Origin of the sequence: Rheinheimera hassiensis (assembly GCF_022436675.1) — a bacterium.
GTDB lineage: Bacteria > Pseudomonadota > Gammaproteobacteria > Enterobacterales > Alteromonadaceae > Alishewanella > Alishewanella hassiensis.
The window spans coordinates 57,672-173,014 of record NZ_JAKUJZ010000007.1; the positions used below are offsets into that span (position 1 = coordinate 57,672).

99 protein-coding genes (2 of these 99 cut by a window edge) are annotated in these 115,343 nt (G+C 48.0%); 80 read left to right on the plus strand and 19 right to left on the minus strand.

Translation table 11 applies throughout. From position 1 onward, the window contains the following. From fnr to ccoN, 9 genes are all read right to left on the minus strand, one after another. Positions 1-399: the 5' portion of a fumarate/nitrate reduction transcriptional regulator Fnr gene (gene fnr / locus MJX74_RS15670; protein ID WP_240223872.1), read on the minus strand. Its footprint begins 315 nt before the window's first position; 399 of the gene's 714 nt are visible here — the first part of the coding sequence; it begins with the start codon at positions 397-399; the stop codon falls past the left edge of the window. 37 nt (positions 400-436) lie between these two features. Next, a complete protein-coding gene (locus tag MJX74_RS15675; RefSeq protein WP_240223874.1) occupies positions 437-1,111 on the minus strand; it encodes a sulfite exporter TauE/SafE family protein in 675 nt (224 codons plus the stop codon). After that, entirely contained in the window at positions 1,108-1,287 is a 180-nt protein-coding gene (gene ccoS, locus MJX74_RS15680; RefSeq protein WP_068231773.1) for a cbb3-type cytochrome oxidase assembly protein CcoS, read from the minus strand. Before ccoS ends, MJX74_RS15675 begins: the two co-directional genes overlap by 4 nt. Beyond that, positions 1,287-3,665 carry a heavy metal translocating P-type ATPase gene (locus tag MJX74_RS15685; RefSeq protein WP_240223876.1) on the minus strand — a complete coding sequence of 793 codons (2,379 nt, stop codon included), beginning with the start codon at positions 3,663-3,665 and terminating at the stop codon, positions 1,287-1,289. Before MJX74_RS15685 ends, ccoS begins: the two co-directional genes overlap by 1 nt. A 12-nt stretch (positions 3,666-3,677) precedes the next feature. Then, complete coding sequence (locus MJX74_RS15690; protein WP_240223877.1) at positions 3,678-4,163, minus strand: FixH family protein; 486 nt, start codon at positions 4,161-4,163, stop codon at positions 3,678-3,680. Between the two features lie 69 nt (positions 4,164-4,232). Next, positions 4,233-5,216, minus strand: a complete 984-nt coding sequence (ccoP, locus tag MJX74_RS15695) for a cytochrome-c oxidase, cbb3-type subunit III (protein WP_068231783.1) — start codon at positions 5,214-5,216, stop codon at positions 4,233-4,235. Continuing rightward, a complete protein-coding gene (locus MJX74_RS15700) occupies positions 5,209-5,388 on the minus strand; it encodes a cbb3-type cytochrome oxidase subunit 3 (RefSeq protein ID WP_068232105.1) in 180 nt (59 codons plus the stop codon). Before MJX74_RS15700 ends, ccoP begins: the two co-directional genes overlap by 8 nt. 5 nt (positions 5,389-5,393) lie before the next feature. Continuing rightward, a complete protein-coding gene (gene ccoO / locus MJX74_RS15705) occupies positions 5,394-6,005 on the minus strand; it encodes a cytochrome-c oxidase, cbb3-type subunit II (RefSeq protein WP_068231786.1) in 612 nt (203 codons plus the stop codon). A 10-nt stretch (positions 6,006-6,015) separates the two neighbouring features. Beyond that, on the minus strand, positions 6,016-7,443 hold the full coding sequence (gene ccoN, locus MJX74_RS15710; protein ID WP_240223878.1) for a cytochrome-c oxidase, cbb3-type subunit I: 1,428 nt from the start codon (positions 7,441-7,443) through the stop codon (positions 6,016-6,018). 345 nt (positions 7,444-7,788) lie between these two features. Here ccoN and MJX74_RS15715 point away from each other — a divergent pair, with 345 nt between their 5' ends. Further along, positions 7,789-8,112, plus strand: a complete 324-nt coding sequence (locus MJX74_RS15715) for a hypothetical protein (protein ID WP_240223879.1) — start codon at positions 7,789-7,791, stop codon at positions 8,110-8,112. An 18-nt stretch (positions 8,113-8,130) separates the two neighbouring features. On the opposite strand, the gene MJX74_RS15720 is transcribed toward MJX74_RS15715, so the two are convergent. Further along, positions 8,131-8,979, minus strand: a complete 849-nt coding sequence (locus tag MJX74_RS15720; RefSeq protein WP_240223880.1) for a D-hexose-6-phosphate mutarotase — start codon at positions 8,977-8,979, stop codon at positions 8,131-8,133. 95 nt (positions 8,980-9,074) lie between these two features. Then, positions 9,075-10,085, minus strand: a complete 1,011-nt coding sequence (gene gap, locus MJX74_RS15725) for a type I glyceraldehyde-3-phosphate dehydrogenase (protein ID WP_240223881.1) — start codon at positions 10,083-10,085, stop codon at positions 9,075-9,077. 197 nt (positions 10,086-10,282) lie between these two features. Here gap and malQ point away from each other — a divergent pair, with 197 nt between their 5' ends. The 18 genes from malQ to MJX74_RS15815 all read left to right on the plus strand — a co-directional run bounded on the left by malQ (position 10,283) and on the right by MJX74_RS15815 (position 29,088). After that, on the plus strand, positions 10,283-12,469 hold the full coding sequence (malQ, locus tag MJX74_RS15730) for a 4-alpha-glucanotransferase (RefSeq protein ID WP_240223882.1): 2,187 nt from the start codon (positions 10,283-10,285) through the stop codon (positions 12,467-12,469). Between the two features lie 76 nt (positions 12,470-12,545). Further along, positions 12,546-14,738: a 1,4-alpha-glucan branching protein GlgB gene (gene glgB / locus MJX74_RS15735; protein ID WP_240223884.1), complete on the plus strand. Its 2,193-nt coding sequence runs from the start codon at positions 12,546-12,548 to the stop codon at positions 14,736-14,738. A gap of 50 nt (positions 14,739-14,788) precedes the next feature. Beyond that, complete coding sequence (glgX, locus tag MJX74_RS15740; protein ID WP_240223885.1) at positions 14,789-16,849, plus strand: glycogen debranching protein GlgX; 2,061 nt, start codon at positions 14,789-14,791, stop codon at positions 16,847-16,849. A 97-nt stretch (positions 16,850-16,946) separates the two neighbouring features. After that, positions 16,947-18,476, plus strand: a complete 1,530-nt coding sequence (gndA, locus tag MJX74_RS15745) for an NADP-dependent phosphogluconate dehydrogenase (RefSeq protein WP_240223886.1) — start codon at positions 16,947-16,949, stop codon at positions 18,474-18,476. Next, complete coding sequence (gene purT / locus MJX74_RS15750; RefSeq protein WP_240223887.1) at positions 18,473-19,675, plus strand: formate-dependent phosphoribosylglycinamide formyltransferase; 1,203 nt, start codon at positions 18,473-18,475, stop codon at positions 19,673-19,675. Before gndA ends, purT begins: the two co-directional genes overlap by 4 nt. Positions 19,676-19,847: 172 nt before the next feature. Then, a complete protein-coding gene (locus MJX74_RS15755) occupies positions 19,848-20,516 on the plus strand; it encodes a DUF1707 SHOCT-like domain-containing protein (RefSeq protein ID WP_240223889.1) in 669 nt (222 codons plus the stop codon). A gap of 34 nt (positions 20,517-20,550) precedes the next feature. Next, the gene (locus MJX74_RS15760; protein WP_420851420.1) at positions 20,551-21,117 is read left to right on the plus strand and encodes a GNAT family N-acetyltransferase; all 567 of its coding nucleotides are present in this window, start codon (positions 20,551-20,553) and stop codon (positions 21,115-21,117) included. A gap of 87 nt (positions 21,118-21,204) precedes the next feature. After that, the gene (locus MJX74_RS15765) at positions 21,205-21,474 is read left to right on the plus strand and encodes a hypothetical protein (RefSeq protein ID WP_240223893.1); all 270 of its coding nucleotides are present in this window, start codon (positions 21,205-21,207) and stop codon (positions 21,472-21,474) included. A 3-nt stretch (positions 21,475-21,477) separates the two neighbouring features. Further along, the gene (locus MJX74_RS15770) at positions 21,478-21,813 is read left to right on the plus strand and encodes a hypothetical protein (RefSeq protein WP_240223895.1); all 336 of its coding nucleotides are present in this window, start codon (positions 21,478-21,480) and stop codon (positions 21,811-21,813) included. Between the two features lie 29 nt (positions 21,814-21,842). Next, the gene (locus MJX74_RS15775; RefSeq protein ID WP_240223897.1) at positions 21,843-22,268 is read left to right on the plus strand and encodes a GNAT family N-acetyltransferase; all 426 of its coding nucleotides are present in this window, start codon (positions 21,843-21,845) and stop codon (positions 22,266-22,268) included. Positions 22,269-22,277: 9 nt separating this feature from the next. Further along, positions 22,278-22,682: a fosfomycin resistance glutathione transferase gene (gene fos, locus MJX74_RS15780; protein ID WP_240223898.1), complete on the plus strand. Its 405-nt coding sequence runs from the start codon at positions 22,278-22,280 to the stop codon at positions 22,680-22,682. A 55-nt stretch (positions 22,683-22,737) separates the two neighbouring features. Beyond that, positions 22,738-23,523 (plus strand): alpha/beta hydrolase, encoded by a 786-nt coding sequence (locus tag MJX74_RS15785; protein ID WP_240223899.1) that lies wholly within the window; start codon positions 22,738-22,740, stop codon positions 23,521-23,523. Positions 23,524-23,572: 49 nt separating this feature from the next. Then, positions 23,573-24,595: a hypothetical protein gene (locus MJX74_RS15790; RefSeq protein ID WP_240223900.1), complete on the plus strand. Its 1,023-nt coding sequence runs from the start codon at positions 23,573-23,575 to the stop codon at positions 24,593-24,595. A gap of 27 nt (positions 24,596-24,622) precedes the next feature. Beyond that, positions 24,623-25,060 carry a GNAT family N-acetyltransferase gene (locus MJX74_RS15795; protein ID WP_240223901.1) on the plus strand — a complete coding sequence of 146 codons (438 nt, stop codon included), beginning with the start codon at positions 24,623-24,625 and terminating at the stop codon, positions 25,058-25,060. Between the two features lie 45 nt (positions 25,061-25,105). Beyond that, a complete protein-coding gene (locus MJX74_RS15800) occupies positions 25,106-26,251 on the plus strand; it encodes a serine hydrolase domain-containing protein (RefSeq protein WP_240223902.1) in 1,146 nt (381 codons plus the stop codon). Between the two features lie 160 nt (positions 26,252-26,411). Beyond that, positions 26,412-26,855 carry a hypothetical protein gene (locus MJX74_RS15805; RefSeq protein ID WP_068231828.1) on the plus strand — a complete coding sequence of 148 codons (444 nt, stop codon included), beginning with the start codon at positions 26,412-26,414 and terminating at the stop codon, positions 26,853-26,855. A 36-nt stretch (positions 26,856-26,891) separates the two neighbouring features. Beyond that, positions 26,892-27,221, plus strand: a complete 330-nt coding sequence (locus MJX74_RS15810) for a hypothetical protein (protein ID WP_240223903.1) — start codon at positions 26,892-26,894, stop codon at positions 27,219-27,221. 160 nt (positions 27,222-27,381) lie between these two features. After that, positions 27,382-29,088 (plus strand): alkaline phosphatase D family protein, encoded by a 1,707-nt coding sequence (locus tag MJX74_RS15815; RefSeq protein WP_240223904.1) that lies wholly within the window; start codon positions 27,382-27,384, stop codon positions 29,086-29,088. 81 nt (positions 29,089-29,169) lie between these two features. On the opposite strand, the gene MJX74_RS15820 is transcribed toward MJX74_RS15815, so the two are convergent. Further along, positions 29,170-31,488, minus strand: a complete 2,319-nt coding sequence (locus MJX74_RS15820) for a TonB-dependent receptor (RefSeq protein WP_240223906.1) — start codon at positions 31,486-31,488, stop codon at positions 29,170-29,172. Positions 31,489-31,657: 169 nt separating this feature from the next. On the opposite strand from MJX74_RS15820, the gene MJX74_RS15825 reads away from it, so the two are divergent. The 11 genes from MJX74_RS15825 to MJX74_RS15875 all read left to right on the plus strand — a co-directional run bounded on the left by MJX74_RS15825 (position 31,658) and on the right by MJX74_RS15875 (position 43,012). Next, complete coding sequence (locus tag MJX74_RS15825) at positions 31,658-32,065, plus strand: GFA family protein (protein WP_240223908.1); 408 nt, start codon at positions 31,658-31,660, stop codon at positions 32,063-32,065. 71 nt (positions 32,066-32,136) lie between these two features. Further along, the gene (locus MJX74_RS15830) at positions 32,137-33,291 is read left to right on the plus strand and encodes a serine hydrolase domain-containing protein (RefSeq protein ID WP_240223910.1); all 1,155 of its coding nucleotides are present in this window, start codon (positions 32,137-32,139) and stop codon (positions 33,289-33,291) included. A 106-nt stretch (positions 33,292-33,397) separates the two neighbouring features. Next, positions 33,398-33,922 carry a hypothetical protein gene (locus MJX74_RS15835; protein ID WP_240223912.1) on the plus strand — a complete coding sequence of 175 codons (525 nt, stop codon included), beginning with the start codon at positions 33,398-33,400 and terminating at the stop codon, positions 33,920-33,922. A gap of 102 nt (positions 33,923-34,024) precedes the next feature. Next, on the plus strand, positions 34,025-34,723 hold the full coding sequence (locus tag MJX74_RS15840) for a helix-turn-helix transcriptional regulator (protein WP_240223913.1): 699 nt from the start codon (positions 34,025-34,027) through the stop codon (positions 34,721-34,723). After that, the gene (gene msrB / locus MJX74_RS15845; protein WP_240223915.1) at positions 34,720-35,118 is read left to right on the plus strand and encodes a peptide-methionine (R)-S-oxide reductase MsrB; all 399 of its coding nucleotides are present in this window, start codon (positions 34,720-34,722) and stop codon (positions 35,116-35,118) included. Before MJX74_RS15840 ends, msrB begins: the two co-directional genes overlap by 4 nt. Before the next feature lie 129 nt (positions 35,119-35,247). Beyond that, entirely contained in the window at positions 35,248-36,699 is a 1,452-nt protein-coding gene (locus MJX74_RS15850; RefSeq protein ID WP_240223917.1) for a glyceraldehyde-3-phosphate dehydrogenase, read from the plus strand. Between the two features lie 144 nt (positions 36,700-36,843). Next, on the plus strand, positions 36,844-37,971 hold the full coding sequence (locus MJX74_RS15855; protein ID WP_240223919.1) for a M14 family metallopeptidase: 1,128 nt from the start codon (positions 36,844-36,846) through the stop codon (positions 37,969-37,971). Between the two features lie 8 nt (positions 37,972-37,979). Further along, positions 37,980-39,668: a penicillin binding protein PBP4B gene (gene pbp4b / locus MJX74_RS15860; protein ID WP_240223920.1), complete on the plus strand. Its 1,689-nt coding sequence runs from the start codon at positions 37,980-37,982 to the stop codon at positions 39,666-39,668. Positions 39,669-39,704: 36 nt separating this feature from the next. Beyond that, complete coding sequence (locus MJX74_RS15865; RefSeq protein ID WP_240223921.1) at positions 39,705-40,031, plus strand: zinc ribbon domain-containing protein; 327 nt, start codon at positions 39,705-39,707, stop codon at positions 40,029-40,031. A 1-nt stretch (position 40,032) separates the two neighbouring features. Then, the gene (locus MJX74_RS15870) at positions 40,033-40,314 is read left to right on the plus strand and encodes a YeaC family protein (protein WP_240223922.1); all 282 of its coding nucleotides are present in this window, start codon (positions 40,033-40,035) and stop codon (positions 40,312-40,314) included. After that, positions 40,304-43,012, plus strand: a complete 2,709-nt coding sequence (locus tag MJX74_RS15875) for a DUF349 domain-containing protein (protein ID WP_240223924.1) — start codon at positions 40,304-40,306, stop codon at positions 43,010-43,012. Before MJX74_RS15870 ends, MJX74_RS15875 begins: the two co-directional genes overlap by 11 nt. A gap of 133 nt (positions 43,013-43,145) precedes the next feature. On the opposite strand, the gene ansA is transcribed toward MJX74_RS15875, so the two are convergent. Together ansA and sppA are read right to left on the minus strand one after the other, a co-directional pair. Then, positions 43,146-44,162, minus strand: a complete 1,017-nt coding sequence (gene ansA / locus MJX74_RS15880; RefSeq protein ID WP_240223926.1) for an asparaginase — start codon at positions 44,160-44,162, stop codon at positions 43,146-43,148. Positions 44,163-44,222: 60 nt separating this feature from the next. Next, positions 44,223-46,103 carry a signal peptide peptidase SppA gene (sppA, locus tag MJX74_RS15885; protein ID WP_240223928.1) on the minus strand — a complete coding sequence of 627 codons (1,881 nt, stop codon included), beginning with the start codon at positions 46,101-46,103 and terminating at the stop codon, positions 44,223-44,225. A gap of 184 nt (positions 46,104-46,287) precedes the next feature. Between sppA and MJX74_RS15890 the strand changes: the two genes are divergently transcribed. The 4 genes from MJX74_RS15890 to MJX74_RS15905 all read left to right on the plus strand — a co-directional run bounded on the left by MJX74_RS15890 (position 46,288) and on the right by MJX74_RS15905 (position 51,885). Continuing rightward, positions 46,288-48,306 (plus strand): oxidoreductase, encoded by a 2,019-nt coding sequence (locus MJX74_RS15890; RefSeq protein WP_240223930.1) that lies wholly within the window; start codon positions 46,288-46,290, stop codon positions 48,304-48,306. 165 nt (positions 48,307-48,471) lie between these two features. Further along, positions 48,472-49,791, plus strand: a complete 1,320-nt coding sequence (gene glgC / locus MJX74_RS15895; protein ID WP_275692812.1) for a glucose-1-phosphate adenylyltransferase — start codon at positions 48,472-48,474, stop codon at positions 49,789-49,791. A gap of 9 nt (positions 49,792-49,800) precedes the next feature. Further along, positions 49,801-51,213, plus strand: a complete 1,413-nt coding sequence (locus MJX74_RS15900) for a glycogen synthase (RefSeq protein WP_240223934.1) — start codon at positions 49,801-49,803, stop codon at positions 51,211-51,213. 114 nt (positions 51,214-51,327) lie between these two features. Continuing rightward, positions 51,328-51,885, plus strand: a complete 558-nt coding sequence (locus tag MJX74_RS15905; protein ID WP_240223936.1) for an NAD(P)H nitroreductase — start codon at positions 51,328-51,330, stop codon at positions 51,883-51,885. 101 nt (positions 51,886-51,986) lie between these two features. On the opposite strand, the gene fur is transcribed toward MJX74_RS15905, so the two are convergent. Further along, positions 51,987-52,427, minus strand: coding sequence for a ferric iron uptake transcriptional regulator (fur, locus tag MJX74_RS15910; RefSeq protein ID WP_068231872.1), 441 nt, complete (start codon positions 52,425-52,427; stop codon positions 51,987-51,989). A gap of 154 nt (positions 52,428-52,581) precedes the next feature. Here fur and MJX74_RS15915 point away from each other — a divergent pair, with 154 nt between their 5' ends. Next, on the plus strand, positions 52,582-53,052 hold the full coding sequence (locus tag MJX74_RS15915) for a DUF4442 domain-containing protein (RefSeq protein ID WP_240223938.1): 471 nt from the start codon (positions 52,582-52,584) through the stop codon (positions 53,050-53,052). 49 nt (positions 53,053-53,101) lie between these two features. Here the strand turns inward: MJX74_RS15915 and fldA are convergent, their stop codons facing one another. The 4 genes from fldA to MJX74_RS15935 form a co-directional block, all read right to left on the minus strand. Continuing rightward, positions 53,102-53,632, minus strand: coding sequence for a flavodoxin FldA (gene fldA, locus MJX74_RS15920; RefSeq protein WP_240223940.1), 531 nt, complete (start codon positions 53,630-53,632; stop codon positions 53,102-53,104). Between the two features lie 14 nt (positions 53,633-53,646). Beyond that, positions 53,647-53,919, minus strand: a complete 273-nt coding sequence (gene ybfE / locus MJX74_RS15925) for a LexA regulated protein (RefSeq protein ID WP_240223941.1) — start codon at positions 53,917-53,919, stop codon at positions 53,647-53,649. 14 nt (positions 53,920-53,933) lie between these two features. Further along, positions 53,934-54,131, minus strand: a complete 198-nt coding sequence (locus tag MJX74_RS15930; RefSeq protein ID WP_068231878.1) for a DUF2788 domain-containing protein — start codon at positions 54,129-54,131, stop codon at positions 53,934-53,936. Positions 54,132-54,196: 65 nt separating this feature from the next. Beyond that, entirely contained in the window at positions 54,197-54,970 is a 774-nt protein-coding gene (locus MJX74_RS15935; RefSeq protein ID WP_240223942.1) for an alpha/beta fold hydrolase, read from the minus strand. A 108-nt stretch (positions 54,971-55,078) separates the two neighbouring features. Here MJX74_RS15935 and seqA point away from each other — a divergent pair, with 108 nt between their 5' ends. The 45 genes from seqA to MJX74_RS16160 all read left to right on the plus strand — a co-directional run. Beyond that, positions 55,079-55,585, plus strand: coding sequence for a replication initiation negative regulator SeqA (seqA, locus tag MJX74_RS15940; RefSeq protein ID WP_240223943.1), 507 nt, complete (start codon positions 55,079-55,081; stop codon positions 55,583-55,585). Between the two features lie 11 nt (positions 55,586-55,596). Further along, a complete protein-coding gene (pgm, locus tag MJX74_RS15945) occupies positions 55,597-57,246 on the plus strand; it encodes a phosphoglucomutase (alpha-D-glucose-1,6-bisphosphate-dependent) (protein ID WP_240223944.1) in 1,650 nt (549 codons plus the stop codon). Positions 57,247-57,399: 153 nt separating this feature from the next. After that, positions 57,400-59,886, plus strand: a complete 2,487-nt coding sequence (locus tag MJX74_RS15950) for a glycogen/starch/alpha-glucan phosphorylase (protein WP_240223945.1) — start codon at positions 57,400-57,402, stop codon at positions 59,884-59,886. Positions 59,887-59,997: 111 nt separating this feature from the next. After that, a complete protein-coding gene (locus MJX74_RS15955) occupies positions 59,998-60,786 on the plus strand; it encodes an SAM-dependent methyltransferase (protein ID WP_240223946.1) in 789 nt (262 codons plus the stop codon). A gap of 64 nt (positions 60,787-60,850) precedes the next feature. Further along, positions 60,851-61,348, plus strand: a complete 498-nt coding sequence (locus MJX74_RS15960) for a GNAT family N-acetyltransferase (protein WP_275692825.1) — start codon at positions 60,851-60,853, stop codon at positions 61,346-61,348. Positions 61,349-61,420: 72 nt separating this feature from the next. Next, positions 61,421-61,690, plus strand: a complete 270-nt coding sequence (locus tag MJX74_RS15965) for a hypothetical protein (RefSeq protein ID WP_240223949.1) — start codon at positions 61,421-61,423, stop codon at positions 61,688-61,690. A 13-nt stretch (positions 61,691-61,703) separates the two neighbouring features. Next, positions 61,704-63,467, plus strand: coding sequence for a GGDEF domain-containing protein (locus MJX74_RS15970; protein WP_240223950.1), 1,764 nt, complete (start codon positions 61,704-61,706; stop codon positions 63,465-63,467). Positions 63,468-63,602: 135 nt separating this feature from the next. Then, positions 63,603-63,878, plus strand: a complete 276-nt coding sequence (locus tag MJX74_RS15975) for a hypothetical protein (RefSeq protein ID WP_240223951.1) — start codon at positions 63,603-63,605, stop codon at positions 63,876-63,878. 85 nt (positions 63,879-63,963) lie between these two features. Next, positions 63,964-65,625 carry a GGDEF domain-containing protein gene (locus tag MJX74_RS15980; protein WP_240223953.1) on the plus strand — a complete coding sequence of 554 codons (1,662 nt, stop codon included), beginning with the start codon at positions 63,964-63,966 and terminating at the stop codon, positions 65,623-65,625. Positions 65,626-65,708: 83 nt separating this feature from the next. Then, entirely contained in the window at positions 65,709-66,779 is a 1,071-nt protein-coding gene (gene astE / locus MJX74_RS15985; RefSeq protein WP_240223955.1) for a succinylglutamate desuccinylase, read from the plus strand. Between the two features lie 292 nt (positions 66,780-67,071). Next, the gene (locus MJX74_RS15990; protein ID WP_240223956.1) at positions 67,072-68,256 is read left to right on the plus strand and encodes a thiamine pyrophosphate-dependent dehydrogenase E1 component subunit alpha; all 1,185 of its coding nucleotides are present in this window, start codon (positions 67,072-67,074) and stop codon (positions 68,254-68,256) included. After that, entirely contained in the window at positions 68,256-69,233 is a 978-nt protein-coding gene (locus tag MJX74_RS15995; RefSeq protein WP_240223957.1) for an alpha-ketoacid dehydrogenase subunit beta, read from the plus strand. Before MJX74_RS15990 ends, MJX74_RS15995 begins: the two co-directional genes overlap by 1 nt. A gap of 11 nt (positions 69,234-69,244) precedes the next feature. Further along, positions 69,245-70,813 carry a dihydrolipoyllysine-residue acetyltransferase gene (locus MJX74_RS16000; protein ID WP_240223959.1) on the plus strand — a complete coding sequence of 523 codons (1,569 nt, stop codon included), beginning with the start codon at positions 69,245-69,247 and terminating at the stop codon, positions 70,811-70,813. Positions 70,814-70,906: 93 nt separating this feature from the next. Beyond that, positions 70,907-72,367 (plus strand): AAA family ATPase, encoded by a 1,461-nt coding sequence (locus MJX74_RS16005; RefSeq protein WP_240223961.1) that lies wholly within the window; start codon positions 70,907-70,909, stop codon positions 72,365-72,367. A gap of 5 nt (positions 72,368-72,372) precedes the next feature. Continuing rightward, the gene (locus tag MJX74_RS16010; protein WP_240223963.1) at positions 72,373-74,202 is read left to right on the plus strand and encodes a protein kinase domain-containing protein; all 1,830 of its coding nucleotides are present in this window, start codon (positions 72,373-72,375) and stop codon (positions 74,200-74,202) included. Between the two features lie 151 nt (positions 74,203-74,353). Further along, positions 74,354-74,827 carry a GAF domain-containing protein gene (locus MJX74_RS16015; RefSeq protein WP_240223965.1) on the plus strand — a complete coding sequence of 158 codons (474 nt, stop codon included), beginning with the start codon at positions 74,354-74,356 and terminating at the stop codon, positions 74,825-74,827. Beyond that, positions 74,824-75,132 (plus strand): hypothetical protein, encoded by a 309-nt coding sequence (locus tag MJX74_RS16020; RefSeq protein WP_240223967.1) that lies wholly within the window; start codon positions 74,824-74,826, stop codon positions 75,130-75,132. Before MJX74_RS16015 ends, MJX74_RS16020 begins: the two co-directional genes overlap by 4 nt. Continuing rightward, positions 75,119-75,838, plus strand: a complete 720-nt coding sequence (gene proQ, locus MJX74_RS16025; protein ID WP_240223969.1) for an RNA chaperone ProQ — start codon at positions 75,119-75,121, stop codon at positions 75,836-75,838. The genes MJX74_RS16020 and proQ overlap by 14 nt, the downstream gene beginning before the upstream one ends. A gap of 17 nt (positions 75,839-75,855) precedes the next feature. Continuing rightward, positions 75,856-77,880: a carboxy terminal-processing peptidase gene (gene prc / locus MJX74_RS16030; protein ID WP_240223971.1), complete on the plus strand. Its 2,025-nt coding sequence runs from the start codon at positions 75,856-75,858 to the stop codon at positions 77,878-77,880. An 86-nt stretch (positions 77,881-77,966) separates the two neighbouring features. After that, positions 77,967-79,298, plus strand: a complete 1,332-nt coding sequence (locus tag MJX74_RS16035) for a sodium-dependent transporter (RefSeq protein WP_240223973.1) — start codon at positions 77,967-77,969, stop codon at positions 79,296-79,298. 80 nt (positions 79,299-79,378) lie between these two features. Beyond that, the gene (gene nhaC, locus MJX74_RS16040) at positions 79,379-80,845 is read left to right on the plus strand and encodes a Na+/H+ antiporter NhaC (RefSeq protein ID WP_240223975.1); all 1,467 of its coding nucleotides are present in this window, start codon (positions 79,379-79,381) and stop codon (positions 80,843-80,845) included. 79 nt (positions 80,846-80,924) lie between these two features. After that, positions 80,925-83,510 carry an aminopeptidase N gene (pepN, locus tag MJX74_RS16045; RefSeq protein ID WP_240223977.1) on the plus strand — a complete coding sequence of 862 codons (2,586 nt, stop codon included), beginning with the start codon at positions 80,925-80,927 and terminating at the stop codon, positions 83,508-83,510. Then, positions 83,510-83,731 carry a DUF2835 family protein gene (locus tag MJX74_RS16050; RefSeq protein WP_240223979.1) on the plus strand — a complete coding sequence of 74 codons (222 nt, stop codon included), beginning with the start codon at positions 83,510-83,512 and terminating at the stop codon, positions 83,729-83,731. Before pepN ends, MJX74_RS16050 begins: the two co-directional genes overlap by 1 nt. 318 nt (positions 83,732-84,049) lie before the next feature. Further along, a complete protein-coding gene (locus tag MJX74_RS16055; RefSeq protein WP_240223980.1) occupies positions 84,050-86,140 on the plus strand; it encodes a DUF1302 domain-containing protein in 2,091 nt (696 codons plus the stop codon). Positions 86,141-86,156: 16 nt separating this feature from the next. Next, a complete protein-coding gene (locus MJX74_RS16060; protein ID WP_240223981.1) occupies positions 86,157-87,518 on the plus strand; it encodes a DUF1329 domain-containing protein in 1,362 nt (453 codons plus the stop codon). 80 nt (positions 87,519-87,598) lie between these two features. Next, on the plus strand, positions 87,599-88,633 hold the full coding sequence (locus MJX74_RS16065) for a WD40/YVTN/BNR-like repeat-containing protein (protein WP_240223982.1): 1,035 nt from the start codon (positions 87,599-87,601) through the stop codon (positions 88,631-88,633). A gap of 1 nt (position 88,634) precedes the next feature. Continuing rightward, entirely contained in the window at positions 88,635-90,956 is a 2,322-nt protein-coding gene (locus tag MJX74_RS16070; protein ID WP_240223984.1) for an efflux RND transporter permease subunit, read from the plus strand. 221 nt (positions 90,957-91,177) lie between these two features. Beyond that, complete coding sequence (locus MJX74_RS16075; protein WP_240223986.1) at positions 91,178-96,016, plus strand: NAD-glutamate dehydrogenase; 4,839 nt, start codon at positions 91,178-91,180, stop codon at positions 96,014-96,016. Between the two features lie 65 nt (positions 96,017-96,081). Beyond that, on the plus strand, positions 96,082-97,092 hold the full coding sequence (gene pyrD / locus MJX74_RS16080; RefSeq protein ID WP_068231962.1) for a quinone-dependent dihydroorotate dehydrogenase: 1,011 nt from the start codon (positions 96,082-96,084) through the stop codon (positions 97,090-97,092). A gap of 117 nt (positions 97,093-97,209) precedes the next feature. Then, the gene (locus MJX74_RS16085) at positions 97,210-97,725 is read left to right on the plus strand and encodes a cell division protein ZapC domain-containing protein (protein ID WP_240223988.1); all 516 of its coding nucleotides are present in this window, start codon (positions 97,210-97,212) and stop codon (positions 97,723-97,725) included. A 75-nt stretch (positions 97,726-97,800) separates the two neighbouring features. Then, positions 97,801-99,006 (plus strand): class I SAM-dependent methyltransferase, encoded by a 1,206-nt coding sequence (locus MJX74_RS16090; protein ID WP_240223990.1) that lies wholly within the window; start codon positions 97,801-97,803, stop codon positions 99,004-99,006. Between the two features lie 133 nt (positions 99,007-99,139). Then, positions 99,140-100,111, plus strand: coding sequence for a UTP--glucose-1-phosphate uridylyltransferase GalU (galU, locus tag MJX74_RS16095; RefSeq protein WP_240223992.1), 972 nt, complete (start codon positions 99,140-99,142; stop codon positions 100,109-100,111). Between the two features lie 12 nt (positions 100,112-100,123). Further along, complete coding sequence (locus MJX74_RS16100) at positions 100,124-100,912, plus strand: WecB/TagA/CpsF family glycosyltransferase (protein ID WP_240223994.1); 789 nt, start codon at positions 100,124-100,126, stop codon at positions 100,910-100,912. Then, on the plus strand, positions 100,912-101,967 hold the full coding sequence (locus MJX74_RS16105; RefSeq protein WP_240223995.1) for a glycosyltransferase: 1,056 nt from the start codon (positions 100,912-100,914) through the stop codon (positions 101,965-101,967). The genes MJX74_RS16100 and MJX74_RS16105 overlap by 1 nt, the downstream gene beginning before the upstream one ends. Positions 101,968-101,975: 8 nt before the next feature. After that, a complete protein-coding gene (locus MJX74_RS16110; RefSeq protein WP_240223996.1) occupies positions 101,976-103,004 on the plus strand; it encodes an acyltransferase family protein in 1,029 nt (342 codons plus the stop codon). A 23-nt stretch (positions 103,005-103,027) separates the two neighbouring features. Further along, positions 103,028-104,434, plus strand: coding sequence for a mannose-1-phosphate guanylyltransferase/mannose-6-phosphate isomerase (locus tag MJX74_RS16115; RefSeq protein ID WP_240223998.1), 1,407 nt, complete (start codon positions 103,028-103,030; stop codon positions 104,432-104,434). A gap of 4 nt (positions 104,435-104,438) precedes the next feature. Beyond that, positions 104,439-105,806 (plus strand): phosphohexomutase domain-containing protein, encoded by a 1,368-nt coding sequence (locus tag MJX74_RS16120; protein WP_240224000.1) that lies wholly within the window; start codon positions 104,439-104,441, stop codon positions 105,804-105,806. After that, on the plus strand, positions 105,803-106,927 hold the full coding sequence (locus tag MJX74_RS16125; protein WP_240224002.1) for a glycosyltransferase family 4 protein: 1,125 nt from the start codon (positions 105,803-105,805) through the stop codon (positions 106,925-106,927). The genes MJX74_RS16120 and MJX74_RS16125 overlap by 4 nt, the downstream gene beginning before the upstream one ends. A 15-nt stretch (positions 106,928-106,942) precedes the next feature. Beyond that, positions 106,943-108,166 (plus strand): glycosyltransferase family 4 protein, encoded by a 1,224-nt coding sequence (locus tag MJX74_RS16130; RefSeq protein WP_240224004.1) that lies wholly within the window; start codon positions 106,943-106,945, stop codon positions 108,164-108,166. Between the two features lie 39 nt (positions 108,167-108,205). Continuing rightward, positions 108,206-109,327: an endo-1,4-beta-xylanase gene (locus MJX74_RS16135; RefSeq protein ID WP_240224006.1), complete on the plus strand. Its 1,122-nt coding sequence runs from the start codon at positions 108,206-108,208 to the stop codon at positions 109,325-109,327. Then, on the plus strand, positions 109,320-110,369 hold the full coding sequence (locus tag MJX74_RS16140) for an acyltransferase family protein (RefSeq protein WP_240224008.1): 1,050 nt from the start codon (positions 109,320-109,322) through the stop codon (positions 110,367-110,369). The genes MJX74_RS16135 and MJX74_RS16140 overlap by 8 nt, the downstream gene beginning before the upstream one ends. Further along, complete coding sequence (locus MJX74_RS16145) at positions 110,369-111,805, plus strand: oligosaccharide flippase family protein (protein ID WP_240224009.1); 1,437 nt, start codon at positions 110,369-110,371, stop codon at positions 111,803-111,805. Before MJX74_RS16140 ends, MJX74_RS16145 begins: the two co-directional genes overlap by 1 nt. Positions 111,806-111,837: 32 nt before the next feature. Further along, complete coding sequence (locus MJX74_RS16150) at positions 111,838-113,091, plus strand: VpsF family polysaccharide biosynthesis protein (protein ID WP_240224010.1); 1,254 nt, start codon at positions 111,838-111,840, stop codon at positions 113,089-113,091. Positions 113,092-113,283: 192 nt separating this feature from the next. Continuing rightward, on the plus strand, positions 113,284-114,681 hold the full coding sequence (locus MJX74_RS16155; protein WP_240224012.1) for an undecaprenyl-phosphate glucose phosphotransferase: 1,398 nt from the start codon (positions 113,284-113,286) through the stop codon (positions 114,679-114,681). 11 nt (positions 114,682-114,692) lie between these two features. Next, positions 114,693-115,343, plus strand: the 5' portion of a protein-coding gene (locus MJX74_RS16160; protein WP_240224014.1) for an outer membrane beta-barrel protein. Its footprint extends 549 nt past the window's final position; only the first 651 of its 1,200 coding nucleotides appear in the window; the start codon lies at positions 114,693-114,695; its stop codon lies beyond the right edge, outside the window.

The following is a 115,343-nucleotide window of genomic DNA, read 5'->3' on the forward strand; positions in this document are numbered from 1 at the left end:
GCGCATTATTTGCTGGCGTAAGCGCGGCAATTGATCGAGTAAGGTTTCCAGGTTTGGCAGCGGAATTTCGCATACCATAGCGGTTTCCAGTGTTTCCGCATAGCTGGGATGCATCTGCTTGCTTAAAGCATCAAAGCCGACAATATCGCCGGGCAGATGAAAACCGGTAATTTGCTGCTCGCCCTGATCCGTCAGGGTAAAGGTTTTAAACGAACCGGTACGAATGGCATACAGGCATTTTTGTGCCTGGCCAGCTTCAAACAGCATATCACCTTTATGCATCGGTTTTTTACGCTGAATAATGTCATCCAGCCGGGTTAGCTCGTTTTCGTTCAAACTAAAGGGTAAACATAGCTGGCTGAAACCACAGTCCTGACAGTTAATTGCAGAGCGTTGCATAGCGGTATCCTTGCCTTTTATAAATAATAGCGACAGCTTAAAAAACCATACGTTTTATAGCAAGCCAAATTGTATAACCGCCGTAAATAGCCAACATGGCAGCGGCAGCATAACGTACTGCGTTATGGCTTTTTAGCTTGCTCATTAATTGTGCGGCGCTGCCAGTCAATAAGATTGCCGGTAAAGTGCCCAGGCCAAATGCCAGCATTAAGGCTGCACCGGCAGAAGTGCTGCCACTGGCCAGGCTCCAGCCTAAAGCACTGTACACCAGACCGCAAGGTAATGCCCCCCAGCACAGGCCATAAGCATAAGCTTTGGTTAATGAGTCTAATGGCAAGAAGCGCCGCGACACCGGCTGTACATAGTACCATAGTGTCTGGCCGGCTTTTTCCAGCAGCAGTAAACCAAACCACAACCGGCTGATATACAGCGCCATAATAATCAGTAGAATGCCGGCTACTAAGCGCAACCACAGCATTGAAGCACCCGCCAGTTGCATCGCACTGACACCCGCATAGCCGACAATAGCGCCAAACACGGCATAGGTTGTTAGCCGGCCCGCGCTTAATGTCAGTTGCAGTAATAATTTTTTAGTCGTGCTTTGTGCTGGCATCGCCAGTTGCAAGGCACCGACAATGCCGCCGCACATTACCAGGCAATGGCCGCTACCCAAAAAGCCTATTAATAATGCGGCGAGCAGATCGTTGTTCATGGGGCAGGAGGGTCTTGTTTATCTTTATTGGCGGCTGTTTTTTCATCAAACAGTATGCTGAAACCTTCTTTATCCAAATCTTCAAACTGTTTGCTGCGAACTGCCCAGAAAAACACTGCCAGGCCAATTAATACAAACAAAATAGCAATCGGGATTAGTACGTAAATAACACTCATTATTTAAGCAGCCTTAATGAATTTGATACCACCAGCAATGAGCTGAACGACATACCGATAACAGCAATATAAGGTGAAACAAAACCGGCAACGGCTAGTGGAATAATGATCAGGTTGTAACCAACTGACCAGGCCAGGTTTTGCCTGATACCACGCTGCGCTGCTTTGCTGCCCTGTAGCAAGGTGGCAATTAAGCCGATATCGTGCTGCAACAATACCACATCAGCCTGATTTTTTGATAAATCTGTACCCGACTGCATGGCCACAGACACATGGGCAGCATGAAAGCTCGGGCTGTCATTTATGCCATCACCGAGCATTAATACTTTATGCCCGGCGCTAACCAATGCTGTTATTTCAGCCACTTTTTGCTCGGGAGAGCAGCCTTTAACCATCTGATCAAAACCAAGCTGTTGCTGCAATTTGTCAGCCTGCTCTGAACTGTCGCCGGTTAGCATCAGCAGCTTGTAGCCTTGTTGTTGCAACTGGCTTACCAGTGCCGGCGCTTCCTGACGCACAGCATCATGTAAGCTGACTGCGGCAATAAGTTGGTTATCTACACACAGATACACCATAGCTTTAGCCTGCGGTGTTACGGCACAAAATGCTGCACTGCCCACTTTAATTTGCATGCTATTAAACTGAGCACTGATACCGCTGCCAACCACAATATTAACCTGTTCAAGTGGCAGTTTGGTTGTGAGTTTATCAGCAAAAGCCCGGCCAATAGGGTGTTCAGAGTAGGCTTCGAGGTTTGCTATCAGGTTTAGTGCCTGCGCTTCGCTGTAATCGCTGCTAAACAGCGTAATATCCGATATCGAAAACCGGCCTTCAGTCAGGGTGCCGGTTTTGTCAAAAACAATATGTGTCAGCTCGGGCAGTACATCCAGTACCTGAGCGTTTTTGATCAAAATGCCGTTACGGTTCAGCCTTGCTAAGGCGCAAGTAATGGCCGTAGGTGTGGCCAGACTTAGCGCGCAGGGGCAGGTTGCTACCAGCACTGACAGTGTTACCCAGAACGCGCGATCGGCATCAAGCCAGAAGTACCACAGCACAAAAGTAGCGGCGGCAATAATAAGCAGGCGCTCAACAAAGTATTTAGCCAGCCGGTCGGTGCGCTGCAGTACAGCAGGTTTTTGGCTTAATGTGCGTTGTTGCAGCGCAATAATCTGCCCCAGCCGCGATGATGCCAACGGTTTACTGACATTAACCTGCAACAGGCCGTCATGGTTGATGCTGCCTGCCATCACCAGACTGCCGATGTTTTTACTTACCGGCGCATATTCGCCGGTAAGCATCGATTCATCAGCAGAGCTTTGGCCGCTGATAATCTGACCATCTGCAGCTATTGTTTCGCCCGGTTTAATCAGAATGCAGTCACCGCTTTGCAATCGTCTGGCTGATACGGCGTGCTGTTCGCCGTCTTTTAACAGCGTAGCGGTTACCGGCATTATTTTCAGCAAGTTGCTGGTAGCATCGCGCGCGCGTGAGCGGGCGCGGTATTCAAAAAACTTACCCAGCTGCAGCAAAAAGGTAAACATACAGACCGATTCAAAATACACTTCGCCGGTGTTAAATGCTGTGGCGTATGCGGAAGCGAAAAAGGTGTAGTAAATAGCCAGGCTAACCGGCACATCCATATTCATTTGCCGGGCTTTTACACTGCGCCAGGCGCTACTGACAAAGGGTAGGGCAGCATAAAGCACCACCGGCAGGGTTAGCAGCAGGCTTATCCAGCGCATATATCCCTGATGCGACGCGTCTATGCCGGTATATTCGCCAAAATACAGGGCTACAGCCAGCATCATTACCTGCATGGTCATAATGCCCGATACAGCCAGCCGTTTCAGATAGCGGCTAAGTTCAAGCTTAAATACCTGCTCTTCCTGATCCGCAATAAAAGGGCTGGCCTGATAGCCAATACCGGCGAGGCTCTTCAAAATACCGCTAAGTGGTGTGGCATCAGCGCGCCACAGCAGATGGCAGCGCTGGGTGGTGGAATTGACATTAACCTGATGTACGGCCGGCAACTGGCGCAGCTGTTTTTCAATTAACCAGGCACAGGCGGCACAGCTCATGCCGCTGATTGACAGCTCCAGTTCTGTCAGCTCGCCTTGCCGGGTGCTGATATCTTCCAATACCTGTGGTGCGTCAAAGCTGCTAAGCTCAGCTGCAAGCTCTTTAGGTATTGCATTAGCCCGGCTGGCAGGCTCGGTACGAAAGCGATAATAGTCGGCTAAATTGCTGCTAATAATAGTATCGGCGACAGCCAGGCAGCCGGCACAGCAAAATTGGCGCTGCTTAGCATCAAACTCAAGTTGAAATGAGGTGCCAGATGGCACAGGTTCATGGCAATGAAAGCAATAGACTGCGCTCACTTATTCGCCCTGTCAGTAACCAAGCTTAATTTCAGTTTCCGCAGGCAGCTCAAGTGTAGCCCGCAGCTTCCAGTCTTTGGATGCATCAGACACCACCAATTGCCACTTTCCGGTTGGTGTAACAGGTAATTTGGCAATATAAACCAGCTCACCGCTACGCTCGGCATCTAGCGCAAAATCACGTTCGGCCAGAGTAGGGTGGTAAAAGTCTAAATGTATCGCGCCGTCCAGCACGGTGTTTTCAGCAAAATGCACTACAGCCGTATCGCCGGCAATTAATACTTTTGCATCAAGGTTACGCAGCGCTGCCTCACGGTATTTTGCCAGTTGCATATTAATAGCCCGGCCTTCTTTGTAGTAGTCGTCTACCACCAGATCAGGGGTATGCTGCTGCATTATATATACCGTATGCACAGCTTTTAACGCTGTGGCAACAGGAATAGCAATTAAAATCCACGGCCACAGCTGCTTATACCAGGGTTTTGTATCTTGCTGCATAACTTTCCTTAATGCTAATAACAATAAGCCCCGAAACGGGGCTTATAAGTACAGAACAGCGAAACAAGCTTATTGCTGCTCTGCAGGTTTTTCCGGATGAGCTAAACGGTAGACGTAGGCAGTAAGAATATGTACTTTATCTTCGCCTAAAGTTTGCTTAAAGGCTGGCATCACACCATTGCGACCTTTAGTCAGCGTCTCTTCTACCGCTCGGGCTGATCCGCCGTACAACCAGATATTGTCTGTCAGGTTAGGCGCACCGAATGGCAGATTGTGCGCCAGACTACCTTTACCATCCGGGCCATGACAGGCAGCACACAAGGCAAATTTAGTTTTACCGGCTTCAGCGTCACGTTCATTTACCGAACGGCCTGACAAGCTAAGCACATAAGCTGTCATTTCTTTAATGCCTTGCTCGCCCAACGCATCAAACCAGCCTGGCATTGCCGCTTTACGGCCATGGAGCAGGGTTTCTTTGATTTTGTCCGGGGTGCCGCCGTATAACCAGTCGTTGTCAGTCAGGTTAGGGAAGCCGTGCTGGCCGCGGGCGTCAGAGCCGTGACACAATGAACAGTTTTGCAAAAATAACCGCTGGCCGATTTTGATAGCGTCATCATCGTAGGCCAGATCTAACACATCACGTTTGGCAAACTGCTGGAATACCGGACCATAAACTTCGTCAGCCCGCACCATTTCGCGGTCCAGCTCAACGTTACGGCCTTCTTCTACTGCTTTTGTTACAGCTAATTGCGACTCTTCCAGTGATTTAATACCCTGGTTTGAGCTGGTCCAGCCTAAAAAGCCTTTCCAGTTACCCAGACCCGGATACGCTGCCAGATAAAACACTGACCATACCAGCGTCAGAATGAACATATAAGTCCACCAGCGCGGTAACGGGTTGTTTATTTCTTCAATACCGTCTACTTCATGGCCGGTGGTTTCGTCTTCAGGTACACCGACATAATTTTTCAGGTTCCAGGTCAGCAGTATCGCACAGCCGATCAGCACCGGAAGGGTTAACACTATGATCCAAGCACTCCAAAAGCTACTCATGATCCGACTCCTGTTTGGTTTTTTGTTGTGCTTTTTGTTCGTCTTCAAACACCAGATTGGCAGCCTGATCAAAATCAGTTTTGCGTTTCTTGCTGTATGCCCAGATCACGAATGCAATAAAGGCGACAAACAAAATGACGGTAAAAATACTGTGTATCGTTGCGTATTCCATTGGCATTACTTCAGGTGCGTGCCAAGCGACTGCAGATAAGCTATCAGCGCTTGCATTTCAGTTTTACCCTGCACGGCAGCCGCTGCGCCGGCGATATCTTCATCGCTGTATGGCACACCATAGCGCTGCAATACCTGCATTTTTTTAGCTGTATATTTACCATCTAGCACATTTTTATCTAACCATGGAAAAGCTGGCATATTAGATTGAGGCACCACTGAGCGTGGGTCCATTAAATGGGCGTGATGCCAGTCGTCACTGTAGCGCTCGCCTACGCGGGCCAAATCAGGGCCGGTACGTTTAGAACCCCACAGGAACGGGTGATCCCATACGCTTTCACCGGCAACAGAGTAGTGGCCATAGCGTTCAACTTCTGCCCGAAAAGGCCGGATCATCTGGCTATGACAACCCACGCAACCTTCGCGGACATAGATATCACGGCCTTCCAGCTGCAGCGCAGTGTAAGGTGTCATACCGTCAACCGGTTGCGTGGTTTCGTCCAGGAAAAACAGCGGTGTAATCAGTACCAGAGTGCCGAAACTGATGGCAACAATCGTTAATATTGCTAACAGGCCAACACTTCTTTCAATTTTGTCATGATGATTCTTGTTTGACATGATTTACCTCTTACGCTGCCGCTGGCACAGGTTGTAATGTTTCATCTTTAGCGCGTACTGTTTTATAAACGTTGTACGCCATCAGCAACATACCCGCTACTACAAACACACCACCGATAAAGCGCATCAGGTAGAAAGGTTTAGACGCTTCTAAGCTTTGCACAAAGCTGTAAGTCAGGGTGCCGTCAGTGTTAACCGCACGCCACATCATGCCTTGGGTAATACCGGAGATCCACATCGCCACGATATACAGCACCACACCGATAGTGTGTAGCCAGAAGTGGGTGTTAATCAGCGAAATACTGTACATGCGGCCCTGGTTATACAGCACAGGGATCAGGTGATAAATCGCGCCGATAGAAATCATCGCAACCCAGCCTAAAGCACCAGAGTGCACGTGGCCGATAGTCCAGTCAGTGTAATGCGACAGTGCATTTACTGATTTGATTGCCATCATCGGGCCTTCGAAGGTAGACATACCATAGAACGACAGCGAAACAATTAAGAAACGCAGAATAGGGTCGGTTTTTAGCTTATGCCAGGCACCTGACAACGTCATAATACCGTTAATCATGCCGCCCCAGCTTGGTACAAATAACACAACTGACATCACCATACCCAAAGACTGAGTCCAGTCGGGCAGGGCAGTGTAGTGTAAATGGTGCGGGCCGGCCCAGATATACAGTGCAATCAGCGCCCAGAAATGCACGATAGATAAGCGGTATGAATACACCGGCCGACCTGCCTGCTTAGGTACAAAGTAGTACATCATACCCAGGAAACCAGCAGTTAACAGAAAGCCAACCGCATTATGGCCGTACCACCACTGGATCATGGCATCCACAGCACCGGCATATATTGAGTAAGATTTAAACGCGCTTACCGGCATGGCCATGCTGTTTACAATATGCAGTGCGGCAACCGTAAGGATAAAGCCGCCTAAAAACCAGTTAGCGACATAGATATGGCTGGTTTTGCGCTTAACTAAAGTGCCGAAGAACACGATAGCGTAAGATACCCACACCAGGGTGATCAGAATATCAATTGGCCATTCCAGCTCAGCATATTCTTTGCTGCTGGTTAAGCCCATTGGTAGGGTAACGATGGCCGAGACAATAACGGCCTGCCAACCCCAGAAAGTAAACATGGCCAGTTTTTCTGCAAATAACCGCACCTGACAAGTACGCTGTACTATGTAGTAGCTGGTAGCGAACAGGGCGCTGGTACCAAAAGCGAAAATTACCGCGTTGGTATGTAAAGGACGAAGACGACTATAAGTCAACCAAGGAGTGTCAAAGTTTAATGCTGGCCAATAGAGTTGCGCCGCAATTAACACGCCCACCGCCATGCCTACAATCCCCCAAAGAACGGTGGTTAAGGCAAAGAGGCGGACAACGCTATAGTTGTAGTCAACATTTAACGATTTTGTCTGGCTCATGTTGAGTTCCGCTGCAGTTTATACTGGTTACTGATACAGGCTGTTTGCGCAGCCATTCTTGTTATAGGCAGAGTTAACATCCAGTATTTGCAATATTTAACCCTACCAATTTGGGGCTGCATCTTAAGGGTTTTACCCCAAAAAAGATAGGTAAAGCAGCCCGTTTTATGATTTAGAACAAAGTCGCTGCTCATTAAGTAACCAAGTGTAGCTGCTGTTTGAGGCATTTCACCAAAACAGCGTACAATATGCCAACTCTGAGCATTTATCTGGTTAGTTATGCGTGTATTTTATCTTTTTTTACTGTTGTTATGCTGCCTATGCGCCTGTAAGCCGCCTGATAAAGTGCCCGGCTCATCGCTTACGCTATTAAATGACAGCACAATACAGCTTGAGTTAAGCCCCGGGCATGCGCCGGTTGAAACGCCGTTGCTGTTGCAACTGACTGCCGCTGATGTGCTTAGTGTCAGCGGCGAGCTAACCGGCGTATCCATGTATATGGGGAAAGTGCCGCTGCGGTTCAGTCAGCACCAGGGAATGTGGCAGGCCGAATTTTTACTCGGAGCCTGCAGCGATCCGGATATGTTGTGGCAACTGCAGCTGGAAGTTCAGTTTGCCGATGGCCAAACGCGCCGCCTTACTGAGCAATTTCACACCAGCTGGCCGTAATTAATTAACGGTCTTTAGTTAATCCCTCAGCTTAATTTGCTGCGTGAGCTGAAGTGGCGCGGCATCTTGCAGTTGTAAGCGCGCGGTTTCAACACAGATAAACTCCAGATAACTGTCGTCTTCTAAATCTTTAGTGTTGCGGCTTTTATCCTGCCATGGGTTCCAGACAATGGTGGCATCCTGGCCGCTTTGACTAAGCTCCAGTTGTTGTGCTGCGGTATCTAATTGCAGCTTAGCCGCTGGTTTTGCATAAATACGGTCAACTTCGGCATTAATGGTGGCTACCGGCGTATCGCTGCTCTGGTCGCTGGCGCTTACCTTATCCTGATACTGCAGCGGCAGAGGTTGCACCTGGGTTTTGTCAATATTAGCAACACTGAAATAACTATGCAGTGCAGCTTGCTGCGCTATAGCGGAGTTGCACATTAAGCTGATGCTTAAGCTATCGCTCAATGTTAGTTGCAGTTGTAGTGCGGTTTCATCGCCGTGATAGGGCAGTTCGCTGACTGTAATAGCCAGCGTTACCGAGACACTGTCTGCTGTGGCGCTTTGTTCGGTTAACTGCCAAAGCCGGGTTCTTACTACACCGTGGTTCGGTAATGACTGCTGCTGCGGGTTCAGCCGGGCATCGACCGGGCCAAACCAGGGCCAGCATACCGGTACTCCGCCACGAATGGGCATTTCGTTATGCCACTGTGCCAGTGGCGACAGCCATAAGATGTCTTTACCCGGTATTGGCTGATAAGACAGCACCTGAGCACCGTATAAAGAAATCACGGCAGCAGCTTCGCCAAATTGTAGTCTAATGCAGGGCAGATCAGTTAAATGGCCAAAACCGGTTTGCAGGGTAATTGCGGTAATTAGCATGGTATCCTCGACGTTGTTACCAGTGAGTGGGGCAGCAAAAAGCAGCTATAAACAAAACAGCCAGCATAAAGCTGGCTGTTTGCGTATGCAACGCTTTAAGCGTGCTTCATAAACTCAACGGTGTTGTCGAGCATACGGTTGCTAAAGCCCCATTCGTTATCGTACCAGCTCATCACTTTTACTAAGCGGCCATTAACGCGGGTTTCAGTTGCATCAAAAATAGAGGATTTCGGATTATGGTTAAAATCAACCGATACCAGTGGTAAGTCGTTTACGGCCAGTACTTCAGCCATAGTGCCGGATACTGCAGCTTTACGGATAATATCGTTAACTTCATCAATAGAAGTATTACGACCGGCAATAAAGGTTAAATCTACCAGCGACACATTAAGAGTAGGAACCCGCACGGCTAAGCCATCAAACTTGCCTACCAGCTCAGGTACCACTAAACCAACAGCAGCGGCAGCACCGGTTTTAGTTGGGATCATCGACATGGCCGCAGCACGGGCACGGCGTACATCTGTGTGATACACATCGCTTAAGCGCTGATCGTTGGTGTAAGCGTGGATAGTAGTCATCAGACCGGATTCAATACCCAGCGCATCGTTTAACGGCTTGGCAATCGGTGCTAAGCAGTTAGTGGTGCATGAGGCGTTGGAAATAATGTTCATTTGCGGCGTCAAAATCTGATGGTTTACGCCATACACTATAGTGGCATCAACATCTTTAGCCGGAGCTGAAATAATCACTTTTTTTGCACCGGCGTCTAAGTGGGCACCAGCGCTTTTACGATCAGTGAACAGGCCGGTACACTCCAGCACTACGTCTACATTAAGTTGTTTCCACGGTAAGTTAGCCGGGTTGCGCTCGCTTAATGTCAGGATCTCGTCCTGATTAACATAAATAGCTTTGTCGTTGTGCTCAACATTGGCAGCAAAAATGCCGTGCGCAGTGTCATACTTCAGCAGGTGAGCATTAATAGCGGCATCGCCTAAATCATTAATGGCGACCACTTTAATATCGTAATTTTTGCTGCTTTCATACAAAGCACGCAGCACGTTGCGGCCAATGCGGCCAAAGCCGTTAATCGCGACACGAATAGTCATATTAACCCCGTTAGATAGATGTTCTGAAATGAGCGAAACAAGTTGTGTAGTAAAATTACATTATTTAGTGGATTTTTCAAGTTTAAAACAGCGGTAAAGCGTTTTTTCTGTAATTTAATGACATAAATGAACAATGACTTTAACGGCAATGCCGCCTAGAATGAGCGGTAGCCAACTGACTAGACTAAGGATTTCTCATGGACGCCACCTTACAGGCTGAACTGATCGCATTTTGTGGCATTGAAACCGATTTTAATGATGCCTGGGGAAATCCCAGCTCGGTAACGCAGCAGCATCAACTGCAACTGTTAGCCGCACAAGGCTTTGACATTGAAGATGACGAAACAGCCCGACTGCAATTACTTGAACGCCAACTGGATTTCTGGCTACAGCCACTGCAGGCCGTATCGGTGCAACGCGTTGATGAGCCGTTACAACTGTTGCTGCAGGTAACGCTTGAGCAAGCCAATATGGAGTTTGCTTTTACCCTGACGACAGAAGATGGCGCTAAGCAGATATTTAACCTGACACCGGTAGAAGGTGAACTGGTGCAAGTCGTGGTGCTGGATGAGGTGGAATATCATCAGTATCAGCATCTGCTGCCACAACAACTGATGGCGGGCTACCATCAACTTAGCCTGAACGACACTGCCTTTACACAAAAGCTGATTATTACACCGGGGCAGTGCTTTGTGCCGCAAAACTTTAACAGCCAAAAGCAATGGGGCATTGCGTTACAGCTATATGGCCTGCGCTCAGAGCGCAACTGGGGTATTGGCGATTTTACCGATCTTAGCAATACCGTTAACTATTTGGCTGGTGTTGGCGCCGATTTTATTGGCCTTAACCCTATTCATGCGCTGTATCCGGCGATGCCGGAAAGTGCCAGCCCGTATAGCCCGTCGTCACGGCGCTGGCTTAATGTCAGCTATATCGATGTTACGGCAATGCCGGGCTTTAGCCTGTGCGCCCGCACGCAAAGCCTGGTAAGTGCACCGGCTTTTGTGCAGCAGCTTACGCAGCAGCGCAGCAAGGATTTTGTTGATTACAGCGGCGTAATGCAGTTGAAGCTGCCGGTAATGAAAAGCCTGTATCAATGGTTTGTTGAGCAAAAAGGTAGTAACAACAAAGCGCTGACTACAGCTTTTAAGCAGTTTAAAACGGATGGCGGTGCCAGCCTACAGCAACTGGCACTGTATGACGCCTTGCATGCGTATTTGTATCAGCAAGACAGTATGCACTGGGGTTGGCCAAATTGGCCAGAAGAGTACCGCGATCCGCAATCTGACGCTGTACAGGCGTTTGCCGTTAAACATCAGGCAGAACTGGATTTTTACTGTTATTTGCAGTTTATTGCCCAGCAGCAACTGGCACAAGCACAACAAGTAGCCAAGGATGCGGGTATGTTGCTGGGGCTGTACCGTGATTTAGCGGTAGGTGTCAGTGAAGCTTCAACCGAGATTTGGGGCAACCCGGATTTATACTGCCGCGATGCCAGTGTTGGTGCGCCGCCGGATCCGCTGGGGCCGGCCGGACAAAACTGGGGCCTGCCGCCGATGTATCCGTATCAGCTGTACAAACAGGGGTATCAGCCAGTGATTGATCTGCTGCGTGCCAATATGCAGCATGCCGGTGCACTGCGTATCGACCATGTTATGGCTCTGCTACGTTTATGGTGGGTGCCCAAAACAGCCGAAAATGCCGGTGGTGGCGCTTATGTGTATTACCCGATAATGGACTTGCTCGGTATATTAGCGCTGGAAAGCCAGCGTAACCAGGCGGTGATTATCGGAGAAGATTTAGGTACTGTGCCTGACGGTATCCGCGAGTTACTGGCACAATACAATGTGTATTCTTACCGGGTGTTCTTTTTTGAAACCGCAGCCGATGGCGGCTATATTTCGCCAATGCATTATCCTGTGCAGGCCATGGCCACGCTGACAACCCATGATTTACCTACTTTAATTGGCTTTTGGCATTGCGAAGATTTACGCCTGGGTAAAGAGCTGGGTCTATATCAAGATGAAGCCCAGTTGCACGGCTTGTATACACAGCGCCATGCTAATAAACAGCGTATTCTTGATTCATTACACGGCCACCACAGCTTACCAGGTGATTACAGCCGCAGTGCCGAGAACCTGGGCATGGATCCAACGCTCAACTACGCCATGCAACGGCATCTGGCAGCAACGTCCAGCCAGCTTTTATGTTTACAACTGGAAGACGCATTGCAAATGACACAGCCGGTAAATATTCCCGGTACCAGCAATGAATACCCGAACTGGCGGCGTAAGCTGTCTGAACCGATAGAGCAGTGGAGCCAGAACCACGATATCAGGCAGTTGTTTACTGAGATCAGCAAGCAGCGTAAAGCTGCAAACTAAGCTTTGGCGTAAAAAGCCATAGCCTTTGTGGCTGTGGCTGTTAAGGTAGAGACAGAAAAACTAAAAAGGACAGGCGATGAGTTTAGCGTTATTACAACAGGTTAGCTGTGCAGAACCCTTCTCGTTATTAGGCTGGCAACCCCTGAAAGATGACAGCAGCGCCGGCTTGTTGCTGCGGGTATATCTGCCACAGGCGACTGCTGTGAGCGCATACTCTGTTAAAACCGGTAAGTTACTGGGTGAACTGACAGCAAACAGCGATTACCCGGGCGTATTTGAGCTGGTGCTGAGCAAAAAGCGCAAAACAGAAGCTTATCGCCTGACAGTACAAAACGGCGATTACCAGTACCCGTTGTTTGACCCTTACCAGTTTACCGATGAAGCTTTTTACGCCGTGCACTATGTGGCTAATGAGCCGGAAAACCTGTACCGCCAGTTGGGTGCCCAGTTAATTACGCTGGATGTAGCCGGTAAAAGTGTTAATGCCGCCCGTTTTGCGGTGTTTGCGCCCGATGCCTCCAGTGTCAGCCTGATTGGTGATATGAACAGCTGGGATGGCCGGATACACCCGATGCAGCGCACATACTGTGGCCACTGGGTATTAGTGGTGCCAGAGGTGGCCGCCGGCGTGCGTTATAAATTTGAAATTAAAGACCGCAACGGTCATTTGCTACCGCATAAGGCTGATCCTATGGCATTTTATGCCGAGCAGTATCCGTCGCATGCCTCTTTAGTATATGACCACAGCCGTTACCAGTGGCAGGACGATAGCTGGCGCAGCCGTAAACTAACCAATCCGCTTAACAGCCCGATGAGTATCTACGAGCTGCAGGCTGGCTCCTGGCGCCGCAGCGATGACAATCAGCCACTGAGTTATCGTGAGCTGGCCGCCCAGCTTATTCCTTACATTCAGGATATGGGCTACACCCATATTGAATTGTTGCCGGTAATGGAGCATCCGTTTGATGGCTCCTGGGGCTATCAGCCGCTGGGGTTATTTGCGCCTACGTCACGCTTTGGCACACCGGATGATTTTAAGCACTTTGTTGACGCCTGCCATCAGGCCGGTATTGGCGTTATTTTGGACTGGGTTCCGGCGCATTTCCCGGAAGACGGTCACGGCTTAGCCCGGTTCGATGGCAGCCATCTGTATGAATATGCTGATCCGCGCCGCGGCTGGCACCCGGACTGGAACTCCTGTATTTATGATTACGGCAAAGACTATGTGCGTCAGTTTCTGGTGGCCAGCGCCCTTTACTGGCTGGAGCATTTCCATATCGACGGCCTGCGCGTTGATGCCGTAGCCTCAATGCTGTATTGGGATTATTCGCGTAAAGAAGGCGAGTGGATCCCCAATGTTGATGGCGGCAACCACAACTACGAGGCGATCAGCTTTTTCCGCTGGTTTAACAGCGAGGTGTACCGCAAGTTTCCGCATACGATGACCATTGCAGAAGAATCTACTTCGTTTCCTATGGTGTCGCGCCCGGTTGATATGGGTGGGCTGGGCTTTGGCTTTAAATGGAATATGGGCTGGATGAACGACAGCCTGCGTTATATCAGCAAAGATCCGGCTTACCGGCGTTATCACCATAACGATCTGACGTTTTCTATGGTGTACGCTTATAACGAAAACTTTATTTTGCCGCTATCGCACGACGAAGTGGTACACGGTAAAGGCAGTTTACTGAATAAAATGCCCGGCGATGAATGGCAGCAGGCGGCAAACCTGCGCGCTTATTACGCTTTTATGTTTGCGCATCCGGGTAAAAAACTGAATTTTATGGGTAACGAGTTTGCTCAGGGCCGCGAGTGGAGCCATACCCAAAGCCTGGACTGGCATCTGCTGGATTATGATAAACACCGTGGCATGCAGCAACTGCTGCGCGATTTAAACCACACCTACCGCCGCTGTGCACCGCTGTATGAACTGGATTATGCGCACGAGGGTTTCCGCTGGCTGGATCATCAGGACGCCGATAACAGTACCTTGAGTTTTTTACGCCGTGACAGCAGTGGTAATGCGGTGTATGTGGTGTCTAACTTTACCCCGCTGCCACGTAACAACTTTTTACTGGGAGTAGAACAGGGCAGCGAGTACGAGGTTATTCTGAATACCGACAGCAGTTATTACTGGGGCAGCAACTATACAGTTGGAGCGGCCTTACACAGTATCGCCATGCCATACCATGGTTTAGCGCAGCATATTTGTCTGCAATTGCCGCCACTGGCGACACTGTATTTGCGTAAAAAGGGCCAGGCCGGTTAGCATAAACCCGGCTAGCATAAAAAATATTAAAACCTAAGCAGGGCAACGCGATGAGTAACCATATTCCTTTGTTAAAGCTGTCATTTGGTACCGCATCGCCACTGGGCGCAACTTACACTACCGATCAAGAGGGCTCTGGCAGCTGGAACTTTGCTGTCTTTGCCCCTGATGCCCGCAGCTTAACACTGTGTTTATACCAGCCCGACACTGAGGAGTTACTGGGCGAGCTGAACTTTAGCGGCCGCACCGGTGATATCTGGCACGTAGCGGTGGCCGGTATTGAAGAGGGCAGCTTGTATGCGTTAAAAGCAGATGGTCCGAACGACAGTGATTTGGGGTTAGTGTTTGATAAAGACCGCCTTTTGCTCGACCCTTACGTAAAGCAGCTAAACCGCACCCTGAGTTTTAACGAACGCTTATATAATGCTAAAAGTCATTATATGCTGGCCAAAGGCGTATTAGCGCAACAGCAGTTTGACTGGCAAGACAGCGTAAAACCGAAAATTCCGCGGGAAAAAACGGTCATCTATGAAGCCCATGTCAGGGGCATGACTATGCAGCACCCCGGGGTGCCAGAGGAGTTACGCGGAACCTATCTGGGTCTATGTCATCCTTCAGTTATCAAGCACTTACAGGAACTTGGCATTACCACCTTACAGTTACTGCCGGTAGCGGCATTTTTAAGTGAGCCGCGGTTAAACAAGTTACAGCTGAGTAATTACTGGGGTTATAACCCGATAAGTTTTTTTGCCCCAGAGCCACGCTATCAATATCAGGACTCTTTAACTGAGTTTAAAACCCTGGTGCGTAGCTATCATCAGGCTGGCATCGAAGTTATTTTAGATGTGGTGTTTAACCACTCGGCAGAAGCCGGCGAAGACGGCCCGGTATTAAGCTTACGCGGCCTGGCTAATAAGCACTATTACCTGTTTGAAAGCCATGCCGATATCACCGATTTTAGCCAGCATTGTAATTACACCGGCTGTGGCAATACCTTAAACGTGGCGCACCCGGCAACACAAAAGCTGGTAATGGACGCACTGCGTTACTGGGTTGTTGAGATGCAGGTAGACGGTTTTCGCTTTGACTTAGCCACGACGCTGGCGCGCGAACATAAACGCTTTAACCCTTATGCCGCGTTTTTTCAAATTATCGCGCAGGACCCGGTATTATCGCAGGTAAAACTGATTGCTGAGCCGTGGGATGTGGGCCCCGGTGGTTATCAGTTAGGTCAGTTTCCGGCGCATTGGTCTGAATTAAATGATAAGTGCCGTGACACCTTTCGCGCCTTCTGGCGTGGTGATAAAGGTGTACTGCCGGAATTTACCACCCGTTTACTGGGCTCGCGCGATATCTTCCAGAAACACCATAAACCGGCCTGCTGTAGTGTTAACTACTTAACCTACCACGATGGTTTTACCCTGCACGATGTGGTTAGCTACAAAGATAAACATAACTGGCTGAACGGCGAAGAAAACCGCGATGGTCATAACCACAATTTAAGTTGGAACCACGGCGTGGAAGGCCCCAGTAAAGATGCGTCAGTACGTGCCAACCGCTACTTACACAAACGTAATCTTGTTGCCACCTTACTGCTTAGCCAGGGCATGATCCATTGGCTCGGCGGTGACGAGCTAAGCCACACTCAGCGTGGCAATAATAATGCGTATTGTCAGGACAACGATATCAGTTGGCTCGACTGGCACCTTGACAGCGACGAAGAGGATTTCCTGCATTTTGTTCAGCAAATGCTGGCATTTCGCCGCAAGTTTCGCTGTTTGCAGCAATTATCGTTGCTGGACGACAGCTATCAACTGCACGGTGATAAACATCAGATCCAGTGGTATTTGCCTGATGGCACCGAGAAACAACAACACGACTGGCATGATCCTGAGCGTTCCGGTTGTATTTTCCGCATCACAAATAAAGCTAACCAGGCCAGCTTATTGTTTGTCTTTAATGCCGAAGCCAAAGTGCAGCCATTAACCCTGCCGGAACACAGCTGGCAGTTACTGTTCGATACCAGTGTAGACAAAGGTTTGCTGCAAAATCGCAGCACAAAGCTTACAGAATATGAGCAGAATGCGCACAGTATGTCGGTGTGGCAGTAGGTTTATCAGCATGTTTTCAGTATAATGCGCGCCGTTTACAGGCAACTGTCGGCGTGCTGGCAGCGCGCAAAAATGAAAAATAATGAAGGAATGTCAGATGACAGACACAGCTGCACTTTGTGATATCGGTTTTGTCGGCGCCGGTGTAATGGGTAAAAACCTGATCCTGAACCTGGCAGATAACGGCTACCGCGTTGCCGCCTTTGATTTGGACCACCAGAAGCTGGAAGCCGTGCTGGCACAGGATAAAGCTGAGCGTGGTGACAAACCGGCCCGCGTTATCGCTTGCAGCTCGTACACTGAATTACTGGCCCGTTTATCGGCACCGCATTTGGTGGTGTTATCAGTGCCGGCAGGCAAACCGGTGGATGATGTTTGTCATAAATTAATCGATGCCGGCATTCAGGCCGACGACATTATTGTCGATACCGGTAACAGCCTGTGGACCGATACCGTTGCGCGGGAAAAAGACTTCGAAGGTAAGTTTATCTTCTTCTCTACCGCCGTATCCGGCGGTGAAGTAGGCGCCCGATTTGGCCCGTCGTTAATGCCAAGTGGCGATCCGTACGCCTGGACGCGGATTAAACCACTATGGGAAGCCATTGCCGCCAAAGTCGACCCGGCCACCGGTAAACCAATAGAGCGTTTTGAGCCGGGTAATCCGGTTACCGAAGGCGAACCTTGCGCCGCCTACATTGGTCCCAGCGGCTCCGGCCACTATGTCAAAATGGTGCATAACGGTATTGAATACGCTGATATGCAGCTGATTTGCGAAGCCTATCAGGTTATGCGCGATATTCTGGGTATGCCGGCAGCAGAAATTGCTGAGGTTTTTAAAGGCTGGAATGAAGGCAAACTACACAGCTACTTAATTGGCATTAGTGCCGATGTACTGGCGACCAAAGACTCAGAAACCGGCTTGCCGCTGGTAGACGTTATTATGGACAAAGCCGGCCAAAAGGGCACCGGCTTGTGGACAGCCGTAAGCAGCCTGCAACTAGGCAGCCCGTCACCGACTATTGCTGAAGCTGTTTATGCCCGCTCTTTATCTGCGCTAAAAAGCGAGCGGGTGAAAGCGGCTACGGTATTGGCCGGCCCGGCGCAAAATTTAATTTCTCCAGAGCAAAAAGACGAGATTATTCAGGCCCTGCATGATGCGTTGTACTGCGCCAAAATCTGTGTTTATGCTCAGGGTTTCCATTTAATGAAAACCGCGGCCGATGAACATGGCTGGCAGCTAAAATTTGCCGAAATCGCCAAAATCTGGCGTGCCGGCTGTATTATCCGCGCGGTGTTTTTGCAATCTATTACCGAAGCCTACGAGCGCAACGACGAGCTGGAAAACCTGCTGCTTGACCCATTCTTCGCCAAGCAAATTTCGGTGTATCAGCAAAACTGGCGCAAAGCCGTGGCCAACGCTACGTTGTCGGGTATTCCGGTGGCAGCACTTAGCTCAGCACTTAGCTATTACGATTCTTACCGCACCGCGGTATTACCGGCAAACCTGTTACAGGGCCAGCGCGATTATTTTGGCGCCCACACCTTTGAGCGTACCGACAAAGCTAAAGGTAGAATGTTCCATGTCGACTGGAGCAACCCGAAACGACCAATGGTGAAAGTAAAATGACCACTCAACATAACATACAACATATAGGTACCCCGGGTACTGCCAGCAGCACTAAAGTGCTGTTATTAGGCGCCGGCGAACTGGGTAAAGAGCTGTGTATTGAACTTAAACGTTACGGTTGTGAAGTCATAGCCGTAGACCGTTACCCCAATGCACCGGCAATGCAGGTAGCCGATAAAGCCGTAGTGATGTCGATGCTGGATAACGCTGCACTACGCCAGTTGGTGATCAGCGAAAAGCCGGCGTTAATCGTGCCGGAGCTGGAAGCGATAGCCACCTCAGTTTTAATTGAACTGGAAGACTGCGGCTTTAATGTAGTACCCAGTGCCAAAGCAGTTAACCTGACGATGAACCGCGAAGGCATCCGCCGGTTAGCGGCAGAGGAGCTAAAACTGGCTACCTCGCCATTTCAGTTTGCCAGCGACAAAGATAGCTTTACCGCGGCAGTAAATGCCATTGGTTACCCCTGTGTGGTTAAACCGATCATGTCATCCAGTGGCAAAGGCCAGAGTGTACTGCGCTCAGAAGCTGATCTTAACGCCGCCTGGCTTTATGCTCAGGAAGGCGGCCGCGCCGGCAAGGGCAGGGTTATCGTGGAAGGTTTTATCGATTTTGATTACGAAATTACCTTATTAACGGTAAATTCGCTGTCCGGTATTCAATATTGTGCACCTATTGGTCATCGCCAGGAAAAAGGCGATTACCGCGAAAGCTGGCAGCCACAAGCCATGAGCGACAAGGCTTTTGAAACGGCAAAAAGCTACGCTAAAGCAGTAGTAGAGGCATTAGGCGGCCGCGGTTTATTTGGTGTAGAGCTGTTTATTAAAGGCGATACAGTGTGGTTTTCTGAAGTCTCACCACGGCCACACGACACCGGAATGGTAACGCTGATTTCACAGCAACTCAGTGAGTTTGCGCTGCACGCCCGGGCTATTTTAGGCATGCCAATTCCGCATATTAAGCAATACGGCCCGGCTGCATCTGCCGTGTTACTGGTGCCCGGCAATAGCGCTGATATTCAGTACCATGGCCTGGCAGAAGCCTTAGCCGAGCCCGATACTGAACTACGTATTTTCGCCAAGCCCGAAGTGCAGGGCGAGCGGCGTATGGGCGTGGCACTGGCATTAAGTGATACTGTCGAAGCCGCCACGCAAAAAGCGCTAAATGTGATTAGCAAGCTTAGCGTTACACTTAAGTAAGGCTGCAAAGCGGTTAGAAAAAACCACCTGCGGGTGGTTTTTTTATGCCTGCGTATTAAATAAGTCATATGCCTGGAAAACGCCATTAACATTTTGATACCAAATACCACCACCTGGCGGCTTAGTCTGTGCTAACGTTTTAGCCATAAATAATATGAACAGGAGCTTAGTTATGGCCATTGATGCCAGTGGAGTAAAAATAGAAGATCGGCCGTTTGACCAGGTACGGCAAGAAGCGATAGATCAGCTGATTATGAATTACAGCCACGGCATTATATCGGCAGAAGCCTTTGAACGACGGCTGGATGTTGCAACCGACGCCAAAAGCCATCAGGAACTGATAGACGTGGTAGCCGATTTAACCTTGCTGCCAGACAATCAGTATCAACAGCAGCGCCAGCGTAGTTTTTCTCCCCGCTATCAAGCCGGCAACGACACCCGCAACGAGAAGATACTGTGTGTGCTGTCATCCAATCAACAGCGCGGCCAGTGGCTGGTGCCTGCAGAAATACAAGTTACCAATATTGTTGGTTCAGTAGAGCTGGATTTCTCTGAGGCTGTTTTTCAACATCAACATATCGTTATTAAAGTACAAAACTGGCTTGGTAGCCTGGATATTCTGGTGCCGCCGCAGGTTAACGTGGTGTCGAATATGACTAATGTTGTCAGTAGCTGCGATAATCAGGCGACATCTTTGGGCGATCGCCAGGCGCCGCAGATTGTAATAGAAGGCTACTCCATTCTGGGTTCATTGGATGTAAAGCTAAAGCAGACAATGAAAGAGAAATTCAGCAGTTTTGCCAATCAGTTTCGTCAAATGTTTGGTTTAAATAAACCGTGAATTGACGGCGTTACTATAGCGCTATGTATTAAGGATGAACGGATTGAGCTTTCCTACGTTAGAAACTGAGCGGTTGTTGCTTACAGAACTTCAAGTTGATGATAAAGAACAAATATTTTTGCTATTTTCCACGCCAGCTGTAGTCGAACACTACGATTTAGCAGTATTCAGTGAACCTGAGCAGGCTGCCAATCTTATAAGTCTTTTTAAGTCACGCTACGCTGAGCAAGCGGGGATCCGCTGGGCCATTCGATTAAAAACAACCGGCAAGTTAATTGGTACTTGTGGCTTTAATTCATGGAACAGCAAAATGCAGAACGCTGTTATTGGCTATGATCTTCTGCCAGATTTTTGGGGAAAGGGCTACTGTTCAGAGGCTGTCCGGGCGATTATCGGCCTGGCATTTTCAGGAGCTTTACCCTGCGGAAAATTACACAGAATTCAGGCTGATACCGTGCCTGGTAATCACGCCTCTGAAGCGCTACTAAACAAACTGCGATTTAAAGAAGAAGGGCTAAGGCGCGAATGTGGTTATTGGAAACACAAGTTTCATGATCTTAAGTGTTTTGGCTTGCTGAAATCTGAGTTTATTTCGGCCTGATATTCCTGTGCCGGCCATTGTTCACTTTGTAAATAAAATCCATTAGCATCAAAGCCTGTTCGCAATAACACAAACAGGCAAAGCGGTATGCAACAACAAAAAAAACTGCGCATAAAAGATATTGATAAGCAGGTTATAAAAATCAGCCTTATCGAAACACCCGGTAGTATTTTGTTTGGTGTAGGGCTTTACAGCAAGTTTGTTGACGCTGATGCACCAATACTACCGTTTTTGCAGGATCAGGCAGTCGTTAACTCTATCATCGTTATTGGCGCCGCGATTATGCTGTGGGGCACCTATAAAATATTAATGCTCAAGCTGGAGAAGTCCCGTTTGCAAAAAGCGGCAGGGGTTTAACCATTGGCGAATATTTTAAAGCTTCTCGCGCTGGTTTTCGTTTTTAACACCCTTGCAGCTGATATTTCCGGCATCTGGAAACATGCCGATAAACCGGCATGGCTAAACGTAGATATGCAAACCGGCGTTGTTACTGTGCAGCGACATGATAATGCACCGGGCGCAGCAGGCCTGACGGTAATCAAAGATCTCAGCGCAGCACCGCCAATCTGGAACGGCAAAATGTACGCAGCAGAGCAGGGCGACTATGTAGCGGTATCGTTGGAGCTAAAAGATAACCAGACATTGATAGTTATTGACGCAGATGCGGCGGAAATACTCAGATTAACGCGGCCTTAGCAGGATCGTTGTAGTTACAGGGAGAGCAAATGCAGGAAATAACCCTCAGCGATGATAAATCGTGGCTGGATATTGGCAAAATTCATCAATTTCTTAGTACAGAAAGCTCCTGGGCCAAAGGCATTTCGCTGGATACTGTGCAGCGCAGCATTGCACATTCAATATGTCTGGGGGCTTATACCGCAAGTCAGCAAGTAGGCTTTTGTCGCATTATTACTGATCAGGCGACCTTTGCTAATCTGGTCGACGTTATTGTCTGGCCGAAGTATCGCGGCCACGGCATCGCCGCAAAGTTAATGGCAGCAGTGCTGCAGCATCCCAGCGTAGCGAGTGTGCGCCGCTTTACGCTGGCCACCTCAAATACACACGGTTTATACGCCAAATACGGTTTTACCGCGCTCAATAAACCCGAGACTTTTATGGAAATTTACCGGCCGGATATTTATGCCACTTAAGAAGCTACTATGCTGCAGGGACTAAACCATATCACCATCGCTGTTAGTGACTTAGAGCGCTCGCTGGCGTTTTACACCGAATTGCTTGGTATGAAAGCGCATGTGCGCTGGGATGGCGGAGCTTATCTTAGCCTTGGCGGTGTTTGGTTTTGTTTATCCTGCGGTAAATCGTCACCAGGTCTGGATTATTCTCATATTGCTTTAGATATTGCAGAGCAGAACTTCGCTGAATTTGTAACAAAACTGCGTGAGGCAGGTGTAGCAGAGTGGCAGCAAAACAGCAGTGAAGGGCAATCGGTTTACTTTTTCGATCCAAACGGCCATAAGCTGGAAGCTCATTGCGGTAATCTGCAAACGCGGTTAGATGCATTAAAACATAAGCCGTATTCCGGCCTGGTATGGTTGTCAGAGTAAATATTCGGAGAGTAGATTGATTTCTAAATTAAGGTTCTACGCGCTTTGCTGCTTTATGCTTTCAGCTTTTGTATCCGCGCAGGACATCAGATTTGCCACTGTCGATAACATTAAGCTCGAATATATTGATATCGGCGCGGGTGATTACACCTTAGTGGTGGAATCAGGCGTGGGGATGGGCGTTGATTACTGGCAGCCTTTGTTAGCCGATTTGGCCAAGCTGAATGTCAGAACCATTGTTTACTCCAGAGCCGGCAATGGCCAGTCGGGCAGTGTTGATGATATCTCACTGTCGGCGTCAAACCGTCGTCTGGCTTTGTTACTGCAAACAATCAAAGCTGACAACGATAAGCTCATACTGCTTGGGCATTCTTTTGGCGCTTTGCATGTGCGCACTTTTGCCGGCCGCCACCCTGAGAAGGTTGCCGGTATTGTGTTACTCGACCCAAGCCATGAAGGTTTTCAGAACGCACTTAGTGCGTTAGATAAAGATTGGGCAGACAGAGATAATTCCCGACTCAATAAGATGTTGCAACAACAACCGGAGTGGCAGCAACTGCAACAGCTTTATCAGCAAAACGCCGTGGCAGATCACTACATCACCCAAATGCTACCGACTGTGTTGGTAACTTCATCCCGGTTAAATGAGAGTAATTGGTGGATTGGCCACAGCCCGCAAGGCAAAAAAGTTTGGCGACAATTACATGCATCCCTGATTGATAACAACCCAAATGCTGTGCATTTTGTTACCGATAAGTCTGGCCATAATGTGCCGTTAGACGGTAAGGCGTTATCGCTGAAAGCGATTGATACGATGTTGTTTATGCTAAGTGCGGGTTAGATCGTTAGCGACTAAAAGCATGCTGAATAAATCGCAGATTGGAGTGTGAATGAATATCACTGTTAAGGAAAAATTACCTCTGCTGTTTCTGCTGGCTATATCGCTTAGCTGGGGTTTTTATTATCAGGGTGAGCATTGGTTTAATAACTACGGCGCGGCAAACTTTGAATGGTTGTTTTTGCTGGATGCTCTGCTGGTATTGCCGCTGCTGTGTTTTGTTTGTATTAAAGATAAAAAGCAAGCTGCGGTTAAAGCAGCAGTATTGTGTGGCTTAGCGGTTTTGGTAGGCAGTTACATTATTCCGGCACAAAGTAAACTTATCTGGAATTACCTTGAGTCAGGGCGTTATCTGTTGTTGGCGCTTATCCTAATGTTCGAACTTGTTGCTGTGCTGACGGTGTATCTGGCTATCAGTACGGCTTTGCGACAGAAATCGGAACCGGAGCTGGCTATATCAAGACCAATACATCGCCTGTTAGGTAAAGGTGTAACGGCCGGATTACTTGAGTTTGAAACCAGAATTTGGACCTACGCTTTGTTCGCAAAGCATATTAGTCCGGCACAGTTTCACGGTGAACAGCATTTTAGCTATCACCTGAAATACGACGCTAAAACTAATGCCCTGGGCTTTATTTTGCTTATTGCATTGGAAATTCCGCTGGTCCATCTGCTGCTGCACTTTGCCTGGTCGTCACTTGCGGCGAATATTGTCAGCGGATTAACGCTGCTTAGTCTGATTTTCTTTATTGCTGAATATCGCGCTATGGCAAGAAGGCCGCTATCAGTGGACAAAAAAAATCTGTACATCCGTTTCGGTATTTACAACACGCGGGTTGTAGCACTGGACAACATTGCCGGCATAGCGCTTCACCATGGTTATATTGCAAGAGCCTCTGACAACAAACGATACAACTTTGCAGGCCATCCTAATGTCGCTCTCGAGCTGCGGCAATCAGACAACACTATTAAACATCTGTATTTAGGTGTAGACCAACCGCAGGCATTTATTGACTGTATTCAGTCTCGCTTACAAACCAGCACGATGAAATTGTCTGGCAATTTAAACTATTAAATATCGGATATTTTACAAGGAGTAACAGTGAGCATTTCGTTGCGTGAAGTAAACCGGCAAAACTATGAAGCGGTGTGTGAGCTTGAGGTTGCCACAGAGCAAGAGCCTTACGTAGCTTGCAATATGTGGTCTTTGGTAGAGGCGGCCTATAATGACGGCCATACTTGCAGGGCCATTTATTTGGCGCAGCAGCCGGTTGGGTTCTTTATGTGGGTAAAAGAAACGCCGGAGCTTATATCTATCTGGCGTTTTATGGTTGATAAACAATATCAGCAACAAGGTATTGGCCGCAGGGCTATGGCGCTGGCGTTAGCAGAAATTAAGCAAGATGCTGATATTAAACAGATTGAAATTTGCTACAGCCCGCAAAATCCGGTAGCAAAAAGCTTTTATGGTAGCTTTGGTTTTATTGAGCAAGGGCTGGATGAGGAAGGGGAAGATATGCTGGCGCTAATTACGCTGTAGCGCTGAATAATAGTGCCGGTTTTTCGCCGGCTCAGGGAGGAAGTAGTGCAGCAGAACACATTAAAACATTATTTACGCTTTGTACTTTTTTACAGCATGGCGTTACTTTTATCGCCTGCTGCAAACACTGAACCAGCCGGATCTATCATACCAGCCGGTCTGCAGCGCTGGCACCAGCAGGCGGTTACTGATGGCTTTGACGGCCAGGTACTGGTAATGCAGGCAGGTAAGCCGCTGTTATTGCAGGCCTATGGTATGGCTGATTATGAAGCTAACAACGCCTTTACCATCGAAACCGTATTTGATATTGGCTCACTGACCAAACAGTTCACTGCTGCCGCGATATTAAAACTACAAGAGCAAGGTAAGCTGCAACTTGACGATACATTGGGTCGCTTTTTTCCTGAAGCTGGTGATGACAAAAAAACTATAACGTTACATCAGTTACTTACTCATACCTCTGGCATAGTCAATAATTTATCTGGTGGCGATTATAGTAAAGTCAGTCGTAATACCTTTATAAAACGCCTGTTTCGCTCACCACTTGATGCGCCACCAGGCAGTGTTTTTTCATACTCCAATGCCGGTTACGCTGTGCTGGGTTTAGTGATTGAACGAACGTCTGGGCAAGGGTACGAGCAATATGTACATCAGCATCTGTTAAAACCAGCAGGAATAACATACACCGGATATCGTATTCCCAACTGGAAGAATCTGCAGCTGGCAGCAGGTTATGAGCTAAAACCCGACAGTTGGTGGGGCGGTAAAGCCGATGGCAGCAGCCAGCGGTGGGGCACGCCACTGGAAAAATCCTGGGACAAAGATGGCCCTTGGTGGAACTTGCATGCTAATGGCGGCTTTTTATCGACTATTGGCGAGCTCGCCCGCTGGCACCAGGCACTACAAACTGAAACAGTGCTTAACAAAGCTTCAACTGTATTATTGTTTAGGCCACATGTGGCTACTTCCCGCGCCGGAACCTTTTATGGCTATGGTTGGATAACAGAGCCTGCAGGGGAACACGGCAAAGTGGTGCGTCATGGTGGCAGCAACGGCATTTTCACCGCTGACTTGCGCTACTATACCGATGAGCAGCTGCTGATTATTTTTATGACCAACAACGACAGCCGGTTTTTACCGGCGTACCGTGATAGCTTACTGGTTGCTGTGTCAGATTTGCTGACGCAGTGATATAAAAAAGACCACGTAACCTGCTGTCATACTAAACCTGCAATGCGGTGGTGCTATAGAGAAACAGCGATTATACCTATGACATTGTTGGCACTTTGCAGGCTTGTCATTAATGAGCAGAATTGAGCAATGCCGGATTTCGCCAATAACGGAGACTAAAGTGACGTTACGCAAACACCATACACTGCAGCTGTGGCTGGCTTTGGCCTTGTTGCTGCTATCCGGCTGCACAGTAAAACTGATTAGCAGCTATGACGAAAAAACTGATAACGCGGTTACCGCACTGCAGCAAAATGTTGAAATGTTTTTTGTTACTGCAGAAAGCCAGGCTGGTTTGCCTGAATGTGCTTATAGCAACCATATTAGCTTTTATCAGCAGTCTAAAGTTGCTGTAAGCTCTATTGCTGTGCGGGCAAGGGCTATTCCTGATAACGACATTACTGTAGAGCAGGTAGAGTTATTGAAAAGCAGCCTTACTATGCTGGAGCAACTGCACCAACTGGGTTGCTTTACGCCGGCGCAGATAGAGAACCTGCGCACCAGTTTTAATAGTAGCATTACGGCTATTTTAAAGCTTGAACTGGCGAAACGCCGTGGCAGCTAGAGTTTACCGTAAAGGATTTAATATAAAGGGCATAGCATGAGCTTAGATGTGGCAGAACTTACAGCAACAATGCTGCAGGCTTTTAAAGGCGAATTGTCTGACAAATGGCCTGCAATAAAAGGCTATGCTGAAACAGAAGCGCAAAAGCTGGCCGAAAACTTTGCCATGATAGAGCGCTTAAGGCTTGCTGGTGATATTACACCGGAACAAGCCAGGCTGCACCATGAGATCCAGCGCAATGCCTCGCGTACTGTGTTACTTGCTGTTAAAGGCCTGAGCCTGGTGGCGGTAGAACAAGCAATAAATGCCGCTATGAATGCATTAAAAGACAGCGTAAACGGCGCGCTGGATTTTACCTTGCTGTAAAGTTAAACCAATTTAGTATTGAATCAGGGAATTACTTTGTATCAGGGCGAGCCTGACAGACAACAAGGGGAAGACAATGTCTTGCCATAGCGTAGATATTTAATCTGGCTGCAATATTTTCCTTTTAATCTTAGTATCTTCGAGTAAAAGGAATAATAGTATGCAGTCTTTTTCCAGACGTAATTTTTTAAAACTCTCGGCATCTGCGCTGGCGCTTGCCGGGGTGTCTACCGTGTTAAGTGGCTGTGTCAGCGCTTTTAGTACAGATCAATTAAGCCAGGTAAGCTTTAGTCATGGTATCGCCAGTGGTGATGCTACCCAAGAAGCCGTGATCATATGGACAAGGGCTGTGCCACAGCTAGCTGCTACTGCAGAAGTTAAACTGGGTTGGCAATTAGCACGCGACCCTGGTTTTAAACACCTTGAACGCTCAGGCTATGTAGTTACCTCGGCAGAGCGTGATTTTACCGTTAAAGTAGATGTGCAGCAGCTTACCCCTGGGCAGCAGTATTATTACCGTTTTATCGGCGCCGATGCACAAAGTATGACCGGGCGCACCCGCACTTTGGCAGCCAATGGTTTAGCAGCGTTAAAACTGGCGGTGTTTTCCTGCTCTAATTATCCTGCCGGTTATTTTAATGTGTACCGTGAAGCCGCGCAGCAACAGGATCTGGATGCTGTGATCCATCTGGGTGATTATATTTATGAATATGCTGCTGATGGTTATGCTACCGAGCAAGCCGCCCAAATTGGACGCACGCTGGCGGCAGATAATGTCGGAGAAATTATTAGTTTGACGGATTACCGTAAACGCTATGCCTTGTATCGTACTGACGCCGGGTTACAGCAGTTGCATGCAGCTATGCCCTGGTATCTGGTGTGGGACGATCATGAAATTACCAACGATACCTGGCACAGTGGTGCAGAAAATCATCAATCTGAAACCGAGGGCGATTTTTTTGAACGGCGTACCGCTGCTGTACGTGCTTATTATGAATGGTTGCCCATCCGGCCACCAATGGGCGAAGACAGTATTCAGATTTACCGCAGTTTTGATTTCGGCGAGCTGTTAAGCCTGCATTTACTCGATACCCGCCTTATTGCCCGAGATCAGCAACTGGATTATAAAAATTATCTGGATGCCGACACAGGTGCTTTTGCCGCTAAACAGTTTCAGGCGGATATCAGTAGCGAGCGTCAGCTACTGGGTAAAGCCCAGCTTAGCTGGCTAACCGGGCAGCTAAGCCAGTCTGCGGCTAAGTGGCAGCTGCTTGGCCAGCAGGTATTGATGGCAAAAATGCATATTCCGGCAGAGTTACTCGGCACCCGTGATTACAGCACCTTACCGGCAAAACTACAGGCATTGGCCGAAGCTAAAATGCGCGTATTAACAGCTCAGCAGCAAGGGCTGGTGCCGGATGCCACTGATTTAGCGCGGGTGTCACAAGTCATGCCGTATAACTTAGATGCCTGGGATGGCTACCCACGTGAGCGGGAACACTTGTTTGCCACTGCGCGGGCACTAAATAAACCGCTGTTGGTAATAGCCGGGGATACCCATAATGCCTGGCACAGTGTACTGACCGATCATCAGGGGCAACGGGTTGGGGTGGAGTTTGCCACACCCAGTGTCAGCTCGCCGGGGATGGAAAAGTATCTGCAAATTCAGCCAGAGCAGGCAAGTGCAGTAGCGGATGCTTTTAGCTTACTGATAACCGATTTACAGTGGTGCAATCTGCACCAGCGCGGTTTTATGTTGTTAAACGTAACGGCCGACCAGGTGCAGTGTGACTGGCAATTTATTGATAATATTTTAAGCGAAGAGTATCAGGTAGTTGGCCGGCACAGGGCTCAGTATCTGGCATAATATCTACGTAAAAAAGCCCTGCCAGTTGGCAGGGCTTTAGCGATTGCGATGCTGACAAGTGTCGGCAGCAACAAAGCAGACTTACATAAAGCTTTTACGGAATTCTAAGCCAATAAAACGTGGTGCGCCGGCAATGAAGCTGGGGAAGCCAAAAGCACCGCCGGTATTACCTGCATCTACCAGATATTCTTTATCAAATAAATTACTGGCAAACAGCGTAACAGACCAATTTTGCTGGGTATGCTCTAACCCTATACGCAGGTTAGTTAACTGTACTGCGCCCTGGCTAATGTCGAAACCTGCCACAGGTGCATTGGCTTCTTCAAAAAAGATATCGCTGCGAAAGCTGTATATCAACGAGCTGTTGAGCCGGAACTGGCTGTTGAGTTCATGTGAGTAAAGCAAGCCGGTGCCTAAAGTATACTCGGGTTGTAAGCGAAAGCGGTTACCGGCCAGTTCGCCATTGCTGCTGTCGTCATCAATTTTGGCATCAATCCAGGCCAGGTTAGTAAACCACTCCAGATCATCATTTAGCGCCAATTTAACTTCGGCCTCTACACCGACGTTTTTAGCATTACCGGCGTTGTCGACATAGAAATTACCGGCATCGTCTTGCAGGGTTACCTGGAAATTCTGGTAATCTTGATAAAATACCGACAATGCATAACGTAAGCTATTGTTATCAGTATTACCTTTAATACCGGCTTCATAATTCCACACTGTTTCAGCAGGCATTTCTGTGATGGCCGGAATAACGCCAGTGCTGCTATTTTCTGAGGCGACATCAACCACTTCAGAGCGACGGCCTTTAGACACAGTAGTGTAAAAGTTCATGTTATTGTTAATACGATACAGAGCATTAAAGCGGGGTAACCAGCTATCAAAACTGCCTTCAGCACTGAAAATCTCGCCGCCCGTTGAAGTTACTGGCAGCAGCGGAACGCCAGCTAAGACCGAATTGCCAAAATTTGACGCATAACGGCTGGTTTTATCTTCATCCACATAACGTAAACCCGCTGTTAGCTCTAATTTATTGGTTAGCGCGTAGCTAAAATCGGCAAAAACGGAATAAGCAGTATTTTCACCAAAGTTTTGGTATTCGCCCTGGTAGGGCAATAACTGTAGCTGCCCGCCAGTTAATTGAGGCGTTAAAATGTTTACAGAGCCATCAGCGTTAATACAGGGAAGGGGCGAGCCAAGCATACCCATACAGTTTAGAAATACCGACTCTTCAGTACTAAAAGGCACCCGCTGCGAGCCGTCTTCATCAAAATAACTTACGCCAAAAAAGCTTTTAAGTTTTTCACCATTGTAGCTCAGGCGTAACTCCTGACTAAATTGCTCGCCAGTGGCGTCCTCGGCAAACTCTAAAAACCAGGCTTGGGTTCCGTCGGCATCAAACACTTCGAGTGAATCAAAACTGCGTTTTGCGCTAATGCTGGTTAACTGCCATTGTTTGCTTAAATCCCAGTTAATCGTCAAATTCGCATCTTTTACTGTGCGCTCTATACCAAGGTCGCTTTTACCAAATACCTGCTGTGCCACCGGGCTGCCACTGGCTTCAACAAAGCTATATGGGCTGGTGTCGCCACCGGTAGGCGCAAAGTTGCGGCTTTTAAATGAAGTACCGCTATCGCTGTTTTTTTCGTAATTGTAAACAAGATCAATCGTCAGAGCGTCATTTGGCGTAAAACGCAGTGATGGGCGTATACCAAGGCGCTCAATGCCGTTTAGGTCTGGCTGGTTCGGCGCGATATTTTCAATATAGCCATCACGTTCACGGTAAGTAAAAGCTAAGCGGCCCTGCACTTGCTGCTGGCCGCCGGTGATATAACCTTGCGCATTTTTTGCAGAAAAATTGCCAAAGCCGGCTGTGATCCCTGCTTCAAATTCTTGTTGTGGTTTGCGCGTTGTTACACTAAGGGCACCAACTGAGGCTGCGGTGCCGAACAAGGTGGCCTGCGGGCCTTTTACCACTTCAACCCGCTCTATATCAAACAGCTCAAAGTAAGAGCCGCGTGAACGGGAAATATCAGTACCATTATAATAAACAGAAACACGAGGTGCGGCCTGCGCCGAACCGCTGTCTGAAGTAATACCGCGAATAACAAAGCCAGGGTTATTCGGGCTTTGCTCCTGAATTACTAAACCCGGGGTGATCTCAGATAATACATCCAGATCCTGAATACCCAGTTGCTCTAGCATCTCACCGTTAAAAGCGGTTACAGTAACCGGAACATCTTTAATCGCTTGTACGCGCTTTTGTGTTGTTACCGTTAAGCGTTCTATTGATGAATCTGCCTCATCGGCAGCTAACGAAAAAGCTTGGCTTGCCAGACAAGCCAGAATAACGCTGCTAAGCGCGTTCTTTTTAAATTGTTTGTGTGTGCAGTACGTCATTACCTTGATCCTACAAAGAAAATTTCTGAGCTAGAGTAATGACACTAAATGACATTTAAGCGGCATTTACTTGACAGCTAGATGACTGTTTGAATAAACCAGCGGCATAAAAAATACCAAGATAGCAGGCAGCAGTATTAACACCTGCATTGGCAGGCAAGGAGTAATGATGTACCAGGGGTCTTGTTTATGTGGCGAAGTGGTTGTTGAAATTAACGGGCCTATCAGCAGTATTATTCATTGCCATTGCTCATTGTGCCGTAAATCAAGCGGCACGGCTTTTGCCACTAATGGCTTTGTGCAAAGTGCGGATTTTACTGTAGTAAAAGGTGCCAACCGGCTGAGCAAGTTTGCCTTTAAACCGGGGCGCTTACGGCATTTTTGCAGTAACTGCGGCTCACCGGTTTACAGCAGTAATGAACAAGACCCGGCCCGTATCCGCATCCGTCTGGGTATTTTAAGCAGCGATATCAGCGAGCGGCCGCTATCGCATAATTTTTACAGCTCTAAAGCCAACTGGGAAGATTTAGACGCCAACTTACTACGGTATGATAGCTTTGAACCAGGAAGACAATAACCAGCCTGTCTTTAAGCCCCTTGTTGTATGGTATACAAATACCAGCCCCATTAACCACTCTAGGAAGATATATGCATTCCCCCGTAGTTTTTGCCTTATTACTTAGTGTCAATGTTGTAGCTGCGGAGCATTATTTTCCGCCTGCCGGGCAGTGGCAGCAAGCCACACCACAAAGCCTGGGCGTTAACGCTGAAAAACTGCAGGCGGCAGTAGATTATGCTATTGCCAGTGAGAACCCTGCGCCTAAAGACCAGGCCATAGTACAAGCTACTACTTTTGGTGCCCGCGAGCCCTATGATCAGATTATTGGCCCAATGTCGGTGCGTGCCGGCGCGAATGGCCTTATCGTCTATCGCGGTAAAGTTATTGCGCAGTGGGGTAATACTCACAGTGTGGACATGACACACAGTATCAGTAAAACCTTTCTTACTACTGTTACCGGGTTGGCATTACAGGATGGCTTAATCCGCAGCGCAGATGATCTAGTCTGGCCTTATGCTGTGCCAGACGCTGGCTTGTTTGCCACTGAGCATAACCGGCAAATCCGCTGGGATCATCTATTACGCCAAACCAGTGACTGGCAGGGAACCTTGTGGGGAAAACCCGACTGGGCAGATCGCCCCGAAGGAGAGCCAAAAGACTGGCCCAACCGGCCATTACATACACCGGGCAGCAAATACAAATATAATGATGTGCGTGTTAATTTGTTGGCACTGGTAACCACCTATGTTTGGCGTAAACCCTTACCTGTGGTATTAAACGAGCGGATCATGCAACCTATTGGAGCCAGTGCAAACTGGCGCTGGTATGGTTACGACAATAGCTGGATAGAACTTGATGGCCAGAAAATGCAAAGCGTATCAGGCGGCGGGCACTGGGGCGGTGGCATGTTTATCAATGCCTGGGATCTGGCACGCTTTGGTTACCTGTTTTTACGTGATGGTCAGTGGCAGGGGCAGCAACTGGTAAGCCGCGAATTTATTACACAGGCACGCACCGGCAGTGCTTCAAAAGCCGATTACGGCTATGCCAACTGGTTTTTAAACCCCGGCCGCAAAGCCTTGCCCGCCGCACCGGAAACAGCGGTTACTTTTCAGGGCGCCGGGCGTAATATTATTTATATTGATCAGCAAAACGATATCTTGCTGGTAGCCCGATGGATAGGCAATGGCGACGAATTAAACCAACTGGTGGCAAAAGTATTGGCGGCTTTACCGGCACAATAGCTCACTGCTTTATTGAACGTCTGGTTATTTACCTCTATAACTAATGTCTGCACTGAGTGTTTATGCCGTAGCTATTCAATAATGTTGTCACGAAAGCGGAGAGGTTATGCCGGTAATACAAAGAGCCTGTCGTTATGCTGTGCTGGGTTTAGCTTTGATAACCTCTACCGTGCTGGCAAATTCGCCGGTTGATTTTTCAACTGAACAAAACAAAGCCTGTTTAAAATTGATCGAGCAAAAAACGACAGGCTACTGTCGTTTACATTTTACCCATACCAGTAATGCGCAGCTGGCTTTTGCCGCTAAAGATGAAGCCTCCCGGGCATTTAGCCGCTATTTGTCAGCCCGGTCAGAGTTTCCAACGTCTTTTCAGCAGCAAGAATTTGCGCTGCAGTTTTTTAACTACAGCCTTGAGCGTTACCGGGTGCGTGACAGCCTGAACTTTATCCGTTCTGATGATGGCAGCAGCCGGCTTAGCATGACTATTCTAACGTCGGCTAGCGGCGGTTACGCCTTTACACTGGCAGACACCGATACACACGCCCGGCAGATAATTGGTGCATTGCAGCAGCCTAAAGCCAGATCTGCCACGCATTACCATCGCAACATTACTAAATTATTTGCCCAATAGCGTCATCGCGTATTTTCCCCAGGGCGTTATGCTGACACCTTCTGTCAGTAGGGCAGGTTATACTGAAAAAGACACTGAAAATAACATTGAAAAAACACTGCTATGGATAAAACTGAACGCTTGTTTCGTTTAATGGACAAACTACGTCATTACCGCCACCCGGTAACGGCAGCGGTACTGGCTGCACAATTACAGGTATCTGTGCGTACGGTGTATCGTGATATTCAAACACTGATCACCCTGGGCGCCGGTATTGATGGCGAAGCAGGTATGGGTTATTTACTGCGCAGCGGTTTTTTTCTGCCACCGTTAATGTTTGATGAAGCCGAGCTTGAGGCTCTGGCTCTGGGCTTACGCTGGGTAGAAGTGCAGGGCGATGACGAGCTGGTAACAGCAGCGCGTAACGTGTTGGCAAAAGTAGCGGCAGCAGCACCAACAGATTTACGTGATCGTATTAGTGACATTGGTTTACTGGCTTTTCCTGCCCTTGCTGATAAAGGTGCAGCATTTTTACGCCAGGTACGTGAGGCTATTCGCCGCGAACGGCGCTTGCAGATAAGCTATATCCGGGAGGATGGTACCGCCAGCGAGCGTGTTGTCTGGCCTATTATGCTGGCATTTTTCGATAGCAGCCGTATGCTGGTAGCTTGGTGCGAGCTACGCAATGAATTTCGCCATTTCAGGCTGGACAGAATTGGCAGCCTGATTGTACCCGGTGATCCTTATCCGCGCCGGCGCATGCAATTAACCCATGAGTGGCGGCTGGAAATGAAACAACAGCAGCATGAGGAGCGACAATGAAACTAACCGAGCAATTAACAGATCAGCAATGGCGCGAGCGCCTAACCGACGAGCAATACCGGGTTACCCGGCTTAAAGGTACAGAATATCCGTTTAGCGGTGAGCTACTGCATAATGAACAAGCCGGCAGTTATCACTGTGTTTGTTGTGGGGCTGAGCTGTTTTCATCAACAACTAAATTTGATGCCGGTTGTGGCTGGCCCAGTTTTTATCAAGCGCTTGAGGGCAGGGTAAAATACCAGAGTGATATCAGCCATGGTATGGAGCGTACCGAAATTTTGTGTGCTAACTGCGATGCACATTTAGGCCATGTATTTGAAGATGGCCCGGCACCTACCGGCAGCCGTTACTGTGTTAACTCCGTGTCGTTAACCTTCAGCGGCAAAACAGAATAAAATTTTTGTAACTGTTGTCGTAAGCTTTCAACTTCTATTACAATACGCGCCGTTAGAGCAATCAGCGGCGCAGACCGTGCTTTGGCATCACCGATTAATTCATCTTACTGAAGTAAAAGGCCTCTACACATGACCCTATCGCACGCAGAGCAGTATCAGAAGAGCTGGCAGGAACGCCAGGAATATGCCGAAAACATGCAGCCCATTATTGGCCGCTTATACCGTAATAAAGGTATTGAAGTAGTGGTATATGGCCGCCCACTGGTAAACGCCACCACTATCGACATCATTAAAGCGCATAAAAGCGTTGAGCGTTTCGAAGGGCAAAAACTGCGTTTACGCGAAAGTTTTCCGCTGCTTGAAGCGATAAGCAAAATGAATCTGGCACCGGGCCGCGTTGATATTGGTAAGCTGGCATACGGCTACATTTATAAAAATGCAGCCAACGGCACTGAACTGGAACAGTATTTAGAGCGTGAACTGGCCGAGCTGCTGGATCACGAAGATCAGGTGAAACCGGTTGATGTGGTGCTGTACGGTTTTGGCCGTATTGGCCGCTTGTTAGCCCGTTTAATGCTGGAGCGCTCAGGCCCGAGTACTAAACTGCGTTTGCGTGCCATAGTAGTGCGAGGCGGTAAAAAGGGTGATTTGGAAAAACGCGCCAGCCTGCTGCGCCGCGATTCTATCCACGGCCCTTTTAACGGCAGCATCACGGTAGATGAAGAAAACCAGGGCATTAAAGCCAATGGCACCTTTATTAAAGTGATTTACGCTAATTCACCAGAGCTGGTTGATTATACCCAATACGGTATCAGCGATGCGCTGGTTGTAGATAACACCGGTATCTGGAAAGATGACAAAGAGCTGAGCATTCACTTTAGCAGCAAAGGGGCGGCCAAAGTGCTGCTGACAGCGCCGGCCAAGGGCGATGTGCCAAATATCGTTTATGGCGTAAACCAGCATATGATTTTGCCAGAGCATAAAATTGTCTCTGCTGCCAGTTGCACAACCAATGCCATTACGCCTGTGTTAAAAGCGCTGGAAGATGAATTTGGTATCCGTAACGGCCACGTAGAAACCGTGCACTCGTACACCAATGACCAAAACCTGATCGACAACTTCCACAGTGCCGAGCGCCGTGGCCGTGCTGCACCGCTGAACATGGTATTAACCTCTACCGGTGCTGCCAGCGCTGTCGCCAAGGCGTTACCGCAGTTAAAAGGTAAGTTAACCGGTAATGCTATTCGTGTACCTACACCCAATGTGTCTATGGCTATTTTATCGCTGAATTTAAAGCGTGAAACCAGCCGTGACGAGATGAACAGCTTTTTACAGCGCACGTCTCTGTTTTCTGAACTGCAGGATCAGATTGATTTTACCGCTTCTACCGAAATTGTATCGTCAGATTTGGTTGGCTCACGTTACGCTGGCGTAGTTGACTCACAGGCCACTATTGTTGATGGTGATCGTTGTGTGTTGTACGTCTGGTATGACAACGAGTTCGGTTACAGCACTCAGGTTATCCGCGTAATGAATGATATGGCAGGAATTAAGTATCCAACCTTGCCAGTAGCGCGTTAATTTGTGTCTTTATCGAAAAGCCGCTTTTTAGCGGCTTTTTCTTTGCGCTTAACCTGTTAGAATCCTTTACACTGTAGCTCAGGTCAGTTGCACCAGGCAGCACCTGTGTTAGTCTTTCACCCTTTACGCCTACGGACCCGATTTATGAAAATTACCAGCAATTTTGACAGCGGTAACATCGAAGTATTACAAGCTGATTCTCCCGACAATATTCAGCTGGCCATTCGCAAAGACAATCAATCCGACTTTTACCAGTGGTTTCATTTTCGTTTAAGCACTGAACATGCGCAGTTGCATACGCTGACTATTACCAATGCCGGTGATTCTGCTTATCCTGATGGCTGGAAAGATTATCAGGCCGTTGCGTCTTATGATCGCCAAACCTGGTTTCGGGTAGACACCGAATATGACGGTAAAGCGCTAACTATTAAGCACTTTCCGGAAGCACAATCTGTTTATTTTGCCTACTTTGCACCATACAGCTACGAGCGCCATATGGATTTACTGCACCAGGCACAGTCTGACTATAACTGTCAGTTGGTTGAGCTGGGCGAAACCTTAGACGGCCGTGATATGAGCCTGTTAATTGTCGGTGAGCCGGAAGAAGGCAAAAAGAAAATCTGGATCACGGCGCGCCAGCACCCGGGTGAAACCATGGCCGAGTGGCTGATTGAAGGCCTGCTCGATCGTTTACTGGACGAAGATGACGGTGTAGCCCGCGCACTACTGAACAAAGCGGTGTTTTACATAGTGCCGAATATGAACCCGGATGGCTCGGTACGCGGCCATTTGCGTACTAACGCTGCCGGTATGAACTTAAACCGCGAGTGGCTGAACCCGTCAATGGAAAAAAGCCCGGAAGTGTATCTGGTACGGCAAAAAATGCTGGAAACGGGCGTCGATTTATTCCTGGATATGCACGGTGATGAAAACCTGCCATATAACTTTGTTGCCGGCAGTGAAGGTGTGCCGTCGTACAATGAGCGGATAACAAAGCTGGAAAACCTGTTTAAACAAACCTTGCTGGCAGTAACGCCAGAGTTTCAGACTGAGTTTGGCTATGATTTAGATGAACCTGGCAAAGCCAATATGACAGTTGCTACTGCCTGGGTCGGTGAGCAATTTAACTGCCTGGCGTACACCGTAGAAATGCCGTTTAAAGATAATGCTAACCTGCCGGACGATGCTTATGGCTGGTCTGATATACGCTCAATGAAGCTGGGGCAGGATATGCTGCCTGCTATTCTGGCCGTTGCCGATAAGCTGCGTTAAGTTTGCCTATGTATTCATCTGTTAAACCTGTGCTGCTGACGTCAGTTCTGCTGACGCTGAGCAGCTGTGTGGCTTTGCATCAGTCTGTATTGCCAGCGTCGGCATTACATAGCCAAAGTGCAACGCAACTTGCTGCACTTAGCCAGAGCAATGGGCTTAACCAGAAAAATGCGCTGGGCCAACTGGATGTGCTGTGGCCAGAAACGGCAAGCCAGCGCGCCTGGGTAAATAACCGGCGCAGTTTTATCAGCTATCAGGGGCAGGGTGAACTGTTGCTGGAGCTGGGTACAACCACAGCATTAACGCTCAGTGTTAACGGCAAAATATTGCATTTACACCCGGATGCTAACCTCGGGCAGCATCTGGCTCTGGATATCAGCGCCGTTACGCGTAATGGTATAAATCAGCTGGAGCTAGTTGATATTAAGCCTTTAGGGGCAAAAATACGGCTGGTGCTGCCATACCCGGTGCTGCAGGATAATACCGCTACGGCTGCACATAATGCGGGCTTTTCAGCAGCCGTGCTGAATGAATTGGACCAGCTTATTCAGCGTGAAGTTGAGCAGGGGTTCCCCGGTGCGGTGTTACTGATTGCCAAAGATGGCAAAATTATTAAAGAAACGGCCTATGGTTATGCCAGCCGCTATGCCAGTGATGGCACCGAACTGAGCCAGCCTGAACCAATGCAAACCGATACGGTGTTTGACCTGGCGTCTAACACTAAAATGTACGCCACCAACTATGCCATTATGCAGCTGGTCAGTGCAGGCAAACTGGACATCAATTTGCCGCTGCAACATTACCTTACAGAGTATCAGGGGAATGGCCGCGAGCAGCGCCTGGTCAGCGACTTGTTGTATCACAGTGCAGGTTATGCGCCTGAGGTGCATTTTCACCGGCCGGACAACCGTCACGGGCCGGCGTTTTACTCGCTGGACAGGGCGCGTAGCATGCAGCTGATTGCCAGCGAAGTGCCATTTGAGCGCGAGCGTGGCGGCAAAGCGGTATACAGTGATATTGATTATATGCTGCTTGGCCTGCTGATTGAGCGTATTACCGGCCAGGCACAGGATGAATATCTGGAACAGCAGCTATACCGGCCAATGGAGCTAAACAGCACAGTATTTAATCCGTTGCGTAAAGGCATAGCCCAAAGCCGGATAGCGGCCACAGAGCTTGATGGTAACAGCCGTGGTGGGCGGGTAATGTTCCCGGCGGATAAACGCGGTGTGGTGCGTGGCAATGTGCACGATGAGAAAGCCCGTTATGCCTTTGACGGTGTAGCGGGGCATGCCGGTTTGTTCTCCACTGCGCGCGAAACTGCAACACTGGCGATGCTGGCACTGCATGGCGGTTATGGTTTAACACCGGTATTCAGCCAGGCAGTTATTCAGCAATTTGTCCGGCCTTCAGTGACAGATCATACTGTTGGCCTGGGGTGGCGCACCGCTGTGGGTGGCGATTTAAACTGGCACTTTGGCCCCTATGCCAGTGCTTATGCATTTGGCCATACCGGCTGGACCGGAACTGCCACACTGGTTGATCCGTATTATGGTTTGGTGGTGGTGCTGCTAACCAATAAAAAACACAGCCCGGTGCTGGCCGAAGGTGAAAATAGTTATTATTTTGCCGGTGATCGGTTTGAAACTGGCATGTATGGCAGCATCATGAGTAAAATATACCAGGCAATGCAGTAGGCGGTATCTGACCGTCCGAATTAAGGTTGGAGTATTATGGCTATTATTTCCTGTCCGTTTTGTGGGCACAAAATTTCTGACAAAAGTGCGCAGTGCAATAAATGTAACGGCGATATCGCCGGATTAACGCCGGAAAAACGCGAATCTCTGGCGCGCAGTAAAGCGTTGGATCAGGCGCAAAGTCTGGTTAACCATTCAATGTTTGCGCTGGTACTGTTTCTGGCAGGTTTTGGCCTGATGTACTGGTGGGATCCACAGGCAGGCAGCCCGCAACAATATATTGCCGGTGCCGCTATTGGCCTGGGCTTTTGCTGGTATATTGTCAGCCGCGCCCGTATTATGTTTATGAGAAAGCGTAAATAAGATGAATTTCAATGCTTTAGTGCAGGCTATGACGCCAGACACTTATGAAAAGCTCTCAGATGCTGTTGCCACTGGCCGCTGGGCAGACGGTAACCTGATGAGCGAAGCACAGCGGGCGCACAGTTTACAACTGGTGATGGCGTATCAGGCTCAGATATTAAAGTCAGATGAGCTTTTTACCATCGGTGCCGATGGTCAAATGGTGCATAAATCCAAAGCCGAACTTAAAAAACAATTCGAAACTCAGCCGTCTATTGCAAGGTTCTCGCACGATGATCTTTAAACGTTTTTTTAAACCCAAATGGCAACATTCCGACGTTGCAGTGCGTCAGCAAGCAATTAAAGAGCTAAATAGTGAGGACCCGGCACATAAAAGCGTATTGCATGAACTGGCCTTTAACGACGGCGCCGAAGCTGTGCGTAAAGCCGCGCTGATTAAACTGAATGATTTTTCACTCTGGTGGCAAGCCAGTAAACATGACAGCGCCGAGCGTTTACAGCATCTGGCTGAGCAAACGTTGATTAGCCAGTTATTACAAAATCAGGTTGAGCCGAAGTTAAAACAACAATTCATCGCACAGTGCAATCGCAGCAGTATTCTGGAGCAACTGGCACAAACTGAAACCGACGCCGGTATTAAATTTGGCCTGCTACAGCGGTTAAACAAAACTGAGCTTAACCTTAAAGCTTTGCAAGACCCGGTGTTGCAACCTGCGCAAAAGCAACAATTGCTGGCAAAAATTGACGATGAAAAAACACTGGAAAAACTCAGTAAGCAGCTAACTGGCGACATGCTGGTTCAGGTACAACAAAAACTGGCGTTGCTTAGTGAGCAAAAACAAAAGCCTGTGCTGTTGCGTAAACAGCTTACCCTGATGCTGTCAAAATTAAATGCCGCGCGCGACCGCAGCAGCGTAGAGGCCTTGCCTGCTTTACTTGCTGATTACCAGACACAGTGGCAGCAACTGGAAGGCGAGCTACATTACCTGGGCGATGAAGCGGCAGAATTCCGGGCGAAATATCAGAAAATTACCAGCCAGATTGAGCAGTGGTTAGCCCCCCGTTTGGAAGAGCTGAGCAAACTACAGGCCGAGCAGGCGCTGCGTGAGGCCAGAGCAGAAAGAACAATGGCGTTGCAGCAACAGTTTAATCAACTGGAACAAGCGTTGCAGCAGGCATTGTTAACTACCGATATCAGTGCGGCTCAACAACTTGAACAGCAAATAACAACGCTCAGTGACACCCTGACAAACGCGGATATTACCGACAAAGGCGGGCTGACCAAACGTCTTGCCCAGTTACAGCAACAGCTAAACCGCTTACCGGAACTGGCCGAGCAACTCACCCGGCTAACGCGTATTGTGGCAGATTGGGCGGCCCAGCCGGTGCCAGATAATGCCACCGATTATCAGCAGTTGTCCGGCCAGCTAAAGCAATGGCAGCAAGATTTCCGTGAGATCAGCAAAGCCATGGTGATTGCCGTGCCGGCAAGCTTGCTGGAGGCTAAAAATGCTCTGCAGCAACAGTGGCAAGAGCTGGCCAAAAGCTTTACTGCACAGAGTGATAAAATTCAAAGGCAATGTCGCAGCAAACTGGCACAATACCGTCGCCTCTATAATGCCGGCAAATACAAAGTGTTATTTGGCCTGTTTAAAGGCATAGAGCAAGATTACCAGCAATTAAGCGCAGAGCAGCAGTTACAGCTGGCGAAAGATTATGAGTTTGCCCGCGACAAGCTGGCCGAGTTGGCAGACTGGCAGGAATATATCGCCACGCCGCGTAAACAACAATTGCTGCAACAGATGCAGCAACTGGATAGCGTAGTGCCGGACAACCTGATGCGCCAGCGTGCCGATGAGGTGAAACAAGCCAGAGCGCAATGGAACAGCCTGGGCAAAGCTGATCCTGCACAGGAAGACCAGCTTAATGCCGCTTTTGATCTGGCGTGCGAGCAGGCATTTGCGCCATGTCGGGTTTATTTTGCCGCACAGGATGCGCTGCGTGCAGAGCATGTAATACAACGCGAACAGATTATTACTCAGGCACTGGAGTTTACACCAACCAGTGATGCCAAAGCACTGGATACCTGCCTGCAGCAGCTCAAGCAAGCCTGGCAGAATGCAGGGGCGGTTGATAAACAACAGTTTGTCGCCCTGAATGAGCGCTTTAATCAGGCGCTTACGCCATTGCGTGAACAGTTAAAAGCCTTACAACAGCATGCAGCCGATGCCAAGCAGCAGCTTATTGATAAAGCTCAGGCTGCATTGGGTTTAGCGGATGCTAACCTGACGGCGAAAGTGTTAAAAGAATGCCAGCAACAATGGAAAACAACAGGTAATGCTGCCCGTAAGCAGGACCAGGCGCTGTGGCTGCAGTTCCGGGCTATCTGTGATGGTTTCTTTAATGCGCGCTCTGAGCAGTTTGAACAGCAAAAGCAAGCCGAGCAGGCAGAGCTGAAGCAGTTTGAAGTTCAACTGACGGAACTGTCTGCGCAGTTAGACGCGGCAACAGAACTTACCGTATTGGCAGAACTGCAACAGCAATTGCAGACATTGCAACCTGACAGCAGCGGCGCCCAGCAAGCAGTACGCCAGTTGCTGGATAAACTGAAGCAAAAACAACAACAGTGGCAACAGCACCAGCAACAACGTGAATTTAGCCAGATGTTTGAACTGCTGGCCAACGCAGATGTAACTGCAGAGCAGCTACCGGCAGGCTACCGTGACTGCTTTAACAAGCAGCAGGAGCAACAGTTCAGCCGCGCTCAGCTGACTCTGGCACTGGAATTAATAGCCGATGCGCCATCGCCGCAAAGTGAACACAGTGCGCGCCAGCAGGTACAGTTGCTGTTGTTATCGGATAAGCATAATCAGGGTAGTACACTGGATAAACACAGCCTGCTAAAACGCTGGTTGCAGTTTGGTGCGCTGACAGAAGCCGAATTACCGTTGCTGGCCAGGGTTAAGCTACTGTTTAGCTGAGTTTTTAGCTGAACAGCAGGTGCGACGGATCAATTTACCCTAAGCTAACCGTTGAAGGCATGGATGCCTGAGTCGAGCCCCCATGGATGGGTTTACGGCGTGTTAGTGTGGGTAAATTGATCCTCTTAACCTTTTAGTCTACAGTAAGTTCTCCGCGTAAATTCTGCTGCATTTGCTGGCGAATTTGCTCTGCACTGAGCGGTTTACTGAGCAAATAATGCAGTTTGGTCAGTGCGGCTTCCAGTGTCATGTCGTAACCGCTTATTACGCCAGATTGCTTTAACGCATTGCCGGTGGCATAGCCCTGCATATTTACCGTGCCTTTAAAGCACTGGGTGCAGTTAACGATAATTAACCCGCGTTCGCTGGCATCGCGCAGAATTTGCAGTAACTCCGGCCGCTGTGGTGCATTACCCACACCAAAAGACTTAATAATCAGAGCCCGCACCGGTGCGGCTGTCATATTGCCGATCACATCGGTGCTGATCCCCGGATAAAGCGTTACTACGCTAATAGGTTGGGGTACTACCGATGCCAGTGTAAGTGGCGCTGCCAGCTTAGTTTGGTTCAGGCGGCCGGCCACCAGATTAATATGAATGCCGGCTTCAAGCAGCGGCGGGAAATTGGGTGAGGCAAAAGCGTTAAAGCCATTAGCATCGGCTTTGGTCGCCCGGTTGCCACGAAACAGCTGATTATTAAAAAACAGCGCTACCTCTGCAATAGGGTAGTTAGCCGCCAGATAAAGTGCGTTAAGCAGATTAACCTGGCCATCTGAGCGCATTTGCGCCAACGGGATTTGTGAGCCGGTAATAATCACCGGCTTTTGCAGGTTTTCCAGCATAAATGACAAGGCCGATGCGGTGTAAGCCATGGTGTCTGTGCCATGTAGCACTACAAAGCCGTCATATCGGGCGTATTGCTGCTGAATATCTTCTGCGATAGTACGCCAGTGATCGGGCGTCATATCGGAGGAGTCTATAACAGGATGATACTCATGGATATCAAACTCCGGCATTTCTGCCCGGTAAAACTCAGGCATGCGTTTTACCGTATCAGTTAAAAAGCCCGGCACCGGTACATAGCCCTGTGCGGAATGTTGCATACCAATAGTGCCGCCGGTGTAGGCGACATAAATACGTTTTCTGCTCATAAATTTCAAATAAAAATGCCCGGTAATAGCCGGGCATTGTAATAGACTTAGCTATTATTGTCAGTTAATGCTGCAACTGACACAGTATGAATAAACACCGTTTGGATCATTAAACTGGTTTAGCAATACAAAATCCTGCTTCAGCTGTTTTGTCAGCTTGCCAAGCAGCTTTTGTTCGGCGCTTACGCTACCTTGTGGTAACCAGCCCTGTGCTTTTGCCTCACCCAGTAAATCTTTAATCATCTGCTCACTTGGTGTCAGTTGTTGTTTAACGACTTTTACGTCGTACTGGCTAAGGCCCGCTTTGTCAGCGGCAGCTTTAATGGCATCATCAATATTACCCAGTTTATCTACCAGACCAAGCTCCAGTGCCTTGGTGCCAGTCCATACCCGGCCTTGTGCCACAGCATCAACTTCGGTGTTTGTCATATTACGGTTTTCGCCGACCATGGTTAAAAACTCGGTATAGCCACGTTCAATCAGTAACTGAAATAAGTCTTTAGCCTTTGGATCCAAGCCTCTAAACAACGGCAGGCCTGCTGATAATCCGGCAAGTTCGGTTGTGCCAACACCATCGACATTTAAGCCCAGCGCTGGCAGAGCGTCCTCTGCGGTATGTAATAAACCGAAGATACCAATAGAGCCGGTGATGGTCGTAGGAGCGGCCCAAATTTCATTGGCTGGTGCGGCAATCCAGTAACCGCCTGAAGCTGCAACTGAACCCATAGAGGCAATAACAGGTTTACCTGCTTCGCGCAGTAAACGAATTTCCTGGCCGATAATTTCAGAGGCATAAGCACTGCCGCCAGGGCTGTCTATGCGCAATACCACGGCTTTTACTTTGTCGTCATGGCGGGCCTGGCGCAGAAGCGCTGCAGTTGAATCACCGCCAACAGAGCCGGCTTTGGCTACACCGTCAACAATAACACCGCGGGCGACCACTATAGCGACTTTGTCTGTCAGCGGGTTATCAAATTGCTGCGAGGGGATCACTAAATCGGCGTAGTCGCCAAAGGTCACGTGGTTGTATGTGTGCTCGTCATTTTCGCCGACTATAGCAATAAGATCCCGGCGGAAGGCTTCACGGGTTTTAATGTTATCCACCAGACCTGCATTAACAGCATACTGGCTTAAATCACCTTCAGCGGCCTGCAGTTTTTCCAGCAGAGCAGCGTAAGTTTCATCAAAGTTGTCTGCGGCAAAACCACGGCGGGCAGCAACCTGCTGTTTGTAGTCAGACCACAGTTCATTTAACCAGGCCACGTTGGCCTCTTTGGCTTCATCTGACATATCGTTACGCAGGAAAGGCTCTACGGCAGATTTATAGGTACCAACACGGAATACATGAGTATTAATTTTCAGTTTTTCCAACGCATTTTTGTAATACATCGGATAGCTGCCATAACCTTCTAAAATAACTGCGCCCATCGGGCTTAAGCTGATTTCGTCGGCGTAACTGGCCAGATAATACTGGCCCTGGCCATAGTAGCCGCCATACGCCAATACTTTTTTACCGCTGGCTTTAAACTCTTCAATGGCAGCACCAATCAGTTGCATTTTATCCAGTGAGCCACTGCCCAGCATAGATAAGTCCAGCACCAAAGCCTGAATGCGATTGTCGCTGGTGGCGTTTTTAATTACGCTAACCACATCGCTTACCAGTACTTCAGGGGCATCTTCCTGGCCACCCAGACTTTCGTTTATTGCTGTAGCGATAGGATCTGTCCAGCGCTTTTCCTCTACCAGATCGCCGGTAAGATTAAGCACCAGCGCGGCGGTAGGGGGCACGTCAACTTTATCGTCACCGCTGAAGATGGAGACAGCAATCAGCACAACAATACAAATAAATAGCAAATTAAGAATTACCGAGCGAAAACCGCGGTAAACCCGGGCAATCGCCCCAAATAACCGGCGGATCAGGCCGGGTTTTTTATCAGTCATGGAAGTATCCTGTTTTAGATCAGCGTGTATGCATGTTGGTATGCTAACCAATTTGGCTGTAAAGGCTAAGTGGAATTTGTAAGTAAATGTGTAACACTTGCAGGCATAGTGTGGGTGGCTTGCTATCGGCTTACAAAGCAGCTAAAGTCTGCCATGGATAACAGGTACGACCAGAGAGGGTGATGTGGCATACCAAAAATTATTACAACCACTGGATTTAGGTTTCACTACGCTTAGAAACCGCGTCATTATGGGCTCTATGCATACCGGGCTGGAAGAGGAAAAGCACGGCTTTGCCAAGCTGGCGGCTTTTTATGCCGAGCGCGCCAAAGGCGGCGTGGGGTTAATTATTACCGGCGGCATTAGCCCTAACTTTCGCGGCAATCTGGTACCTTTTGGTAGCCAGTTAAGTTTTTGGTGGCAAACAGGCAAGCATAAGCAGGTAACAGAGGCTGTGCATCAGCACGGCGCGAAGATCTGCTTACAGTTATTACATGCCGGCCGTTATGGTTATCACCCGTTTAGTGTGGCGCCAAGTAACATTAAGTCGCCGATCACGCCGTTTAAACCGGCGAAAATGTCAGCTCGTCAGGTACGCGGCACAATTAAAGACTTTGCTCACTCCGCCAAACTGGCAAAAAATGCCGGTTACGATGGTGTTGAGATAATGGGCTCAGAAGGCTATTTAATTAATCAGTTCATTTGTTCACGCACTAACCAGCGGACAGATGAATGGGGCGGTAGCTTTGAAAAGCGCTGTCGTTTTGCCATTGAAACGGTAAAATCCGTGCGCCAGGTTTGTGGCGATGATTTTATTATTATTTACCGTTTGTCGATGCTGGATCTGGTCGAGGACGGCAATAGCTATGATGAAGTGGTCGCATTGGCGAAAGACATTGCCAGTGCCGGTGCCACGCTGCTCAATACGGGTATCGGCTGGCATGAAGCGCGGGTGCCAACTATCGGCACTATGGTGCCGCGAGCTGCATTTAGCTGGATCACCGAGCGCGTTAAAGCACAGGTGAATATTCCGGTTATTGCTACCAACCGTATCAACGATCCGCAAGTAGCAGAAGATATCCTCGCCAACGGCCAGGCAGATATGGTGTGTATGGCACGGCCGTTTCTGGCTGATGCTGACTTTGTTAACAAAGCAGCGGCCAATAAAGCTGAGCTAATCAACACCTGTATTGCCTGTAATCAGGCGTGCCTTGATCATGTGTTTCAGAATAAACGCGCCAGTTGCCTGGTTAACCCTCGTGCCTGCTATGAAACTGAATTAAATTTCACTGCTGCAGTACAGCGCAAAAAAATTGCTGTAATAGGCGCGGGCCCAGCAGGCTTAGCTTTTAGTGTTTATGCTGCACAGCGTGGCCATGATGTGCATCTGTTTGATAAATCGCATCAAATAGGTGGCCAGTTTAACTACGCCAAGCAAATTCCCGGTAAAGAAGAATTTCATGAAACGCTGCGTTATTTCGGCCGTATGCTGGAGCTGCATGCAGTAAAGCTGTTTTTAAATAGTGAGCAAACCGCCGACAGCCTCAAAGCGGCAGGCTTTGATGAAGTGGTGCTGGCAACGGGTATAGTGCCGCGTGATATTGGCCTGTCTGGTAGCGAGCATGCCAAAGTACTGAGTTATTTAGATGTACTGCGCGACCATAAAGCCGTTGGTAAAAATGTCGCTATTATTGGTGCTGGCGGCATCGGTTTTGATGTTGCAGAGTATCTGACTGAGCAGCATTCACTGACTTTACAACCAGAAGCCTGGTTAAAAGACTGGGGCATTGATAAAAGCTATCAGGCCCGCGGTGCGTTGTTGCCTGATGAGCAGCCACAACCAGCGGAGCGCAAAGTGTATTTGCTGCAGCGTAAAACCAGCAAAGTGGGCGCTGGCCTTGGTAAAACCACAGGTTGGATCCATCGTTCTTCACTGAAGAAAAAAGGCGTGGAAATGATCGCCGGAGTTAATTATATCAAGGTGGATGACAATGGCCTGTGGGTTGAGATAGCAGGTGAAGAGCGCTGCCTGAATGTTGATCACGTCGTGATTTGTGCCGGGCAGGAGCCACAGCGTGCGCTGGTGGCTGGTTTAGCACAGCATGGTATAGTCTCACACCTGATTGGCGGTGCTGATGTTGCCGCAGAACTGGACGCCAAGCGCGCTATCCGGCAGGGTGCAGAGCTAGCTGCTGCTATCTGAGCTCTTTTGAACGCGGGCACTTATCTGGTGCCTGCAATGCACTTTATTAGTATCCCCTGTTAACAAAGGCACCATTTTGGTGCCTTTTGCTTGTTGAAAACATTTACTGTTTTTATCTTGTGCTGGCGCAAAGTGTTATGCATATTGACTGCTGGCCTTTTCATCATGCAGGCTGCTATTCTGGTACCAGCTTTGCAAATTGCATACAAAAAGCACACGCAGCAAGCACAACAGGGAGTTTCTATGTCCGGGGTATTAACCATGATTCTGGCTGGCGGTGAAGGTACACGTTTAGCACCTTTAACCGGCGTCAGAGCAAAACCAGCAGTACCGTTTGGCGGTAATTACCGCATTATCGACTTTGTTATGAATAACTTTGTTAATTCAGATTTACTGCAGATTTTTGTTATTACGCAATTTAAATCGCATTCTCTGATGAAGCATTTAAGCCGGGCCTGGCGTGTAACCGGCCTGACTAACCGCTTTATTGACCCGATACCGGCGCAAATGCAGACCGGTAAACACTGGTATCTGGGCACGGCAGATGCCATTTATCAAAACCTGCACTTAATTCAGGGTTTAGATCCTGAGCATGTCTGTGTGTTTGGTGGCGACCACATTTATAAAATGGATGTGCGCCAGATGCTGGATTATCACCGCCATCATAATGCTAAGCTTACTGTGGCGGCTATTCCGGTACCGGTAGAGCAGGCACATGAGTTTGGTGTGATAGAAGTAGACGCCAGTGGCCGCATGATCGGTTTTGAAGAAAAACCCAAAACTAACCCTAAAACCATTCCGGGTAAGCCGGGTTTTGTGCTGGCGTCTATGGGAAATTATATTTTTGAAGCCAAAACGCTGGTTGATGTATTGGAAGAAGATGCAAAGCAAGCCGACTCCAAGCATGATTTTGGCCACAACATTATCCCTGGCCTTTATCCGTCGGGCGATGTTTATGTGTATGATTTTTCATCCAACGCTATTCGTGGTGAAAGCCAGAGCAGCAGTGGATACTGGCGTGATGTGGGTACTATAGATTCGTACTACGAAGCCAATATGGATCTGATTTCAGTAGAGCCACCATTTGATTTATACAATAAGTACTGGCCGTTACGTGGCTACACCCCACCGGTGCCGCCGGCGAAATTTGTTCATGATGAAGCAAATCGTACCGGCCAGGCGATAAGCTCTATGGTGGCGTCAGGCTGTATTGTCAGTGGTTCTATCGTGTATCAGTCTATTTTGGGCTATAACGTGCATGTACATAGCCACAGCTATATTGAAAAATGCGTGCTGATGGGCAACAACGATATTGGCCGTGGTTGTCGTATCCGCCGGGCTATTATTGATAAAGATGTGAAAATTGCGCCAGGTACTATCATTGGCGAAGATCCGGTGTTGGATAAACAACGCTTTCATGTCTCTGCAAGTGGCGTTATTGTGATCCCTAAAGGCGCGATGATTGGTTTTGATAAAGCGGAGTAAGGATAAGTAGTGCGGATACTGTTTATATGTAGTGAGTATGAAGGCCTGATTAAAACCGGTGGCCTGGCTGATGCCTGTCGTGGTCTGGCGCAGAGCCTGGTTGCACAGGGCCATCAGGTAACAGTGATATTACCGCGTTATGGTGTTTTGTATCTGCAGCCTACTGCAGAGCTGCAACCGGTTTATTTCCAGTTGGCGGGGCGCAGTTTTGGTTGTGCGGTGCATCAGCTTGCACTGGATAACGTCAATATTGCGCTGGTAGAGCATCACGACTTTTTCCGCCGTGAGCGGCCTTATGACGATGGAGAGCACGGCTACACGGATAACCCATTGCGGTTTGCTTTTCTGTGTAAAGCCGCGCTGGAGTGGGTGCTGCAAAGCGGGCAACAGTTTGATCTTATCCACGGCCATGACTGGCAAAGTGCAGCGGCAGCCTATTATCTGAAACAGCATTATGCTGCAACTGAGCTGGCAAAGGTGCCGTTTATCTTTAGCATTCATAACGGTGCTTATCAGGAAAAATGCGCACCACACTGGCGCCAGGAGTTGGGCATTGAGCCGCAGCGCCATGATGAGCTTAATTTTCTGGCCACAGCACTGCAGTATGCCGACAAATTAAACACCGTAAGCCGTGGTTACCGCGATGAGTTAATGCATGAACCGGAAGCTGCCGGGTTGTCTGCACTGTATCAGCAGCGCGCAGCTGATTTTATCGGTATTTTAAATGGCTGTGATTACAATATCTGGCATCCGGCAACGGATGTATATTTACCTGCTAATTATGACGCCGACAACCTCACTGGCAAAGCACAGTGTAAAGCCGTAATGCGTACTCAGCTGGAGCTGGCATCCAGCAAAGCTCCGTTGTTTGTTGCAGTAAGCCGCTTAACCGGACAAAAAGGTTATGATTATCTGATCCCCGCGCTTAAACACTGGCTAGGCACAACGCCTTCTCAGGTGGTTGTTATGGGCACAGGTGAGGGCCGTTATTGCCGTGCACTGGCACAGTTGCAACAGCAGTATCCTGAGCAGTTCCGTTTTGTGCAGGGCTTTAGTGATGCAATGGCGCATCAGCTTGAGGCTGCCGGAGACTTCTTCCTGATGCCATCGTTGTTCGAGCCTTGTGGTTTAAACCAGCTGTACAGCCTGCGCTATGGCACTGTTCCGTTAGTGCGTTTAACCGGTGGCTTAAAAGACACGGTAAAACCCTGGCCAACCCGCAGTGCAACCGGTATAGGTTTCGCTGAACCTGATATCGCTGCGGTAGATGCAGCATTAAAACAGGCCGAACAGCTGTTTGCTAAGACGGCTAGTTATAAAAGAGTGCAACAAAATGGTATGGCACAAAACTTTAGCTGGCACAGAGCTGCTGAGCAGTATCAAGCTTTGTATCAGCAAGCGCTGTGGGCAAAAGCGCATTAAAAATAAGCAGAATGGTTGAAAGGCGGTCATACGGGCGTGACCTTGCCATAATCTGATGTAAAGGTTACTGTTAATTTGCTAGGCTGCTCACAGCTAACACCATCGGGGTTTTTTATGGATGCATTGACTTTACTCACCAGCCGTTTTTCTTCAGCCCGTTTAACTGAACCTGCACCAGCAGGGGAGATACTGGATAACATTAAACGCGCGGCATTGCAGGTGCCGGATCACGGTAATTTGCGGCCCTGGCGTTTTGTTATTGCCGAGGGGCGTCAGGCATTATCGCGCTTAGGCGATATTTTTGCAGAAGCTGCTGTAGAAGATGATCCTGCCATCGCCAACGAACTGTTAGAGCGTGCCCGTCAGTTACCGTTACGTGCGCCTATGGTGGTGGTGTGTATTGCCAAAGCCATAGCACACGCTAAGGTGCCGTTAACTGAGCAACAGCAATCAGCTGCCTGCGCCGTCATGGCGATGCAACAGGCTGCATTTGCTCAGGGTTTTGGCGGAATTTGGCGCACCGGTGCCTACGCTCAGCTTGATTTTGTTAAACAAGCACTTGAGCTGGGGGAGGACGACGAGATAGTGGGCTTTTTATACCTGGGTACGCCCAGTGGAGAACCTGCCAAAAGACATACACCCGATCCGGCAGAGTATTTTTCGTATCTTTAAGCTGGGTAGGGCTCCAGTAATACCGGTTTATATAGCAGGCATCTAAAGCTAATGGCCGTCAGTATTGACGGCCATTAGCTATTAACTGATTGATTAATTTATTAATTCATTTCACTGTTTTTCTTACACTGCACCGTGTCTTTACATTCACCATACAGGTACAAACTGTGATGGGTTAGCTTAATGCCATTCTTTTGCGCAATCTCAAGCTGTTTTGCTTCAATCACATCGTCTTCAAACTCAATGACTTTGCCGCATTTTAAGCACACCAGATGGTCGTGGTGACTGCCGCCGGTTAACTCAAATACTGACTTACCACCTTCGAAATGGTGGCGGGTTAAAATGCCAGCATCATCAAATTGGTTTAGTACCCGGTAAACCGTGGCCAAGCCAATATCTTCACCCAGCTCCAGCAGCAATTTATACACATCTTCCGCACTGATATGCTGGTGCTTTGGATCCTGCAGGATCTCAAGGATTTTTACCCGTGGCAGGGTAACCTTCAGGCCTGCTTTACGTAATTCGCTATTGTGATCTGACATAAAAACTTTAACTCTGGCTTATATATACAAAGGATTATAAAGACATTGGCCCGAGAATGAAATGGCAATATTCCGCTGTTGTGCGTAAAGCAAAGCTTGTACTTGGCAAACCGCGAAGTACAATAGCTCAAACAGGTCATACCAGAGTGCATTTATGAAATGGGCATTTAATCCGGCGGTGATGCGCCACTTACTGAATTTTTGGCCGCCGTTTTTATTTCCGGGTATTAAGGTTGCTGCGCTAAGCAGCGATTATCGTTACTGCCGTGTTGAGTTAAAATCGCGGCCGTGGACACGAAATATTAATAATACCCAATTTGGCGGTACCATGTTTGCTATGACAGATCCTATTTACCCGCTGATGCTGATGGGGGCTTTAGGTAAAGAGTATCTGGTGTGGGATAAGCAGGCAGATATTGATTTTATTACACCGGGCAAGGGCAGGCTAACAGCAGAGTTTTGGTTGTCAGACGATACCGTTAATACCATAAAGGCCGCAACAGAGAGTGGCGATAAGCATTTTCCTCAGTTTAGTGTGCATATTAAAGACAGCCAGAACAACATTGTGGCAGCGGTAAATCGTACTGTTTATGTGCGTAAAAAAGCCAAATACCGGGCAGTTTAAATTTTGCAGCATAAAAAAACCGGCTGTGAAGCCGGTTTTGCTGTGATGGTTATAGACCTTCGAACTCTTTTAAGCTCATTTCTTCATAAATCTGTTTACACCACTGTTTAACCCTTGGCTCTGTCAGTTCTGGCTGGCGATCTTCATCTACCCCCAGACCGACAAAATGATCGTTATCGACCAGAGCTTTGGAAGCAACAAAGTTGTAGCCAGCGGTTGGCCAGTGCCCGACGATAATCGCGCCTTTAGGCTCGATAATATCGCGTAGGGTACCCATGGCATCAAGGAAGTATTCTGCATAGTCTTCCTGATCACCACAGCCAAAAATAGCCACTAGCTTGTTGTTAAAGTCGATGTTTTCCAGCTCCGGGAAAAAATCATCCCAATCACATTGCGCTTCGCCGTAATACCAGGTTGGAATGCCCAACAGCAGTAAATCAAAAGCGGCAATATCTTCTTTGCTGCTTTTGGCGATATCACGCACATCAAACAAGTGTTTACCCAGCTCTTTCTGGATCATCTTGGCGATATGTTCAGTGTTACCGGTATCGCTACCGAAAAAAATGCCTACAGTTGCCATTAATCTAACCTTCTTTACCTGGTTAAAACTTGTGTCAAAATATGTTCTATATACGCACTGCGTGTCATGTCGGCTTTATCAGCCTGCTGACTAAGTACGTCATACAGCTGGTCAGACACTTTAAATTCAATGCGTTTTAAGCCTTTACTGCGATCACGCTTGATTTGATTCCGCTTGTTCAGTTTCAGCTGTTCTTCCCGTGGCAGCGGATTGGTTTTCGGCCGGCCAGGGCGCTTTTCCTGGGCAAATAAATCAATCGTGGTGCGATCAGTGGCAATTTTCGCCATTAATCCTAACCTTACTACTCAATAAAATAGGGCACTACGCTTTTGATAATAAATACCGCCGGCGACAAAAACAGCACTAGCCAGACAAAAAACTGCCCAAGCTTAGGTGCGTTACTTTTTTTCAGCACGTCTCGTATGGCCATTATAATAAATAGGTACAAAATACCAAGCCCAAGCCACAAACCTATCGCTTCAAACTGCTCTATAGCCACAGCACGTTACCTGACCTGCAAAAAAGTGCGCGCACTATAGCATAACTTCACCAAAATTTAGTGCGTTAGCTCAATAAAAAGTCCTTCACCAGCTTGGTAAAGGCGGCAGGTTTTTCAGCATGCAGCCAATGGCCGGTGCCCTGGATAATTTTCGCCTGTGCTGCCGGAAACACTTTTGTAATTGTGGCTTTGTGTTCTGGCAGGATGTAATCAGAATCGCCACCTTTAATAAATAGCACCGGCCCACTATAACTGCCGCTGTCAATTGGATTACCAGTTAACGCGGTATAGTTGTCGTAAAGTGCCCTGAGGTTAAAGCGCCACTGAAACGTGTCATCCTCTTTTATCAGGCTTTTTAGCAAAAACTGACGCACGCCACTTTCTTTAATGTGTGGAGCCAGTTGCTTATCAGCGTCGGTCCGGTTTTCAATCTGTGTTAAATCAACTGAATTTAAGCCGGTAAAAATGCTATTGTGCCGGGGCGGATAACTTACTGGCGCAATATCAGCCAAAATAAGCCTGGTGACGCGCTCAGGATAGGTAACGGCATAGGCCATGGCGAGCTTGCCCCCCATAGAGTGCCCGAGTATTGCTGCTTTTTTAACACTAAGAGAATCCAGCGTCTGTGCAAGGTCTTCAGCCATCAGTTGATAATTCATGTCGGCACTATGGCCGGATTGGCCGTGATTGCGTACATCAACATTAATTACCTGGTATTGCTCACTTAAACTACGTTCGATGACACCAAGGTTCTCATAACTGCCAAATAAGCCGTGAATAAGCACTACCGGCTCTTTGTTGCTGTCTTGCAGGCCGCTGATATGGGTATGTAAAAGCATAGAAAGCTCATTTGGTTAACGGGCAGGTTAGTCTAGCAAATCATGCCGCTGGCGTCAGTCGATAAGGCTTTATATAATGAGGTCACTTTTAGCGCGCGGAATAAATATATGAAAACCATCGAAATAGATGACGAGCTATACCAGTACATTGCCGGTCAGACTCAAAAAATTGGTGAGAGTGCCTCAGAGATCTTAAGGCGCTTATTGCTTGGTGACGATACTGCTACTGTAGTACAGGCCGTCGAGCCTGCTGCATCAGCACCTACGGCGCCAATCAGCAGCAGTATTTTCGACTTAATAAATAAGCAGGACTTACCTGCTGAGTCGAGTGTCGTCGGCCGATTTTTGTTTATTTTGTCAGCGCTGGCCCGGGCGCACAAAAAACAGTTCAACAAGGTGCTGGATATTAAAGGCCGTAACCGGCTGTATTTTGGCCGCAGTGCAGAAGAGCTGTCAGAGGCTGGTAGTAGCACCAACCCAAAACAAATTCCTAATACTGAATTTTGGGTGATCACTAACTCCAATACCACCCGCAAAAAAATGATGCTGACTGAGACAGCCATTAAACTCGGCTATAGTGAACAGGATGCAGAACGTATTCGCGATTTGTTATAAAAGGAAAAGTTATGTCTTTACACCCACTGGCCGGGCAGCAGGTGCCCACATCGTTAGTGCCTAATATCAGCCGCCTGATGACGGCATACTATGTGCTGGAACCCGATGTGCATACGCAACCTGAGCATCAAGTCAGTTTTGGTACCTCGGGCCATCGCGGCAATGCTCTGAACTGCTCGTTTAATGAACCACATGTGCTGGCAATCTGTCAGGCTGTAGCCGATTACCGTAAAAAAAATGCGATTACCGGGCCATTATTTTTGGGTAAAGACACCCACGCTTTATCTGAGGCGGCATTTGCTACCGCGCTTGAGGTGCTGATTGCCAATAAAATTCAGGTATGCATCCAAAAAGATTTGGGCTACACGCCAACGCCGGTTATTTCGCACGCTATTCTGACACAAAATAAAGGCGCAACCAGCCAACTGGCAGATGGTATTGTGATTACGCCATCACATAATCCACCACAGGATGGCGGCATTAAGTACAACCCGCCACACGGCGGCCCGGCGGATACCGATGTCACTAACTGGATAGAGCAACGCGCCAATGAATTGCTAGCCAAAGATCTGGAAGGCGTAAAAATGATGCCTTACGCCCTGGCACTGCAATCTGGCTACTGCCAGCATATTGATTACATTCAGCACTATGTTGATGATTTAGCAAACGTTATAGATATGGCCGCGATAGCCAAAGCAGGCATAAAAATTGGTGTTGACCCGCTGGGTGGCTCTGGTATTGCGTATTGGCCACGTATTGCTGAGCGTTATGGCCTGAACATTACTGTGGTAAATGAAAAGGTTGACCCGGCGTTTGCCTTTATGCCGTTGGATAAAGACGGGCAAATTCGTATGGATTGCTCCTCTGCCTATGCCATGGCTAATTTGATACAGCTAAAAGATCAGTTTGATATTGCCATTGGTAATGACCCGGACTTCGATCGCCACGGCATAGTTACCCGCAGTGGCGGCCTGATGAACCCTAATCATTATCTGGCCGTGGCCATTAATTATTTACTTGCTAACCGGCCAGACTGGGCCGCTGAGCTGGCTATTGGCAAAACACTGGTATCCAGTGCATTAATTGACAGAGTGGTTGCTGCACGCGGGCGTAATTTACTGGAAGTTCCGGTAGGTTTTAAATGGTTTGTAGAGGGTTTGCATAACGGTAGCGTTGCTTTTGGTGGTGAAGAAAGTGCAGGGGCTAGTTTTTTACGGTTTGATGGCAGTGCCTGGTCTACTGATAAAGACGGTATTATTTTGGGGTTATTAGCGGCAGAAATGCTGGCAAAAACCGGCGTAGATCCTTATCAGCAATATCAGGCGCTTACACGAGAGCTTGGCTCGCCGTTGTATCGCCGTTTAGATGCTCCGGCCAGTAGTGAACAGAAAGCCGCCCTGAAAAAACTCGATGTAAAAAGTGTTAAGCAAACAACGTTAGCCGGCGATGATATTTTAGCGGTATTAACTAAAGCTCCGGGAAATAATGCTGATATTGGCGGTGTGAAAGTAGTTACCCGTAATGGCTGGTTTGCTGCCCGGCCATCAGGAACGGAAAACTCGTATAAGATTTATCTGGAGAGCTTTGTTGATCAGGCCCACCTGTTGCAACTGGAGCATGATGCAAAGGCGTTTGTTGAATACGTATTCAGTCAGATATAAGGCGCTGAAAAGGCTATGATCTACATTGTAATTAAATTACATTCATAGCCTTCAATTTTGCCTTGAGCACTGTGATAGGGTATTTTTTTGTAATAATTCTACGCTTGGCGATATTATGTAGCTATCACAGGCAGAAAACTATCAGGATTTGTAATGAAAAAACATACCTCAACTGCCAATACTGGTGTAACACAAATTAACACCGAACAGCTGAAAGATCAGATAATCCGTCATCTGCATTCCACCTTAGGTACCGACGTAAATAAAGCCAGCCCACAGGCGTGGTGGCGAGCCACCTGTGCTGCGGTAAATGAGCAGGTATATGACGGTTTGCGCAATACTCAGCGCACGCATTACGAAAACAACACCCGCGCTTTACATTATTTCAGTCTGGAATATCTGATGGGCCGTTTGTTCAGCAATAATCTGCATAATCTGGGGTTGTATGAGCAAGCTAAGCAGGCACTGTCAGATCTGGGGCTGAATATTGCTGATCTGGAAGATCAGGAAGAAGATATGGCGCTGGGTAATGGCGGCTTAGGCCGATTAGCTGCATGTTTTATTGATTCTCTGGCCACACTGAATTATCCGGCAATTGGCTATGGCATTCATTATGAGCACGGACTATTTCAGCAAAGTTTTCAGGACGGCCGTCAGATAGAGCGGCCAGATAGCTGGCGCGAATATGCTAACCCCTGGGAAATTTGCCGGCCGGAATCTGTGCAGGAAATTTCAGTATACGGCTATGTCGAAACAGTATATGACCTGCAGGGTAAGATGAAAAAAGTGTGGCACCCGGGACGTATTATCAAAGGTGTGCCATGGGATATCCCGATCGTTGGTTATAACGGCAGCTCAGTAAATGTATTGCGGTTATGGGAAAGCCGGGCCAGTGACTTTTTTAACTGGGACGTATTTAACTCTGGTGGTTATATCGACGCTTCACGTGAGAATATCGAAGCAGAAACTATTTCGAAAGTACTGTACCCGAATGATGAAACCGATGCAGGTAAAGAGTTACGCCTAATCCAGCAGTACTTTTTTGTTTCTTGCTCATTAAAAGACATTATTCGTCGCTACAAGCGCACTCATGCTGATGATTGGAGCGATTTTGCCAAGCAGGTGGTTATCCAGCTGAATGATACACACCCGGCAGTGTCTATTCCCGAGCTTATGCGTATTCTGGTAGACCGCGCTGAAATGCAATGGGATCAGGCCTGGAATATCTGTCAGCAGGTTTTTGCTTATACTAACCATACCCTGTTACCCGAAGCGCTGGAAAAATGGCCGGTTCGGTTATTCGAAAAAGTATTGCCGCGCCACCTGGAAATTATCTACGAAATTAACCGGCGCTTCCTGGTTGAGCAGGTTGATGTGTTATGGCCAGGCGACAATGCTAAAAAACGTAAACTGTCAATTATCGAAGAAGGCCATGATCCTATGGTACGGATGGGCCACTTATCAGTAGTAGGGTCGTTCCGGGTCAATGGTGTGGCTGAAATTCACTCAAAACTGGTTAAGTCAGATTTATTCCCGGAAATGGTGGCCTTGTGGCCGGATAAATTTACTAATGTAACCAATGGTGTTACGCCAAGACGATGGTTAAAAGCCTGTAACCCGAAACTGGCAAAATTACTGGACGACAATATAGGCACTGAATGGCCAACTGATTTAAAGCAGTTGTCTAAATTTGCGGCCTTTGCTGATGACGCCAAAATTCAGGACGCCTTTATGGCGATTAAGCAACAGAATAAAGCTGATCTGGCAACGGTAGTGAAAAAGCTGACGCATATTGATATTGATCCGCATGCCATCTTTGATATTCAGATTAAGCGGCTGCATGAATATAAGCGTCAGCACCTGAACCTGTTGCATATATTGGCAATGTACCGCCGTATTCTGCAGGAGCCGGATTACGACATGATGCCACGCGTATTTCTGTTTGGTGCCAAGGCAGCGCCGGGTTATAAGCTAGCCAAAGAAATTATTTATGCCATTAATAAAGTCGCTGAGAAAATTAACCACGATAAGCGAGTGAAAAACCGGTTAAAAGTGGTGTTTATGCCTAATTATCGGGTAACGCTGGCCGAGAAAATGATACCGGCTGCTGACGTATCTGAGCAAATTTCTACTGCAGGTAAAGAGGCATCAGGCACCGGTAATATGAAGCTGGCACTGAACGGCGCTATTACGGTGGGTACTTTGGATGGTGCCAATATCGAAATTGCTGAGGAAGTAGGCGATGACAATATTGCCATCTTTGGTTTAACGGTAGATGAAGTAAAGGCCTTACATGCCGATGGCTACAACAGTATGGATTATTACTATGCTAATCCGGAAATTAAAGCCATTCTGGATTGGCTGGAAACAGATTATTTCACACCGGGTAAACCTGGCGAGTTAGCGGCCATTAAACGTAGCTTGCTGGAGGGCGGAGACCCTTATCTGGTACTGGCAGATTTTGAAAGTTATGTTAAAGCCCAGCAGAAAATAGATCAGTGGTATCGCGATAAATCACTGTGGGCTAAAAAAGCCATACTCAACACAGCCTCGGTAGGTAAGTTTACCTCTGACCGTTCTATCGAGGACTATGTCAGCCGGGTATGGCATTTGGAGAAGTGTAATATCAGACGCGATTAAGCTAGTGTTGAAAAGCCTGTCAGTGACAGGCTTTTTTTATGGCTGCAATATAGGCTTGCCAGCAAAGCCAGTAGCGCCTTATAGTGAAGAAAAAATATCAAGGACGTAATTTTGCAAACAGGCAGTTTAGTTTGTGTTGGTACAGGTATGACACTGGGCTCGCATATCAGCCCGCTTTCCCGCAGCTACATTGAACAGGCTGATGTGGTTTTTGTATTAGTAGCCGATGGCATCACCGAAAAGTGGATAGAGCAGATGAATACTGATGTGCGTTCACTGCAACCTTACTATCTGGAAGGCAAATCCAGGATGATCACTTATCGCGAAATGGTAGCCGCGATGCTGGCTGAAGTTAAAGCAGGCAAAAAGGTGGTTGGGGCGTTTTACGGCCATCCGGGCGTATTTGCCTGGGTGCCACACAATGCCATCAAGCAAGCTCGTGAACTGGGTTTTACCGCCCATATGGAGCCGGGGGTTTCAGCAGAAGATTGTTTGTATGCCGATTTAGGCATCGACCCCGGCACTTACGGCTGCCAGCACTATGAAGCCAGCCAGTTTATGTTTTATAAACGTAATATTGATACCGCTGCTTACCTGATTTTGTGGCAGGTTGGGGTAGCGGGCGACAGAACGTTGGCAAAGTTCTCAACCAATGCGGCTTACCGGCAAATACTGGTCGAGTTACTGAGTCAATATTATCCGGCAGAGCATCAGGTCATTTTGTACGAGGCTGTTACTTTACCAATTCAACAAACACGTATCGAGCAGATGCCGTTATCAGCTTTACCTGACGCGCTAATGGATTTGAAAACTACTTTAGTAATTCCCCCTGCGGCATCGATGCAACTCAACGATGCTTTGCTGGAACGTCTGGAAAAATTATCAGCAAGGCCGCAATAAGATGCAACAAGGTGATGCTGTTGCCAAACTACAGACTATTTGTAGCAGCTCTGCGCGATTACACATGACGTTGTTGTCTGAAGGCGATAGAACATTGTACTGTTCCCTGATGACGGATAAAGCAAGTATGAGTTATGTCAGCAGCCCATTAAGTGAAGACAAAGCTCACCGTAGCTTTGAAGCTGCACTTAAGTGCAACCAACAAAGGCATATTCAACGTTGTTATTTCAGGGTAGCTTTAAAAAGTAATAATCAGAGTATTGGTATTGCCTCTGTTAATCAGCTGGATTTGAAAAAAAAATACGCAGAAATTGGCCGGATGTTACTACCACAATGGCATAGCAAAGGCCTGGGTACAGAGCTTAGTGGCATGCTTATCTGCTGGCTGGCAGCTGAGTGGGGCATTACGACAATCACTAAACAGATCCAGGCTGGTAATCTGGCCGCAGTTTGTTCTGCTCAAAAATTAGGTTTTACTAAAGCCATATCGCAGTCCTGTCCGGCTGCATTAACAGAGCAATATCAGTTGAAATTAGCCACACGTGATTGGGAAGCGAAGTAAAGTTGCGTCTTTATCGGTTTCAGCTTATTTTGGCTGGGTAACACTTAAACCTAATAACAACAAGGATGGGAAATGGACAACATTATCAGTTTAATCGCACGCTTAGGGGCAGACAGTCAACTACGCTATAACACTGAATCTGCATTTGAGCAGACTGGTTTGGTGTTATCAGAAGCCGAAACGTTAATTAGCCAAGGCAATATTGAGGAGTTGGAAATGCTGCTCGATGTAAGGCATAAAATTGTTTGTATGGTTTTTCCTGTTGAAGAGCCTAAAGATCAACCTAACCAACCTGCTGACGATGACGAGCCGGGTGATATGAAGGTGCGTGTAGCTGTTTGACCTGCTCAGATTTATGGTCTTTTTTGTACGGCAAATATTTTGGGGGGCAATATTCTTGCTTGCCCCTAATTTTCTTTATGCGACAGAACCTCCTCCTGAGAAAGGCTATTTGCCTCAGCTTGAGAAAGTTGATGATTTAAGACTATCAAATTTTAAAGCCTTTCAGCATGAACTAAAGAGACTAGATGAATATAGCTCCAGGTTTGATGCAGATGAATCTGATTACCTGAACTTACTAAAGGCCAGCGAAGCAACATTGCTTAGCAATTATCATGAAACGCCAGCCTTGCTACAAAACCTGCTGTATCGTCCTGCGAATGATGTGCTTCGGATCCGAGCTCTGGCATTGTTGGTAAATTCTTATGTTCTTGCTCAGAACTACGCTAATGCTTTTGAGTATTTTGAAATTTTATTGACAGAAGGACATCAGCTAACTGACGAAAAAGCACTGGTGCAACGTCTTGGCGTAATTGCGCTGCTATACATTAAGTTAGAAAAGTTTGATCTAGCCCAGTATTACTTGCGAGATATCCACTCCTTAGCTTTATCGGACATCAACCTTTGTCGTTTGTATACCCAAAAAATTGAAGCAATGTCTGCTCAGGCTAAACAGCAGGATTTTGATAAAGAATCTGAGTTTGGTTTTAGTCTTTGTCAGCGTACCGGTGAGAAAATAGCGGCTGGTTTTATTATTGCCGAAATCGTTCGTTACAATGTTAATCAAAAGCACTTTGCAGTTGCAATAAACAGCTATGAAAACTATCGCGAAACACTTAATACAACAAATTACTCTTTTCTTGTAGCCAAGGTAAATGCGTTAGTATCACAAGCCTACTTTGCTGAGAACGACATGTCAAAAGCAGAGTCTTTGGCAAAAGAAGCGCTGCTATTTTCAGATACTCACCCTTTTAGTTTGCCTGTTATTTTGGCTGCTAAGTCGCTGTATGAAATAGCTAAATATCAAAAAAAATTTCAAGAATCACTAAAATATCTTGAGTTATTAAACGCAGCTAAAACGTCGTATGAAAAAGAGTTATCTTCACAGCTTCTGGCTTATCACCTGGCTCGGGGAGAAATTGAAGTGAAGAATCAACGTATAGCGCTGTTAGATAAAGACAACGAGTTACTATCATTACAAAGAAACATATACGCGCAAGAGGTTCGGCAGCACAGGTTACTTATGTTGTTGCTATTTGTCGTGCTGCTTATCGCTAGTTTTATAGCCTATCGAGGCATGTCCGGTCGTAAACGCTTTAAAAAAATTGCTGAGTTTGACCAATTAACCGGTATCAGTAACCGTTATCATTTTAACAATTTGGCTAAAGTTGCACTGGATTACTGCGAGCTTAACGCTAAACCCGCTGCACTAATCCTGTTTGACCTGGATTACTTTAAAACTATCAATGACAACTACGGCCATGCTATCGGAGATTGGGCACTGCAACAGGTGGTAAAAACCTGTCGTAATTTTATGCGCAATAATGATGTATTTGGCCGTATTGGCGGGGAAGAGTTTGCTGTGGTGTTGCCGGGCTGCCATGCCGATAAAGCCGCATTACTGGCAGAGATATGCCGTGATGCTATTTCTACTATAGATACGACAGAAAGTGGTTATACGTTCCCGATTAGTGCCAGTTTTGGTGTCAGCTCTTCCGATATATCGGGCTATCAGCTTAAACAGTTGTTAGCTGATGCAGATCTGGCAATGTACAGAGCCAAGCAATCAGGACGGGATCAGATTGCAACTTATACTCACCTTATAGATAAAGCGGACTAAAAATTTATTGTCGTTGTGTATTATAACGTTACTGTAGTAGTTGTAATTCTTTACAGCCGGGTGCAGGATGGTACTTAAATTCTGATTTAATTTAAAACCTTTCACTGTGATATAACAATTATACAGGGACTAACAATGAATAAAGTAATTAGCTTGCTTGAAACTTTGGGGCAGAATGCTGCGTTACAGAGCCTGGATACTGCAGCTTTACAAAAAGTATTTAACCCGTTGGATATGGATGTTCAGGTGCAGCAGGCTATCTTGAGCAGGGATCACGTTCAGTTAGAAGCCTTATTACAAGTGCGGAACAAAGTGATATGTGCAATTTGCCCCGCAGAAGAACCGCCACAAGATGTGCCAGAGAATGACGACGAGACTGAGGAAAAGTCATCGGTTGCCGCTAACTTTTAGATTGGCTCAGCCACTGCTAATTAAACTTATAAAACCAGCATTGATAATCTTTGCTGGTTTTGTTGCTATTGCACCAGCCAGTGAAATGACCGAGCGACTGGACGCATTGGATGATCTTAAAGTCGTTAATGTAGCGCAGTTCAGTGAAAAACTGGCAGTTATTGCTGAAAACGCCGGGAAGCTGACACAGTATGAATACGACTATTTAGAGTTACTGCAAAGCTATGAAATGTCGCTGCGTGGTGATTTCGACGGAGCAGCAGCGTTGCTGGAGTCAATGCTAGCCCGTGATACTGAACCGGAAATTGTTTTTCGGGTTAAAGCACTGTTGGTGAATGTGTTTGCAGTAACCAGAAATTACCGCAATGCGTTTTCTTATCTTGAACAAATAAGCCGTGAAGTTCAGTCTGTAACATCAACCCGGGCAAAAGAGCACGGCCTGAGCGTACTGGCTTATACTTATAATCAGCTGTCAGAGTTTGATATTGCCAGGTTTTATGCTCAGGTATTGATCGATAGCGCAACATCAGAAAAAACACTGTGTCATGCCAGACATCATTTAATCGAATCGTTGTATGGGTTAGGGCAATGGGAGCTTTTCAGCACTATGGTGGAATCATCAGTAAGCCATTGTGTTGATAACCGGGAGCTGATTTTTGCTAACCTTATCCGCCTTAAATACTTTAACTATTTATTACAGACAGAACAGTACCGGCAGGCTGACAAGTATTATGATTCATTCATAGATTCAGTTACTAAAACAAATTACCCATTTCTGCTGGCAGGAGTTTTAGGAGCAGGAGCGCAAAACAGTCTGGCCCTGGCAGAATACAACATTGCAGAAGAGCGGGCTAATCGCACCTTACAGCACTCGGGCGCTTCAGAGTTTAGCTTACCGGTGTTAAATGCTTATTATGTGTTATACCAGGTTAACTATACACGGCAAAATTTCAATAAGGCATTGGAATATCATGTAAAGTATACTTCTGCTCTAAAAGCGAATAGCGATGACCGCTTTGTAAGACAACAAGCCTATCACGTTGCTAAAGCGGAAATAGAAGTGAAAGATCAGCGCTTAGCCTTACTCGATAAAGATAACGAATTACTTTTTTTACAAAAAAACCTGTATCAGCAAGAAGTAAAACAAAACCGCCTTATTATGCTGTTGCTACTGCTAATTGTAGCTTTGGCCAGTTTTATGGCATACCGCGGTATGTCCGGGCGTAGTCGCTTTAAAAAAATTGCCGAATATGATCAGTTAACCGGTATTAGTAACCGTTATCACTTTAACAACCAGGCCAGAGTAGCGCTGGACTATTGTGAGCTGGATGCCAAACCTGCAGCACTGATTTTATTTGACCTGGATCACTTTAAAAATATAAACGATCGATGCGGCCACGCCACAGGCGATTGGGCACTGCAGCAGGTGGTAAAAACCTGCCGTAATTTTATGCGCAATAATGATGTATTTGGCCGCATTGGCGGGGAAGAGTTTGCTGTCGTGTTGCCGGGTTGCCATGCGGATAAAGCTGCATTGATGGCCGAGATATGCCGTGATGCCATTGCCACTATAGATACTAAAGCCAGCGGTTGTACGTTTCCTCTTAGTGCCAGTTTTGGTGTCAGCTCTTCCGATACGTCTGGCTATCAGCTTAAACAGCTACTGGCTGATGCTGATCTGGCAATGTACAAAGCGAAGCAGTCCGGGCGGGATCAGGTATCAATGTATACAGAAGAGCTGGGCTGATTTACTGTGTCACAAGCGTCAGGTTTGGCTGAGTGCGTTAACTGCGGTAGAATCAGTGCATTATGACAACCCGGAGCTGGCGCATGGCGCAACTATCTACCCAACACGTCCAACTGCTGCAACATGGCGATTTTTTGCAACTCACTCTTTCAAACCCTGATGGCTTGCCATCATCACAGTTTTCATTACCTGATGGCACAGCGGTCAGGATTTTCGATACAGGCGTAATATGTTTTGAGCCGGCACTTTGTGAAAGCAATACCAAAGATATCGTTCTGTCCTGTGGCGTACACGGCAATGAAACGGCGCCGATAGAGATTTGCGCTGAGCTGGTAAAAGACCTGCTAACCGGCCAACTTCAACTTAAACATCGCTTGTTAGTGCTGTTTGGCAACCCTGCCGCGATAAATGCCGGTACACGCGAAATTATCGAAAACCTAAACAGGCTATTTTCCGGTCACCATAGCATGGGCGCGGGCCTGATTAACGCTGAGCGTAAGCGCGCTAAGGCGTTGGAAGAGTACGTCAGTCGTTTCTATCAAGAGATACGCGTAACCAGTGCGGTGCCGCGTAACCGTTATTTATATGATTTACACACTGCTATCCGTGGCTCCCGTTTTGAAAAATTTGCCGTGTATCCGTTCTTGCATAATAAGCCGTGGCAAAAGGCCGAGTTTGAGTTTTTACAGGCCTGTGATGTCACGACAGTGCTGTTAATGCAAACGCCGGCGTCTACCTTCAGTTACTACGCGTCTAACAGCCATGGTGCCGATGCCTTTACCATTGAGCTGGGCAAGGTAAAGCCGTTTGGCCAGAACGATATGCAACGTTTTGCCAAAGCGCGTGCTGCGCTGCGCCAATTGGTTGGCGAAGACGCGGTGAGCACAGTTCATTTTGACGAGCAGCAATTTCAGCTGTATCAAGTGTATCGCGCGATCAATAAACAAACGCAGGAGTTTAAACTGCACTTTGCGGATGATGTAGAAAATTTTACTGCTTATCCGCAAGGCACCTTGCTGGCGACAGACGGTGATATTGAGTACAGAGTAGAGCGCGAAGGTGAAGCCATTATTTTCCCCAATGCCAAAGTGGCCATAGGTCAGCGCGCTATGCTGATGGTGGTGCCCACTACGGTGGCGCACAATATCGCTTAACGGCTTATTCCCACAGTAAACTGCTGTAAAGAGTAAATTTAAGCTGACAGTCGTTCGAGCTGCTTGCCGGGCCAAACCCGGCCGGCGGTTGCAATGCAGTTTACGTAAAGGTAAAGTTGCCGCCGATAATAATCAGAACACACCGGTGCCGGTTAACGCCAGGCACAAAACGGGGAGAGCGGTTAAAACCGCTATACTGGACGGTAGAAGCTAAGTTCCGCCAGCCTGATACCAAGGCCGGGTTGGCGGAGCTGCCACCTGTCTGACACGTATAACAAACAAGAGACACCCTATGACTAACCCAAATAACGCCACCATTACCACGGTGCACACTGCGGAGTTTACCGCCGGTGATGCGTTAAAAATTCCTACACTACGCATTTTACGTGACGATGGCAGCTTGTACGAAGGTGCTGTAGCGCCGGAGTTGGATAAAGCTACCGCCATTAAAATGTACGATACCATGGTGTTTACCCGCGTACTGGATGAGCGCATGTTAGCCGCCCAGCGTCAGGGCCGTATCAGCTTTTATATGCAATGTTTAGGCGAAGAGGCCACTACGGTGGGTAGCGCAGCGGCATTGACAGAGCAAGATATGATCATGGCGCAGTATCGCGAACAGGGCGCATTGCGTTATCGTGGTTTTACGCTGGAGCAGTTTATGAACCAGCTGTTTTCCAACGAAAAAGATTTGGGTAAAGGTCGGCAGATGCCGGTGCATTACGGCAGTAAAGACATTTACTATATGACCATTTCGTCACCGCTGGGCACACAGATACCCCAGGCCAGTGGTTATGCCTATGCGCAAAAGCTGCGCGGTTTACCTAACACCACTATTTGTTACTTCGGTGAAGGTGCGGCCTCAGAAGGTGATTTCCACGCCGGATTAAATATGGCGGCGGTACACAAGGCGCCGGTAATTTTCTTCTGTCGTAACAATGGCTATGCCATTTCTACGCCGGCCAGTGAGCAGTTTGTTGGTGATGGTATTGCCTGCCGTGCAGTCGGTTACGGTATGAAAGCGCTGCGGGTAGATGGCGCTGACATTTTAGCGGTGTACCAGGCCACTAAAATGGCACGTGACCACGCACTTAAGCATAACGAGCCGGTGTTAATTGAATCTATTGCTTACCGTTTAGGTGCACATTCCTCGTCTGACGATCCAAGTGGTTACCGCTCAAAAGAAGAAGAAGAAAAGTGGCGCCAGAACGACCCTATTGCCCGTTTCCGTTTATGGCTGGTAGAAAAAGGCTGGTTGAACGAAGCCGACGATAAAGCCACTATTGAAGCGCTGCGCAGCGAAATTCTCGATGCGTTAAAAGTGGCGGAAAAAGTGGCCAAGCCTGGCATAGAGCACCTTATTTCTGATGTTTACGCCGAGCCAATACCGGCATTACAACAACAATTAGATGAATTAAAAGCGCATATCCGTAATTATCCGGAAGCGTATCCGGTAACGGCGGGGAGACTGGACTAATGGCAAAAATGAACATGTTGCAGGCCATTAATAATGCGCTTGATTTAGCCATGGCCAAAGACGACAGCGTAGTGTGTTTTGGTGAAGACGTGGGCCACTTTGGTGGTGTGTTTCGTGCCACCAGCAAACTGCAGGAAAAATACGGCAAAGCACGCTGCTTTAATACGCCGTTAACCGAGCAGGGCATTGCCGGTTTTGCTAACGGTATGGCAGCTCAGGGTATGAAGCCGGTGGCGGAAATTCAGTTTGCCGACTATATCTTCCCGGCCTTTGACCAGATCGTTAACGAAACGGCCAAGTTCCGCTACCGCTCCGGTAATGAGTTTAATGTCGGTGGTTTGGTGTTCAGAAGCCCATACGGTGGTGGTATTGCCGGTGGCCATTATCACAGCCAGTCACCGGAAGCCTATTTTGCCCATACCCCGGGTTTAAAAGTGGTGATCCCGCGCGATCCTTATCAGGCTAAAGGCCTGCTGTTAGCCTCTATTGCCTGCCCGGATCCGGTTATTTTCTTTGAACCGAAAAAGCTGTACCGCGCCTCCACCGGCGAAGTGCCGGAAGAGTACTACGAAATTGAACTGGGCAAAGCCGAGGTAACACAACAAGGTAAAGACATTACTGTGCTGGCCTGGGGTGCGCAGATGGAAATTGTGCAAAAAGCAGTTGAGATGGCCGAAAAAGACGGCATTTCCTGTGAAGTGATAGACCTGCGTAGCATATTGCCATGGGATGCCGATACCGTAGCGACGTCGGTGAAGAAAACCGGCCGGTTGGTCATTAACCACGAAGCGCCGTTGACCGGAGGTTTTGCCGGTGAAATTGCCGCTACTATCCAAAAAATGTGTTTCCTGCATCTGGAAAGCCCGATTGAACGGGTCTGTGGTATGGACACGCCATACCCGCTGGCGCTGGAAAAAGAGTATGTGGCGGATCATTTAAAAACCTACGAAGCGATAAAACGCTCAGTTAACTTTTAACGGAGGCAGTGATGAAAAAAGATTTTATTCTGCCGGATATCGGTGAAGGTATAGTTGAGTGTGAAATTGTTGACTGGCTGGTTGCCGAAGGTGACACCATCAGCGAAGATCAACCGGTATGCGATGTGATGACCGACAAAGCGCTGGTGCAAATTCCGGCCGTGCATAACGGTGTAGTGTCAAAGTTGTATTACGCCAAAGGCGATATTGCCAAAGTGCATGCGCCGCTGTTTGAAATGCAACTGGCTGGCACTGATGACGCAGTGGTTGCAGCGCAGCCGAAAGCTGTTGCTGCGCCAGAGGCTGAGGTGTCTGCGGGTAGCGAAGATTTTATTTTGCCCGATATTGGCGAAGGCATTGTTGAGTGTGAAATTGTCGACTGGTTAGTTAATGAAGGCGATGACATTGCCGAAGATCAGCCGGTATGTGATGTGATGACCGACAAAGCGCTGGTGCAAATTCCGGCCAAATACTCAGGTAAAGTCACTAAACTGTATTACGCCAAAGGCGAGATTGCCAAAGTGCATGCGCCGCTGTTTGCTATGCAACATGCCGGTCTGGCATCCGCGCCGCAGGCTGCTGCTGTAACGCCAACTGCTGCGCCGGCTAAAGCTGCCTGTGCACTACAGCAAAAAAATGACGCTGTTAGCACTAATACCAGCTCTAATGGTAAAGCTCTGGCCAGCCCGGCGGTACGTCGTTTAGCCCGCGAGCTGAGTATTGATATCAGCAAAGTAGCGGGCAGCGGTGACAAAGGCCGTGTATATAAAGACGATGTACGTGCTTTTGCTGATGGCAAAGCACCGACCCCTGCATCAACGGGTAATGCAGCAAACGCAAGCAGCACCACAGCCTCTGCAACTGTAACATCAGGCAGTAGCCCTACCGAGCCGATTAAAGGCATCAAAGCGGCTATGGCCCGGCAGATGGTAGAGTCGGTTTCTACCATTCCGCATTTTACCTACTGTGAAGAGATTGATTTAACCGAACTGATAGCACTGCGCGCCGGCTTAAAAGACCAGTATGCCAAGCAGGGTGTAAAGCTGACCATGATGCCGTTTTTTATAAAGGCCTTGTCGCTGGCGATTAATCAGTTCCCGATTATGAATGCCAAAGTGAACCAGGACTGCACTGAGTTGACCTATTTTGACGATCACAATATCGGCATAGCAGTAGACTCGAAAATTGGTTTACTGGTGCCGAATATCAAAGGTTGTCAGCGTAAATCTATTATTGATATTGCTAACGATTTAACCCGCTTAACCGAGCAAGCCCGTGAAGGCCGTGTCAGCCCGGCCGATTTAAAAGGCGGTACTATCAGTATCTCTAATATCGGCGCCATTGGCGGCACTGTTGCTACGCCCATTATCAATAAGCCGGAGCTGGCGATAGTAGCACTGGGTAAGGTGCAAACCTTGCCACGCTTTAATGCTAAAGGTGAGGTGGAAGCACGCCAACTAATGCAAATCAGCTGGTCGGGCGATCATCGGGTTATCGACGGTGGCACCATAGCGCGCTTTACCAACCTGTGGAAACAGTATCTGGAGCAACCTTCAGCCATGCTGGTAGCAATGCGCTGACAGACAACCGTTTGTACTTGGCAGCTAAGCTGCTTTCTGCTAAAACCCACTCATTGTAGTGGGTTTTTTTATTTTCTTTGCTCAGAGACAGCTATGCACGAATTTGATGATTTACGGGTACTGGTGCAGGCACACAGCCCGCTGATTGTAATTGAAAGTTATGAAGAACCCCGCGCGCTGTTGCTGATAAAACGGCTGGCGGTAAATTTAATGCGGCCGGTATTTAAATGGACCATCACCGAAGGCCTGCAGCGGCTGGATACTGAGCACAGTGCCCAGGCATTTAATGCGGATCCGACCAATTTGTTGGCGCAAATTAAAGCTACCCGCAACCCCGGCATCTTTGTGTTGTGCGATTTCCATCCGTTTTTAGCCGAGCCTAAGCATGTACGCTATATCAAGGAAATCGCTCAGGCGCATGAGCAACTGGGCCACACTATTATGCTGTTAAGCCACGCGATAGCGGTGCCGTCTGAGTTGGCCCGTTTTTGTTATCGCTTTGAGCTAAGCTTGCCGTCAGATCAACAAATCCGCCAGTTAGTGCATGAAATGGCCGATAGCTATACGGTTAAACAGGGCATAACGGCAGAGCTGACACCGGATAATCTGACGCTGTTGGTACAAAATCTGCGTGGTTTAACCTTTGAAGAGGTAAAGCGTTTAGCCTACAAAGCCATTGCTGATGATGGTGCTGTTACTGCCGCAGATATTCCGCGGATTAACCGTGCCAAGTTCAGCTTGCTACAAACCGACGGTGTGCTGTCGCAGGTATTTGACAGCGTTAGCTTTAACAACGTGATTGGCCTGGCCAGCCTTAAACATTGGATAGCGCAGCGCCATCAGGCCTTTGTGGCGCAGCAAGCCGACACGCCCAAAGGGCTGTTGCTAACCGGGGTGCAAGGCACCGGCAAAAGTCTGGCGGCCAAAGCCATTGCCGGCAGTTGGGGCTTGCCGCTGCTGCGGTTGGATATGGCCGGACTGTATAACAAATACATTGGCGAAACAGAGAAAAACCTCGCCCAGGCGCTGGCGCTTGCAGACGCGATGTCGCCCTGTGTGTTATGGATAGATGAAATTGAAAAAGGCTTGTCCGGTGGCGATAGCGATAACGGCGTTACCCGGCGTTTGCTGGGCAGTTTCCTGACCTGGTTATCTGAGCGTAAGTCGCAGGTTTTTCTGGTTGCCACGGCGAATAACATTCATGAACTGACACCGGAGCTGCTGCGTAAAGGCCGCTTCGATGAAATTTTCTTTGTTGATTTACCCACTGAAGAAGAATGCTTGCAGCTGCTTAAACTGCACCTGGCAAAACGCCAGCTTAGCTTAACTGACGAGGCGCTGCAGTCGGCGCTGGCGCTAGGCCGTGGCTTCTCCGGCGCGGAATTAGAGCAGGCAGTAGTCGGAGCCGGTTTCCGTGCCCGTGCAGACAACGCGGAATTCAGCCTGGCTCATCTGGTCACTGAGCTTTCTGCTACCCAGCCGCTATCGGTGGTAATGGCAGAGCAGGTGAATGCACTGCGCCAATGGGCGCTTGAACGCTGCGTTAAGGCCTAGTGCTGATGCAATATAAGAACCAGCTGCGAAACTTCTATATTCCGGAAGAGCAGTCAATTTATCTGCTTAACGCCAATGACGCAAAAAAGCTGAAAGATTGGGTAGCGCTGTGTATTTCTGAGCTGGAAAAACTGGGTTACAGCCAAATAGAGCTGATAGGTAAGGGCGCCTATGGCTTTGCCTTTGCCGGATTGGATGGCGGCGGCCAGGCCTGTGTGTTTAAGTTTTCACGCATTAATTTGCCGCAGCATATTCAGGATCGACTGGCCGATGAAGCTTATATGTTGTCGCAGGTGCAACACCCGAATGTACCACGCTATATCACCTATCAGGTGGTAAAGAAGCAGGGTATTTTGATGATGCAACGCGGCAAGGGCATGGATTTGGAGCATTACAGCTTAAAGCATGGCCGTTTAAGCGCCAGGCTGTTAATGGATATTGCCTGCCAGTTGGCTGACGTACTGCTGGCGCTGCGTAGCCATGTTAAAGACGGTGAGTTAATACCAATAGTGCACGGCGACGTTAAGCCGTCGAATCTAGTGTTTGACGAGCAAAGCGGCCTGGTCAGTTTAATTGATTGGGGCTCGTCGGTGTTTGCCCAGCTTGATGCACAGGGCCAGTATTTATCCAACAACGTGATGCAGCTGATGTCGGCAGACTTACAAAGCACCAATGCACGGATGGGCGATGTGTATTTTATCGGCCCGGAACAGCGCAGCGGTGCTTTGTCCAGCCCGCGCTTTGACGAGCAGGGCGTTGCCGGCACTTTGTATGCGCTGGCATCCGGCCAGTCTTGCCGTTTTGGTAGTAAAGCGATACCTGCACGTAGCCTCGGCTTGCCGGTCGAGTTTGCTACGATGCTGGACAGTATGCTGTCAGACGATGCCATGCTGCGCGCTCAGGCCGGCGATTATTTTTTACAGCAAATGCCCAGGTTAAAGCATCTGGTGCTGCCGCCCCTGCCGCTGTTTGATGAAGCGCCGCTGTTGCCGGTATGGGTAAGCCCGCAGGTGCGGGAGCTGGATACCGTGGTTTATTCTTCGCGTAAGTCGTTTTTGCGTGAGCACAGTGAAGAAGAAGGCATTGCGTATGTCGATGATGTGCAACTGGAGCGCTATTACAAAAATTATTTGCAGGGCATGGGCGAAACAGAAAAAGCCTTTGTTGCTGCTGTTAGCCGGCTGGCGCGCTTCCCGGTGGTAGGTGGCCTCGCCATTCACTGGCAAGCCGGTGGTGTTTATATAGATTCCAGCCTGAATTTGTATGATGAACGTTTAGCACAGTCTTTTGCTTTGTCGGTAAATAATGTGGTTACGCTGGCCCGTGCTATTGCCAAAGTAGGTATTTTTAAAGCCTGTTTATTTAACGCCCGCAATACCATTCATATCAGCAGAGATAGCGTTAGCGAGCCATTCACAGCACCGCCGGATGCGGCTATTCCTTATCAATTAGCGCCGGTGTTAAGTAATGAAGATGCCAGTAAGCAGCACTCATACTTTGAAGATGGTAAAGACCCGGACGAGCAACTGATATTGCCGAATGCCATTATGGACGATATTGCTAAGCTGAACTTAATTCGGCACACCGGCTGTATTATTTTTGAAGTAACCACCTTGTATATGAAGGTTCACAGTTATTATCGCTTGCTCGACCCGGTTGCGGAGCCTGAGTTTAAGCGTTTATTGCACAGTATTTTGCATAAAGTGTCGCTGATAAGCGGAGAGGGCGTCGGCGGTTTTATGAAATTGCCTTACAAGGACACGCGCTTTTTCAGCCATCAGGCGCAGCAACCGGTGTGTTACTATCCGTCAAATCCACATAAAATAACTAGCTGACAGCTGGCTAACTGTATAAATCTCAGCCAAACAGGCTCAGTCCACAGCTAAAACAGCTCAGGCGGGGAAATCTTTGCCCTGAAGTGGTTTAAATTCTCGGGTAAAACGAGTAATGTACGGGTTTTGAGCATTAGTCAGAAACCTATACTTCATGTCTACCGATAAAACCGCGTTATATCGTTTGCTAAACCAGCAGGCGCAGGCGTTGATCGACGGCGAAACCGATCTGATTGCCAATATGGCAAACCTCAGTGCATTGTTATTTAATCAGCTGCCGGAGTTAAACTGGGCTGGCTTTTATATTATACGCGCAGGTGAATTAGTGTTAGGGCCATTTCAGGGCCAGGTTGCCTGTGTGCGTATTGCTGTAGGAAAGGGTGTTTGCGGCACAGCTGTGGCGACCGGGCAAGTGCAACTGGTAAAAGATGTGCACGAATTTCCGGGCCATATTGCCTGTGATGCCGCCAGTAACTCTGAAATTGTGTTACCGCTGCGCCACAACGGCGAGATTATCGCGGTGCTGGATATAGACAGCCCCAGCCTGGCACGGTTTGACGCAGAAGATAAAGCCGGGCTGGAACAGTTAATTGAATTGTTTGAGCAGCACCTGGCTGTAACACTATGAAAGATACTATTTCTATTCACGACTATTTGTTCGACCAGGCAGATATCGGTGACTGGGAAGGTGAAGAAGAACTGGTAACTGATAAGATAAACGCTGTTTATCATGCTGTATGGCAAAGTTTACCCGAGGATATCAGCAGCACTCAGGTTGAGCAGTTATTACCCGCTATCTGGGATGAACTGCGCGGCGGCACTGTGCTGTTGGAAGCGGACGAAGATGAACTAATAGATTGGGCGTTGGCTTATGTTCGCCAACAGCTGGAAGAAGGCAAGCCGAATGCGGATGCCGCAGATGAAGAAGAGTGAAGCGTTAATGACCACCCCAACTGAACAAAATGTAAAAGCGGCAACAGTAAAAGATGTACTGGCGTATCTTGCCACACAGTTTCCAGCATGTTTTAGCCTGACCGGCGAAGCCAAACCTCTGAAAGTTGGTATTTTTCAGGACTTGGCAGGTCGCTTGCAAAGCGATGCTACTGTCAGTAAAACCCAGTTACGTCAGGCACTGAGAATTTATACTTCCAGCTGGCGTTATCTGGAAGCAACTAAAGAGGGTGTTACCCGGATAGATTTAGATGGTGTAGCCGGTGAGCCGATTGACGCTTCTCAAGCCGAACATGCCAGAAAATTACTGGATGAAAGTAAGGCTAAAGCGGCTGAAAAGCGCAAAGCTAAACTGGCTGAAGCTAAGGCCAAAAATCCTCAGCCAGTAACAACAGACAAACCTGCTTACAAAAAAACACCGAACAAAAAAGCAATTCTTCCCTCTAAAGGCACTAAGGTTAATCAGAAACCTGTTTCTCAATCACAGACAGACAATGCTCCTGTACCAGCAACTGCCTTGCAGCCGGTGGTAACAGGCCAGGTTATAGTTGGTAGTAAAGTGCTGATAAAACTTGGACAAAATCCAATGCCGGCAACGGTATTGGAAGTACACAAAGACGATGTGACTGTGCAACTGGGTTCTGGTATGGTTGTGAAAACACGTCAGGACAGTTTGTTTTTGGCCTGAACAACACAGAGTAGCTTATGAAAAAACATTCAGCACTAGCAATTGCACTTCTTATAGCCTTTGGCCTTAATGCCGCTCCTGATGCAGCACAAGAGCCTTTGGTACTGCCCACTATGGCGCAGGATACACAACATGCCACTGCCAGTAAGCGGATTGCCGCACTGTTCACCCGTGGCCATTACACAAATGTGCAATTGGATGATGCACTGTCCTCCAGAATGTTTGATACCTATGTTAAAAACCTCGATTACTACCGTAACGTATTAACTAAAGCCGATGTTGAAAGCTTTGAGAAATACCGCGATCAGTTTGATGATGGTATTAACAAAGGTAACCTGAGTTTTGCTTTCGATATGTTCAACATTACGTTAAAGCGACGCTCAGAACGTTTCGACTACGCTCTGCAACTGCTTGATAAAGGCTTTGATTTTACCGTTGAAGATCAGTACGCCTATGATCGTGAAGACGCAGCCTGGCCAGCCAATGACGCTGAGCTAAATGAAATTTGGCGGCAAAGAGTTAAATTCGATGCGCTGAACCTAAAATTGGCAGGCAAAGAAGCAGAAGAAGTTAACACTATTCTGGCTAAGCGCTATCGCAGCACACAGAAACGTCTGGCACAAACCGAAAGTGAAGATGTATTTCAACTGGTAATGAATTCTTTTGCCCGCAGCATTGAAGCTCACACCTCTTATTTATCGCCCAGAAATGCCGATCGTTTTCAGCAAGAGATGAACCTGTCTCTTGAAGGTATCGGGGCAGTGTTGCGTGCCGATGAAGACTATACGGTGATACAAAGCCTGGTACCCGGCGGTCCGGCTGATTTAACGCAAAAGTTAAAACCGAAAGATAAAATTATCGGTGTGGCGCAGGATAAAACCGAATTTGTTGATGTTATCGGCTGGCGTCTGGATGATGTGGTCGATCTTATTAAAGGCCCCAAAGGTAGCACAGTGCGGCTGCAGGTGGTGGGTGCAAACGATATTGGCACCAGTCAGGCACAGGTTATTACTATAGTGCGCGACAAAATCCGGTTAGAAGACCGTGCAGCAAAAGCTGAAGTACTTAAGCCGGTGTTGTCTGAGCTGGATCAGAAAATCGGTGTGATCAGCATCCCTGGTTTTTATAATAACCTTGCTGACGATGTCAAAAAGCTGTTGGCTGAGTTAAATACAGAAAAAGTCGACGGCATTATTATCGATTTACGCGGCAATGGTGGGGGCTCCTTACAGGAAGCTACTTTACTGACAGGGTTATTTATTGACCGGGGGCCGGTAGTACAAATTCGCGAAGGCGATGGTAAGGTTTCAGTATCGCAAGATAATGACGGTGTCAGTTACTATGATGGCCCGTTAACCGTGGTGGTAGACCGTTACAGTGCTTCAGCTTCAGAGATTTTTGCTGCTGCTATGCAGGACTATGGCCGGGCGTTAATTGTTGGTGAGCAAACCTTTGGTAAAGGTACCGTGCAGCAACATCGCGGACTGGGACGTATTTACGATATGTTTGAAAGCCCGTTGGGCAGCGTACAATACACTATTGCTAAATTCTACCGTATTAACGGTGGCAGTACGCAGCACAAAGGCGTGATCCCTGATATTCAGTTCCCTACGGCAATAGATCCTGCCGAGTGGGGTGAGAGTAAAGAGGAATACGCCTTACCATGGGATTCGATTAATGCGGCAAACTACACCACATTAAATGATATTTCTCCGCTGATACCCACATTGCAGCAAAAACATCAGGCACGTATTAGTAAAGAAGTAGAATTTCAGTATCTGATGCAGGACATTGCTGACTATAAGCAGCAGATGAACGATAAAACGGTATCTTTGCGTGAAGCCAACCGCGTTACAGAACGTGATGAGAATAAAGCTAAGCAGTTGGTACGTACCAATGAGCGGCTAAAACGCCTGGGTTTACCAGAAGTCACGTCACTGGATGATGTACCGGAGCAGGTAGAGAAAATAGACGCGTTTTTGGAAGAGGCTGCCAGCATTACTGCAGATTTTAAAGCTGCAACCAGACTGGCTAAAAAATAAGCTCAAACTATAACACACCCTATAAGGCGGTATTCATTACCGCCTTTTGTTAATTTGAAAAACATAATAATTATAAAGGTTTAACTATGAGTGCACGCGGTGAATTTTCATCGAGGATTGGCTTTGTTCTGGCGGCATCAGGCTCTGCCGTTGGGCTTGGTAATATATGGGGCTTTCCTTCTCAGGTTGCCAGCAATGGCGGTGCTGCTTTTGTATTAATGTATCTAATCCTGGCTTTTTTACTGGCCTATCCGGTACTGATGGCCGAGTTATTGATTGGCCGTGCAACCAAGTCTAATGTAGTTGATGCGCTGGGGCAGATATCCAAAGGCCGGTCAGGGCGTTTTGTCGGCATCTGTGGCCTGATTACCGTATCACTAATCCTGGCTTTTTATGGCATAGTCGGTGGCTGGATGCTGGCCCATGCACTGGAAGCTCTTGCTAGCCTGGCGGGCTTTACTAGTCTGGCTCAGTGGCTTATTTCGTTTTCACTAAGCCGCAATATCATTTTTTGTGCACTGTTTATGTTTCTCACCGTTGGTATTGTCAGTGGTGGGGTTGTTAACGGTATTGAGCGTTGGTCTGTAAGACTGATGCCAACCCTGTTTGTTATTATGGTGTTGTTGTTTGCCTATGTTATGACTCAGCAAGGCGCGATGGAAGGGCTGAAAGTTTATCTTTTACCTGATTTTGCAGAAGCACTGAACCCGGATTTGCTGATTAGTGCGATGGGGCAGGCTTTTTTCTCTATGTCGCTGGGTGTTGGCACTATGCTGATTTATGGCTCTTATGTTAGCCAGAAAGAAAATCTACCCCGCTTAGGTGCTGCGGTATCTTTAGTTGATATTGGTGTGGCAGTATTAGCAGGTTTACTGATTATTCCTGCAATGTACGTTGCTTTGCATAACGGTGTGCAAATTTTCAGTGAAAGCGGGCAGTTATTAGCCGAAGATACGCTTATCTTTACTGTGTTGCCGTCATTATTCAGTACCATGGGTATGGTTGGGTTGCTGGTATCACTGGCTTTTTTTCTACTCATGTCTATCGCTGCGCTGACTTCATCTATCTCAATGCTGGAAGTTCCGGTGTCATACATGGTAGAGCACCGTAAAGTTGCCAGGCAAAAATCTGTTTGGGTAGTTGCTGCCATCATTTTTGCTGCCAGCCTCGTTATTATTTTCAACTTTGACAGCTTGTTCGGTTTTGTTATCACATTAACTACCCGTTACAGTCAGCCTTTACTTGGTCTGATGCTGTGTATATTTGCCGGTTGGGTATGGAAGCGTAATGAAATTTTGCAAGAGCTGAAGAAAGCAGACGAACATGCACAGTACCGCTGGTTCTGGCGGATCTGGCCATGGTACGTTAAGTTTGTCTGCCCACTGATTATAGTGGTGATGTTCTACCGGTCTTTGTAAGTTTCAGCTGACTAACATTTACAACAATAATAAAAGTGGGAGGCGCTTCGGGCGCCTTTTACCAATGGGAGCCACAATCCATGTCTGAAAAACAACCCAGCTTTCTCGATGCTGCCATTCCTCTGGTCGTGCTGATCGTGTTGCTGTCTGCATCGGTATATCTTTTTGCTGATAACTCATCTTACGGTCCTAACCAGATCGCTTTATTTATGGCAACGGCCGTCGCGGTTGTTATAGGTCTTAAAAATGGTTATCGCTGGTCAGTGATGGAAAAGGCCATGGTGAAGGGTATTTCACTGTCATTAGGGGCGGTACTGATCCTGTTGTCGGTTGGAGCATTAATTGGCACCTGGATGCTGTCCGGTACTGTGCCCACGCTTATCTATTACGGTTTACAAATTTTAAGCCCAAGCTGGTTTTATGCTGCAAGCTGTTTGTTATGCGGCATAGTCGCAATGAGTATTGGTAGTTCTTGGACCACCGCAGCCACTATCGGTGTTGCTTTAATTGGTGTTGCTGGCGGCCTGGGGCTCTCTCCGGCGATTACTGCAGGTGCCATAGTGTCGGGCGCATATTTTGGTGACAAACTATCACCACTTAGTGAAACAACCAATCTGGCTCCAGCGGTTGCTGGTGCTGATTTATTTGACCATATCAGGCATATGCTCTGGACAACCATTCCCAGTTTTGTGCTGGCGTTACTGCTGTTTACTATTATTGGTTTTAACTCTGATGTCAGCTCTGACTTAATGCGTATTGATCAAATCAGCAATGTGCTACAAGAGAACTTTTCTATCAGCTTCGTATCGCTGGTGCCGCTGTTTGTGCTGTTAGCTATGGCTATAAAGAAGGTGCCTGCGTTTCCAACCGTATTTATCGGTGCCTTGTTAGGTGGCTTGTGGGCTGTATTTTTCCAGTCTGAATTATTAAGCAGGCTGGTTGAGCAGGATATCCCCGCTGCATTGGGCATTACCAAATTGCTTTGGCATACCCTGCATGCAGGTTTTAGTATTGATACCGGCAATGCCAGTTTGAACGACTTACTCAGCGGTGGTGGCATGTCCAGCATGCTCAACACCGTGTGGCTGGTTTTCAGTGCGATGATGTTTGGTGCCACTATTGAGAAAATAGGCCTGCTGCGTAAATTTGTTGCATCAATCTTGTTTTTTGCCCGCAGTACTGGCTCATTAATTACCAGCACCATTGCCACTTGTTTTGTAACTAACGTACTAACGGCTGATCAATATATGTCTATTGTTATGCCTGGACGGATGTTTAAAGAGGAATATGAGCGCCGGGGCCTGGCACCGGTGAATTTGTCCCGCACTCTGGAAGACGGCGGTACTATTACCAGCCCATTGATCCCATGGAATACCTGTGGTGCTTACATGCACAGTGTGCTGCAGGTTAGCCCGCTGGATTACGCATTTTATGCCTTCTTTAACCTTATAAACCCGCTGTTAGCTATTATTTATGCTTATTGCGGTATTAAAATATTGCGCCTGACGCCTCCTGATTCAGTCAGGCCACAAACTGCTAAAGTTTAACCGGAAAAAGCCTGATTTGTTCAGGCTTTTTCGTCATTATACTTAGCTGTATCGTTGTTTATTTTACCGGAAGCCTGCTATGTCTCAGAATAACTTACCGCGCACGGCCAAGCGCCTTGCAGATTACACTGCACCTGCTTTTAACATTAGCCACGTTGACTTGTGTTTTGAATTGGATGCAGAAGCCACCAGGGTAACTTCCGTACTGCAAATTAACCGCAATCAGCCTGATGTGCCATTAAAACTGGACGGACAGCAGCTAACGTTGATCAACGTGGCAATAGACGGCCAGTTATTGGAGTCAGCTGATTATCAGCTTGAAGCTGAAAGCCTAACCCTATTTACGGTTGGGCAGCAGTGCGAGCTGACGATCATTTGTGATATCGCACCGCTGCACAATACCGCGCTTGAAGGCCTGTATATGGCTGGCGACACTTATTGCACACAATGTGAAGCAGAAGGCTTTCGCCGTATCAGTTATTTCCCCGATCGGCCAGATGTATTGGCAGAATACAAAGTTACCATTAAAGCAGATGCCAAACGTTATCCGTATTTGTTATCTAATGGTAATAAGGTATCTGAGCATATCGATGAACAAGGCTTAAGAGTAGTGCAGTGGCATGACCCTTTTCCTAAACCCTGCTATTTGTTTGCCTTGGTTGCCGGAGACTTTGATGTTCTGACGGATGAGTTTATTACGCAATCCGGCCGTGAGGTGAGTTTACAACTGTTTGTCGATAAAAGTGCGATAACCAAAGGCAGTTTTGCACTGGAGTCGTTAAAACGCGCCATGCAATGGGATGAGCAGCGCTATGGTCTGGAATATGATTTGGATATCTACATGGTGGTCGCGGTAGACTTTTTTAACATGGGGGCCATGGAAAACAAAGGCCTGAACATTTTTAACAGTAAATATGTTTTAGCCGATGCCGCCAGTGCTACTGATCGCGATTACTTTAATATTGAGTCAATTATCGGCCATGAATATTTCCATAACTGGACCGGCAACCGTGTTACCTGCCGGGATTGGTTTCAGCTTAGCCTGAAAGAAGGTTTAACTGTTTTTCGCGATCAGGAATTCAGCGCTGATATGGGCTCTGCCACGTTGTGTCGCATCGATGCGGTTAAGCTGATACGCACCGCCCAGTTTGCTGAAGATGCCAGCCCGATGGCGCACCCTATAAGGCCTGAGCAAGTGCTGGAGATGAATAACTTCTACACTGTTACGGTGTATGATAAAGGCGCCGAAGTGATCCGCATGCTGCAAACCCTGCTGGGGCGTGATACTTTCGCCAAAGGCCTGACACTGTACCTTCAACGGTATGACGGCCAGGCTGCAACCTGTGATGATTTTTTACAGTCGATGCAAGACGTCGCCGCGCAGGATTTATCGCAGTTTCGTTTATGGTACAGCCAGTCTGGCACGCCGCTGCTAACAGCTGTGCAGCATTATGATGCGGTTAACTCACAGTTGGTACTGTCGCTTGCGCAGCAAACTCCGGCAACAGCTGATCAGGCCGAAAAGCAACCACTGCTGATACCGGTACAAATTGAATTGCTGTTTAACAACAAGGCTTCACAGCGGCATTTATTATTGCTGAATGAAAGTGAACAGCAGTATTTGTTTGAAGGGATAACAGAGGCGCCAGTTGTAGTGTGGCTGGAGCATTTTTCCGCACCGGTGAAACTGGCAGCGCAGTACAGCGATGATGACTTATTATTAATTGCCAGCCAGGCAACTGACGGCGTTGCGCGTTGGGATGCAATGCAGCAGTTCTGGAGCCGCAAGGTAGCGCAGCAAGTAGGATCAAACGTTAGCGATGTAACATTGCCCGCAGCGCTGTTTAAACTGATGCAGCACTGGCTGGAACAGCCCGGCACAGATATGGCCATGACTGCAGAATTACTGACTCTACCCGATTTTGATACGCTGGCAGAGCAGTATCAGCTTATTCCGGTAGATAAACTGCTCAGCAGCCTTAATCAGTTTAAACAGTTGCTGGCAGAGCAATTGGCGAAACCATTGAGCAGCTGTTATCGCGCACTGAACACAGGGCGTTATCAGTATCAGGATAATGATGTTGGCCTGCGCAGATTGCGCGCTATCTGTCTGAGTTATCTGGCACAACTCAATGCCAACCAGCCACTGCTGCATACGCACTATTTGAATTCAGACAATATGACCGACACTATGGCTGCTTTAGCTGCAGCTCAGCAGTCTCAAGCGGCGTTGTTTAACCAATTAATTACTGACTTCGCCAGGCGCTGGCAGCACGATGCTTTAGTGATGGATAAATGTTTTGCACTGGTGGCATCGCAACCGACTGCACAAGTGTTTGATGCTATAGAGACCATGCTGACTCATCCGTTATTCAGTTGGAAAAATCCTAATCGTGTACGGGCATTGTTTTCGGCTTTCAGTTTACGTAATCCGCAGCAGTTTCATCGTATTGATGGCAAAGGATATCAACTACTCGCAGATACCATATTGCGGCTTGACCCGCTGAATCCGCAGGTCGCAGCAAGGCTGATAACCCCCTTATTAAGCTGGCGGCGGTTTGACACTAAACGTCAGCAATTGATGCGCGGTGCATTGCAGCTGATAGCAGGGCAAAGCAGCATTAGCAATGATTTGTATGAAAAGGTTAACCGAAGTCTGGATTGATGCGCAGATATTTTTTTAATGCCAGCCTCAGTGCTGAACAGTGCTATGGTTACTATCGCGGAAATATAAAGTATGTGGTGGTGACGGCAGATAACGGCGAGCGAATTCAGCTGCAGTTTAGGCATTTTCAGCGTTATGTCGACATGAACGGTTTGCGCGGGCGTTTTCGTTTAACACTGGCAGACAATGATAGTTTTGTGGCGTTGGAAAAAATTAATTAGAGTATGTACTTTAAACGGTGAATTAAAACAATAGCTTGCAGTTACTGCTGGTTTGACCTTTAATTTCATTAGCTTATAGCTGCTTATTCTGTGCGGTGCCATAAAGGTTAAACCAGAGCATGGCAAAAAAGCCTAAAACATAGCCGTTTTTGGAAAAAACTGAATAGAAATCAACAGATTTACGTTACGGCAAGCCTTGCTTGCAGCTTGAAATGATGTAATTATTTTAATGAAGTAAGCTGAGCTCTGATCAGTTGGCTTGATAATATAACTAAAAAGACACTTATAAAAACCTGCGGGACAGGGGGAGATAACGAGATGAATAAAAGGTCAATAACCTTTGCTAAGAATCCCTTAGCCTTAGGTGTTGCATCAGCGCTGTTTGCCTTGTCAATGGCACCGGTGCATGCAGCATCCTGGAGTCTGGGTGACGTAAATATTACCTTCGATTCCACATTTTCATACGGCGGCAGCTGGCGGGCCGAAGACAGAAATTGGGATACGATCAGTAAAGTTAATCACCCCCGTTTCGACTGGGACGGATATAACGCCGCAACCAACAATATTTATCTGCCTTCGCAAATCTGGCAGGAACCTGGCGCTTACTCAAGTAACGGTGATGCCGGTAATCTGAATTATGATAATGGTGATATGTTTAGCAGCCTGTTTAAAGGTTTGCATGAACTGTCTATTACCAAAGACAATATCGGCCTGTTTACCCGCTTTATGTATTTTTACGACTTTGCGCTGATGGATAAAGACGGTGCTTACACCAACCCGGTGTCCAACCAGAAAGTTGATCCTTGTGCTGACAAAGATGCCCGTGATTTAACCTGTCGGGATATCCGCTTACTGGATGCTTACGTTTACGGTAATTTCAGTTTTAACGACGGTATGAACCCGGTCACGGTTAAAGTTGGCCAGCAGGTGTTAAGCTGGGGTGAAAGTACGCTGATCCAGCATGGTATTAATATTACGCCTATCGATGTCGGTGTGGCGCGAGCGCCTGGTGCCGAGTTAAAAGAAGCCTACATTCCGGTTGGTATGGCCACAATCAATATCGGTTTAACCGATAATCTGTCAACAGAGCTGTTTTATCAGTACCAGTGGGTAAACAGCTATCTGCCGGTGCCTGGCACTTATTTCTCTACCAATGATTTTGCCGGTGAAGGTGGTTATTTACAAAATGTGCAGTTAGGTTTTGCCGGTAACCCGGATATTGATCTTGCTCATGTACTGGCCAATCTTAATGCGCTGGGATCTGCCGTTGCCGGCGGTGCACTTAGCCCTACACAGGCCGGGCAGGCTTATTTAGCTTACCCAACTAAAGTGACATTGCGCCCTTATGGCAGTGCCGGTGAAGTAGAACCTGAAGACGGTGGTGAGTATGGTATCAAGTTCGAGTATTTTGCACCGAACCTGAATGACACTGAATTTGCTCTGTATTATATGAACTACCATAGCCGGGTTCCTGTTATCTCTGGTATCGCTGCAGACTTTTCAAAGGTTTCTGACGATATCGGTCGGTTAGTAAATATGGCTGCAAACGGTGGTGTAAATAAAGATAACATAGCCAGCCTGGCAGCGTTCTCAAAAGCGCTGGTTGAATATCCGGAAGATATTCAACTTTACGGCTTTAGCTTTAACACCACTTTAGGCAATACTTCTGTTGCCGGTGAACTGGCCTATCGTCAGGATGAACCGCTACAAATTGACGATGTAGAAATTCTGTATGCCGGTATGCCAGAGCAACTTGCTAACGCGGACTTACGTCCGGATTTAGCCGGTATCTCTCAAATCGGTCGCGAAATTGGTGTTAAGGTTCAGCCTGGCCAGAAAGCCAACGGCTTTATCTTAAGAGACACTGTTCAGGCTCAGGTGACATTCACGCATTTATTTGGCCCGTCGTTAGGTGCTGACAACCTGTCGATGCTGGCTGAAGTAGGCGGTATCCGCATTCAGGATATGCCGGATCAAAGCGTTTTACGTTTAAATGGCCCGAATACAGATCGTAGCGGTGGCCCATTATTGGGCTGGGATGCAAATGGCAATCTGGTCAATAAAGATGGTTTACACACCGGTTTGTCAAATGGTGCTGAAACCAACCCTTTCCCAACGGCATCTGCCTGGGGTTACCGTTTATTGGCCAAAGCCGATTACAACAACGTGTTCGCCGGCGTAAACCTGTCGCAACGTGTTGTGTTTTCGCATGATGTTAACGGTATTACACCTGATCCGTTATTTTTGTTTGTCGAAGATCGTAAATCGCTCGCGTATGCCATCAGCTTTGACTATCTGAGTAAGTGGTCAGGCGAAGTGTCATATAACCTATTCTGGGGCGGTCAGGGCACAACAAATAACGTAGAAGACCGTGACTTTATCTCTTTTAACATTAAGTACTCTATTTAAGGGACGAGCACTAATTATGAAGAAACTCACCCTAATTTCGTCAGCCATTGCTCTGGTACTAAGCTGTTCAGTTACAGCAAAAATCACTTCCGAGCAGGCCGCCAGACTGGGCAATGACTTAACACCGCTTGGTGCAGAAAAGGCAGGCAATGCCGATGGTTCTATCCCAGCATGGAGTGGTGGTATTACTACTGCGCCTGCCGGTTATTCTGCCGGTATGCACCATCCTGATCCGTTTGCCGATGATAAGATCGTATTAACTATCGACAAATCTAATCTGGAACAGCATAAAAGCTTGTTAAGCCCGGGCCAGATAAAACTGTTTGAAATTTATCCTGATACCTACAAGATGAATATTTATCAAACACGCCGCACGGCTTCCTATCCGCAGTATGTTTATGATGCAACAAAAAATATTGCCACTAAAGCCGAGCTGATTGAAGGCGGTAACGGCATTATTAACGCCGCTATTGGTATTCCGTTTCCAATACCACAAAATGGCCTTGAAGCAGTATGGAACCACTTGCTGCGTTTTCGTGGTGTAGCTGCCAGCCGTAATGGTGGCCAGGCCGCACCTACTGCAGCTGGAGCCTATACGATTATTGGTTTTGATGAGCAAATTATGTTTAAGTACTCAGAGCCTACCGCAACTGCTGAAGCACTGACCGCCGAAAATATACTGTTCCGCTTTAAGCAAGGTGTAACATCGCCGGCACGCCTGGCCGGTACGGCTTTGCTGGTGCATGAAACCATGGATCAGGTGAAAACACCACGCCAGGCCTGGACATACAATACCGGACAGCGCCGTGTGCGCAGGGCGCCGAATGTTGCGTATGATGCGCCGGGCACAGCGTCTGATGGTCTGCGTACAACAGATGATTTTGATATGTTTAACGGCTCACCGGATCGTTATAACTGGGAGCTGAAAGGTAAACAGGAACTTTATATTCCTTATAATAGTTACAAACTACACGGTAATGACGTGAAGTATGCTGACTTATTGATGGCCGGTCACATTAATCCGGAATATGTGCGCTGGGAAAAGCACCGTGTTTGGGTGGTTGAAGCCGCATTGAAAGATGGTACCCGTCATGTCTATGGCAAACGTGTGTTTTACATCGACGAAGACAGCTGGCAAATTCATGTTGCGGATCTGTATGACAACCGCAACGAATTGTACCGTGTCGCTGTGGCTCATGGCCTGAACTACTATGAAGTGCCAACGCACTGGAGTACGTTAGAGGTATATCACGACCTTAACTCACGCCGTTATATTGCTTTGGGCCTGGATAACGAAGATAAAATGTATAACTTCTCCGTTAACCTGACAGATGCTGATTTTACGCCTGCAGCACTGCGTCGTGAAGGTACACGTTAAGTTAAGTTGATACCCGGTTACGGTTGGCTTAGTGCCAACCGTTTTTATTTAGAAAGTCGAATAGAGTAAATGCTCAGATTATGTTGAATAAATTCATCTGGTTATTGGCAGCCAGTGCTGTAGCTGCTGTTACACCATTTATGTTGCAAGCACAGCCAACAGAGCTCCAGGCAGCCTATCAGATGCCGCAGGCAAGCAAGGCCCTGCTGACAGATCTTGTGAAGGTGGATGGGCAGAAACTGGTTGCAGTGGGTGAACGCGGACATATTCTGCTTAGTCAGGATGGCCAGAGCTGGACACAGGCACAAGTACCGGTGCAGGCAAATTTAAACAGCGTCTATTTTATTAATCCGCAGCAGGGCTGGGCCGTTGGCCATGATGCCACTATTTTGGTAACTGCAGACGGTGGTGCAAGCTGGCAGCTACAACATTACTCGCCAGAAACAGATAAGCCGCTGTTTGATATTTACTTTGCGGATGCTAAAAAAGGTATTGCCGTAGGCGCCTACGGTATTTTCTATCGCACGGATGACGGTGGTGAAAGTTGGCATAAGCACTTTCATGAAGAGTTACTCCTTGAAGCAGACCGTGAGTATTTAGCTGAGCTGAAAGAAACAGATCCAGAAAGTTATCAAATTGAAACCGAAGCCTTACTGCCGCATTTTAACCGGCTTTATGCCGATGGTGATGCGTTATATATGATTGGTGAAGCAGGCTTTGCGGCAAAAAGTGTTAATTTGGGTGACAACTGGCAGCGGCTGGACGAGTTTTATAACGGTTCATTGTTTGATATAACCCGCACGCCACAAAGGGCGTTGCTGGCGGTTGGCCTGCGTGGGCATGCGTTTATCAGCCAGGACCAGGGTATGCACTGGCAACAAATCACACTTAGTAAAAATGCCACCTTAAACAGCGCGTTTTCCGACGACAACGGTTCGGTTTATCTGGTTGGTAACGCCGGCACGCTACTTATCAGCCGTGATGGTGCAACAAGCTTTACTGATTACTCCCAAGCTGATGGTAAGGCCATAGTTAACGGCCTGGTATGGCACAATCAGCTGATATTAGTAACCGAAACCGGTGTTAGAACAGTCAACCTGAGTGAACTGAAATAAGATGAGTTTAAATCGTTTGGTGAATAAGTTTGAGTACACGTTGTTTCGTCATCGTGCTCTGGTCATTGTCGCGTTTTTGCTGGCAACACTGTTTTTACTGTTTAAAGCTACCAGCATTAAGCTGGATGCGGCTTTTACAAAAAATATTCCGTTAAAACATGAGTATATGCAAACCTATTTGCGCCATGCTCAAGACTTTGGCGGTGCGAATAATATTCTTATTTCATTATGCGACGAAAGCGGAAATATTTTTAATGCCGGCTTTTTTACTACTTTACGCCAGGCCCATGATGAGTTGGTTTATACCTCGGGTGTTGATCGGGTACAGGTAAAGTCGTTATTTAGCCCCAGCACCCGTTTTGTTGAAGTTGTTGAGGACGGTTTTGCCGGTGGGCCAGTGATCCCAGCCGATTTTGTCGCCGATGCAGCAGGTTTGGCCAAAGTAAAAGAAAATACCGAAAAAGCCGGTGTAGTGGGCCGTATGGTGGCTGATGATTATAGCTGCGCCATGATTTCTGCCCAGTTGCTTGAAGTTGACCCCGATACCGGCGAAAAGCTGGATACCATTAATTTTGCGTCGGTGCTGGAGCAAAATATCCGCAATAAATACCAAAACGATAGCACCAGTGTGCATATTATCGGCTTTGCCAAGATGGTTGGCGATGTGGCTGATGGCGCCAAAGGTGTGTTGGTATTCTTTGCCATCGCTATTGCTATAACCTCAATAATGGTGCTGTTTTTCTGTCGTTCAGTAATGCTGACCATCCTACCTATAGCCTGCTCATTAATTGCCGTAGTCTGGCAAATGGGCTTGTTATCAGCACTCGGGTTTGGCATTGACCCAATGTCTATTTTGGTGCCATTTCTGGTATTTGCCATCGGTGTCAGCCATGGCGTACAGATGATTAACTCTACCGGCAAACGGGTTGCTGCCGGTATGAACGCCAAAACAGCAGCTCAGGCCAGCTTCAGAAAATTGCTGGTTCCAGGTGGGGTGGCGCTGTTATCTGATACAGTTGGCTTTTTAACTCTGCTGATTATTGAAATTGGGGTTATCCGCGAATTAGCCATTACCGCCAGCTTAGGTGTGGCAGTTATTATCCTGACTAACCTGATTTTGCTGCCGGTGCTAATGTCTTTTGTTAAATTCAGCAACCGTTATAAAGAACGCGCTGCGGCACCCACGCCTAAAACAGATAAAATCTGGTTTGCGCTGTCGGCTTTTGCTACCCGTAAATATGCTGCTGTTATATTGCTGGTTACTGCAGCGTTGTTTGCTTTTGGTTATCTGCAGAGCCAGTCTCTTAAAATTGGGGATTTGCACGAGGGGGCGCCAGCTTTACACGAGACCTCGCGCTACAACGTAGACACCAAGCTGATTACTGAACTCTATGCTATTTCTGTCGATTACTTAAATGTCATGGTAGAGACGATTCCCAGTGCCTGTACTGAACATGACATTATGGCAAAAATTGACACCTTTCAGTGGCTGATGGAAAACGTCGAAGGCGTGCAGTCAGCGGTGTCATTGCCTTCAGTGTCTAAAGCCATTAATGCAGCCTTTAATGAGGGCAATGTTAAGTGGCGATCGCTACCGCGCAATACGCAAAGTCTGGTTCAGGCATCTGCCCGTGTTGAAACCAGCACAGGCCTGCTAAATGCAGATTGTTCTGTCATGCCGGTTATTCTGTTCTTACAAGACCATAAAGCAGAAACGATTGAACGGGTGGTATCAGCGGCCAAAAAATATGGTGCTGAGCTGGGTGACGAGCAAACCCGCTTTATGTTGGCGTCTGGCCCGGCAGGGGTAATGGCCGCAACCAACGAGGCTGTGTCAGAAGCCCAGCAGCCGATGATGTGGTATGTATATGGTGCCGTGATCCTGCTGTGTTTACTAAGCTTCCGCTCCTTGCGCGCTACTATTTCAGTGATCTTGCCTTTGTATGTGGTGTCGGTGTTGGCTACGGCACTCATGACAAAACTGCAGATAGGTTTAACCGTATCAACTTTACCGGTTATTGCACTGGGCGTTGGTATTGGTGTGGATTACGGTATTTATATTCTGTCGAATATGACGCAAATGCTGCGCGACGGCATGCCTGTACGCCAAGCCTACTTTGAAGCACTAAAAGAGCGGGGCAGTGCAGTGTTATTTACCGGTATCACTTTAGCCATCGGTGTTAGTACCTGGGTGTTTTCGGCGCTGAAATTTCAGGTCGATATGGGTATTTTGCTAACCTTTATGTTTATTGTGAATATGCTTGGTGCCATTTTGGTGCTGCCGGCACTGGCAGCGTTTTTGTGGCGTGATAAGACTAAATAATTTTTGCATGAATAAACACGAAAATGGCCGAAAGGCCATTTTCTATTTAAAGTGGGTGAATAAGTTGTCAGAGTCTTTAAAAATCACTGGTTTAACCAGCACAAAAGCCCCAAATAGTACTCGAAAAGCGCTACAATTGGCACTACACTGCGCAGCTGACACGATCCGGTATGTTCGGTACATCCTGCTGCTAAAGCGGTGACTGCAAAAAGGATATAAAAATGGCACTGATAGACGGTCAACCCTCTGTTCTACTACAAAACGTAAGCAAACTGATTAAACAAAAAGTGAAAGACCAGGTGAGTCTGGTCGAAAAATTCGCCTACACCCTATATGGCAACATGTCGAATGAAGACTTAGTTGGGCGTAATGACAGTGATTTATACGGCGCGGCGCTGAGTTTATGGCAGACTTTTAATGGTCATGCTGAACCTGCGTCGATGATCCGCGTTTTTAACCCGGAAATTGCCAAACATGGCTGGGAGTCTAAGCACACTATCGTAGAAATAGTGGTACAAGACTTGCCATTTCTGGTCGACTCAGTACGGATGGCATTAAACCGCCAGTCTATAGCGGCGCACTTGCTGCTGCACTACCCACTGCAAACTGAGCGTGACAGCAAAGGCCAAATCACCGATTTCTTTAAACTGGGTAGCAAAGCCAAAGCCAGCACCCAGCAAACGGTATTTCACATTGAAATTGACCGCCTGACAGGTAAAGCGGCCATTGACAGCTTAACCGATGAACTGCACTCGGTAATGGAAGATGTGTCGCTGGCAGTACAAGACTGGCAACCCGCACGGGACAAGCTGCAACAGGTTATTAAAGCGCTACCTAAGCAAGCCGGTAAAGCTTCTGCCGAAGATGTTAAAGACGTCACCGAGTTTTTAAACTGGCTGGCCAAAGATAACTTTACCTTGTTGGGTTACCGCGAATACACCATTGGGCCGGTAAAAGGCGATTATAAAATCAGTGGTATCGATGATACATCGCTGGGTTTAATGCGCCGCTCTGCAGCACGTGATCTGATGTTGTCTGAACTGCCGGAAACCGGCCGTAAGCAGGCGATCAGTAACGGCTTGTTGATCCTGACTAAAACTAATAACAAGTCACGCGTACATCGCCCGGCGTATATTGACTACATCGGCGTGAAAAAATTTGATAAAGATGGCAAGGTAATTGGTGAAGACCGCTTTATTGGTTTGTACTCATCCTCGTTATATAACAACAGTGCTGCAGATATTCCTCTGCTGAAAAACAAGCTTGCCACCGTAATGCAAAAGTCTGAGTTTGCCACAGGCACGCATGCGTATAAGGCATTGCTGAATATTCTGGAAACCTATCCGCGCGATGAGCTTATTCAGGCAACGGCAGATGAGTTGCTGCATGTGGCTATGGGTGTGTTGCAAATGCAAGAGCGTGATATGACACGCCTGTTTATGCGCAAAGACAGCTTTGGCCGCTTTGTTACTGCTATGGTGTATGTGCCGCGCGAGCGTTACAACACCCAACTGCGTAAAGAAACCCAGGCCATATTGCAACGCGCGCTTGGAAGCGCAGAACCGGTTGAGTTTACAACTTATTTCTCTGAATCTGTGTTGGCACGTACCCATTATCTGGTGCGGATCAACGATAGCCATGTCGAGTATAAAGTGAAAGAAATTGAGCGTAATTTAGTTGAAGCGGCCCGCACCTGGGAAGATAAATTAGAAAGCGCCTTATTGGGTGTCTATGGTGAAGCCCGCGGTCGTGAGCTGATTGGCAAATACGTTAATGCCTTCCCGCGTAGCTACAAAGAAGAAATGCTGCCAAACGACGCGCTGGTTGATATTGGCAAACTTGAAGCATTAAATGATGATCACAAGCTGGAAATGCTGTTTTACCGGCCACAGGAAGAAAAAGCCGATAGCAAAGCGGTGCGGCTGAACCTGTTCCATAAAGATCATCCTATTCATTTGTCTGATGTCTTGCCGATGCTGGAAAACTTCGGCCTGCGTGTTATTGGTGAAACACCCTACGCAGTTAAATGTGCCGATGGCAGTGTAAGCTGGATTTTAAACTTCGCTATGGAGCTTAACTGCGCTATACCGGCCGATTTTGAAGCCGCACAGCAGTCATTCCAGGATTCTTTTGCCAAAGTATGGGCTGGCCAGTTGGAGGACGACGGTTTTAACCGTTTGATCCTGGGGGCAGGTTTAAGCGGGCGTGAGGCATCTTTACTGCGTGCGTTAGCTAAATACAAACGTCAGATTGGCGGCACCTTCAGCCAGTCTTATGTTGAAAGCACTTTTGCCCGTTATGCCGAGTTGGCTAATCTGCTGGTGCAGCTGTTTAATAACAAATTTGATCCCAAATCGAAAACCAGCAGCAAAGTGGCTGATAAGCTGGAAGAGCAGATCGCATCTCAGCTGGAAAATGTGGCTAACCTGGATGATGACCGCATTATCCGCCGTTTTGTCGACATGATTAAAGCCATACTGCGCACTAACTATTTCCAGAAAAATGCCGAGGGTAACGATAAACCCTATATTTCTTTTAAGATTAAGTCTGGTTTAATTCCGGATATGCCACTGCCAACACCGATGTTTGAGATTTTCGTGTACTCGCCCAGAGTTGAAGGTGTGCATCTGCGCTTTGGTAAGGTCGCCCGCGGTGGTTTGCGCTGGTCTGATCGGCGTGAAGATTTCCGCACTGAGGTGCTGGGGCTGGTAAAAGCACAAACAGTAAAAAACACGGTAATAGTGCCTACAGGGTCTAAAGGTGGTTTTGTCTGTAAAAAGCTGCCTGAAACTGGTGGTCGTGAAGCTTTCCTCAATGAAGGTAAAGACTGTTACCGCACTTTTATCCGTGGTTTGCTGGACGTCACAGACAACATCGTACAAGGCACCATAGTGCCGCCAAAAGATGTTGTACGCCATGACGAAGACGACCCTTATCTGGTTGTAGCGGCAGACAAAGGCACGGCGACTTTCTCAGATATTTCTAACGGTATTTCAGAAGAGTATAACTTCTGGTTAGGTGATGCTTTTGCCTCAGGTGGCTCTAACGGCTATGACCATAAGAAGATGGGTATTACCGCGCGCGGTGGCTGGGAGTCGGTTAAACGCCACTTCCGCGAAGTAGGCATTGACTGTCAAACCACAGATTTTACCTGTGTCGGTATAGGTGATATGGCCGGCGACGTATTCGGTAATGGTATGTTGCTGTCAAAACACATCCGTTTGCAGGTAGCGTTTAACCATATGCACATCTTTGTTGATCCAAACCCTGATTCGGCAAAGAGCTGGGAAGAGCGTAACCGCATGTTTAACCTACCAACCTCAACCTGGGAAGACTATGACAAGTCATTGATTTCAGACGGTGGTGGTATTTTCCTGCGCAGTGCCAAAGCGATTAAACTTTCAGCGCAAATGAAAGAAATGCTTGGTACGACTAAAGCCAGCATGACGCCGAATGAGCTGATCCGTGAGGCATTAATGATGCCGGTTGATCTGATCTGGAACGGCGGTATCGGTACTTACGTTAAAGCAACCAGCGAAAGCCATGCAGAAGTCGGTGACCGTGGCTCAGAGCCGCTGCGGGTAAATGGTAAAGAGCTTAAAGCAAAAATCTTCGGTGAAGGCGGTAATTTAGGTTGTACCCAACGCGGCCGTATTGAATTTGCCATGAATGGCGGCCAGATTAACACCGACTTCGTTGACAACGTCGGTGGCGTAACCTGCTCGGATAACGAAGTAAATATTAAAATTTTGCTGAACACCCTGGTTGCCGGTGGCGATCTGACACTGAAGCAGCGCAACAAAATACTGTTTGAGATGACAGATGACGTTGCCGCTATCGTTATTAAAGATTGCTACCGTCAAACCCAGAGTATCAGTGTGTCGTCGCTACTGGGCGCTGAGCAGTTAAAAGAATATACCCGCTTTATTCATACGCTGGAAAAAGAAGGTAAGTTAAACCGTGAGCTGGAATTTTTACCCTCAGACGACGAACTGGCTGACCGGATGGCAAAAGGCCAGGGCCTGACGCGGCCTGAATTGTCTATCCTGACAGCTTACGGCAAGATGGTGTTAAAAGAGCGCCTGGTACTGCCTGAGATTTACGAAAACAACTACTTCAAACGCCAGTTGTTTGCTGCATTCCCGCAAATGCTGCAGGATAAATATGCCGCAGAGATGGAAACACACCCACTGAAAGCCGAAATTATTGCCACTAAACTGGCCAATATGATGGTAAATGAAATGGGGCCTAATTTTGCCCAGCGTATGCTGGAAGAAACCGGCGCCGGTGTTGGTGAAGTCACATTGTGCTACGCTATTGCCCGTGATCTGTTTGATGTATCGGCTATGTGGCGCAAGATTGAACAGCTGGACAACATTATTGCGGCTTCACTGCAAAGCAAGCTATTCCATCAGCTGCGCCGCACTATGCGCCGCGCTACCCGCTGGTTCCTGCGCCATCGCAACAAGGCGTTGGATATTCAGCAGACACTGGACTTTTTCAAACCTGCTTATCAGCAGCTGAATAAAGAACTGAGTAATTATCTGGCACAAACTGAAGTTGAGCAGTTACAGCAAAAGCAAGCTGTACTGATAGAGCAGGGCGTACCGGAGGATATCGCACAATATCTGGCACAACTGAGCACGGTATTCTCGGTAATGGATATTGCCCAGGTGGTAGATGCTGAGAAAGTACCACTGGCTATGGCAGCAGAAATTTACTTTAAGCTGGGTGATAAACTGGATCTGCACTGGTTCCTGGAGCAAATAACCAATCAACCGGTGGCGAACCACTGGCAGGCGTTGGCGCGAGCTTCTTACCGTGAAGAGTTGGACTGGCAGCAACGCGCATTATCTGCCGTAGTTGTGCGCAGCTGTGGTAAAGCCTGTGCCGCAGATGAGGTGATTAACAGCTGGCTGACTGAGCATGAAGCGATACTGGAACGCTGGCGCTTGATGCTGGCTGAGTTTAAAACCACGAAAAACCACGAGTTTGCTAAATTCTCAGTGGCATTACGTGAATTAATGTTGTTAAGTCACCACTGTGACCCTGTAAAATAACAACCTTACTGGCTACAATACCCCGGCTTGTCCGGGGTATTTTTTTGTTTTTTATAAGGCCGTTTATGTTTTATCCAATAGCACAGAAATTGATGTTCGCCTGTGACGCCGAATGGTCACATAATTTTGCCCTTGGCAGCTTAAAACACTTAGCCCATACGCCTGCTGCCGGGTTATGGCGCCAGACCTTACCGTTAAAACCGGTAACTGTTGCCGGTATCCATTTTGATAACCCGCTGGGTTTAGCCGCAGGGCTGGATAAAAACGCTGAATGTATCGATGCCTTTGGCCAAATGGGCTTTGGTTTTATTGAAGTGGGTACCGTCACGCCAAAACCACAACTGGGAAATGATAAGCCACGTATTTTCCGTCTGCCGCAATCACAAGCCATTATTAACCGGATGGGGTTTAATAACAAAGGCGTCGACTATCTGGTAGAAAACGTAAAAAAAGCCAGTTACAAGGGCGTGCTCGGCATTAATATCGGCAAAAATAAAGATACACCCAACGAGCAGGGCAAAGATGATTACGTGCACTGTATGCGCAAAGTGTATGCCCATGCCAGCTATATTACCGTGAATATTTCATCACCCAACACGCCGGGTTTACGCGATCTGCAATTTGGCGATGCACTGTATGATTTATTGCAAAGTGTAAAAAATGAACAACTGGATTTGCAGGCACAGCAGGATAAATATGTGCCGGTGTTTGTAAAAATTGCGCCGGATATGGATCTGGTGGCGGTAAATCAGGTGGCAGAAACATTGCTTAGAAGCAAAATGGACGGTGTTATTGCTACCAATACCACGCTGGACAGAAGCCTGGTGCAGGGCCAGCGTTATGCCGATGAAGCCGGCGGCTTAAGTGGGTTACCGGTAAGGGATAAAAGCACTGAAGTGCTGCGCCAGTTACGCGCCGCCGTAGGTACAGCTATGCCGATTATTGGCGTGGGTGGTATTAGCGATGCCCAGTCAGCGCAGGATAAACTGAATGCCGGGGCTAATTTGTTGCAGGTTTATACCGGTTTTATTTATAAAGGCCCGCAACTGCTAAAACAGATCGTAACCAGCTTATAAGGATCAGTAGCTGATCTTGTGCTGTTAGAACAAAACAGTCTTTAACATCTTGATCAGCTTAGTGTATTTCTATAACTGTTTGATAAATAACCGACTTAATACACCACAGGGAAACCTATGCTCAGGCCATCAGAACGCTGGTTCTGGACTTACTGTCCATCCAAAGACCGCTTATTGCTGGATATCAGCGATGAGGCACAGTTTTGTTCGCCTTTTACTGCAAGCCAGCTGGTACAGCAACCTCAGCAGCAGGCACTGTCTATGGCTGAGGCTGAGACTTTCTGGGCTATTGATGACAGTTTGCAGCAACTGGATATGCCAGCAGCCGTGCGGCTGGAACTATGCCTGAGCGCACTGTGCGCACCGTTTTTACAGCAATTAGCCCATAAAAGCTGGTATTTCCAGCAGGGTAGCCAGTGCAATGCGGTTCAGTCGGATGTGGTAATACTACGTGGCCTAACTAACCAATATGCGTTGGTGCTGGCTGCTGAAGCTGATTGTGTAACCTGTTTATTGCTGGGGGAAATAAATACCTTGGCCGGTAAAGTGTTGCCACGTTTACAGGTAATGCGTGTGCTGCGTAATCGCATCAGTGCGCTGGATGTGGTGTTACCTTATCGTCATAGCGCCTGATTTTTAGCGGCGATCTTTCTCTTCAGTGCAGATCCGACTACACTAGCGGCAATTTTTGTTGTCGCGGAACCCCGTATGTCTGCCATTGAAACTCCTTCAGCCGAACTTGAGCCTTTTTTAGCCCAGCTTAGCAGTGCTATTGCAGCAAAACAGCTGCATAAACTGGTACTGAGTAAATACCAGGGCCCACAGCCGTTAAAACAGTTGCAGATAAGGCCGGTAGAGCTGAAACAGCAATGGCAGCTTAGTTTTACCTATAAATATCAAACCAACGATGTCACCCGGAATTTCAGTCCTGAGCAGGCCATTGACGAAATTAAAACGCTGTTAGGCGTGCAGTTTTATGCGGCCAATTTATTTACTGCAGCGCTTGAAGCACAGCTGAGTATCAGTAAAAAGGGCAAAGTACTATATCAGCAAAAACGTTTAACTACGCCGGTTGCACCGCAGCAGGATAGCAGCCATAACCGGCAAAAACAGCGCTATCTGACACTGGAACGGCCGTTTTTACAGCAGTTAGGCGTTACCGACGCGCAGCAGCAACTGATACCTGCTATGTCGCGTAAGTGGAAGCAAATTAACAAATTTATTGAGATTTTCTCCGGTGCTGTGCAAGACACTGGCCTGAGTAAACAAAAACAGCTGCACGTGGCTGATTTTGGCTCAGGCAAAGCCTATTTAACCTTTGCTATGCACGATTATCTTACCGGTACGCTGGGGTTGGATGCCAAAGTTACCGGGGTGGAGCTGAGGCAAAATCTGGTTGATTTGTGTAATGAAACGGCAGCAAAGCTGGGCCTTAACGGCATCGACTTTGAGCAGGGCGATGTCAAGCATTTTAAAGCCCGGGGTATTAACGTGATGATAGCGTTGCATGCCTGTGATATTGCTACGGATTACGCCATTCATATGGGCATTGCTACTGGCGCAGATATTATTATGTGCTCGCCATGCTGCCACAAACAGATCCGCCCGCAAATGAAAATGCCTGCGGTGCTGGCCCCCATGTTGGTACATGGTATACATTTAGGCCAGGAAGCCGAAATGGTAACAGACAGCCTGCGCGCCTTGTTACTTGAGGCATCCGGCTATAACACCAAGGTATTTGAGTTCGTTTCGTTGGAACATACCAGTAAAAATAAGATGATACTTGCAACAAAAAGCAAACAAAAATATAACCGCGAAAATCTACTGAAGCAAGTTACTGAAATAAAACAATTTTATGGTATAGGGCAGCACTATCTTGAACGCTTGCTGAATATTACGGATGAAATTTCATAACGCGTTAATCACAAAAACTTCACCTGTACAAAATTGACTTCGAACTTCGCTAGCCTGTAGTCTGCCCTGAACGCTTAACCCTGTTAAGCATTAATCAGTAAATTGTTACTGTCAGAAACAGGACACACAGGCTATGAAAACTGTCACACCACCCACAGATCTTCGTCGCGCTAAAATCACCAAAGCGGTGATCCCGGTAGCCGGTTTAGGCACTCGGATGCTGCCCGCTACCAAGGCTATTCCGAAAGAAATGTTACCGGTGCTGGATAAACCGTTGATTCAGCATGTGGTGCAAGAAGCGATTGCCGCAGGCATGACAGAAATAGTGCTGGTAACCCATTCATCAAAAAACAGTATTGAAAACCATTTTGATACCAGCTTTGAGCTTGAAGCTACGCTGGAAAAGCGGGTAAAGCGTCAGCTGCTCGATGAAGTACGCAGTATAGTGCCAAAGAATGTCACGCTGATCTCAGTGCGTCAGCCGGTTGCGCTGGGGCTGGGCAATGCCATTATGTGTGCTTATCCGGTAGTGGGGCATAACCCTTTTGCTATTTTGTTGCCGGATGTGCTGATTGATCAGCATCAGAGCAATCTTAAAGTCGATAACCTGGCGGCGATGATGGCGCGCTACAGCGAAACCGGTGCCAGCCAGATTATGGTAGAGCCAGTGCCACATAACATGGTCGATCAGTACGGTGTGGTAGATTTGCAAGACGTTAATTTGCGTGCCGGTACCAGTGCTGTGATCAGTGATATGGTAGAAAAGCCCGCTGTTGATGAGGCTCCAAGCAACTTTGCTATTACCGGCCGTTATGTGTTGTCAGAGCACATTTGGGATTTACTGGCGCACATCACACCCGGCGCCGGTGATGAAATCCAGCTGACCGATGCCATTTACCAACTGTGCCTGCGTGAGACGATTGAAGCCTATCATATCGTCGGTAAAAGCCATGATTGCGGTACCAAGTTGGGGTTAATTCAGGCCAATCTGGAATACGCACTGCGCCATGACTTATACGCCAAACCTTTACGTGCCAGCATAGAGCGTATCTTTGCTGATCTGAATAAAGATAAAAAGCACCTGCAACTGTTAAAAACGGTGTAAAAGGTGGCAACTATGACGCAACACTCCATTCAGATCAAAAAAAGCCAGCCGGTAGCCGGGCTGCGTTTTTGCCTGCTGCCACAAAGCGAGATTGTGCAAAGCCTCAGGCAAGTAACGCCGTTACATGAACCGCTGCGTTTGGTGGTGACAACCAATGTCGATCATATGGTAACCATGCGCCGGCATCATGAATTTAAACACGCTTGTACTAATGCCTGGCTGGTAACTGCAGATGGCTTTCCGGTTGTGCGCTTGCTTAAATCCCTTGGTATTGCTACGCCCGGTCGTATTACCGGAGCTGATTTGTTTCCGGCAATTTTAGCGGCGTTAATACCGGCGCAGCATGCACCGTTTTTTGTCTGTGCAAATGAAGCTACCGCCGATTATTTAAGGTTCTGGCTAGCACAGCAGGGCTACAGCACACCTGAGCAACGCGTGCTGGTGCCAAAATTTGGTTTTGAAAAAGACAGTGTTTATAGCAACGAGATGCTGGAGAAAATAACCGCTATGGGTACTACGCATCTGTTTTTTGGTGTAGGTGCGCCTAAGTCTGAATTATGGATGCAGCGCCATCGCGAGCAGCTTTCGGGTATGTACGGTTTTGGCTTTGGTGCCGGGCTGGATTTCTTCGCAGGCACAGCAAAACGGGCCCCGCAGTGGGTGCAACGTGTCAGCATGGAATGGCTATGGCGGTTATTGTCTGATCCGCGTCGTTTGGCCAAACGCTATTTAATTGATTCATGGGCCTTTGTACGTATTGCTTTAACAGAACACCGCCTTACCGTGAAGGAGAGCCGTTGATGTCTGCACCTGAGATGTCGCTGCCGGACGCGATTATTGACTGCTCTCATCTGGGCCGTAAAACCACGGGTATTGAGCGCATTACCGAAGAGCTGTTTTCTGATGAAGCCCTGGGTGGTTGTCAGGTTGTGCGGTTAAAAGCCAGCAGCATTGGCGGCATGTTGTTTCAGCAGTGGTTCGGTATTTTGTATGCGGCAATTAAGTACCCGAAAAGCTTGATCATAACGCCGGGCTTTCCGCCATCTATTCTGGCTACATTGTTATTAAAAAAACGCCTGGTGCCTTATATTCACGATGTATTTTTGCTAACCCGTGAGCAGGAACTTAACCCGCGCGCCCGTTACTATATGCGGCCGTCATTTGCTTTTGCGGTAAAGCGGCTTAACAGCTTTTTTGTTAACTCAGTAAAAACCAAACAGGATTTACAGCAGTTTTGCCAGAGCGATGCGCGCATTATTATGTTCCGGCCTCAGGTGCGTAACGTTTTTGCGTTGCCGCACAATAGCGGGCGTTATAACAGTGTCGATTTAAGCAAACTGAAAATTGTTATGCTGGGCACGGTAGAGCCACGCAAAAACTACCCTGCTGCTGTCGCTATTTTTAACGCGCTTAAACAGCGTCTTGGCGACAGCATTGAGCTGCATATTATTGGCCGGCTTGGCTGGGGCCCGGATGCCAGCTTATTGCAAAACACCGCCGGTGTATTTTGTCGCGGCTATTTGTCAGGCGAAGAGATTAAAACACTGCTCGACAGTGCTACGTTTTACCTGTCTACCTCTCATGATGAAGGGCTTGGCTTACCGTTGCTGGAGTTGCAATACAGCGGCATCGCCGTAGTGGCAGCAAAAATTCCGGTGTTTGCAGAAGTGCTGGGCGAGTCGGGGTTGCTGGTAGATGTAAGTGATGCTGAGCAAGCCGCGACGCAAATTATTGACTTTTGTAGCGATACTGCGCAGATACAGCAACAAAGCGAGCTTGCCCGGCAAAATATTCAGCGCTGGAATGCCTTAGCCGCTGCAGATAAACAAGCAGCCAGTGTGCTTTTCAGAGAGTAGGAGCGCCAGTGTTTTATCACGGTATTAATAATTTTCGGGCGTTGTCTATTTTCCTGATAGTGTTTGGCCATTGTTTCTGGATATCAAACTGGTATCCGGATACAACCTGGCAAAATGTCTATCTATACATGATACCCGGCGGCACGTTCTTTTTTGCCTTTATCAGTGGTTTTTTGTTTGCCCATCTTAATGTTACCTCGTTCCGTTATGCCGATTTTATCGCCAGAAAGTGGCGTAATATTGCATCACCTTATTTATGGTTATCGGTGCCGGTGATCTGCTTTGCGGTAGTTGTGCAGTATCCGGGGTACTTTGTTGATAGCAGAGACGGTTTTTACTATCAGTACCTGTTGCCGTTTTTTAAATATTTGCTAACCGGCCGCGTATTTACTGGCTACTGGTATATTCCGTTTATTTTGCTGGTGTTTGCTATTTCGCCGTTGCTGGTCCGGTTTTATCACCTTAGCAGTAGGGTACAACTGATGATGGTTTCGGTGTTGCTGCTGCTGGCAATGTTTGTGCACCGGGCTGAAGATAACCTTAACCCGCTGCAAAGCTTTGTCTATTTTTTGCCGGTGTTTATGTTTGGCATGGTGTTTAACCGTCATTTTGCGCTGCTGCGTGAACGCTACGTCTGGTTGCCCTGGTGCTTGTTGCTGGCATCTATACTGTTATCAGTGTATCAAAGTGCTTATCTGGGCATTGCCCACAATGCGCATAAATATTTTTTTACCTATGGCGGTGCCGATTTAAAGGTGATTGAAAAAACTATGCAGGCGGTAGCTGTGCTGTTGCTGTTTGAACGCTACTGGCAGCAGCGTCACCGGCTGGTAGATTTGGTTGCGTCGGCCAGCTTTGCCATTTTCTTTTTACATCCAATTGTTATAGCTGTTTTCAAGAGATTGTTAAATAATACATTTTCTGGTTTTTTGTACTGGCACATTCTCACCCTGGCAGTATTTTCTGCCACCTTACTGCTGGCCTGGAGCATGAAAAAAGTTCTGGGCTCATACAGCAGACGGGTTATTGGTTGGTAACGCATTATGTTAAAGGAGTTGTTATGTTTACACCTGTAATTATGGCCGGAGGCTCAGGAACCCGTTTGTGGCCGTTGTCTCGTGGTAATTTCCCCAAGCAGTTTTTGCCACTTACCGGCGAACACACGATGTTGCAGCAAACGGTATTGCGCTTAAAGGGGCTTGAGCACGGCGCGCCGTTGTTTATCTGCAACGAAGATCATCGCTTTATTGCCGCTGAGCAGGTACGCCAGCTCGGGCTGAAAAAAGCCGATATTCTGCTGGAACCGATAGGCCGCAACACTGCACCGGCTATAGCCCTGGCTGCCATGCGCGCGCGCCAGCAAAACAATGCCGATACGGTACTGCTGGTACTGGCAGCCGACCATGTGATTACCGATACCAAAGCATTTCAGCAGGCGACAGAGCAAGCGCTGCCGCTGGCACAAGATGGCAAACTGGTGACGTTTGGCATAGTGCCTGCCAGTGCAGAAACCGGTTATGGCTATATCAAGCGCGGCGAACCAACAGGCCAGGCATTTACCGTGCAACGTTTTGTGGAAAAACCCGATCAGTCCACGGCAGAGCAGTATTTGCAAAGCGGTGAATATTACTGGAACAGCGGCATGTTTATGTTCCGCGCCGATGTGTATTTGCAGCAGCTGCAGCAGTTCCGCCCGGATATCTACACTGCCTGTGAGGCGGCAATGGCAGAGCAAACTCCCGATTTAGAATTTGTCCGTGTTGATAAAGCGGCCTTTGCAGCTTGCCCGGCAGACTCTATTGATTATGCAGTAATGGAGCGCACAGAGCATGCAGTGGTATTGCCACTGGACGCCGGCTGGAATGATGTCGGCGGCTTTGCGGCCCTGTGGCAGGTGTCTGCAAAAGATGCGCAGGATAATGTGTTAAACGGCGATGTGCTTGCACTGGACAGCCATGGCACTTATATCCACAGTGAAGACAAGCTGGTGGCGGCAATCGGGGTTGAAAACTTAATTGTTATCAGCACCAAAGATGCGGTGCTGGTAGCACATAAAGATAAAGCGCAACAGGTAAAACAGATTGTTAACCAGTTGGCACAAGCCGGTCGCAGTGAAGCGGTATTCCACCGAGAGGTATACCGGCCCTGGGGTAAATATGACTCTGTCGATAACGGCGAGCGTTTTCAGGTTAAACGTATTACGGTAAAACCCGGCGCCAAGCTGTCGGTACAAATGCATCACCACCGGGCTGAACACTGGATAGTGGTATCGGGCACGGCCCGGGTAACGATTGATGATAAAGAACAGTTTGTCACAGAAAACCAGTCAGTTTATATCCCCATCACGGCTGTACACGCGCTGGAAAATCCCGGCAAAGTGCCACTGGAGCTGATTGAAGTGCAGTCGGGCTCTTACCTGGGCGAAGACGATATTGTGCGTTTTGCCGACCGCTACGGGAGGGCTTAAGCCCATGCAAAAAATAACCTGTTTTAAAGCTTATGATATTCGCGGCAAGCTGGGTGAGCAGCTTAATAACGATGTTGCTTATCGTATCGGGCGAGCTTTTGGCGACTATCTTAAACCACGCCAGGTTGTGCTTGGCGCAGATGTGCGTGCTACGTCAGAGGAGTTGAAACTGGCACTGGCTGAGGGGCTGATGGATGCCGGCTGTGATGTTATCGATATCGGTATGACCGGCACTGAAGAGGTGTATTTTGCCACGTTTCATCTACAGGTAGACGGTGGTATTGAAGTTACCGCCAGCCATAACCCTATTGATTATAACGGCATGAAGCTGGTGCAAAGCGGCGCACGGCCAATTAGTGGCGACAGTGGTTTGTTTGCTATTCAGCAACTGGCCGAGCAGGGCGAGTTTGTGCAGGTTGCAAAAAAGGGCAGTTACACTAAACAGTCGGTACTTGACGCCTACATTGAACATTTACTCGGCTATATCGATTTGGCAAATATTAAACCGCTGCGCATCGTTGCCAACTCTGGTAACGGTGCAGCCGGCCATGTTGTCGATGCGCTGGAGCAGGCTTTTGCCCGGCTAAAGGTGCCTGTTAGCTTTATTAAAGTACATCATCAGCCGGATGCGACTTTCCCCAATGGCATTCCTAACCCGCTGTTGGTAGAAAACCGTGCCGACACCCGTGCTGCGGTGCTGGAGCATAAAGCTGACTTTGGTATTGCCTGGGACGGCGATTTTGACCGCTGCTTCCTGTTTGATGAGCGCGGCCAGTTTATCGAAGGCTACTATATTGTCGGTTTACTCGCTGAAGCTTTTTTGCAAAAGCATTCAGGCGAAAGTGTGATCCACGACCCGCGGTTAACCTGGAATACCATTGATCTGGCTATTCAGGCCGGCGGTAAACCCATCCAGTCAAAAACCGGCCATGCTTTTATTAAAGAGCGGATGCGCCTGGAAGATGCCGTATATGGCGGCGAGATGAGTGCGCATCATTACTTCCGCGATTTTGCTTATTGCGACAGCGGTATGATCCCCTGGTTACTGGTAGCAGAGCTAATTTGCCTTAAAGCACAGCCGTTATCGCAATTAGTCAATGAACGTATTGCCGCGTTTCCATCATCAGGCGAAATTAACTTTACACTTACTGATCCCAAAGCCGCTATTGAGCGGGTACTGCAAAATTATATTGCCAGGGCGCTGGTGGTTGACCGCACCGATGGTATCAGCCTTGAGTTTGCTGAATGGCGTTTTAATCTGCGCAGCTCGAACACCGAGCCGGTTGTGCGCTTGAATGTGGAAAGCCGTGCTGATGTGGCTTTGATGAGCTATTACACTGAGCAGATCAGTACCTTACTGGTGGCACCATGAAAATCCTGATAAATCATTTGCTTGAGCCATCAAACCGTATTTCCGGCATCAGCAAATATTTATTTTCGTTACTGGCCGAGTTGCTTAAATCCGAGCAGCATCAGTATGTGCTGCTTACCTCCTGGTCAGAGGAATGTCTGCCGGTAGCGCTGCGTAATCCGGGTTTAACGGTAGTGTCGGTACCGTATATTGAGTCTACACCGCGTAATTTACTGCGCCAGCTTTGGTTAGTGCCGCAGCAGATGAAGCAGCACCAGGCCGATGCCGAATTTAACTGCAACCCCCTGGGTGGTTTTATCGGCAGCTGGCCCAGAGTTACCGTAACGCACGACCTGTATTTCAATGTATCCCCGGATTCTTACAAGCGGCACCATCGCTTATGGTGGCAGTTGTTTTATCCGCTGACGTGTCGCAGTGCCAGCAAGATCATTTGTGTGTCACAAAATACCCGTAATGATGTCGCGCGTTACTATCCGCAGTTTGCTGATAAAACGGTAGTCATTGGTGAGGGGCCTTGCCTGACAATACCGGGAAATATCGACAGTGATGTAGAAAAACGCCAGAGTTTTGGTCTTTTTGTAGCCAATGTCTCGCCGAATAAAGGTGCCGACACCCTGGTAAGAGCGCTTGGGCTATTACGCCATAGCGGCCGCAACATTGACGTTAAGCATGTCGGTGCTGACACCCAGGGTAACTTTGCCCGTTTTGTGGCAGCCATACCGCATGGGGCGGCGCCGGTTTCGCTGGGATACTTAAGCGATGGCCAGCTTAGCGAATTATACAGCCGTGCGCGGTTTCTGGCGTTTCCGTCCCGTTACGAAGGTTTTGGTTTGCCGGTTGTTGAAGCTCAGGCTCACGGCACTCCTGTTATTGCAGCAGATATTCCGGTACTGCGTGAAGTTGCTGGAGATGGCGCGTTATTTTTCGCCCCCGAAGATGCTGCTGCTCTGGCTGAACACATGTATGCGCTGTTGCATGATGATGCGCTATTCAGTGCGCTGTCAGTTAAAGCCCTGCAAAATCAGCAGCGTTTTAACTGGCCTAAAGCCGCGCGCCAAACCGAGCAGGTATTTGAGCAGCTCGCTTGTGACAACCTGGCAGCGCAAAGCCAGTTAAATTAATTTAAAGGTGCAATTATGACTTACAAAACCACTTTTTTTTCCGTGCACCCGATAGACCCTTTTGGTAGCAAAGTAGGGGGCATTGAAACCCATGTACGGCAGTTGCTGAAATATTGTCCAGCCGATATGCGGCTGATCCTGATTGGGGTAGACGACAGTGGTAAACGCAAACTGGGTGAGCTGACCGAAGTAGAAATGTTTGGTGGTCGTTTTCTGTTTATGCCAATACTGCATTGTCATCAGGGAGAGGTAAATGCGGCGGCCAAATCACTGTTTCAGTCTACGACATTAAGGTTTTTCGTTAATTTTATCCGTTTTAGCTCGCGCATTAAGGCGCTGGCAAAAGAGATGCCAAGCAGCTTTGATATTCAGCGTTACGAGTTCGCCTGGCTGTGCCGGTTGTATGGCTTTGACTATGTGCTAACCACGCACGGTGATGCCAATCCGGACCAACCGATGGACTCTTTACTCAGCCGCTACTGGTTTTTGCATAAGTTTAATGAAAAACATGCTGTGCAAAGCGCCCGCCACGTTTATTCGGTCAATCAGCAGCAAACAGACCGTATTCGCCGTGATTATCCGGAAGTGGCAACAAAAACCGACTTTATGACGGTAAGCGTGGACGATCAGTTATTTAAACCCACAGCCTACCAGAACCTGGAAGGGCCGTTAAAAATTGCCTTTGTTGGCCGGCTTGATACGTTTAAACGCCCGGGCATGATGTTTAACGTTATTGCCGAAATAGCAAAGCAAACCAACAACCAGGTTGAATTTCATTATGTCGGTGCTGCTAAGCCACAAAGCTTTGCCGAGTTTGCCGCGATAGAACCGCTATCTGTTTGTCATGGCTTCAAAACCTCGGCGCAGGTAGCTCAGTTGTGGCAGGGCTGGCATATGGGCATTGTTACCTCGGTATTTGAAGGTATGCCGGTTTATGTGCTCGAAGCGTTGTGCGCAGGGCGCCCGGTTTGCTCGGTTAACCTGCCACAACTATCACTGGTAATAGACAACACGGTTAACGGTGTACTGCTGGAACAAAACAATGATTCAGCTGAACTGGTGCAAAAACTGGCGCAGCAGATGCTGGCCACCTGGCACAGTATGCGCAGTGGCCAGATACAGCCAGAGCATGTTAATCAAATGGTTGCACCTTATAAAGCCAGTAATCAGATGAGAGTGCTGTTTGATAAGCATGCCCAGTTACAAAGCCGCTCAGCCGGGCTGGTTGCCCAAAGTTAAGCACCAATTCGCTAAATAAACCGTTACAGGAATAGTGTTATGTTATCGCGCAGACAGTTTGTACAGAGCCTGCTTGGGCTTGGTGTGGCGGCAGCGATGCCCGCTGCTCTGGCTAAGCCTGCCACAACGCTGCCAGGCAACAGTGCTGTGGCAGCGTTACTGCCAGGTACAGAAGTGCCCTCGCTCAACCAGATTGCCAGTGCCGCCGGGCGCTTATTTGGTAGCGCTTTTGATATGGCATCAATTAATGACCCGCAATACGGCAGTTTGCTTAAACACCACTGCGGTGTATTGACGACAGATTATCAGTTTAAATTTGGTACCTTAAGATGGCGCGAAAACGAGATCAGTTTCACTAAAACTGATCAGCTAATGGCATTTGCCCGTGCAGCCGGTATACCGGTACGCGGCCATACGCTGATCTGGAACGAGTGGAACCCGGATTGGCTCAAACAAGCGTCTGACAGCCGGGTAGCCTATTGGCTTGAGCGCCATATTGAAGAAGTAGTTGGCCGCTATGCCGGGCAAGTTCACTCATGGGATGTGGTAAACGAGCCAATGTGGCCGGGACATAACCGCGAATCCGGCTTGCGCGCAGGGCCCTGGTTACGTGCAATGGGGCCGGATTACATAAAGCGCGCTTTTGATGTAACAGCGCGTACTGATCCTGCGGCAAAGCGGGTACTCAATGAAGCCTGGCTTGATCGCGCCGATCATTGGGGCCGCGGGCTAAGGGCGGCCTTTTTACCCTTGCTGGATAATTTACTTGATCAGGGTACACCTATTGATGCTATTGGCCTGCAGTGCCATCTGGCACCGGGCAACCTTGATATGGATGCATTTTTGCAGTTAGTCGAGCAGCTGCAACAACGCCAGCTACCGGTTTACATTACTGAGCTTGATGTTAATGATCAAAGCTTTGTCGATGATGAAGCACAACGGGATCAGCAGGTTGCCAGCACCTACCGGGACTTTTTACAGGAAGTGCTGCAAAACCCCGTGGTAGAAATGGTACAAACCTGGCAATTAAGTGACAAATACTCGTTTTATCAGGGCCGGCAGGAACGGCTTGTAAGAGTATTACCCTTTGACCGCGACATGCGTGCCAAACCGGCTTATCAGGCGCTGGCAACAACGCTGGCTATACCACGCCATGGCTGAAATGTTGGCCAAAGCTGTGGCAAAACCGCATTATCCACATATTGCACTGGCCAGAGGCCTTAGCATAGTGCTGGTAGCATTTGGCCACAGCGCTCTGGCCGATATGCACGCTGCAGCTGATGTATTGGGTGTGGTCAGAATGCCGTTTTTCTTTTTGTTGGCCGGGCTGTTTTTCAGCTCGCAACATGATGTGTTGCACTACAGCAAACAAAAAAGTATCGCGCTTTTAACGCCGTATTTTTTTGTTTTAACGGCGATAGGCGTTAAACAATGGCTGTCAGGTGGCAATTTTGCTGCCTATATGGCCGGTGTACTGTACGGCAACGGTCAGACCATAGCCTGGACGCCACTATGGTTTTTACCGCATTTGTTTCTACTCTATACCTCGGCGGCACTGCTGCTACGCCCCGGCGGTTTTGGCGCATTACAACGCGGTTTGCAGTTTAGTCTTATTTTGTTGTGGTTAATGCTCTTTGGTGTGGTGCTGGCCTATTTGCAGCCGCAGTTTTCACAATCGGTATCATTGTTGTTACGCAGTGGCCTGCCGTGGGGCATAGATTTTTTACCGCTGTCGCTGGGCTTTTTTGCCCTGGGGTATCTGCTGAAACAGCACTTTACTCATGCTCGCTTTAACCCGTTGCTGCTGTTAGGGTTAACGGCGTTATTTTCTGTGCTGGTGTTTACACTCAACGCTGCTGTTGATTTTAATCTGCGCTTATACACTCCGCCGCTTTGGCTGCCGTTTATTATTGTTACCGGCTGCTTTATGTTGCTGCAATGGTCTTTACTGCTTAGCAAGTTACCACTGCTAAGCGATGCTTTTATCCTGTGTGGCCGTTACAGCCTGTACATTCTGATCTTTCATGTGTTTTTGCAGCAAGTATTGCAGCGCCTGGCAGGTTCGGGCGGGGTATTATTGCAGCTGGCTATTTTGCTCGGCAGCATAGTGCTGTCGATTGCTGCAGGCTGGCTTATTCGCCGCGTGGTGTTATTGCGCTACTGTTTTGAGCCGGGCGTCATTCGTGTTAAGGCTGCCAGATAATGCTGTTGTCCAATACGCTTAAATATTTGCCATCTCAGGTGCTGGCGCCGCTGTCACAGTTTTTGTCCATTATTTTGTGGACGTACTTTGGTGATGAAAAGTTAATTGGCTATATCACGTTAATCACAGCGTTTCAGGAGCTGGCGATGGCGATGTTTGTCAATTGGTGGATGCACTACGCCATGCGCGAGTACGGCACTTTTAAACAGCAAAATGATCTGCCGGCATTCTGGCAAAGTTCACGCAGTGTTATTGCTATTTCATCTGTGCTGATGGTTATTGCCGCGCTTACCAACCTGTTGCTGTTTATTGACCAGGCAGCCAGCTTAACTACCTGTGTATTAGTGGCACTTTACGCCATGTTCAGGGCCAGCAATAACTTTAACGCTGCTATTGCTTCGCTTGAGCAGCAAATTGTGCGGTATTCCATTCTTACCAGCGTCGGGCCTTTTGTCGGGCTTTTTATTGGTGTAGCGTTATTACAGCAGTTTGGCGCTGATCCAGTCTATCCGCTGCTGGGTTATGTGCTGGGCGAAATGCTGGCCAGCATTCTGGCGTACCGGCGCAGTAGCGTGAGTTGGCGGCATTGGTCTGTTAACCGCAGTACGGTGCTACAGGCGCTACATTACGGTTTCCCGATGATAGGTTCGGCACTGTTTGCCTGGCTTATTCTGCAATACCCGCGTTACTTTATTGCCAGCAGCATGAGCCTGGAACAAGCCGGCCTGTATGCTGTCGGCGTTGGCCTTGGCCTGCGTATTGCCTCATTGATCACCATGATGGTGACCCCGGCCGCGTTACCCTTATTGTTTAAACTGGTACACGAAAAAGGTGAGCCGGCTGCTGTGGCGCAGCTGCAGCAAAACCTGTTGTTGTTGCTGTTGGTGTTGTTACCTGGCTTAGTGGGCTTATATGCAGTAATGCCGGTGCTTATTCCGCTGTTGGTGGAGCAGCGGTTTGTTGATGCAGCCTTACTGGTTATGCCATGGGCATTGCTGGCCGGGGGTATTGAGGCGATTAAAAACGGTTATTTAAACCATTACTTTTTTATCCGCAAACGCACCGGTGCCATTTTGGGCTACGATGCTGCTATGGCGGTTACCGCTGTGGTGCTAAGTTACTTTTTAGTCAGCGCTATTGGTATTAAAGGTGGTGCTATGGCCAGTACTGTGGCGTTAGCTCTGGGTATTGCCATTATCGGCTTGTGGCTGTTAATCACTAAACGTGTAACGCTGCCTTATCTGAGTATTATAAAAATGCTGCTGGCGGTGGGCGTAATGTATCTGCTGGTGCAAAAGGTGGGCGCAGCACAGCCGCTAATGTCGTTGCTGCTGAAAATTGGCGTTGGAGCGTTATCCTACATTGCCGTGATGTTGTTGTTGTTTCGTGCTGACGTGGCCGGGTTTATCCGCCAGCGTAAGGCCGGTGTAAGTTGATTATACATAGGCAAATGCCGACACTGAGTTTTATGCTGCTGTTGCTTGCAATAGTGGCGCTGTTTAGTTTGTCTGGCAATGTATTGTATCAGGCCGGTATTTTCTACGATTCGCCGGGCGGTAATCCGCTGCATAAAATTCACCCGTCGTTTTATCTGCTGTTGTTGTCGCTGGCCAGCTGGACGCTGTATCAGGGCGGGGTGGCGCAACTGTATTATTTGTTTACTGTACGCAGCCACTTTCTGCTTTTTGCTGCGGCATTGTGTTTATTGCTGCACGATGTGGTGCTGGGCCGGCCGTTATCGTCGGCCATTGTAAGTTATGTCAGCGCGGCGTTATTTGTGTTGCTGCTAAAGGCACTTAGCCCGGCGCGGTTGCAGCAACTGAAATTGCTGCTGTTAGTATTGTTATCTGCTAATGCGCTGGTGGGTATTTATGAATATGCCGGCGGTGGTTTAATTGCGCCTCTGGTATTAACTGATGCCGCCAGTGGTGAAGTGATTGACACCTCGGAGTGGGGGCAAATCCGCTCTGCCGGTTTGCTTGGTCACCCGCTAATCAGCACTATGTTAAGCGGCTTCTATCTGGTGTGTTATGTTGCCAGAGCGCTGTTTGCCAGGGTGAGCTTAAGCGAAAGTGTCACCGCCTTGCTGCTGCTAACGGCTTTACCGTTATTTGGCGGGCGTGGCTCTATTTTGGCGGCGGTCATTGTTATTGTGCTTCTGCTGCTGCTTAAAGCTTTGCAAAGTATGCAACGGCGCGTACTAACACAGCGGGCGCTGTTGTATGTGTTGTCGTCGCTGGTGTTACTGCCGCTGCTGTCTTATCTGGCATACAGTATTGGCTTGCTTGAACCTGTGCTTAGCCGGCTGGAAGATGATCAGGGCAGTGCGTCTACCCGGCTGATTGCTATAGAACTGATGCTGGATACGTCCTGGCTTAACCTGTTACTGGGAGACATTGACCGCAGTTTGTCGGGTAAAGTGCTGCTTTTTGGCTCGCGCTATGGCATTGAAATAGGCTGGATTGCATTATTGCTTACTTATGGCGCAGTGTTATCGGCGTTGTTAATGTATGCGTTGTATTGCTGCCTGCAGCAGTTATACCTGCGGTTGTCGCCGTTATTACTGTTTGCATGGCTGTATGCTTTTATCGCCTGGAGCTCCGGCACGGGCATATCAGGTAAAACCATCATGCTAAGTGCTGCCTTAGTGATGACGGTGCTGCTGTTTTGTGATCTGACCGCCAAAACACCTGCTAAAAGCCGAATAAATAGCATACTGTAGCTGAATCAAAAGTGAACCAATCTATTAATAAAGTATTAATTACGGGTGAATTTTTCTAACCCAATGGGTTATAAATGTTCGTTTGTAACAGGCAGCGCAGACGCAGTAGTTTAGTAAAAATAGCAAAGTGAATTGCCAGCCGTAGCGGCGTGTTACTTTTCTTTCTACAACAGCGAATGCGGAGCACCAGAGATGACTAACTCAATATTACATTATGAGCAACCGGGCTCATCAGTGGTATACCGTTTTATTGATCTGATGATTTTGTGCGGCGTATTTCTCGCCAGTATGCACCTGTACGGCATACCACTTGATAAAGATTATCTGATATTGCTCAGCGTCTCGCTGGCAATATATTCCTACCTTGCCGAATCGGTGCAGCTTTACCGCTCGTGGCGGGCAGGCCGGTTTTCGCAGATGTTGATGCATGTTGCCACCATTCACACTGTGTCATTCTTATTAATTGTCGCCGGCTTGTTTTTGTTAAAAGAAGCTGAGAGTTTTTCGCGTCTGGCATTAGTTAGCTGGTATCTGGGCGGCTTGGTAGTACTGCTGTTGTGGCGGGTGTCGGCCAGGGCGATAAAAACCTGGCGCCGTAAGCGTGGTTTAAGCCTGCAACAGGTAGCGATTATTGGTTTAACCCCGTCTGGGGTAGCACTGCATAACGAAATTTCACAGCACTTTGAACTGGGCTTTAACTGTATCGGCTTTTTTGATGACCGCGCGCCAGAGCGTCTGGACGACCTGCCAACAGAGTCACTGCTGGGCAGTGTAGAAGATGCGGTACAAATGGCCCGTGCCGGCAAACTGGTTAAAATTTATATCTGTTTACCGATGATGGCGGAAAAACGCATTGCCGACATTATCAGCCGTCTGGGAGATACCACTTCTGATGTGCTGATAGTACCAGACTTCCTGTTTAAAAACCTGATGCATGCCCGTATCGGTAACGTGGGCAGTATCGACACTATCAGTGTGTTTGAATCACCGATGTTTGGTTTTCAGAGCTTTTACAAGCGCAGTTTCGATGTGTTGTTCAGCGGTACTGTGTTGTTACTTATTTCGCCGTTGCTGATGATGATTGCCGCAGCGATTAAACTTACGTCCAAAGGACCGGTATTGTTTCGTCAGGATCGTTACGGCCTGGACGGTAAGAGAATTGGTGTATACAAATTCCGCTCGATGAAAGTGATGGAAAATGGCGGTGCCGTAACCCAGGCCAAACGCAATGACAGCAGGGTTACTGCTGTAGGAGCCTTTTTACGCCGTACGTCGCTGGACGAACTGCCGCAGTTTTTCAATGTGCTGCTGGGTGAAATGTCGGTTGTCGGGCCGAGACCTCATGCCGTGGCGCATAACGAAGAGTACCGCAAGCAGGTGGCGTATTACATGCTGCGCCACAAAGTTCGCCCTGGTATTACCGGCTGGGCACAGATCAACGGCTGGCGTGGTGAAACCGACACCCTGGAAAAAATGGAGATGCGGGTAAAATACGATTTAGATTATATCCGTAACTGGTCACTGTTTTTTGATGTACGTATTGTATTTAAAACGGTGTTTAAAGGCTTTGTTGATAAAAATGCGTACTAACAGGAAGACAGATGTATTGTAATGTGATCTTGTGTCGGTCGGTGCTGGCGGTGTTGTTGTTTGGCAGTATAGATTTATCTGCACAAGAGCTGGTGCGCAATGCCATCAGAACTGAATCTGGTATCGACTTTATTCCGGAGCTGCGTTTTGAGCTGCGCCACGATGACAATATCGCTAATGCGCCCGAAGCTGAGCGCAGTAGCTGGATTTCGTTGTTAACGCCCAAGCTTACTGCGCAGTTATTATCTGGCCCTAACGAGTATCAGGCTGCACTGGAATTGGCATCCGGCAGCTATCTTAGCAGCCGTGATGACAGCTATCTGGACTGGAATTTCAGTACAGCGGCGTTAGTAGAATTATCGGACCGGCATCGGTTTGATGTGAAAGGCCGTTATGCTGCAGCACACGAGGCCAGAGGTACCGGCATTACCGAAGGGCAGGGTAATGCCCTTACTGAACCGGCCGATGTGCGCCTGCTAAATGTGCAGGGCGCATATGAATATGGCGCCCAAAGCAGCCGCACCCGGTTGCGTTTACTCACGGCCTACTACGATAAAGATTATCGTAACTATGAAGCGCTGACTCAGTTTCGGACTTACCACAGTATTAAACTCGGCACAGAGCTGTATTACAACACCGGTGCCAATACCCGCCTGATCACA

What these genes read in the sequence shown, in the direction of transcription:
- MJX74_RS15675 (WP_240223874.1), bottom strand. Translation starts at nt 1,111, where the DNA reads ATGAACAACGATCTGCTCGCCGCATTATTAATAGGCTTTTTGGGTAGC.
- ccoS (WP_068231773.1), bottom strand. Translation starts at nt 1,287, where the DNA reads ATGAGTGTTATTTACGTACTAATCCCGATTGCTATTTTGTTTGTATTA.
- MJX74_RS15690 (WP_240223877.1), bottom strand. Translation starts at nt 4,163, where the DNA reads ATGCAGCAAGATACAAAACCCTGGTATAAGCAGCTGTGGCCGTGGATT.
- ccoP (WP_068231783.1), bottom strand. Translation starts at nt 5,216, where the DNA reads ATGAGTAGCTTTTGGAGTGCTTGGATCATAGTGTTAACCCTTCCGGTG.
- MJX74_RS15700 (WP_068232105.1), bottom strand. Translation starts at nt 5,388, where the DNA reads ATGGAATACGCAACGATACACAGTATTTTTACCGTCATTTTGTTTGTC.
- ccoO (WP_068231786.1), bottom strand. Translation starts at nt 6,005, where the DNA reads ATGTCAAACAAGAATCATCATGACAAAATTGAAAGAAGTGTTGGCCTG.
- ccoN (WP_240223878.1), bottom strand. Translation starts at nt 7,443, where the DNA reads ATGAGCCAGACAAAATCGTTAAATGTTGACTACAACTATAGCGTTGTC.
- MJX74_RS15720 (WP_240223880.1), bottom strand. Translation starts at nt 8,979, where the DNA reads ATGCTAATTACCGCAATTACCCTGCAAACCGGTTTTGGCCATTTAACT.
- gap (WP_240223881.1), bottom strand. Translation starts at nt 10,085, where the DNA reads ATGACTATTCGTGTCGCGATTAACGGCTTTGGCCGCATTGGCCGCAAC.
- malQ (WP_240223882.1), top strand. Translation starts at nt 10,283, where the DNA reads ATGGACGCCACCTTACAGGCTGAACTGATCGCATTTTGTGGCATTGAA.
- glgB (WP_240223884.1), top strand. Translation starts at nt 12,546, where the DNA reads ATGAGTTTAGCGTTATTACAACAGGTTAGCTGTGCAGAACCCTTCTCG.
- glgX (WP_240223885.1), top strand. Translation starts at nt 14,789, where the DNA reads ATGAGTAACCATATTCCTTTGTTAAAGCTGTCATTTGGTACCGCATCG.
- gndA (WP_240223886.1), top strand. Translation starts at nt 16,947, where the DNA reads ATGACAGACACAGCTGCACTTTGTGATATCGGTTTTGTCGGCGCCGGT.
- purT (WP_240223887.1), top strand. Translation starts at nt 18,473, where the DNA reads ATGACCACTCAACATAACATACAACATATAGGTACCCCGGGTACTGCC.
- MJX74_RS15755 (WP_240223889.1), top strand. Translation starts at nt 19,848, where the DNA reads ATGGCCATTGATGCCAGTGGAGTAAAAATAGAAGATCGGCCGTTTGAC.
- MJX74_RS15760 (WP_420851420.1), top strand. Translation starts at nt 20,551, where the DNA reads ATGAACGGATTGAGCTTTCCTACGTTAGAAACTGAGCGGTTGTTGCTT.
- MJX74_RS15765 (WP_240223893.1), top strand. Translation starts at nt 21,205, where the DNA reads ATGCAACAACAAAAAAAACTGCGCATAAAAGATATTGATAAGCAGGTT.
- MJX74_RS15775 (WP_240223897.1), top strand. Translation starts at nt 21,843, where the DNA reads ATGCAGGAAATAACCCTCAGCGATGATAAATCGTGGCTGGATATTGGC.
- fos (WP_240223898.1), top strand. Translation starts at nt 22,278, where the DNA reads ATGCTGCAGGGACTAAACCATATCACCATCGCTGTTAGTGACTTAGAG.
- MJX74_RS15785 (WP_240223899.1), top strand. Translation starts at nt 22,738, where the DNA reads ATGCTTTCAGCTTTTGTATCCGCGCAGGACATCAGATTTGCCACTGTC.
- MJX74_RS15790 (WP_240223900.1), top strand. Translation starts at nt 23,573, where the DNA reads ATGAATATCACTGTTAAGGAAAAATTACCTCTGCTGTTTCTGCTGGCT.
- MJX74_RS15810 (WP_240223903.1), top strand. Translation starts at nt 26,892, where the DNA reads ATGAGCTTAGATGTGGCAGAACTTACAGCAACAATGCTGCAGGCTTTT.
- MJX74_RS15815 (WP_240223904.1), top strand. Translation starts at nt 27,382, where the DNA reads ATGCAGTCTTTTTCCAGACGTAATTTTTTAAAACTCTCGGCATCTGCG.
- MJX74_RS15820 (WP_240223906.1), bottom strand. Translation starts at nt 31,488, where the DNA reads ATGACGTACTGCACACACAAACAATTTAAAAAGAACGCGCTTAGCAGC.
- MJX74_RS15825 (WP_240223908.1), top strand. Translation starts at nt 31,658, where the DNA reads ATGTACCAGGGGTCTTGTTTATGTGGCGAAGTGGTTGTTGAAATTAAC.
- MJX74_RS15830 (WP_240223910.1), top strand. Translation starts at nt 32,137, where the DNA reads ATGCATTCCCCCGTAGTTTTTGCCTTATTACTTAGTGTCAATGTTGTA.
- MJX74_RS15835 (WP_240223912.1), top strand. Translation starts at nt 33,398, where the DNA reads ATGCCGGTAATACAAAGAGCCTGTCGTTATGCTGTGCTGGGTTTAGCT.
- MJX74_RS15840 (WP_240223913.1), top strand. Translation starts at nt 34,025, where the DNA reads ATGGATAAAACTGAACGCTTGTTTCGTTTAATGGACAAACTACGTCAT.
- msrB (WP_240223915.1), top strand. Translation starts at nt 34,720, where the DNA reads ATGAAACTAACCGAGCAATTAACAGATCAGCAATGGCGCGAGCGCCTA.
- MJX74_RS15850 (WP_240223917.1), top strand. Translation starts at nt 35,248, where the DNA reads ATGACCCTATCGCACGCAGAGCAGTATCAGAAGAGCTGGCAGGAACGC.
- MJX74_RS15855 (WP_240223919.1), top strand. Translation starts at nt 36,844, where the DNA reads ATGAAAATTACCAGCAATTTTGACAGCGGTAACATCGAAGTATTACAA.
- pbp4b (WP_240223920.1), top strand. Translation starts at nt 37,980, where the DNA reads ATGTATTCATCTGTTAAACCTGTGCTGCTGACGTCAGTTCTGCTGACG.
- MJX74_RS15865 (WP_240223921.1), top strand. Translation starts at nt 39,705, where the DNA reads ATGGCTATTATTTCCTGTCCGTTTTGTGGGCACAAAATTTCTGACAAA.
- MJX74_RS15870 (WP_240223922.1), top strand. Translation starts at nt 40,033, where the DNA reads ATGAATTTCAATGCTTTAGTGCAGGCTATGACGCCAGACACTTATGAA.
- MJX74_RS15875 (WP_240223924.1), top strand. Translation starts at nt 40,304, where the DNA reads ATGATCTTTAAACGTTTTTTTAAACCCAAATGGCAACATTCCGACGTT.
- ansA (WP_240223926.1), bottom strand. Translation starts at nt 44,162, where the DNA reads ATGAGCAGAAAACGTATTTATGTCGCCTACACCGGCGGCACTATTGGT.
- sppA (WP_240223928.1), bottom strand. Translation starts at nt 46,103, where the DNA reads ATGACTGATAAAAAACCCGGCCTGATCCGCCGGTTATTTGGGGCGATT.
- glgC (WP_275692812.1), top strand. Translation starts at nt 48,472, where the DNA reads ATGCAGGCTGCTATTCTGGTACCAGCTTTGCAAATTGCATACAAAAAG.
- MJX74_RS15905 (WP_240223936.1), top strand. Translation starts at nt 51,328, where the DNA reads ATGGATGCATTGACTTTACTCACCAGCCGTTTTTCTTCAGCCCGTTTA.
- fur (WP_068231872.1), bottom strand. Translation starts at nt 52,427, where the DNA reads ATGTCAGATCACAATAGCGAATTACGTAAAGCAGGCCTGAAGGTTACC.
- MJX74_RS15915 (WP_240223938.1), top strand. Translation starts at nt 52,582, where the DNA reads ATGAAATGGGCATTTAATCCGGCGGTGATGCGCCACTTACTGAATTTT.
- fldA (WP_240223940.1), bottom strand. Translation starts at nt 53,632, where the DNA reads ATGGCAACTGTAGGCATTTTTTTCGGTAGCGATACCGGTAACACTGAA.
- ybfE (WP_240223941.1), bottom strand. Translation starts at nt 53,919, where the DNA reads ATGGCGAAAATTGCCACTGATCGCACCACGATTGATTTATTTGCCCAG.
- MJX74_RS15935 (WP_240223942.1), bottom strand. Translation starts at nt 54,970, where the DNA reads ATGCTTTTACATACCCATATCAGCGGCCTGCAAGACAGCAACAAAGAG.
- seqA (WP_240223943.1), top strand. Translation starts at nt 55,079, where the DNA reads ATGAAAACCATCGAAATAGATGACGAGCTATACCAGTACATTGCCGGT.
- pgm (WP_240223944.1), top strand. Translation starts at nt 55,597, where the DNA reads ATGTCTTTACACCCACTGGCCGGGCAGCAGGTGCCCACATCGTTAGTG.
- MJX74_RS15950 (WP_240223945.1), top strand. Translation starts at nt 57,400, where the DNA reads ATGAAAAAACATACCTCAACTGCCAATACTGGTGTAACACAAATTAAC.
- MJX74_RS15960 (WP_275692825.1), top strand. Translation starts at nt 60,851, where the DNA reads ATGACGTTGTTGTCTGAAGGCGATAGAACATTGTACTGTTCCCTGATG.
- MJX74_RS15965 (WP_240223949.1), top strand. Translation starts at nt 61,421, where the DNA reads ATGGACAACATTATCAGTTTAATCGCACGCTTAGGGGCAGACAGTCAA.
- MJX74_RS15970 (WP_240223950.1), top strand. Translation starts at nt 61,704, where the DNA reads ATGGTCTTTTTTGTACGGCAAATATTTTGGGGGGCAATATTCTTGCTT.
- MJX74_RS15975 (WP_240223951.1), top strand. Translation starts at nt 63,603, where the DNA reads ATGAATAAAGTAATTAGCTTGCTTGAAACTTTGGGGCAGAATGCTGCG.
- MJX74_RS15980 (WP_240223953.1), top strand. Translation starts at nt 63,964, where the DNA reads ATGACCGAGCGACTGGACGCATTGGATGATCTTAAAGTCGTTAATGTA.
- astE (WP_240223955.1), top strand. Translation starts at nt 65,709, where the DNA reads ATGGCGCAACTATCTACCCAACACGTCCAACTGCTGCAACATGGCGAT.
- MJX74_RS15990 (WP_240223956.1), top strand. Translation starts at nt 67,072, where the DNA reads ATGACTAACCCAAATAACGCCACCATTACCACGGTGCACACTGCGGAG.
- MJX74_RS15995 (WP_240223957.1), top strand. Translation starts at nt 68,256, where the DNA reads ATGGCAAAAATGAACATGTTGCAGGCCATTAATAATGCGCTTGATTTA.
- MJX74_RS16000 (WP_240223959.1), top strand. Translation starts at nt 69,245, where the DNA reads ATGAAAAAAGATTTTATTCTGCCGGATATCGGTGAAGGTATAGTTGAG.
- MJX74_RS16005 (WP_240223961.1), top strand. Translation starts at nt 70,907, where the DNA reads ATGCACGAATTTGATGATTTACGGGTACTGGTGCAGGCACACAGCCCG.
- MJX74_RS16010 (WP_240223963.1), top strand. Translation starts at nt 72,373, where the DNA reads ATGCAATATAAGAACCAGCTGCGAAACTTCTATATTCCGGAAGAGCAG.
- MJX74_RS16015 (WP_240223965.1), top strand. Translation starts at nt 74,354, where the DNA reads ATGTCTACCGATAAAACCGCGTTATATCGTTTGCTAAACCAGCAGGCG.
- MJX74_RS16020 (WP_240223967.1), top strand. Translation starts at nt 74,824, where the DNA reads ATGAAAGATACTATTTCTATTCACGACTATTTGTTCGACCAGGCAGAT.
- proQ (WP_240223969.1), top strand. Translation starts at nt 75,119, where the DNA reads ATGAAGAAGAGTGAAGCGTTAATGACCACCCCAACTGAACAAAATGTA.
- prc (WP_240223971.1), top strand. Translation starts at nt 75,856, where the DNA reads ATGAAAAAACATTCAGCACTAGCAATTGCACTTCTTATAGCCTTTGGC.
- MJX74_RS16035 (WP_240223973.1), top strand. Translation starts at nt 77,967, where the DNA reads ATGAGTGCACGCGGTGAATTTTCATCGAGGATTGGCTTTGTTCTGGCG.
- nhaC (WP_240223975.1), top strand. Translation starts at nt 79,379, where the DNA reads ATGTCTGAAAAACAACCCAGCTTTCTCGATGCTGCCATTCCTCTGGTC.
- pepN (WP_240223977.1), top strand. Translation starts at nt 80,925, where the DNA reads ATGTCTCAGAATAACTTACCGCGCACGGCCAAGCGCCTTGCAGATTAC.
- MJX74_RS16050 (WP_240223979.1), top strand. Translation starts at nt 83,510, where the DNA reads ATGCGCAGATATTTTTTTAATGCCAGCCTCAGTGCTGAACAGTGCTAT.
- MJX74_RS16055 (WP_240223980.1), top strand. Translation starts at nt 84,050, where the DNA reads ATGAATAAAAGGTCAATAACCTTTGCTAAGAATCCCTTAGCCTTAGGT.
- MJX74_RS16060 (WP_240223981.1), top strand. Translation starts at nt 86,157, where the DNA reads ATGAAGAAACTCACCCTAATTTCGTCAGCCATTGCTCTGGTACTAAGC.
- MJX74_RS16065 (WP_240223982.1), top strand. Translation starts at nt 87,599, where the DNA reads ATGTTGAATAAATTCATCTGGTTATTGGCAGCCAGTGCTGTAGCTGCT.
- MJX74_RS16070 (WP_240223984.1), top strand. Translation starts at nt 88,635, where the DNA reads ATGAGTTTAAATCGTTTGGTGAATAAGTTTGAGTACACGTTGTTTCGT.
- MJX74_RS16075 (WP_240223986.1), top strand. Translation starts at nt 91,178, where the DNA reads ATGGCACTGATAGACGGTCAACCCTCTGTTCTACTACAAAACGTAAGC.
- pyrD (WP_068231962.1), top strand. Translation starts at nt 96,082, where the DNA reads ATGTTTTATCCAATAGCACAGAAATTGATGTTCGCCTGTGACGCCGAA.
- MJX74_RS16085 (WP_240223988.1), top strand. Translation starts at nt 97,210, where the DNA reads ATGCTCAGGCCATCAGAACGCTGGTTCTGGACTTACTGTCCATCCAAA.
- MJX74_RS16090 (WP_240223990.1), top strand. Translation starts at nt 97,801, where the DNA reads ATGTCTGCCATTGAAACTCCTTCAGCCGAACTTGAGCCTTTTTTAGCC.
- galU (WP_240223992.1), top strand. Translation starts at nt 99,140, where the DNA reads ATGAAAACTGTCACACCACCCACAGATCTTCGTCGCGCTAAAATCACC.
- MJX74_RS16100 (WP_240223994.1), top strand. Translation starts at nt 100,124, where the DNA reads ATGACGCAACACTCCATTCAGATCAAAAAAAGCCAGCCGGTAGCCGGG.
- MJX74_RS16105 (WP_240223995.1), top strand. Translation starts at nt 100,912, where the DNA reads ATGTCTGCACCTGAGATGTCGCTGCCGGACGCGATTATTGACTGCTCT.
- MJX74_RS16115 (WP_240223998.1), top strand. Translation starts at nt 103,028, where the DNA reads ATGTTTACACCTGTAATTATGGCCGGAGGCTCAGGAACCCGTTTGTGG.
- MJX74_RS16120 (WP_240224000.1), top strand. Translation starts at nt 104,439, where the DNA reads ATGCAAAAAATAACCTGTTTTAAAGCTTATGATATTCGCGGCAAGCTG.
- MJX74_RS16125 (WP_240224002.1), top strand. Translation starts at nt 105,803, where the DNA reads ATGAAAATCCTGATAAATCATTTGCTTGAGCCATCAAACCGTATTTCC.
- MJX74_RS16130 (WP_240224004.1), top strand. Translation starts at nt 106,943, where the DNA reads ATGACTTACAAAACCACTTTTTTTTCCGTGCACCCGATAGACCCTTTT.
- MJX74_RS16135 (WP_240224006.1), top strand. Translation starts at nt 108,206, where the DNA reads ATGTTATCGCGCAGACAGTTTGTACAGAGCCTGCTTGGGCTTGGTGTG.
- MJX74_RS16140 (WP_240224008.1), top strand. Translation starts at nt 109,320, where the DNA reads ATGGCTGAAATGTTGGCCAAAGCTGTGGCAAAACCGCATTATCCACAT.
- MJX74_RS16145 (WP_240224009.1), top strand. Translation starts at nt 110,369, where the DNA reads ATGCTGTTGTCCAATACGCTTAAATATTTGCCATCTCAGGTGCTGGCG.
- MJX74_RS16150 (WP_240224010.1), top strand. Translation starts at nt 111,838, where the DNA reads ATGCTGCTGTTGCTTGCAATAGTGGCGCTGTTTAGTTTGTCTGGCAAT.
- MJX74_RS16155 (WP_240224012.1), top strand. Translation starts at nt 113,284, where the DNA reads ATGACTAACTCAATATTACATTATGAGCAACCGGGCTCATCAGTGGTA.